This is a genomic window from Pseudoalteromonas espejiana DSM 9414, assembly GCF_002221525.1.
GTDB lineage: Bacteria > Pseudomonadota > Gammaproteobacteria > Enterobacterales > Alteromonadaceae > Pseudoalteromonas > Pseudoalteromonas espejiana.
Genome location: NZ_CP011028.1, coordinates 1,807,472 through 1,922,814 on the forward strand (window position 1 = coordinate 1,807,472; position 115,343 = coordinate 1,922,814).

101 protein-coding genes and 4 pseudogenes (1 of these 105 cut by a window edge) are annotated in these 115,343 nt (G+C 38.8%); 47 read left to right on the top strand and 58 right to left on the bottom strand.

From position 1 onward, the window contains the following. The 3 genes in view from PESP_RS08285 to PESP_RS08295 are tightly spaced (at most 54 nt apart) and all read right to left on the bottom strand, a layout consistent with a single transcriptional unit that may run on beyond the window. Nucleotides 1–524, bottom strand: the start of a protein-coding gene (locus PESP_RS08285) for a carboxyl transferase domain-containing protein (RefSeq protein WP_089347609.1). It extends 1,096 nt beyond the left edge of the window; 524 of the gene's 1,620 nt are visible here — the first part of the coding sequence; its start codon is at nt 522–524; the stop codon falls past the left edge of the window. A gap of 10 nt (nt 525–534) precedes the next feature. Then, the gene (locus PESP_RS08290; protein WP_089347610.1) at nt 535–1,710 is read right to left on the bottom strand and encodes an isovaleryl-CoA dehydrogenase; all 1,176 of its coding nucleotides are present in this window, start codon (nt 1,708–1,710) and stop codon (nt 535–537) included. 54 nt (nt 1,711–1,764) lie between these two features. Then, on the bottom strand, nt 1,765–2,199 hold the full coding sequence (locus tag PESP_RS08295) for a MerR family transcriptional regulator (RefSeq protein ID WP_089347611.1): 435 nt from the start codon (nt 2,197–2,199) through the stop codon (nt 1,765–1,767). A gap of 330 nt (nt 2,200–2,529) precedes the next feature. Here PESP_RS08295 and PESP_RS08300 point away from each other — a divergent pair, with 330 nt between their 5' ends. The 7 genes from PESP_RS08300 to PESP_RS08330 all read left to right on the top strand — a co-directional run bounded on the left by PESP_RS08300 (nt 2,530) and on the right by PESP_RS08330 (nt 10,241). Beyond that, entirely contained in the window at nt 2,530–3,711 is a 1,182-nt protein-coding gene (locus PESP_RS08300; RefSeq protein ID WP_089347612.1) for a thiolase family protein, read from the top strand. 103 nt (nt 3,712–3,814) lie between these two features. Then, a complete protein-coding gene (locus PESP_RS08305; protein WP_089347613.1) occupies nt 3,815–5,305 on the top strand; it encodes a CoA-acylating methylmalonate-semialdehyde dehydrogenase in 1,491 nt (496 codons plus the stop codon). Between the two features lie 141 nt (nt 5,306–5,446). After that, nucleotides 5,447–6,604, top strand: a complete 1,158-nt coding sequence (locus PESP_RS08310; RefSeq protein WP_089347614.1) for an acyl-CoA dehydrogenase family protein — start codon at nt 5,447–5,449, stop codon at nt 6,602–6,604. Nucleotides 6,605–6,614: 10 nt separating this feature from the next. After that, a complete protein-coding gene (locus PESP_RS08315) occupies nt 6,615–7,400 on the top strand; it encodes an enoyl-CoA hydratase (protein ID WP_089347615.1) in 786 nt (261 codons plus the stop codon). Next, nucleotides 7,400–8,551, top strand: a complete 1,152-nt coding sequence (locus PESP_RS08320; RefSeq protein ID WP_089347616.1) for an enoyl-CoA hydratase/isomerase family protein — start codon at nt 7,400–7,402, stop codon at nt 8,549–8,551. Before PESP_RS08315 ends, PESP_RS08320 begins: the two co-directional genes overlap by 1 nt. Nucleotides 8,552–8,561: 10 nt before the next feature. Continuing rightward, complete coding sequence (gene mmsB / locus PESP_RS08325) at nt 8,562–9,461, top strand: 3-hydroxyisobutyrate dehydrogenase (protein ID WP_089347617.1); 900 nt, start codon at nt 8,562–8,564, stop codon at nt 9,459–9,461. Nucleotides 9,462–9,470: 9 nt separating this feature from the next. Next, nucleotides 9,471–10,241, top strand: a complete 771-nt coding sequence (locus PESP_RS08330) for an SDR family oxidoreductase (protein WP_089347618.1) — start codon at nt 9,471–9,473, stop codon at nt 10,239–10,241. 275 nt (nt 10,242–10,516) lie between these two features. Here the strand turns inward: PESP_RS08330 and PESP_RS08335 are convergent. Then, nucleotides 10,517–11,441 (bottom strand): annotated as a pseudogene (locus tag PESP_RS08335) (integron integrase). Nucleotides 11,442–11,679: 238 nt separating this feature from the next. Between PESP_RS08335 and PESP_RS08340 the strand changes: the two are divergent. From PESP_RS08340 to PESP_RS08365, 5 genes and pseudogenes are all read left to right on the top strand, one after another. Then, nucleotides 11,680–12,177 (top strand): super-infection exclusion protein B, encoded by a 498-nt coding sequence (locus PESP_RS08340; RefSeq protein WP_089347619.1) that lies wholly within the window; start codon nt 11,680–11,682, stop codon nt 12,175–12,177. A gap of 220 nt (nt 12,178–12,397) precedes the next feature. Then, nucleotides 12,398–13,935 (top strand): annotated as a pseudogene (locus PESP_RS20755) (transposase). 219 nt (nt 13,936–14,154) lie between these two features. Beyond that, nucleotides 14,155–14,589 carry a hypothetical protein gene (locus tag PESP_RS08355; protein ID WP_089347622.1) on the top strand — a complete coding sequence of 145 codons (435 nt, stop codon included), beginning with the start codon at nt 14,155–14,157 and terminating at the stop codon, nt 14,587–14,589. 82 nt (nt 14,590–14,671) lie between these two features. Then, nucleotides 14,672–14,806 (top strand): annotated as a pseudogene (locus PESP_RS08360) (transposase); the annotation flags it as partial. 188 nt (nt 14,807–14,994) lie between these two features. Next, complete coding sequence (locus tag PESP_RS08365) at nt 14,995–15,939, top strand: transposase (protein ID WP_245852165.1); 945 nt, start codon at nt 14,995–14,997, stop codon at nt 15,937–15,939. Between the two features lie 784 nt (nt 15,940–16,723). Here the strand turns inward: PESP_RS08365 and bktB are convergent. Next, nucleotides 16,724–17,917: a beta-ketothiolase BktB gene (gene bktB, locus PESP_RS08370; RefSeq protein ID WP_089347623.1), complete on the bottom strand. Its 1,194-nt coding sequence runs from the start codon at nt 17,915–17,917 to the stop codon at nt 16,724–16,726. Between the two features lie 449 nt (nt 17,918–18,366). On the opposite strand from bktB, the gene PESP_RS08375 reads away from it, so the two are divergent. Together PESP_RS08375 and PESP_RS08380 are read left to right on the top strand one after the other, a co-directional pair. Next, nucleotides 18,367–20,256 carry a putative bifunctional diguanylate cyclase/phosphodiesterase gene (locus PESP_RS08375; RefSeq protein ID WP_089347624.1) on the top strand — a complete coding sequence of 630 codons (1,890 nt, stop codon included), beginning with the start codon at nt 18,367–18,369 and terminating at the stop codon, nt 20,254–20,256. 131 nt (nt 20,257–20,387) lie between these two features. Beyond that, on the top strand, nt 20,388–20,804 hold the full coding sequence (locus tag PESP_RS08380; protein WP_089347625.1) for a retropepsin-like aspartic protease: 417 nt from the start codon (nt 20,388–20,390) through the stop codon (nt 20,802–20,804). A gap of 77 nt (nt 20,805–20,881) precedes the next feature. Here PESP_RS08380 and PESP_RS08385 read toward each other — a convergent pair whose 3' ends face one another. Both PESP_RS08385 and PESP_RS08390 read right to left on the bottom strand, forming a co-directional pair. Further along, entirely contained in the window at nt 20,882–21,910 is a 1,029-nt protein-coding gene (locus PESP_RS08385; RefSeq protein WP_089347626.1) for a methionine synthase, read from the bottom strand. Between the two features lie 30 nt (nt 21,911–21,940). Further along, a complete protein-coding gene (locus tag PESP_RS08390; protein ID WP_089347627.1) occupies nt 21,941–22,915 on the bottom strand; it encodes a DUF1852 domain-containing protein in 975 nt (324 codons plus the stop codon). A 442-nt stretch (nt 22,916–23,357) separates the two neighbouring features. Between PESP_RS08390 and PESP_RS08395 the strand changes: the two genes are divergently transcribed. From PESP_RS08395 to PESP_RS08410, 4 genes are all read left to right on the top strand, one after another. Beyond that, entirely contained in the window at nt 23,358–24,371 is a 1,014-nt protein-coding gene (locus tag PESP_RS08395) for a DUF5924 family protein (protein ID WP_089347628.1), read from the top strand. A gap of 71 nt (nt 24,372–24,442) precedes the next feature. Beyond that, nucleotides 24,443–24,679 (top strand): hypothetical protein, encoded by a 237-nt coding sequence (locus tag PESP_RS08400; protein ID WP_089347629.1) that lies wholly within the window; start codon nt 24,443–24,445, stop codon nt 24,677–24,679. A 14-nt stretch (nt 24,680–24,693) separates the two neighbouring features. Then, nucleotides 24,694–25,014: a hypothetical protein gene (locus PESP_RS08405; RefSeq protein ID WP_307725819.1), complete on the top strand. Its 321-nt coding sequence runs from the start codon at nt 24,694–24,696 to the stop codon at nt 25,012–25,014. Nucleotides 25,015–25,166: 152 nt separating this feature from the next. Beyond that, nucleotides 25,167–26,072 carry a cation diffusion facilitator family transporter gene (locus PESP_RS08410; RefSeq protein WP_089347630.1) on the top strand — a complete coding sequence of 302 codons (906 nt, stop codon included), beginning with the start codon at nt 25,167–25,169 and terminating at the stop codon, nt 26,070–26,072. Nucleotides 26,073–26,094: 22 nt separating this feature from the next. On the opposite strand, the gene PESP_RS08415 is transcribed toward PESP_RS08410, so the two are convergent. Next, nucleotides 26,095–27,294 (bottom strand): Nramp family divalent metal transporter, encoded by a 1,200-nt coding sequence (locus PESP_RS08415; protein WP_089347631.1) that lies wholly within the window; start codon nt 27,292–27,294, stop codon nt 26,095–26,097. Between the two features lie 421 nt (nt 27,295–27,715). On the opposite strand from PESP_RS08415, the gene PESP_RS08420 reads away from it, so the two are divergent. Further along, nucleotides 27,716–28,516 carry a hypothetical protein gene (locus PESP_RS08420; protein ID WP_089347632.1) on the top strand — a complete coding sequence of 267 codons (801 nt, stop codon included), beginning with the start codon at nt 27,716–27,718 and terminating at the stop codon, nt 28,514–28,516. A gap of 52 nt (nt 28,517–28,568) precedes the next feature. On the opposite strand, the gene PESP_RS08425 is transcribed toward PESP_RS08420, so the two are convergent. Together PESP_RS08425 and PESP_RS08430 are read right to left on the bottom strand one after the other, a co-directional pair. Continuing rightward, a complete protein-coding gene (locus PESP_RS08425; protein WP_089347633.1) occupies nt 28,569–28,868 on the bottom strand; it encodes a hypothetical protein in 300 nt (99 codons plus the stop codon). A 2-nt stretch (nt 28,869–28,870) separates the two neighbouring features. Further along, nucleotides 28,871–29,878 carry a YHYH protein gene (locus PESP_RS08430; protein ID WP_089347634.1) on the bottom strand — a complete coding sequence of 336 codons (1,008 nt, stop codon included), beginning with the start codon at nt 29,876–29,878 and terminating at the stop codon, nt 28,871–28,873. Between the two features lie 166 nt (nt 29,879–30,044). On the opposite strand from PESP_RS08430, the gene PESP_RS08435 reads away from it, so the two are divergent. Continuing rightward, a complete protein-coding gene (locus PESP_RS08435; RefSeq protein ID WP_089347635.1) occupies nt 30,045–30,704 on the top strand; it encodes an NADPH-dependent FMN reductase in 660 nt (219 codons plus the stop codon). A 337-nt stretch (nt 30,705–31,041) separates the two neighbouring features. Here PESP_RS08435 and PESP_RS08440 read toward each other — a convergent pair whose 3' ends face one another. Then, complete coding sequence (locus PESP_RS08440; RefSeq protein WP_089347636.1) at nt 31,042–33,057, bottom strand: TonB-dependent receptor; 2,016 nt, start codon at nt 33,055–33,057, stop codon at nt 31,042–31,044. Between the two features lie 222 nt (nt 33,058–33,279). Here PESP_RS08440 and PESP_RS08445 point away from each other — a divergent pair, with 222 nt between their 5' ends. Beyond that, nucleotides 33,280–35,097: a protein kinase domain-containing protein gene (locus tag PESP_RS08445; RefSeq protein WP_089347637.1), complete on the top strand. Its 1,818-nt coding sequence runs from the start codon at nt 33,280–33,282 to the stop codon at nt 35,095–35,097. A gap of 62 nt (nt 35,098–35,159) precedes the next feature. Here PESP_RS08445 and PESP_RS08450 read toward each other — a convergent pair whose 3' ends face one another. Continuing rightward, a complete protein-coding gene (locus tag PESP_RS08450; RefSeq protein WP_089347638.1) occupies nt 35,160–35,684 on the bottom strand; it encodes a hypothetical protein in 525 nt (174 codons plus the stop codon). A gap of 25 nt (nt 35,685–35,709) precedes the next feature. Further along, complete coding sequence (locus PESP_RS08455) at nt 35,710–36,711, bottom strand: YHYH protein (protein WP_089347639.1); 1,002 nt, start codon at nt 36,709–36,711, stop codon at nt 35,710–35,712. A 174-nt stretch (nt 36,712–36,885) separates the two neighbouring features. Between PESP_RS08455 and PESP_RS08460 the strand changes: the two genes are divergently transcribed. Beyond that, nucleotides 36,886–37,317, top strand: a complete 432-nt coding sequence (locus tag PESP_RS08460; protein WP_089347640.1) for a DUF3859 domain-containing protein — start codon at nt 36,886–36,888, stop codon at nt 37,315–37,317. A 54-nt stretch (nt 37,318–37,371) separates the two neighbouring features. Here the strand turns inward: PESP_RS08460 and PESP_RS08465 are convergent, their stop codons facing one another. The 3 genes from PESP_RS08465 to acuR form a co-directional block, all read right to left on the bottom strand. Continuing rightward, the gene (locus tag PESP_RS08465) at nt 37,372–37,788 is read right to left on the bottom strand and encodes a VF530 family protein (RefSeq protein ID WP_089347641.1); all 417 of its coding nucleotides are present in this window, start codon (nt 37,786–37,788) and stop codon (nt 37,372–37,374) included. A 74-nt stretch (nt 37,789–37,862) separates the two neighbouring features. Then, nucleotides 37,863–38,852: an acrylyl-CoA reductase (NADPH) gene (gene acuI, locus PESP_RS08470; protein WP_089347642.1), complete on the bottom strand. Its 990-nt coding sequence runs from the start codon at nt 38,850–38,852 to the stop codon at nt 37,863–37,865. A gap of 50 nt (nt 38,853–38,902) precedes the next feature. Beyond that, a complete protein-coding gene (gene acuR, locus PESP_RS08475; RefSeq protein ID WP_089347643.1) occupies nt 38,903–39,535 on the bottom strand; it encodes an acrylate utilization transcriptional regulator AcuR in 633 nt (210 codons plus the stop codon). 441 nt (nt 39,536–39,976) lie between these two features. Between acuR and rmf the strand changes: the two genes are divergently transcribed. Then, nucleotides 39,977–40,147 (top strand): ribosome modulation factor, encoded by a 171-nt coding sequence (gene rmf, locus PESP_RS08480; RefSeq protein ID WP_089347644.1) that lies wholly within the window; start codon nt 39,977–39,979, stop codon nt 40,145–40,147. Between the two features lie 67 nt (nt 40,148–40,214). Here rmf and fabA read toward each other — a convergent pair whose 3' ends face one another. Then, nucleotides 40,215–40,730 (bottom strand): bifunctional 3-hydroxydecanoyl-ACP dehydratase/trans-2-decenoyl-ACP isomerase, encoded by a 516-nt coding sequence (fabA, locus tag PESP_RS08485; RefSeq protein WP_089347645.1) that lies wholly within the window; start codon nt 40,728–40,730, stop codon nt 40,215–40,217. A gap of 203 nt (nt 40,731–40,933) precedes the next feature. Between fabA and PESP_RS08490 the strand changes: the two genes are divergently transcribed. Genes PESP_RS08490 through PESP_RS08500 form a run of 3 tightly spaced genes read left to right on the top strand, consistent with a single transcriptional unit; the run spans nt 40,934 to nt 43,042 of the window. Then, complete coding sequence (locus PESP_RS08490) at nt 40,934–41,791, top strand: 6-pyruvoyl trahydropterin synthase family protein (RefSeq protein WP_089347646.1); 858 nt, start codon at nt 40,934–40,936, stop codon at nt 41,789–41,791. Beyond that, on the top strand, nt 41,784–42,602 hold the full coding sequence (locus PESP_RS08495) for a M23 family metallopeptidase (RefSeq protein ID WP_089347647.1): 819 nt from the start codon (nt 41,784–41,786) through the stop codon (nt 42,600–42,602). The genes PESP_RS08490 and PESP_RS08495 overlap by 8 nt, the downstream gene beginning before the upstream one ends. Nucleotides 42,603–42,607: 5 nt before the next feature. Continuing rightward, nucleotides 42,608–43,042 (top strand): acyl-CoA thioesterase, encoded by a 435-nt coding sequence (locus PESP_RS08500; protein WP_089347648.1) that lies wholly within the window; start codon nt 42,608–42,610, stop codon nt 43,040–43,042. Between the two features lie 194 nt (nt 43,043–43,236). On the opposite strand, the gene PESP_RS08505 is transcribed toward PESP_RS08500, so the two are convergent. Genes PESP_RS08505 through PESP_RS08525 form a run of 5 tightly spaced genes read right to left on the bottom strand, consistent with a single transcriptional unit; the run spans nt 43,237 to nt 48,820 of the window. Beyond that, a complete protein-coding gene (locus PESP_RS08505; RefSeq protein ID WP_089347649.1) occupies nt 43,237–44,559 on the bottom strand; it encodes a Na+/H+ antiporter family protein in 1,323 nt (440 codons plus the stop codon). A gap of 8 nt (nt 44,560–44,567) precedes the next feature. Next, a complete protein-coding gene (locus PESP_RS08510; protein WP_089347650.1) occupies nt 44,568–46,529 on the bottom strand; it encodes a transglutaminase TgpA family protein in 1,962 nt (653 codons plus the stop codon). Beyond that, a complete protein-coding gene (locus PESP_RS08515) occupies nt 46,522–47,517 on the bottom strand; it encodes a DUF58 domain-containing protein (RefSeq protein WP_089347651.1) in 996 nt (331 codons plus the stop codon). The genes PESP_RS08510 and PESP_RS08515 overlap by 8 nt, the downstream gene beginning before the upstream one ends. A gap of 2 nt (nt 47,518–47,519) precedes the next feature. After that, on the bottom strand, nt 47,520–48,425 hold the full coding sequence (locus PESP_RS08520; protein WP_089347652.1) for an AAA family ATPase: 906 nt from the start codon (nt 48,423–48,425) through the stop codon (nt 47,520–47,522). An 11-nt stretch (nt 48,426–48,436) separates the two neighbouring features. Continuing rightward, nucleotides 48,437–48,820, bottom strand: a complete 384-nt coding sequence (locus PESP_RS08525) for a response regulator (protein ID WP_089347653.1) — start codon at nt 48,818–48,820, stop codon at nt 48,437–48,439. Between the two features lie 470 nt (nt 48,821–49,290). On the opposite strand from PESP_RS08525, the gene PESP_RS08530 reads away from it, so the two are divergent. The 6 genes from PESP_RS08530 to PESP_RS08555 all read left to right on the top strand — a co-directional run bounded on the left by PESP_RS08530 (nt 49,291) and on the right by PESP_RS08555 (nt 56,078). Next, nucleotides 49,291–50,613 carry a hypothetical protein gene (locus tag PESP_RS08530; protein ID WP_089347654.1) on the top strand — a complete coding sequence of 441 codons (1,323 nt, stop codon included), beginning with the start codon at nt 49,291–49,293 and terminating at the stop codon, nt 50,611–50,613. 141 nt (nt 50,614–50,754) lie between these two features. Next, nucleotides 50,755–52,062, top strand: a complete 1,308-nt coding sequence (locus PESP_RS08535; RefSeq protein ID WP_089347655.1) for an ABC transporter substrate-binding protein — start codon at nt 50,755–50,757, stop codon at nt 52,060–52,062. Nucleotides 52,063–52,185: 123 nt separating this feature from the next. After that, entirely contained in the window at nt 52,186–53,058 is an 873-nt protein-coding gene (locus PESP_RS08540; RefSeq protein WP_058550034.1) for a carbohydrate ABC transporter permease, read from the top strand. A gap of 3 nt (nt 53,059–53,061) precedes the next feature. Next, nucleotides 53,062–53,892, top strand: a complete 831-nt coding sequence (locus tag PESP_RS08545; RefSeq protein WP_089347656.1) for a carbohydrate ABC transporter permease — start codon at nt 53,062–53,064, stop codon at nt 53,890–53,892. 10 nt (nt 53,893–53,902) lie between these two features. Continuing rightward, nucleotides 53,903–54,916: an ABC transporter ATP-binding protein gene (locus tag PESP_RS08550; protein WP_089347657.1), complete on the top strand. Its 1,014-nt coding sequence runs from the start codon at nt 53,903–53,905 to the stop codon at nt 54,914–54,916. A gap of 202 nt (nt 54,917–55,118) precedes the next feature. Continuing rightward, the gene (locus tag PESP_RS08555; protein ID WP_089347658.1) at nt 55,119–56,078 is read left to right on the top strand and encodes a sugar-binding transcriptional regulator; all 960 of its coding nucleotides are present in this window, start codon (nt 55,119–55,121) and stop codon (nt 56,076–56,078) included. 780 nt (nt 56,079–56,858) lie between these two features. Here the strand turns inward: PESP_RS08555 and PESP_RS08560 are convergent. The 14 genes and pseudogenes from PESP_RS08560 to PESP_RS08625 form a co-directional block, all read right to left on the bottom strand. Next, nucleotides 56,859–57,635 (bottom strand): DNA/RNA non-specific endonuclease, encoded by a 777-nt coding sequence (locus tag PESP_RS08560; protein WP_089347659.1) that lies wholly within the window; start codon nt 57,633–57,635, stop codon nt 56,859–56,861. A 492-nt stretch (nt 57,636–58,127) separates the two neighbouring features. Continuing rightward, a pseudogene (locus tag PESP_RS08565) lies at nt 58,128–58,951 on the bottom strand (alpha/beta fold hydrolase). A 259-nt stretch (nt 58,952–59,210) separates the two neighbouring features. Next, nucleotides 59,211–61,646 carry a response regulator gene (locus tag PESP_RS20585; protein ID WP_245852039.1) on the bottom strand — a complete coding sequence of 812 codons (2,436 nt, stop codon included), beginning with the start codon at nt 61,644–61,646 and terminating at the stop codon, nt 59,211–59,213. Between the two features lie 416 nt (nt 61,647–62,062). Continuing rightward, entirely contained in the window at nt 62,063–63,229 is a 1,167-nt protein-coding gene (locus tag PESP_RS08575; RefSeq protein ID WP_089347660.1) for a hypothetical protein, read from the bottom strand. Nucleotides 63,230–63,238: 9 nt separating this feature from the next. Further along, nucleotides 63,239–64,054: a type II secretion system F family protein gene (locus PESP_RS08580; protein WP_089347661.1), complete on the bottom strand. Its 816-nt coding sequence runs from the start codon at nt 64,052–64,054 to the stop codon at nt 63,239–63,241. Further along, the gene (locus PESP_RS08585; RefSeq protein WP_089347662.1) at nt 64,051–64,926 is read right to left on the bottom strand and encodes a type II secretion system F family protein; all 876 of its coding nucleotides are present in this window, start codon (nt 64,924–64,926) and stop codon (nt 64,051–64,053) included. Before PESP_RS08585 ends, PESP_RS08580 begins: the two co-directional genes overlap by 4 nt. Next, on the bottom strand, nt 64,919–66,217 hold the full coding sequence (locus PESP_RS08590) for a TadA family conjugal transfer-associated ATPase (protein ID WP_089347663.1): 1,299 nt from the start codon (nt 66,215–66,217) through the stop codon (nt 64,919–64,921). The genes PESP_RS08585 and PESP_RS08590 overlap by 8 nt, the downstream gene beginning before the upstream one ends. Nucleotides 66,218–66,223: 6 nt before the next feature. Then, a complete protein-coding gene (locus PESP_RS08595) occupies nt 66,224–66,991 on the bottom strand; it encodes a CpaB family protein (protein ID WP_089347664.1) in 768 nt (255 codons plus the stop codon). Nucleotides 66,992–67,058: 67 nt separating this feature from the next. Beyond that, nucleotides 67,059–67,448, bottom strand: a complete 390-nt coding sequence (locus PESP_RS08600; protein ID WP_089347665.1) for a hypothetical protein — start codon at nt 67,446–67,448, stop codon at nt 67,059–67,061. A 457-nt stretch (nt 67,449–67,905) separates the two neighbouring features. After that, a complete protein-coding gene (locus PESP_RS08605; protein ID WP_089347666.1) occupies nt 67,906–68,583 on the bottom strand; it encodes a tetratricopeptide repeat protein in 678 nt (225 codons plus the stop codon). Continuing rightward, the gene (locus tag PESP_RS08610) at nt 68,580–70,499 is read right to left on the bottom strand and encodes a pilus assembly protein N-terminal domain-containing protein (protein ID WP_089347667.1); all 1,920 of its coding nucleotides are present in this window, start codon (nt 70,497–70,499) and stop codon (nt 68,580–68,582) included. The genes PESP_RS08605 and PESP_RS08610 overlap by 4 nt, the downstream gene beginning before the upstream one ends. A gap of 186 nt (nt 70,500–70,685) precedes the next feature. Beyond that, complete coding sequence (locus PESP_RS08615) at nt 70,686–71,258, bottom strand: MiaE family protein (RefSeq protein WP_089347668.1); 573 nt, start codon at nt 71,256–71,258, stop codon at nt 70,686–70,688. A gap of 89 nt (nt 71,259–71,347) precedes the next feature. Further along, complete coding sequence (locus tag PESP_RS08620; protein ID WP_089347669.1) at nt 71,348–71,977, bottom strand: sulfotransferase; 630 nt, start codon at nt 71,975–71,977, stop codon at nt 71,348–71,350. 5 nt (nt 71,978–71,982) lie between these two features. Then, nucleotides 71,983–72,357 (bottom strand): MAPEG family protein, encoded by a 375-nt coding sequence (locus PESP_RS08625; RefSeq protein WP_089347670.1) that lies wholly within the window; start codon nt 72,355–72,357, stop codon nt 71,983–71,985. A gap of 115 nt (nt 72,358–72,472) precedes the next feature. On the opposite strand from PESP_RS08625, the gene PESP_RS08630 reads away from it, so the two are divergent. Continuing rightward, a complete protein-coding gene (locus PESP_RS08630) occupies nt 72,473–73,825 on the top strand; it encodes a DUF2254 domain-containing protein (RefSeq protein WP_089347671.1) in 1,353 nt (450 codons plus the stop codon). A gap of 1 nt (nt 73,826) precedes the next feature. Here the strand turns inward: PESP_RS08630 and PESP_RS08635 are convergent, their stop codons facing one another. The 3 genes from PESP_RS08635 to ggt form a co-directional block, all read right to left on the bottom strand. Then, on the bottom strand, nt 73,827–74,555 hold the full coding sequence (locus PESP_RS08635) for an SIMPL domain-containing protein (RefSeq protein WP_089347672.1): 729 nt from the start codon (nt 74,553–74,555) through the stop codon (nt 73,827–73,829). Nucleotides 74,556–74,672: 117 nt separating this feature from the next. Beyond that, the gene (locus tag PESP_RS08640) at nt 74,673–76,367 is read right to left on the bottom strand and encodes an NAD-dependent malic enzyme (RefSeq protein WP_089347673.1); all 1,695 of its coding nucleotides are present in this window, start codon (nt 76,365–76,367) and stop codon (nt 74,673–74,675) included. A gap of 142 nt (nt 76,368–76,509) precedes the next feature. Then, complete coding sequence (gene ggt, locus PESP_RS08645) at nt 76,510–78,288, bottom strand: gamma-glutamyltransferase (protein WP_089347674.1); 1,779 nt, start codon at nt 78,286–78,288, stop codon at nt 76,510–76,512. Between the two features lie 97 nt (nt 78,289–78,385). Here ggt and rrtA point away from each other — a divergent pair, with 97 nt between their 5' ends. After that, the gene (rrtA, locus tag PESP_RS08650) at nt 78,386–78,976 is read left to right on the top strand and encodes a rhombosortase (RefSeq protein ID WP_089347675.1); all 591 of its coding nucleotides are present in this window, start codon (nt 78,386–78,388) and stop codon (nt 78,974–78,976) included. Nucleotides 78,977–79,008: 32 nt separating this feature from the next. Here rrtA and PESP_RS08655 read toward each other — a convergent pair whose 3' ends face one another. From PESP_RS08655 to PESP_RS08675, 5 genes are all read right to left on the bottom strand, one after another. Beyond that, complete coding sequence (locus PESP_RS08655; RefSeq protein ID WP_089347676.1) at nt 79,009–81,510, bottom strand: S9 family peptidase; 2,502 nt, start codon at nt 81,508–81,510, stop codon at nt 79,009–79,011. Nucleotides 81,511–81,614: 104 nt separating this feature from the next. Further along, nucleotides 81,615–82,778 carry an endonuclease/exonuclease/phosphatase family protein gene (locus tag PESP_RS08660; RefSeq protein ID WP_089347677.1) on the bottom strand — a complete coding sequence of 388 codons (1,164 nt, stop codon included), beginning with the start codon at nt 82,776–82,778 and terminating at the stop codon, nt 81,615–81,617. 133 nt (nt 82,779–82,911) lie between these two features. Then, entirely contained in the window at nt 82,912–84,063 is a 1,152-nt protein-coding gene (locus PESP_RS08665; RefSeq protein ID WP_089347678.1) for a 5-(carboxyamino)imidazole ribonucleotide synthase, read from the bottom strand. Between the two features lie 2 nt (nt 84,064–84,065). Further along, nucleotides 84,066–84,548, bottom strand: coding sequence for a 5-(carboxyamino)imidazole ribonucleotide mutase (gene purE / locus PESP_RS08670; protein ID WP_089347679.1), 483 nt, complete (start codon nt 84,546–84,548; stop codon nt 84,066–84,068). A 149-nt stretch (nt 84,549–84,697) separates the two neighbouring features. Then, the gene (locus PESP_RS08675) at nt 84,698–86,287 is read right to left on the bottom strand and encodes an ABC-F family ATPase (RefSeq protein ID WP_089349128.1); all 1,590 of its coding nucleotides are present in this window, start codon (nt 86,285–86,287) and stop codon (nt 84,698–84,700) included. A gap of 658 nt (nt 86,288–86,945) precedes the next feature. Here PESP_RS08675 and PESP_RS08680 point away from each other — a divergent pair. Continuing rightward, nucleotides 86,946–88,154 carry a porin gene (locus PESP_RS08680; RefSeq protein ID WP_089347680.1) on the top strand — a complete coding sequence of 403 codons (1,209 nt, stop codon included), beginning with the start codon at nt 86,946–86,948 and terminating at the stop codon, nt 88,152–88,154. A 44-nt stretch (nt 88,155–88,198) separates the two neighbouring features. Here PESP_RS08680 and PESP_RS08685 read toward each other — a convergent pair whose 3' ends face one another. Further along, nucleotides 88,199–89,107: a LysR family transcriptional regulator gene (locus PESP_RS08685; RefSeq protein WP_089347681.1), complete on the bottom strand. Its 909-nt coding sequence runs from the start codon at nt 89,105–89,107 to the stop codon at nt 88,199–88,201. Nucleotides 89,108–89,215: 108 nt separating this feature from the next. On the opposite strand from PESP_RS08685, the gene PESP_RS08690 reads away from it, so the two are divergent. Then, on the top strand, nt 89,216–90,391 hold the full coding sequence (locus PESP_RS08690) for an MFS transporter (protein WP_089347682.1): 1,176 nt from the start codon (nt 89,216–89,218) through the stop codon (nt 90,389–90,391). Between the two features lie 23 nt (nt 90,392–90,414). Next, the gene (locus PESP_RS08695) at nt 90,415–91,572 is read left to right on the top strand and encodes an MFS transporter (protein WP_089347683.1); all 1,158 of its coding nucleotides are present in this window, start codon (nt 90,415–90,417) and stop codon (nt 91,570–91,572) included. A gap of 426 nt (nt 91,573–91,998) precedes the next feature. Here the strand turns inward: PESP_RS08695 and PESP_RS08700 are convergent, their stop codons facing one another. The 3 genes from PESP_RS08700 to PESP_RS08710 form a co-directional block, all read right to left on the bottom strand. Continuing rightward, nucleotides 91,999–92,895 (bottom strand): alpha/beta hydrolase, encoded by an 897-nt coding sequence (locus PESP_RS08700; protein WP_089349129.1) that lies wholly within the window; start codon nt 92,893–92,895, stop codon nt 91,999–92,001. Nucleotides 92,896–92,915: 20 nt separating this feature from the next. Then, nucleotides 92,916–93,527, bottom strand: a complete 612-nt coding sequence (locus tag PESP_RS08705) for a MarC family protein (protein ID WP_089347684.1) — start codon at nt 93,525–93,527, stop codon at nt 92,916–92,918. A 138-nt stretch (nt 93,528–93,665) separates the two neighbouring features. Further along, nucleotides 93,666–94,148 (bottom strand): GNAT family N-acetyltransferase, encoded by a 483-nt coding sequence (locus PESP_RS08710; RefSeq protein ID WP_089347685.1) that lies wholly within the window; start codon nt 94,146–94,148, stop codon nt 93,666–93,668. Between the two features lie 104 nt (nt 94,149–94,252). On the opposite strand from PESP_RS08710, the gene PESP_RS08715 reads away from it, so the two are divergent. After that, nucleotides 94,253–94,453 (top strand): hypothetical protein, encoded by a 201-nt coding sequence (locus PESP_RS08715; protein WP_002962626.1) that lies wholly within the window; start codon nt 94,253–94,255, stop codon nt 94,451–94,453. 57 nt (nt 94,454–94,510) lie between these two features. On the opposite strand, the gene PESP_RS08720 is transcribed toward PESP_RS08715, so the two are convergent. Then, entirely contained in the window at nt 94,511–94,705 is a 195-nt protein-coding gene (locus PESP_RS08720; RefSeq protein WP_058428886.1) for a CPXCG motif-containing cysteine-rich protein, read from the bottom strand. A gap of 226 nt (nt 94,706–94,931) precedes the next feature. On the opposite strand from PESP_RS08720, the gene msrA reads away from it, so the two are divergent. Beyond that, nucleotides 94,932–95,531 (top strand): peptide-methionine (S)-S-oxide reductase MsrA, encoded by a 600-nt coding sequence (gene msrA / locus PESP_RS08725; protein WP_089347686.1) that lies wholly within the window; start codon nt 94,932–94,934, stop codon nt 95,529–95,531. Nucleotides 95,532–95,579: 48 nt separating this feature from the next. Here msrA and PESP_RS08730 read toward each other — a convergent pair whose 3' ends face one another. Continuing rightward, nucleotides 95,580–95,894 carry a hypothetical protein gene (locus PESP_RS08730; protein ID WP_089347687.1) on the bottom strand — a complete coding sequence of 105 codons (315 nt, stop codon included), beginning with the start codon at nt 95,892–95,894 and terminating at the stop codon, nt 95,580–95,582. A 231-nt stretch (nt 95,895–96,125) separates the two neighbouring features. Here PESP_RS08730 and PESP_RS08735 point away from each other — a divergent pair, with 231 nt between their 5' ends. Both PESP_RS08735 and PESP_RS08740 read left to right on the top strand, forming a co-directional pair. Then, a complete protein-coding gene (locus PESP_RS08735) occupies nt 96,126–97,040 on the top strand; it encodes a 2OG-Fe(II) oxygenase family protein (protein WP_089347688.1) in 915 nt (304 codons plus the stop codon). 133 nt (nt 97,041–97,173) lie between these two features. Then, nucleotides 97,174–97,923, top strand: a complete 750-nt coding sequence (locus tag PESP_RS08740; RefSeq protein WP_089347689.1) for a substrate-binding periplasmic protein — start codon at nt 97,174–97,176, stop codon at nt 97,921–97,923. A 113-nt stretch (nt 97,924–98,036) separates the two neighbouring features. On the opposite strand, the gene PESP_RS08745 is transcribed toward PESP_RS08740, so the two are convergent. From PESP_RS08745 to PESP_RS08760, 4 genes are all read right to left on the bottom strand, one after another. Continuing rightward, nucleotides 98,037–100,148, bottom strand: coding sequence for a TonB-dependent siderophore receptor (locus tag PESP_RS08745; RefSeq protein WP_089347690.1), 2,112 nt, complete (start codon nt 100,146–100,148; stop codon nt 98,037–98,039). 84 nt (nt 100,149–100,232) lie between these two features. Beyond that, nucleotides 100,233–101,504 (bottom strand): DUF3526 domain-containing protein, encoded by a 1,272-nt coding sequence (locus PESP_RS08750; RefSeq protein WP_089347691.1) that lies wholly within the window; start codon nt 101,502–101,504, stop codon nt 100,233–100,235. Continuing rightward, the gene (locus PESP_RS08755) at nt 101,501–102,949 is read right to left on the bottom strand and encodes an ABC transporter permease (protein ID WP_089347692.1); all 1,449 of its coding nucleotides are present in this window, start codon (nt 102,947–102,949) and stop codon (nt 101,501–101,503) included. The genes PESP_RS08750 and PESP_RS08755 overlap by 4 nt, the downstream gene beginning before the upstream one ends. After that, nucleotides 102,949–103,764 (bottom strand): ABC transporter ATP-binding protein, encoded by an 816-nt coding sequence (locus tag PESP_RS08760; protein ID WP_174694382.1) that lies wholly within the window; start codon nt 103,762–103,764, stop codon nt 102,949–102,951. The genes PESP_RS08755 and PESP_RS08760 overlap by 1 nt, the downstream gene beginning before the upstream one ends. A 311-nt stretch (nt 103,765–104,075) precedes the next feature. On the opposite strand from PESP_RS08760, the gene PESP_RS08765 reads away from it, so the two are divergent. From PESP_RS08765 to PESP_RS08785, 5 genes are all read left to right on the top strand, one after another. Further along, nucleotides 104,076–105,338 (top strand): hypothetical protein, encoded by a 1,263-nt coding sequence (locus PESP_RS08765; protein WP_089347693.1) that lies wholly within the window; start codon nt 104,076–104,078, stop codon nt 105,336–105,338. Nucleotides 105,339–105,340: 2 nt separating this feature from the next. Continuing rightward, nucleotides 105,341–105,781 carry a type 2 periplasmic-binding domain-containing protein gene (locus PESP_RS08770; RefSeq protein WP_089347694.1) on the top strand — a complete coding sequence of 147 codons (441 nt, stop codon included), beginning with the start codon at nt 105,341–105,343 and terminating at the stop codon, nt 105,779–105,781. After that, complete coding sequence (locus PESP_RS08775) at nt 105,774–107,405, top strand: diguanylate cyclase domain-containing protein (protein WP_089347695.1); 1,632 nt, start codon at nt 105,774–105,776, stop codon at nt 107,403–107,405. Before PESP_RS08770 ends, PESP_RS08775 begins: the two co-directional genes overlap by 8 nt. Before the next feature lie 154 nt (nt 107,406–107,559). Further along, on the top strand, nt 107,560–108,261 hold the full coding sequence (locus PESP_RS08780; protein WP_089347696.1) for a metal-dependent hydrolase: 702 nt from the start codon (nt 107,560–107,562) through the stop codon (nt 108,259–108,261). Between the two features lie 359 nt (nt 108,262–108,620). Then, nucleotides 108,621–109,223 (top strand): thiamine biosynthesis protein ThiC, encoded by a 603-nt coding sequence (locus tag PESP_RS08785; protein WP_089347697.1) that lies wholly within the window; start codon nt 108,621–108,623, stop codon nt 109,221–109,223. A gap of 329 nt (nt 109,224–109,552) precedes the next feature. Here the strand turns inward: PESP_RS08785 and PESP_RS08790 are convergent, their stop codons facing one another. The 4 genes from PESP_RS08790 to PESP_RS08805 form a co-directional block, all read right to left on the bottom strand. After that, entirely contained in the window at nt 109,553–111,016 is a 1,464-nt protein-coding gene (locus tag PESP_RS08790; RefSeq protein WP_089347698.1) for an ATP-dependent nuclease, read from the bottom strand. A 62-nt stretch (nt 111,017–111,078) separates the two neighbouring features. After that, a complete protein-coding gene (locus tag PESP_RS08795) occupies nt 111,079–111,420 on the bottom strand; it encodes an AAA family ATPase (protein WP_125939510.1) in 342 nt (113 codons plus the stop codon). Next, on the bottom strand, nt 111,393–113,045 hold the full coding sequence (locus PESP_RS08800) for an ATP-binding protein (RefSeq protein WP_089347700.1): 1,653 nt from the start codon (nt 113,043–113,045) through the stop codon (nt 111,393–111,395). Before PESP_RS08800 ends, PESP_RS08795 begins: the two co-directional genes overlap by 28 nt. 301 nt (nt 113,046–113,346) lie before the next feature. Continuing rightward, nucleotides 113,347–113,952, bottom strand: a complete 606-nt coding sequence (locus PESP_RS08805) for a cold shock domain-containing protein (protein ID WP_089347701.1) — start codon at nt 113,950–113,952, stop codon at nt 113,347–113,349. Nucleotides 113,953–114,188: 236 nt separating this feature from the next. Here PESP_RS08805 and PESP_RS08810 point away from each other — a divergent pair, with 236 nt between their 5' ends. Beyond that, nucleotides 114,189–115,121: a permease gene (locus PESP_RS08810; RefSeq protein ID WP_245852044.1), complete on the top strand. Its 933-nt coding sequence runs from the start codon at nt 114,189–114,191 to the stop codon at nt 115,119–115,121. The last annotated feature ends 222 nt before the right edge of the window (nt 115,122–115,343 follow it).

The window sequence follows — 115,343 nt, forward strand, 5'->3', positions numbered from 1 at the left end:
CCCGACATACGAGCTTGATTGTAAAAAATGCGGCCAAAATGCAATTTATCAGGAAATACATCGTCTTGCTCAGGCAGGTTAGCACCGCCCGAATCAACTAAATAAATACATGGTAAGTGGCAGCGCTCAGCTATGTCTTGTGCGCGTAAATGCTTTTTAACAGTAAGCGGAAAGTACGTACCGCCTTTTACCGTGGCATCGTTTGCAATGATCATGCACTCAATGCCTTTAACACGGCCAATACCTGCCACTACACCTGCACAGGCAATTTCTTGCTCGTATACACCAAAGGCTGCAAATTGCGAAATTTCTAAAAACGGTGAGCCTTCATCTAATAAGGTGCTAATGCGGTCGCGTACAAATAATTTACCTCGCCCTTCGTGGCGCTCCTTTAATGCAGCACCACCGCCTAAGCTAATGGTAGCCACTTTGCTTTGTAAATCATCAACTAAAGCCACCATGTTTTTGTGATTTTGAACAAAAGTAGGATCGTGAGGATTAACGCTCGATTTTAATATCGTCATAATTTAATCCTTAACGGCTTTCGGTGAATAGTTCGCGGCCAATTAGCATGCGGCGAATTTCTGAAGTGCCAGCGCCAATTTCGTATAATTTGGCATCACGTAGTAAGCGCCCTGTGGCGTATTCGTTTATGTAGCCGTTCCCACCTAAAATTTGAATGGCATCTAGCGCCATTTTGGTGGCAAGTTCAGCAGCATATAAAATGGCGCCTGCGGCATCTTTACGGGTGGTTTCGCCGCGATCGCAGGCTTTTGCAACAGTATAAACGTATGAGCGCGCTGCATTCATTTGCGTATACATGTCGGCTACTTTGCCTTGAATTAACTGAAATTGCCCAATAGGGGTGTCAAACTGTTTACGCTCATGAATATAAGGCACAACTATATCCATACACGCTTGCATAATGCCAAGTGGGCCAGCAGCAAGTACTACACGCTCGTAATCAAGGCCACTCATTAGTACCTTAACGCCTTCGTTTAAGTTACCTAAAATGTTTTCTTCTGGTACTTCGCAGTTTTCAAACACCAGTTCACAGGTGTTAGAGCCTCGCATGCCAAGCTTGTCGAGCTTTTGCGCAGTAGAGAACCCAGCAAAGCTGCTTTCTACAATAAATGCGGTAATGCCTTTAGCGCCGGCGTTTAAATCTGTTTTTGCGTAAATCACAAATGTGTGTGCGTCGGGGCCATTGGTGATCCACATTTTATTACCATTTAAAATGTACTTATCGCCTTTTTTCTCTGCTTTAAGTTTCATCGATACCACGTCAGAGCCTGCGTTTGGCTCGCTCATGGCAAGGGCACCAATGTGTTCGCCGCTAATTAGTTTTGGTAGGTATTTTTCTTTTTGTGCTTGATTACCGTTACGGTTAATTTGATTTACACACAAGTTTGAATGCGCACCATAGCTTAAGCCAATTGAGGCACTAGCACGGCTAATTTCTTCCATTGCAATTACATGCTCTAAGTAACCTAAGCCTGCACCGCCAAAGTCTTCAGAAACGGTCATACCAAGTACACCCATTTCGCCCATTTGCGGCCAAAGCTGATTAGGAAACGCATTATCAATATCAGTTTGCTCAGCCAGTGGCGCAATTTCTTGGCTTGCAAAGCTATTTACATGGTCGCGGATCATATCGGCGGTTTCGCCTAGGCCAAAGTTCATCTCTTTATAAAGTGAAATAGTGCTCATGATTCATTCCTGTGTGAGTGTGTGTTGTTAGTGTGTTTTTATTATTAAAATAGGCTACTCGTCTATTTTATTGAGTGTGTCTCTGCAGCGGCGCTCCGCTGTCACTAATTCCATAAGCACAACTTTTATGTCGTCCATTTGTTGAGAAAGGTCGGCTTTTTTCTCAGCTATTAAGTCGAGCATAGTCACCAGCTGTTTTGCGCTTGATTTATCGGCGTCGTACAGTTCAAACAAACGGCCTGTTTCAGCAAGCGTAAAGCCTAGGCGTTTACCGCGTAATATAAGTTTTAAGCGAACTTTGTCGCGCTTTGAATAAATACGGGTTTGGCCGTTACGCTCTGGGCTTACTAAGCCTTGGTCTTCGTAAAAACGAATAGAGCGGGTAGTAATATCAAACTCTTTAGCTAAATCGCTAATGCTAAAGGTTTGTTCGTTACTGCCAGGTACGTTGGCTGAACTTGCAAAGTTTGTTTGGTTATCTGGTTTCATAGTTGTGTTTACCTCATTCGAATAACTCCAATATAAGTGAAGTTTACGTAAAGGTAAAGCTCGGTGTGGTATGAAACTATTTATAAAGGAGTGTTGGCGTGAAATGTTAAATTAAATTATTAATATTCAGTGGCTTATTTTTATTTGTGTTGATTAACCGTACTGCTGGAAAATAAACCTTACACTTTTAAAACTAAAAATTAAGCGTTTTTTAGTTGACGTTAGCGTAAACGTTAGTATTGTGTATGGGTATTAAATAATAAATGAATACTAAATTAATAGAGCAAATATTCTAACAACTATTTGCATAAAAATACAACGGAGTTAGTTATGACTTTAGAATCAGTGGTAATTGTAGCAGCTAAGCGTACGCCTATGGGCGGCTTTATGGGCGCATTAACCGATGCACAATCTACCGAGCTTGGCGCTACCGCCATTGCAAGTGCACTGGCACAAACTGGTTTAGCTAATGATGCAATAGATGAAGTAATTATGGGTTGTGTTTTGCCAGCGGGTCTTGGCCAAGCGCCAGCTCGCCAAGCCATGTTAAAAGCAGGCCTTGCTCTGGGTACCGGTGCCACCACCATTAATAAAGTATGTGGTTCTGGTTTAAAAGCAGCCATGCTAGCAAACGACTTAATTAAAGCGGGCTCAATTAGCAGTGCAATTGCCGGCGGTATGGAAAGCATGAGTAATGCACCTTACTTTATACCTAAGGCGCGTGGTGGTATGCGTATGGGCCACGGTGAAATTAAAGATCACATGATGAGCGACGGCCTAGAAGATGCTTACGATAAGAAAGCAATGGGCTGTTTTGCACAAGACACCGCCGATGAATATGGTATTGGCCGTGAGCAAATGGATGCATTTGCACTAGGCTCGTTAAGTAAAGCTAATACAGCAATTGAAAATGGCAGCTTTGAAAACGAAATTGCCCCGCACACCATCAAAACCCGTAAAGGCGATGTAACCGTATCGATTGACGAGCAGCCGGGTAATGCCCGCCCAGAAAAAATTCCTAGCCTTCGTGCAGCCTTTAAAAAAGACGGCACCATTACGGCGGCTAATTCGTCGTCAATTTCTGATGGTGGCGCAGCACTTATATTAATGAGCGAATCAAAAGCAAAAGCGCAAGGCTTAACACCGCTTTGTAAAATTGTAGCGCACAGTACGCACTCTCAAAAACCAAGTGAATTTACGGTAGCGCCTGTAGGCGCAATGAACAGCGTGCTTGAAAAAGCAGGCTGGGCAACCACTGATGTTGACCTTTGGGAAATTAACGAAGCGTTTGCCATGGTAACTATGCTTGCCATTAACGAATTAAAGCTTGATGAGAGCAAAGTAAACGTAAATGGTGGCGCGTGTGCACTTGGCCACCCAATTGGTGCCAGCGGCGCGCGAATTTTAGTAACACTGATTCACGCCCTTAAAAACCGTGGCCTTAAAAAAGGAATTGCGTCTTTATGTATTGGTGGCGGCGAAGCCGTAGCCATGGCGGTAGAGGCTTACTAACAAAGCAGTTAATTAACTAACAGCAACTAAAATGCACCGTACTCATACTAATAACAAAACGGTGCCATTTTTTAAAAGAACACACTAACAACAGGATTTACACATGCACCAAGTTCCACTACTTATAAATGGCGAATTTGTTCAGTCGGCTTCTAAAGAGCTTATTGATGTAATTAACCCCGCAAATCAAGAAGTACTTGCACAAGTTCCATGTACTACCGACTCAGAAATGGATGCAGCTATTGCCTCGGCCTCAGAAACGTTTAAAACGTGGAAAGACGTTCCAATTACCGAGCGTGCCCGCATTATGATGAAATACGCGGCGCTATTAAAAGAGCACCACGATGAGCTTGCAACCATTATTTGCCACGAACTAGGTAAAACGTTTGAAGATGCAAAAGGCGATGTGTGGCGCGGTATTGAAGTAGTAGAACAAGCTGCAAATGCACCATCATTAATGATGGGCGAAACAATGGAAAACGTTGCCCGCAAAATAGATACCTACTCTTACATGCAGCCCCTTGGCGTTTGTGCGGGCGTTACTCCGTTTAACTTTCCGGCGATGATCCCACTTTGGATGTTTCCGCTGGCTATTGTATGTGGTAATACCTTTATTTTAAAACCGTCTGAGCAAGACCCACTTACACCTATGCGTTTAGCTGAGCTATTTATTGAAGCCGGCGCACCAAAAGGCGTATTACAAGTTGTACACGGTACAAAACCACAAGTAGACCGCCTACTAGAAGATAAAGCCGTACGTGCTATTTCGTTTGTAGGTTCGTGTGGCGTAGGTGCGTATATTTATTCTAAAGGCACACAAAACCTTAAACGCGTGCAAGCGTGTGTGGGTGCTAAAAACCACATGGTTATAATGCCAGATGCGAGTAAATCGCACGTTGTAAATAACCTGGTTGGCGCATCGGTTGGTGCCGCAGGCCAGCGCTGCATGGGTATTTCGGTTGCTGTGTTTGTAGGCCAAGCAAGCGAGTGGGTTGATGAAATAAAAGCAGGTTTTGAAAACGTACGCCCAGGCGTGTGGGATGATAAAGACGCAGCCTACGGCCCACAAACATCAAAAGCCGCAAAAGAGCGTATTTTATCGCATATAGCAAGCGGTAAAGAGCAAGGCGCCACGTGTTTAATTGATGGCTCACACTTTACAGTAAAAGGATACGAGCAAGGTAACTGGGTTGGCCCAACACTATTTACCGACGTTACAAAAGAGATGGATTTATACAAAGAAGAAATTTTTGGTCCTGTGCTTGCCTGTATGTTTGTAGATACGTTAGAGGAGGCTATTGCCCTTATTAACGAAAGCCCATACGGTAACGGTACATCACTATTTACCTCAAGTGGTGCTGTTGCGCGTAAATTCCAACACGAAATAGAAGTAGGGCAAGTGGGTATTAATGTGCCTATTCCGGTGCCGCTGCCGTTTTTCTCGTTTACAGGTTGGAAAGGCTCGTTTTACGGCGATACGCATACCTACGGTAAGCAAGGTATACGTTTTTACACAGAAACTAAAACCATTACCTCACGTTGGTTTGAAGACGACATTGCTTCAGGTCCAAATATGAGCATTAATTTAAAATAAACACACTCAAAAATAATAATAAAGAAGGGCGCAAAGGCTAAACTCGCTGACAAGCAACTAGAACACACACATCAGCCTTTGCCGCTCTTCACACCTATCCCAATAGGGCACACTAACAACACACAATTAAAGAGGTCTAACATGGACTTTAACTTATCAGAAGATCAACAAGCCTTTGCAGAAACTGCACGCCAATTTGCCGAATCAGAACTTGCCCCACATGCAGCAAAGTGGGATCGCGAGCATATTTTTCCTAAAGATACGATTAAAGCCGCAGGCGAGCTTGGTTTTTGTGGTTTATACACGCCAGAGGAAGCCGGCGGCCTTGGTTTATCACGTTTAGATTCAAGCATTATATTTGAGCAGCTTGCTATGGGCTGTACTGCTACAACGGCCATGTTAACCATACATAATATGGCGACCTGGATGGTGGCAAGTTTTGGTACCGACGCAGTTAAAGACACATACGTAGAACAATTAGTAATGGGCGAGCTACTTGCCTCTTATTGTTTAACAGAGCCTGGCTCGGGCTCAGATGCGGCATCACTAAAAACAAAAGCCGTACTTGAGGGTGATGAGTACGTTATTAACGGATCAAAAATGTTTATATCGGGCGCGGGCGAAACCGAAGTATTAGTGGTAATGGCGCGCACTGGTGGCGAAGGCGCTGCGGGTATTTCGGCATTTGTAGTCCCGGCCGATGCAAAAGGCGTTGAATACGGTAAAGCAGAAGAAAAAATGGGTTGGAACGCACAGCCAACACGCTTAATTAGTTTTGAAGATGTACGTATACCGGCGCATAACTTATTAGGTAAAGAAGGTGAAGGCTTTAAATTTGCCATGCAAGGCCTAGATGGTGGGCGCATTAATATTGCCACATGTTCAATTGGTACAGCACAAGCTGCGCTAAACACGGCAAAAGAGTACTTAAAAGAGCGCACTCAATTTGGTAAGCCACTGGCTGCGTTTCAGGCTTTGCAATTTAAAATTGCAGATATGAATACCGAACTTGTAGCTGCGCGCCAAATGGTAAGGCTTGCGGCATTTAAACTTGATACCGGTGATTGCGAAAAAACGACTTACTGCGCCATGGCTAAACGTTTTGCGACCGATGTTGGCTTTAACGTGTGTAACGATGCACTGCAAATTCATGGTGGTTACGGTTACATAAAAGAATACCCGCTTGAGCGCCATGTACGTGATGTGCGCGTTCATCAAATTTTAGAAGGCACAAACGAAATTATGCGCGTAATTATAGCGCGCCGTATTTTAGCTGAATCTGCAAGCGACGTTTTATAAGGAGCAAGTTATGACACAATCAAAGCCGTGTATTGAATTAACAACCGAAGGCCATGTTGCAATTTTAACTATGTCTAACCCGCCAGCTAATACCTGGACAAAAGACACCTTAATAGATTTAAAAAACAAAGTTAACGAGCTTAATAACAACAAAAATATTTATGCCTTAGTACTTACCGGCGAAGGCGAGAAATTTTTTAGCGCCGGTGCCGATTTAAACGTATTTGCCAGTGGCGATAAAGGTATAGCTGCTGATATGTCGCGTGTTTTTGGTGAAGCATTTGAAGCACTGACTAATTTTACAGGGGTGTCGGTTGCGGCCATTAATGGTTATGCCATGGGCGGCGGGCTAGAAGTGGCGCTTGCATGTGATATACGCATAGCAGAAGAGCAAGCACAAATGGCACTGCCAGAGGCAAAAGTGGGCTTATTACCATGCGCGGGTGGTACACAAAATTTAGCATGGCTTGTAGGTGAAGGCTGGGCAAAACGCATGATTTTATGCGGCGAGCGCTTAAAAGCCGATAAAGCCTTGCAAATAGGCTTAGTAGAAGAAGTAGTGCCACAAGGCGAAAGCTTTGCAGCGGCGTTAAAACTTGCCAACCAAGTAAGCGAACAAAGCCCAAGCTCAGTTTCTGCGTGTAAAACGCTTATACAAAAAGGGCGACATCAACCTATGGCTAGTGTATTACCACTTGAGCGTGAATTATTTGTTGGTTTATTTGATACACAAGATCAGCAAGAGGGTGTAAATGCCTTTTTAGAAAAACGCCGTGCTAATTGGGTAAACGGCTAATGAGTGATTTAACGTTATTAAATAATGCAGACGACCCCGTGCTATTTGAAACGGCAACCGCAGCAAACGGCAGCTTAATTGGGGTTATTACACTCAACGTACCAAAAGCATTAAACGCACTTAATTTTGACATGATCAAATTACTCAAGCCGCAGTTGCGCGCTTGGCAAGACGATGATGCTATTGCAATGGTGTTGTTAAAAGGCGCTGGCGATAAAGCCTTTTGCGCTGGTGGCGATGTAGTTAGCCTGCACCATGCAATGGCGCAAGGTAAACCAACAAGCCTAGTTGAAGAGTTTTTTACGCTTGAGTACAAACTTGATTACCTTATTCATACCTTTGATAAACCAATCCTTGTTTGGGGGAACGGCATAGTAATGGGGGGCGGTTTAGGCCTAATGGCAGGTGCTAGCCACCGCGTAGTAACCGAAACGTCGCGCATTGCCATGCCAGAGCAAACCATAGGCTTATACCCAGATGTAGGGGGCAGTTACTTTTTAGATAAAATGCCACACAGTGTAGGGCTATTTTTAGGATTAACGTCGGCTTCTATTAATTGTGAAGATGCGCGCTTTGTATCGCTTGCCGATCACTTTATCGACAGCACTAAATATGATGACATGCTAGCGCAAATTTTAGCTGCTAAGTGGGGCAAAACTGCAAGCTTAAATCATGAGCGTTTAACTAAATTATTAACCGATTTAGATAACCAATCTGCCCGTATGCCAAAAGGTAATATTAAAGCTAACTTAGCAACCATTCAAAAATTAGCTGAATTTAATACGCTACAAGAACAGGTTGATTATATTTTAGGCCTAAGTACTGACGATAAATGGCTGCAACGTGCTCAAAAGTCACTTAAGCATGGTTGCCCATTAAGTTGTGCTCTGGTTAGTGAGCAATTAAAAGCCAGTAAAGGCAAAAGCTTATTAGCGTGTTTTAAAATGGAGCTGGGTATGTCGGTTCGCGCTGGTGAAGTTGGTGAATTTCAAGAAGGCGTAAGAGCGCTACTAATAGATAAAGACGGCGCGCCAAATTGGCAATACAAAACACTGAGTGATGTACCACAAACAATAATAGAGAGCTTTTTTGCTAACAGATTTGGCGAAAACCACCCACTCAATGGCCTACACACGCCATCACACACATAAAGGAAAGACGATGACTAAACTCAATATTGGTTTTATCGGCTTAGGTAATATGGGCGGCCCAATGGCGGCTAATTTAATTAAAGCTGGCCACAGTGTTACGGCATTCGATTTAAACCAGTCGGTCTTAAATGAACTTGCAAGCAAAGGTGCACACGCAGCTGAAAATGCAAATACATGTGCAACCAATGCCGATATACTTATCAGTATGTTGCCAGCAGGCAAACATGTTAAATCGCTTTATTTAGGTAATAACGACGACAGCGGTCTAATTAATGTGCTGAGCAAAAACACCCTAGTTATTGATTGCTCAACAATAGACGCAGAATCAGCCCGTGTGGTTGGCAGCGCACTTGGCGAGCAGGGCATTAGCTTTGTAGATGCACCAGTATCGGGCGGCGTTGCAGGCGCAGCGGCTGGCACGCTTACGTTTATAGTTGGTGGTAGTAAAGCTGCTTTTAACACAGCACAGCCAATACTCAGTGATATGGGTAAAAACATATTTCATGCAGGCGATATTGGCGCAGGGCAAGTTGCAAAAATATGTAACAACATGTTACTTAGCATTTTAATGGCAGGCACCAGCGAAGCCCTGCAAATGGGTATTAATAACGGCCTAGATGCAAAAGTACTCAGCGATATTATGACTGCAAGCTCTGGTCGTAACTGGACGCTTGAGCTTTACAACCCGTGCCCAGGCGTAATGGATACAGCCCCTGCTAGTAACGATTATAAACCAGGCTTTATGGTCGATTTAATGGCTAAAGATTTAGGCCTTGCCATGGAATCCGCGCAGCAAAGTAATTCATCAACCCCAATGGGCTCAATGGCTAAAAATTTATATACGATGCTGCAGCACCAAGGTGCAGGCAGTGATGATTTTAGTGCCATTTTTAAACTGTTTTCTAAGTAGGAGCAAGGCGTGGAAATTAAAAATAACACGGTAGTAATAACCGGTGGCGCACAAGGCTTAGGCTTTGCAATGGCGCAAAAGTTTGCCCTTATGGGCGCTAACATTGCACTTATAGATATGGCGCAAGAGTTATTAAACACAGCGTGCGAAAAACTAACACAGCTGGACGGTGTATCTGGCACTATTAAAGGCTACGCTGCAAACGTAACCGCAGAGAGCGAAGTAGAAAACGTATTTAATACCATTAATAGCGATTTTGGCCACATTGGTGTGCTTATAAACAACGCCGGTATTTTACGCGACGGCATGTTTATTAAAGCCAAAGACGGCAAAGTGGTTAAAAAAATGTCCCTTGAGCAATTTCAATCAGTGATTGATGTAAATCTCACTGGCGTATTTTTAGCAGGGCGAGAAGCGGCAAGCCACATGATTGAATCAGGCAAAGGCGGCGTAATTGTTAATATGTCGAGCGTAGCGCGCGCAGGTAATATAGGACAAACAAACTACGCGGCATCAAAAGCAGGCGTAGTGGCACTTACCACCACATGGGCTAAAGAACTCGGCCGCTTTGGTATACGCGTAGGCGCTATTGCACCAGGTGTAATAAGCACCGCCATGACCGACGCCATGAAACCCGAAGCCAAACAGCGTATGCTTGCAGTCACACCCGTAGGGCGCTTAGGTGAAAGCGACGAAATTGCCCATACTGCACAATACATAATCGAAAACGACTTTTTTACCGGTCGCGTGGTAGAGATAGACGGCGGTATACGTTTGTAACTTGTCAGCTCTCATTTAATTATTGAAAGCACAGCTCAAGCGAGTTGTGCTTTTTTGTTTTAAATAGGGGAGGTTTATAACCTTGAAAAAGGGCTAACAACACCGTTGGCACCTTGCTGTAGTACATGGGTAGGATACCCGCTGAATTAAAACGTTGATCATTTTAGCGTTCTAAATAACTCATTAACTGCGTTAAAAACTTCTCATATAGATAAACTATATAACTAAGTTTTTGCCTTGTTACTGAGCTATTTATCTGTCGCTATAATTGCTCACTAATTCAATACAGCGGGTATTATTTGTGTGGTACGCACGTCACTGTGACCTAATTGTGTTTGTACTGTGCGGATATCAGCGCCGCTTTGCAGCAAATGCGTAGCGAAAGAATGACGTAAAGTATGAGGGGTAACGTGTTTACTTATATGTGCATCAAAAGCGGCTTTTTTTAACAGCGCGTTGTAATTGCTTTTCATCAATATGATGGCGCCTTAATTGTTTACTCTCGGGATCAAGACTTAATTTATGTGATGAAAATAAATATTGCCAACCCAGCTGCCTATTGTGGTTTGGATATTTTTTACGTAACAAATACGGCATGTACGCACCGCAATACAAAGGGTTTTTAAGATCTAATTGTAGATAACTATCAACTAATTGTATTTGGGAACGTAATTGCGGTGTGGGCTCTACGGCAAGGGTTACAACACGATTTTTCTCTCCTTTACCATCCCAAATTCGAATGCAGTTATAGTCAAAGTCAATATCATGTACCCTTAAACGCAGTACTTCCATTAATCGCATATCACTGCCATAAAGTAATCCACAGGGTAAATAATGCTTTGCAGAGCACACTTTAAAAAAATTATTTATTTCTTGCTGCGTTAAAACTACCGGTAGTTTAGTTGCTCGTTTGCTCTTAATAAAACCTAATGATAATGAGAGTGGCTTTTTAATCACTTCTTTAAATAAAAAGCTCAACGCATTTAAGGCTTGTGTTTGAGTGTTAGGAGCAACATTTTGTTGGTTGACAAGGTGGTTTAAAAAAAGTTCGACCTCATTGTCTCCCATCGTTGTTGGGTGCCTCATAGAGCTAAAGCGAATAAACGAAGCTATCCAGTATAAATACGCTTTAACGGTACTTTTAGCATAACGCTTTAGATACATCTGTTCTGCTATCATAGTTAAAAAAGGTGATTTCATGATATGAATCTTTAGCAAAAGTTAACTGTATATAGACAGTGCTTATTGTTTTGTCCAATATTACTGATCTCCACCATTTCGGTACATTTTCACACTGATTAAAAATAATTTTCAGTTAACTAATTGTTTACAGGTGTTTATTTGATGGTTAAGATAAATGCATTGTAATATATGGACATTTGTCGGTTTATAAAACGACAAATGTCGTAGACAAAATTGTTATACATTATGGAAACATATGCTTGAATTCAAAAAAGTAGTTGAGTGGCTCAAATTATCACCTAAGCAAGCATTTATCATTTTTGTTATTTGTTCGATTCTTCTTTTTGACAAAGGAATAATTATTTCTAAGTTGGGTTTAGAAAAACCAAAGGAGTTGTTTCAGCCATATCTCGGTTTAGTGTGGTTATTTGCACTGGCACTTTTATTGGCTGAAGTCTTTGTCCCCACTTACCGAAAATGCATAAAAAAATATAAACAGAGAAAATACTTAAAGCACTGTAAGTCTCACCTTCATCATTTAACTAAGGTTGAGAAAAAAGTATTATGTGAATTTATAGAAAACGACACAAAATCAATAGATGCTCCGTTATCTGATGGTGTAATACAGGAATTAGCCACTAATAATATAATTCGGCTAGTTGCAACTGTATCGGTTCACAACGACTATTTTGCATACAACATTCAACCTTGGGCGTGGAAGTACCTACATGAACATCCACAATTGCTTAAATAATGTATAACAAAACAAATCAACACGGACAAATACTGCTTGGCTTTTGTCACTGCGTTCCAAAATTATAGCCAAGCACTATTTGCCTGTTATTTAGGCGTTGAGGCTGTAGAATTACTCTTTTTAAGAACGTATACAACTATTCTTGGTTGGTTGTTTTTTAACCTTGAATCCATCTGTTCGCTGTGATCTAATAGATATTATTCACTCACGGTAGATTGTTATGGCTAACTTCAAGCCTGACTTATCCTGTCAAAATAAATTCATTCCTATCAATTTCGCTGAGCAAATTTTGCCAGGCACATTTGAATATGCCCTTTGTTATATCGTCGAAAATAAACTCGATTTATCGGGCTTTGACGCGTGGTATAACAACGATAAAACGGGCGCTGCTGCGTATTCGCCTTCGGTAATGCTAAAGATTATTTTACTGGGTTATGCACATGGTTTTATCAGTAGCCGACGAATTGCTAAAGCGTGTGAGACGAACATTTTATTTATGAGTGTGTCGGGAGATATCCAGCCGCATTACACATCAATAGCGGGCTTCGTGGCTAAAATGCATGAACAGATTGAGCCACTTTTTACGCAAGTGCTGATGATATGTGATGAAGAAGGCTTGATAGGCCGTAATATGTTTGCCATTGATGGGTGTAAATTAAAGTCCAATGCGAGTAAAGAGTGGAGTGGCACATTCGATGAGTTAGGCCGCAAAAAAGCAAAACTAGAACGCGCAAGCAAACGTATTATTGAACGCCACCAATCACAAGATGGACTGAGTGAAGAGTTGATAACTCAGGATTTAAAACAAAAAGAAAAGCTGGATAAAAGTGCAGATAAAATTACCTAGTTCTTAGCCACTCACAAAGAAAAAACAGGCAGTAAAAGCAAGCCAGTTAAAAGTAATATCACTGACCCTGATAGCGCGAAGATGACGACCTCAAAACGGACAATCCAAGGCTATAACGGCATAGCGATAAACGATGACAAACATCAAATCATTCTACAAGCACAAGCGTGGGGCTCAGTGGGTGAACAACAAACTCTACAGCCAGGTGTTAAGCAATTAAAACAGCAACTCGATAAATTGAACACTGACAAGCTCAAAGACAAACATACGATTAAATTCACCGCAGATAGTGGGTTTAACAGCGAAGTGAACCTTGAATATTTGGCGAAAAGTGGGTTTGATACCTACATTGCGGATAATCAGTTTAGAAAACGAAATCCGCTGTTTAAAGACAGTGAAACATACGAAACGGAGCAAGAGAAACGCCGGCTAAAACGCAGTAAAGGCAAGCCACGGTTATTTACCTCAGAGGGTTTTCATTATGATGAAAAAACTCAAACCTGCCGCTGCCCCGCAGGTAACGATATGTGGCAAAGTGGTATAAATGTAAAAAGTCATAACCAGCAATACACGCGATTCTGCGGTTACTTAAAAGACTGTAAAACCTGCCCGCTACAGCAGCAATGCATGCGAAAACCACCGATAGACAGGGGACGACAAGTTCAGTTTATAAATAATGAATCACGCAAAAAGCTGAGCTATGTAGACAAAATGAAAGTAAAAATAGACAGCCCAATCGGACGACGACAATACAGTAAGCGATTAGGCTGTATTGAACCCGTGTTCGGCAATATTACCGTCAACAAGGGCATGAATAAATTGACCTTACGGGGTCAAACGAAAGTTAATACGCAATGGCAACTGTATTGCCTTGTTCATAATATAGAAAACTGCAAAACACGATGCATTAAGAAGGGGAAGCCCTTTTAACCTAATAAAAGCCACTCAACCACTCGTAATCCCTTCCAAAACGCCAATTTAAACAACACAAACACTTCTTTATATACTGCGTAAAAATACAATAATCGATTGAACCAAAATAGGAACTCAGCTATGGTTTGTTTATTAATAAAAACAAATAAAAAACGAGTTAATCTACAGGCTTGTTAGGCATCTAAGGAATTTGGAATATGAATGAAGGTTGGGTAGATATATACAAATTACAATATGAGAGAATTGCTCAACATGAAAATCAGCGATTAATATTCAGCAATATCGTTGTTGTAATTTCAACGGCTATACTTGCTCTATTTATAAAGTCAACGGAAGAACTAAGTATTATAAGTAATATTTGGCTCGCCATGATATTGGTTTTTCTTAATGCTGTAGCTTCTATATATATCAAAAAGTCACGTAGTTGGATAAAGTTTCATCAGAATAGAGCTAGAAAAATATTAAAAGCATCAAACCCTGAAATAATGAAAATATATGAAGACGAGAATAAACCTGATAGCGACCAAGACAAAGAAAGAAGGCCAAATCTACAGATAATAATGCACTTAGTTATAGTTTTTTTAGGTTTAGCTATAATAATTATTAGTTCGATTACAAATGTCCAGAATTAACAGTGACACCCAACCTAAATTTTGCACTTTTCGAAGTTAGAGGTTAGCCTTTATTTAGTACGAAAAATAAGCAGGGCGTCTTATGGCTATCGCAAGAAAGCGTCAAGTAAGTTTGGTTGATACAAAACACTACCATTGTATTTCGTGTTGCGTGCGACGTGCATTTTTATGTGGGGAAGACCGTTTTACTGGTCAATCTTACGAGCATCGGCGAGGGAAAACATATAAGAAAGACACCCAACCTAAATTTTGCACTTTGCGTACTCCTAGATTCTAATTGGAAGTATAAATAAACAAGACACCCATCCTAAATATTGCACTTACGCACTTAGAGGCTAGCTTTTATTTAGTCCAAAAAAGCAAGCAGGGTGTCTTATGGCTATTGCATGAAAGCGTCAAGTTAGTTTGGTTGATACAAAACACTATAACTGTATTTCTCGGTGTGTTCGTCGTGCATTTTTATGTGGGGAAGACCGTTTTACTGGTCAATCTTACGAGCATAGACGAGGGTGGGTTGAAGATAAGTTACTTGAATTAGCGAAGGTATTTTGTATTGATGTATGTGCTTATGCCGTAATGAGCAATCACACCCATTTAGTCTTGTATGTTGATGATAAAAAAGCAAATAGACTGAATGATAAAGCGATTGTAATTCGCTGGCATAAACTCTGTAAAGGCACATTGTTAACGCAAAAATACATTCAAGGTGAAAAGTTAAGTAAGGTTGAGGTCATCTTTTTCAATCAAACGGTTAAACAATATCGCGAACGTTTAGCAAGTATCAGCTGGTTTATGCGCCTATTAAATGAAGACATTGCGCGCAGAGCAAATAAAGAAGATAACTGCACAGGACGCTTCAGGGAAGGTAGATTCAAATCGCAAGCATTATTAGATGAAGCCGCACTAGCAGCGTGTATAGCGTATGTAGATTTAAACCCAATAAGAGCTAAAATGGCTAACACACCAGAAGAGTCAGATCATACCAGTGTGCAAAATCGAATTACAAGCGCGGCAGTTGGTAAACAACCTAAGCAGTTACTCCGATTTGCAGGTATGCCTCGTCAAGTTATGCCTAAAGGGCTGCCATTTGAGCTTAAATCGTACCTTGAACTCGTTGAGCTGACAGGGCGAATAATGCGGGAGGACAAACGCGAGCATATTGATAATATAACCCTTCCTTTGCTAGAAAGGCTTAATATATCACCAGAAAACTGGTTAAAACTCACCACACAATTTACACGCGTATTTCATGGTGCAGTATGCAGGCCCAAATCACAAGTAAGCTACTGTGAAAATTTAAAGCGCAAACGGCGTTCAAATATTAGCAACTGCGAAAAGCTACTCGCATAAATCAAAAACCACTTAGTAAAAGTTAAAACTGCAATTTTGCAGTTATTTTCATTTTTGAAATTTAGATCTAAGAAAGCTAGTGACTTATTTATTAGATGAAATGAAAAGTGACCCAGCAAGAAGAGATAAGTTCTGAACCTGATTGGCAAATTTAGTTGCACATATTTGTTTGTAAATTAAGCTGGTTTCACTTTTAGTTCGTTTCAAGACGAGTAAACAAATGAATAAATGCCGTAAGTCGTGCGTCAATATAGCTGTTGCCTCGTTAATTTTTTCGTTAGTTGTTTCTGTAACGATGACGGTGCTAGATTGGAGTGCAAATCCGAACAACCTATTTTATAGCCAAGAGACGACCAACTGGGGGGTTCTGCTTCAAACATTCGGCAGTTGGTTCTTGCCGCTGTTGCCTGTTGTAATAATTTCGCTCAGTATCTTGTTCTATTTAGTATCAAAGGTATATTCATATGCCAGTAAATAAAACAAATAAGACATCCAACCTAAATTTTCACTTTACACACTTAGAGGCTAGCTTTTGTTTAATGTATAAAACAAGCAGCGTGCCTTATGACAAAAATATAATTTCTAACCTAATTGGCAAATTTTTGTTTGTAAATTAAGCTGGTTTAACTTTTTTAGTTAAGATAGGTGTCACTTTTAGTTTCTAATAATAAACAGAACTTTCCCCGGTCAACCTTAAGAACATCATAGGGGCAGAGTTGTAGCAATTCTTTCGCTTTAGCAAAAGTAATATTCATTGTAATGCCATGTGTTCTCATAGTTATAATTATAGCGCTTCGTAAATTGCTGCGATCCCTTGGCCACCACCAATACACATAGTTACTAAGCCATATTTACCGTTTATGCGCTTTAGCTCGTATAAACATTTAGTGGATAAAATAGCACCTGTTGCACCAACTGGATGCCCTAATGCTATTGCACCACCGTTAGGGTTAACTTTGTGCTGAGGAAAACTTAGCTCGTTAGCTACACATAATGCTTGTACAGCAAAGGCTTCGTTAGATTCAATTACATCCATATCATCAACAGATAGCCCTGTTTTTCTTAATACCTCTTGCACGGCCGGTATTGGTCCAATACCCATAAGTGAAGGTTCAACACCCACACGCGCATAAGCAATTAAACGGCCTAAAGGTTTTAAGTTCTGAGCGACCGCTTTTTGCTCATTCATAAGTACAAGCATAGCGGCTCCATCATTTATACCTGATGAGGTTGCAGCTGTTACAATGCCATCTGTTTTAAAGTGCGGCTTTAACATTGCCAGCTTTTCAAGAGTTGTATCAGCACGTACGTGCTCATCAGTATCAAATATATAGCTGTTTTTACGAGATTTAATGTCGACTGGTATTATTTGATCTTTGAAGTGCCCAGCGGCAATGGCTTTGGCTGCTTTATGATGACTTAGAGCTGCATAGCTATCTTGTTCTTCTCGGCTAATTGCGTATTTAGTAGCAATGTTTTCAGCGGTTATACCCATAGGATTGTTATCCCATGGATCTTGTAATGTGGTCGTTAATTCATCAATAAGTGTACTGTTGCCCATTTTTTGGCCCCAACGATTACTGTCAAGTGTATAACTGGTGCTACTCATGCTTTCTGCTCCACCCGCTAATACTGTGTCTACATCGCCTAACTGAATTTGTTGTGCGGCTTGTATTATTGCTTCTAAGCCAGAGCCACATAATCTATTTAATGTTACGGCGTGGCTGTTAATAGGTAGCCCGGCGTCTAAACCAATCACTCTTGAAAGGTAGGCATCTTTTGGACCGTTATGAATGACTTTGCCTACAATACAAGAATCGATTTGGGTGGGGGATAATTTTGCTCTAATAATGGCTTCTTTAGCGCAAAGGGTCCCAAGTTCAGCAGGCGTAAAGTTTTTAAGACTTCCTCCAAAGCTGCCGATAGGGCTTCGCACTGCGCTTAATATAACAACGCTATTACCTGTTAATTCTGTCATTTTGTTCTCTTATTATTTTATAAACTAATTTCTCAGATATTAATTACTCTATTTAAAAATTAATAAGTTGAAATTTTAATTAAGTTTATAAAAACATAATTCTTATATAAACAAAACAATGCTTTTTCACTATTTATAAGTTTTATAATGAAGCGTTCTTTACTTAGTTGGCCGGCTTTAAAAATTAGCTGCTTGAGATTTAAATACGAGAGAAAGCGAGAGTTTTTATTATTTAACCGAAGTGAGCTTTATTTATAACCATTATCAACAAAATTAAGTCGCTAATATAAATTATTTAGTAATTCACAACGTTAAAAAACAATAACTTATTTGACAGAATAGCTATCTCGTTTATTCTTTTAACATTTAGTAAAAAGTAATTTTTGTTATCACAGCTACAGATGTCGTGAAGTGATTTTAGTAAGTGCCTTAAGGAATAATTGATTCACATGTCTTCTACACCAGAAAATATAATTGGCCAGCAAGAAATGCTGGCTGTGCGCCACCGCAGGCGCTATACACTTTGCCATGTTTTGACCATTTTAGGTGTACTTTTTCTTGCTGCTTTTGGAGGTTTGAGCTTAGTTAGTGGTTCGTATGTTTTAGGTACCATATTATTAATTAATGCACTTGTGGGGTTAATCAATCTTTATCTTTTAAAGAGAAGTGGTAATGTTGAGCGAGCGGCAAAAATTCTTAGCGGTATTTTGTTTGTTTTATCTATGAGTTTATTAATCACCGGTGGTGAGAACAATACCGGAATGCTGTGGATTTATCCTATTGTTGCAATAAATCTTTTTATAAACCGCTTTTGGCCTGCCGTTTTTGTATTTAGCATTTTTAGTATTGCAAGTGCTTTGCTTTTATTTACGCCGTTAAGCGCTTTATTAATGACTAGTTACTCACTTACGGAAGCCGTACGCTTCATGCTGACAATGCTTGCTTTAAATTCTATTTGTTTAGCTGCATTACGTTCAGAAGAGCAAGCCTACGAAACTATTATGCAACTGCATGCAGATGATATTCGCCAAATGGCTTATTACGATAAGCTTACGGGGTTACCTAATCGATGGAGCTTTAAAACTAACCTTGAGCGTATGCTAAACCGTGCTGAGCGAGATAAGCAACGCATTGGTTTGCTTTATATAGATTTGGATAACTTTAAGCAGGTTAATGATCAGCATGGCCATGAAGCGGGGGACAGAGTTTTACTTAAATTTAGTGAGCGGCTTTTAGATGTTATACGCCCAAATGATCAAATATATAAGCCACAAACAGAAAGCTTAGCAAGGCTTGCTGGCGATGAGTTTGTTGTATTGTTACCTAATATTAAAGCCCCCCTTGATGCCAGTACCGTGGCCGCAAGAATTTTAAATATTTTTAAAGGGGGTTTTAATGTTGATGATGTAGATCACATGATATACGCAAGTATTGGTATTGCTGTTTACCCCGATGATTCTGCTGACTCCACTGATTTACTCCATCATGCTAATGCAGCAATGTATGACGCTAAAAATAATGGACGTAATTGCTTTAAATTTTTTACCCAAGACATTGCTGACAAGCTTCGTGAACGCCAACTCATTGAAAAAGGGCTTAGACTTGCCTTAAATGAAGCGCGTTTTAGTTTAGTTTATATGCCTATTTTTGCGTGTAAAGATAGCTCTATTGTAGCCGTTGAAGTGCTGCTTAGGTGTCACAGTCCTGCATTAAATGGTTATGGGCCTGATCACTTTATCCCTGTGGCTGAGGCTACAGGCCTTATCAAAGATATTGATTTATGGGTTATAGACAATGCTTTAAAAGCACAAGGCGTTTTACAAAAAGAACTCAGTTTTAGTGGCAAAATTTGTATTAATATTTCGGGTGTTGAGCTACACAATGAGCTATTTCCTGAACAAGTAAAAAATTTATTAGCACATCACAAAATTAAACCTAACAGTGTTGAGCTAGAAGTGACAGAGACGGCATTTGTTGCTGGTGATGTTACCTGCCTTAAAACGCTCAATGCGCTAAATGAACTTGGCGTATCCTTAGCATTAGATGATTTTGGAACTGGTTACACGGCATTTAATCAATTAATACATTACCCAGCTCATTGCTTAAAAATAGACCGCTCATTTGTTAATGATCTTTTTTCAGAGCGTGAGGCACGTAACAAAATGGTGATGATCATCCAAAGTTTGGCCAAGCTTTACGACCTTAGAGTGATTGCTGAAGGCGTTGAAACCGAAGCACAAATGACTTACCTCAAAGAACTCGGTTGTGATTGGGCGCAAGGCTATTATTTATCGCGGCCACTATCGTGGGATGACTTTTGTGCATTACTTAAATCTTAAATAAACAACCTGATATGATTATTAGACAATAGGTTACAAGTTATGCTGTATTGTTGGTTAGTGTTAGTACAGCGTGGGTACTTTAGTAATTTGCATCTATTTTAAATCTAATTAGAAAACAAGGAATGTATATGAATCAAGTAAATAAAAAAGCAATCATTAAATTTGAAATGTCAGAAACAGGGCACCAAATTGTTAATGCTAAAATTAATGGCAAGCCTTTGCGCCTAATTTTAGATACAGCCGCAGGCTCGTCTGTTTTAGATAAAGCCTGCCTTAATGATTTAAACATTATAGAAACACTTAGTGATGAAAATGCAGCGGGTTTAGGTACATCTGAGCATGTAATGGGAAATATTGAGGTTTCAGAAATTGAATTAGCTGGCGTTGTATATAAAAACCCGAGCTTTGTATCGTTAAACCTTGACCATGTGCAAGTTGCAGGTGGAGAAGAGGGCGTACATGGTTTACTTGGCTCGCCTTTTTTTATTCAGCACAAAGGCGTTATAGATTTTGAGAATGAAACGCTTGAGCTTATAAGCTCTTAAATAACAAAGCCTGCGCACTTATTTTTTAAATACGTGCGCAGGCTTAAGTTACATAGTTGCTTTTAAAGCAAGCTTTACTACTGTAGTAGCTCTTTTCTTACTATTTCAGCACCTTTACTTAGGGCATTGAGCTTACCATTTGCAACTTCATGAGAAAGCGGGGCCATGCCGCAGTTTGTACAAGGGTAGAGTTTATCAGCGTCTACAAACTGTAGGGCTTTGCGTAAAGTGGCGGCTACCTCTTCAGGTGTTTCTATTTCATTGCTAGCAACATCAATAGCACCCACCATTACTTTTTTACCTCGAATGAGTTCGAGTAAATCTATAGGTACGTGCGAGTTGTGGCACTCTAATGAGATAATATCAATATTTGATTGCTGTAATTTAGGGAATGCTTCTTCGTACTGGCGCCATTCACTGCCGAGTGTTTTTTTCCAATCGGTGTTGGCCTTAATGCCGTAGCCGTAACAAATATGTACTGCGGTTTCGCATTTGAGCCCTTCAATTGCACGCTCTAAACACGCGATGCCCCAATCGTTTACTTCATCAAAAAACACATTAAAAGCGGGCTCATCAAATTGGATTATATCTACGCCTGCGGCTTCTAGCTCTTTGGCCTCTTGGTTTAGTATTTTGGCAAATTCCCACGCTAGTTTTTCACGGCTTTTGTAATGGTCGTCATACAGAGTGTCTATCATAGTCATTGGGCCAGGTAACGCCCACTTAATAGGTTGGGTAGTTTGCGAGCGTAAAAACTTAGCGTCTTCAACAAACACTGGTTTTTGGCGGCTAACAGGGCCCACTACGCTTGGTACACTTGCATCGTAACGGTCACGTATTTTTACTGTTTTACGTTTTTCAAAATCAACACCGTTAAGGTGCTCTATAAATGTAGTTACAAAATGCTGACGTGTTTGCTCACCATCGCTTACTATATCAATGCCTGCTTGTTGCTGGTCGAATAATGATAAGCGTAGGGCATCGTGTTTGCCTTGGGTTAATTCATCTGCTTGTAACTTCCAAGGTGACCAAAGAGTTTCTGACTCTGCAAGCCATAATGGCTTTGGTAAACTGCCTGCTGTAGATGTAGGTAATAAAGTTTTCATAATAAGTGATACCGTATAATTTAATTAAATTTAGATGTTTACCGTTGTAAATTGCTCAAGCGCCGATTGGTATGGTTTTATAAAGTGCTCTTCGGCAAACTTACCTTGCTCTGCGGCTAATTTACTGCGCTCATCTCTATCGTAAATAATCTGTGTGAGTGAATGGTCTGCATTTTTTAAATTAGGTTTGTAAGCTTTGCCTGCCGTTGCATTTGCGTTGTAAATTTCTGGGCGATAAATTTTTTGAAACGTTTCCATGGTGCTAATTGTGCTTATTAGCTCAAGGTTGGTGTAGTCGTTTAGTAAATCCCCAAAGAAAAACAAGGCAAAAGGCGCAGCGCTATTTGCAGGCATAAAGTAACGAACCTGTAAGCCCATTTTTTTAAAGTATTGCTCTGTTAGCGAAGATTCGTTTGGTTGGTACTCAATACCTAAAATAGGGTGCTCGTTTGCTGTACGGTGGTAAGTTTTGTTATCAGACACGCTTAGGCATATTACCGGTGGCTTTTTAAAGTTTTGTTTATATGTAGTTGAGCTCACGAACGATTGAAACAACTTTCCATGCAGCTCACCAAAATTATCAGGAATACTAAACTGCGGTTTATTTTTATTATGTTGCTGAAGGAGCACGCTAAAGTCGTAGTCACGCACGTAAGACGAAAAGTTGTTACCAACAATGCCTTCTATGCATTTGTTTGTTTTGTTATCTACTATGTTGGTTTTAAGTATTTCTATTGATGGAAAGCTTTGGCTGTTTTCATCTAAGCCAATATCTACAGAAATAATTTCGAGTTCGATTGAATAACGTTCTGCTGTTGGGTTATCCCAATTAGCCAGTGTATTAAAGCGGTTATTGATCATGTTAAGTGCTTTGCGCAAATTAGATTGACGGTGCTCGCCACGGGCTAAGTTTGCAAAGTTAGTTGTAATACGAGTATTTGTTGATGGCGTATAGTGCTCATCAAGGCGCTGACTTTGAATATTAAAGGTTAAGTTTTTACTCATGATGTTGGTATCCAATTTTTATTTAAAGGCAAAGCCATTGTTTTTAAAAGTGGCTGCTGCTTAGCTATAAACTAGTGGTTAGCTAAGCGCTGTTCGATGAGTAATTTATACGTAAATTGTGCCTTAAATAAAAACGGTATAATTTCACATAAAACATGAGTTTGATTCATTTATAAAATATGGCTTAGCGTTCGCACCAACGATAGGCTGAAATCAGGTAAGTAAGTTAGCTGTAAGGGGTAGTATTTATAGCGGTTTAGATGTCTAGATGGGGTTGTTGCGGTAATTTCATGTTCGGTATGAGTAATATTCAGGGCTCTGTTTTATAAACTATGTAATGTGTAAAAAGACAGGTTATCTATCTGTTGTTCATCTACACTTAGTTACACTCGATTACTAACTTCTTAATAATAAAGTACATTGTGTACGCATAAGTAAATAGATGAACAAATTAAAAAACCTTATCACCCAATTTATAACTGCAATGCAAAAGCGCCCTGGATTATTAGCTGTGATGGCGTTTTGCTCTGGTGTAGCAAGCTATGTCATGGTTGACAGGAAGGAATCGTTTTCGCAGGTTATTGCTATTGTGTTATTGATAAGCTGGCTTTGGCTAATAATTGATAACTGGCTACGCGAAAAAGTAGAAGAGAGGTTTGGTGTAGCGGTATCGCCGAATGTAATGCGTTTTGCACTGCAAATGGTGCAACAAGAGAGCTTATTTTTTGCGTTACCCTTTTTTTTAGCGGTTACGCAGTGGGATCATCCACAATCTATTTTTACATCGCTTATTGTTTTGTGTGCCGTAGTGTCGGTTATCGACCCGCTTTATTATAAAAAACTAGCCACAAATCGCACATTATTTACTGTGTTTCATAACTTTGCTTTATTTGTAGTATTGCTTGTAACACTGCCCATTTTATTAAACCTGACAACTAGCCAAAGTTTGGTAATTGCACTAATTACGGGTGTTATTGTTACCTTGCCGAGTTTAAAAAATTTAATGCCTAATGCACGCTGGTGGCGTTTTCCTATTTTAGTTTTAATTTTATGTGCTTTTAGTGCCAGCGTTTGGCAGTTACGTAGCTTTGTGCCGCCAGCAGCGCTTAGATTAACCGACATTACGTTAGCGCACGAAGTCGACTTACAACATAAAAAGCCTGTAGGCAGTATTGAAACGCTTGATTTACACACCCTACACCGCGAGGGTTTATACAGCTGGACTGCGGTTAAAGCGCCACGGGGTTTAAACGAAAAAATATTTCATGTGTGGATACACAATAAAAAAGAAGTCGATAGAATCACCTTAAATATTAATGGCGGGCGCGAGCAAGGTTATAGGGCTTGGTCTCATAAGGTTAACTTTCCTAAAAACGCTTTAGGTAAGTGGCAAGTAAAAGTAGTAACTGAATCAGGCCAGTTAATAGGTTTGGCAAAATTTAATGTTACATATTAACTATGGTAATAGGTTTGTAATTAAATAAATATTTGATAGGCTATTTTTACAGTGTTTAATGGATGAACGTTATGAGTTTGGCATTTGATTTATTTATTTGGTTAATGATAGAGACAATTTTAGGTTTTTTAATTTACTCAACTGGCTGCACTATTTTAAAAATAGTTACCTTTGGTAAGTTTAAAAGCGAAATTACCGATTATGTATCGTTTAAGGCGAATAAAGCCAAAGATGTTTACTTAATTTGCTTACTCGGGTTTAGCTTTTATGTGCTGTTAATTGGCTTTATTGCTTACATGAGCCACTAATTTATACAAACCACATGAAACAAAATAGATTTTTGATTGCAGCGAGTGCTTTGAGCTTTATAGCCTCGCTTTTACATGTAGCGTGTATTTTTGGTGGGCCCGACTGGTATCGCTTTTTTGGTGCTGGTGAGAAAATGGCTCAACTGGCAGAGCAGGGAAGTACCTATCCAACTTATGTGACTTTAGCTATTGCAGTTATTATTGCTCTTTGGGGCTTATACGCGCTCTCTGGTGCAGGCGTTATCTTAAAATTGCCACTATTAAAAACTGCCTTGGTATTAATCACCGCTATTTATTTAGTGCGCGGTATTGCAGGTTTAATCATTCCTTTTTAACTACCAGCCAAATTGTTCACCATAACACTATGCAGTTTTGGATAATAAGTTCGCTTGTGTGTTGCCTATATGGGATATGTTATTTATTAGGCACGCGACAATTTTGGTATTCATCTAAATAATTATAAATATTCGATAATTTAAGGACACCTATGAGCCACGATCACTGTCATCATGTTAGCAATTATAATCGTGCTTTTGCGATAGGTGTGTTACTAAATATTGTATTTGTAGTAATAGAAGCTGGCTATGGTTTTTATGCCAACTCCTTAGCGTTATTAGCCGATGCCGGGCATAACCTAAGCGATGTTGTAAGTTTATTACTTGCTTGGGGTGCAAATGTTTTAGCTAGTAAAGCCGCCACGGATAAACGAACTTTTGGTTATAAAAAATCTACGGTGCTAGCGTCTTTAACGAGCTCTATATTATTAATGGCTGCACTGGTAAGTATAGCTTGGCATGCCATTGAGCGCTTTGAAAATCCACAACCTGTTACAGGTGTCACAATTATTGTGGTGTCGTTAATTGGTGTGGTAATAAATACGCTAACTGCTTTGCTGTTTGTTCAAGGGCAAAAGCATGATTTAAACATTCGGGGTGCGTTTTTACATATGGCTGCTGATGCAGCTGTATCTTTAGGTGTTGTTATTGCAGGCGTAATAATATTATTTAAAAATTGGCATTGGGTTGACCCAGTGGTTAGCCTGAGCATTGTGGTAATTGTATTTATTGGGACCTGGGGATTATTTAAAGAGTCACTTAATTATGCAACCGATGCAGTGCCTAAAAATATTAATGTACACTCAATTAAAGCGTATTTTTTAAACATTGATCATGTTGTAGATTTACATGGCTTGCATGTTTGGCCATTAAGTACCACTGAGTCTGCACTTATTGTTCATTTAGTGACTAATAAACAAACACTCAATAATGAATTTTTAATTGAAGTGCAACAGCATTTGCACGACCACTTTAAAATTGAACACGCCACCATACAAATAGAAACTAGCCACGGTAACCGCGGTTGTATGTTTAACCATGAGCATGCCCATGGTTAAACAGCAGTTCACTATTGCGTGATTAAAATAATAAACCGGTTAGTTTGTAACAACTTAGCGAAAAAATAAGCAGTAATACAGGTAAAATAATTAAGTTTAATAACGTTGAATTAGTGTATTTACCCATTACGGCTTTTTGATTTACTAACCAAACCAAGTAAGCCGTAATTATAGGAAGTAGTAAGCCGTTTGCAGCTTGTGCAAATATAATAACGGCTACGGGGTCTAACCCTAACGAGGCAACTAAAGCACCAAATACTAAAATAGTAATCGCAACCGATTTAAACCGTGTATTACTCATTTCGTTTTTCCAGCCCAACATACCACAAACCGCATATGCGCCCGCGAGTGGCGCTGTTATAGCACTCGTTAAGCCTGCAGCAAATAAACCAATGGCAAAAAAGTAATGCGCGGCTTCACCAAGTAGTGGCTCTAACTGCACAGCCATATTAGCAGCACTTATTTTACCGGCATCTGTGCCATAAAATGCCACTGACGCGGTAGATAAAATAGCAAGTGTGATCACACCGCCTAAAGTAATTGATAAACCCGTGTCGAGGTTTGTTTGCTTCATAATTGTGTCTTTATCACTTTTTGAATGGTCTTGCGCAGCTAATACGCCAGAGTGTAAAAATAAGTTATAAGGCACAATAGTTGTACCAATCAGCGCAAGTACGGTGGTTAAAGAGCCTGAGGGCATACTAGGTATAAACCCGGCTACAACTTTAGAAAGAGGGGGGGCGGCCATAATTAACGTAGATATAAATACTAAGCTCATTAGTATTACAAGCAGTATTAACGCGTTTTCTACCACTTTATGTTTACCGCTGTATAAAAGCAGTGCGCTACATATTGCAATTAGTGGGGTCCATATTTGTGCACCAATTTCTGGAAATATTCCTACTAGGCCCATACTGGCACCGCTTAAATTTCCGGCTTCGTAGGCGGCACTGCCTACACCAATAGCGCTTATTACTAAAAAGGTAGCAAGTGCTTTGAGGTATGGGGTTTTAATGTGGGCGCGTAATGCTTGCGCTAAATCTTGGCCTGTTGCTACACCTAATCGTGCGGCCATAGATTGTAATAAAATAGTGGCAATAACCGAAAAAAGTAATGTCCAAATTAGCGCAAATCCAAAATTTGCACCCGCTACACTTGCTGTAGTTATAGTGCCTGGGCCAATAAATGCGGCTGTTACGAGTAATCCTGGGCCAAATCGCATAAGTTACCTTAATATTTGCTTTTAAATTTTGCACGGTGTTTAAATTAACCCGTACATTTATTGCTGCCACTTTAAGTGCCTTGCAGCTAGAGCCGCCCCTTGGCTATTCATTTTAATTGAATGAGTAAAAAGCCGCGTAGGATACCAACTTATATATAGAATTAAAGAGCTAAGCGTTTACCTGCCTGTAATTTATACAATACGTGTTGTTATATTTATAAATCAATACGGTACATTATTAACTGCTCAAATTTATCCTACCTTATGGGCTGTAAAATGAGCAAGTAACTTAAGATTTTAATGGTTGTAAACGTTTTACAAATTAAATTCGTAAAACTCAATATAGTTATTGCTAAGCAAGCGTATATAGGAATATTATGCGCAACTTTTTTAAGTTTATGTACGGATTTTGACCATTTAAATGACAAGGTATTTAAATAAAGTAATGCTAATTGCTTTTGTGTTTATTGCTACGTTAAGCCTAAGTAAAAGCATAGCAAGCGAGCAACCTAAAGAGCTAGAAGTCGGCATCGGCGGAAATATTAAAACGGTTGATGGCAGTGAATACATAAATCATAAGCTTGATATACATATTCATCCATTATGGGAAAGCCGATACGTTTCACAAGGGCGCGACAACTTAAATACTGATGGCATAGCCTCTATAGCTGCAGAGTTTAATTATGAAAACTTAGCGTTTATTCCGTGGCACGCAACAGGGGTAAGCAGTGGTTACAATGAGCTTAATTTAAATGTTATTTACGCAGCTAATTTAACTGAGCGCTTAACGCTTTATAGTGGTTTCAACCACATTAAAACCAATGAAGAAGGCGTAAAAAGCAACAATAACGAGCTTAGCCTAGATTTTGAATATTATTTTACCAGTGATACACAAGCACTTGCGAGTATGTATCACGCTTTGCAAGCACATGGCACGTTTATAGAGTTGGCAATTAAAAAAGACTACCTAATAGCAGAGTCTTTAATGTTTGCACTTACAACAGGAGTTGGGTTTAACCACGGTTATATAAATGATGGTCACAATGGCGCTAATAATATAAAAATTACGGCTAATTTAACCTATCAATTACTCGATAAATTATCAGTACAAAGCTATGTAAGTTACAGTGCGGCAATTAATAAAAATGAAGCTGATTACGCTGGCGATGAAAGCTTACACTCATTCTTTTGGGCAGGTATTGGCTTAAATTACCAGTACTAATTAAGTTTTAGTAGGTGAGGCTATGCTCACCTACTTTATTTTTTAACCTACCTTATTGAGACTGTTTTTTATTGTCTGTTTCTTTATGAGTGTGCTGCACAGTACTGGAGCTTGTGGTTTGTTTAATTTGTTGTATGGGCTGGTTTCGCACGCACAATAAATTGTCAGCCATATACTGGCAACTACCAATGTAAAGGTCGTTATGGTCACCAATATATTCACACGCTTGAGACTTTTGTTTAGCCGTACATGCTTTTACCGCTACTTTATTTAACGAGCCTGCATGTGCTAACGCATAATTAGTTACCATTAAAAAGCTAATGGTAACTATTAACTGTTTAGTAAATTTCACTGTTAGTCCTTATTATTAGGGGGAGGTTTGTGCCCTTTTTGTCCGCCAGGAGGGCCTCCTGCAGGGCGAACCGATTCACCATGTAAGCAACCTATAAATAAATTTTCGCTAGGGCTTGCTGCATGATAGTGGTAACCACGAGTTGAGTCGGTATTACCTCTGCACTCATCAAGTGCCTCTTCATTACCGTTTGCATCTCGCATTGCATAAATCCCATATCCATCAATTGCGTAACCTATTAAAGGAGCATGGCCGTCTTCACTTGTTGATTTATTTGTACAGCCGGTTGATGAATGATAATGATAGCCCTGATGCAAGTTTATATGACCGCCACAATCGTCAAAAGCAGCTATGGTGTAACTACCTAAAATTTCGTTGACAGGGGCGGGGCCAGAAAGCTCTGTACCATCAAGTGCCAACCCTACGGTATGTAATCGACCTGTTTGTTTAGCTTCAATGGGTGTGGTGGGGATTAAATAAGTTAAAGAAAAATCATCATCAAGGTAGTCAAGCTCACACTCAATGCAGTTTTGTTTATATTGCTCTTCTACATCTGGGCGTGCTGCACCTGCACATGACTCTTTTGATGCGGTGTAGCGTACCTTATTAGTTTTAGCATCGTAGAGTACCCACTTTTCATCACCATAATATTCGTCGAGTTTTAATATAAAGTCGCCAGTTAAATCAACTAAGTCACCTTTACCTTGTTTATCAAACCATTTACCCGATACATCGGCGCCATCGCTTGTACTTCGAGGGCAAAATGGCCCTGGCACTCTTCCTGCTGGCGCACCTGTGGTAATAAATTTATAACAGGTGGTTTGAGTGCCTTGAGCTGTTTCGCAATTAACTATGGTGGGCTCTTCAATAAAAGCCCCTTGTGTAAACATAGATAAATCTATTACTGGCTTAACCGCTGTTTCATCGTGCGTTGATGGGTTACAGCCTAATAGGCTAAATGCAGCAAGGGTTACTACAGTGCCTATAAGGCGTTTATTTTTAAGGCTCATAATTAGTCCTTTTAGAGGGCTATAAGTTGCAATGTATATAAAGGTTTAAATACTGATATTAATAATATTAGGCTAAAAATGTGCAAACATTATGAAGAATATACCGTTTTTAATATGTTTCTGATTTAGGTTATAGTATTTACATATTTAAACGACAGGAGCCGTTATGAAATTTTTAGTTTTTTTAGGCACAGTTCGAGACAGTACCCCGCCAAAACCTGCTCGCTTGGGTGAGCGAGTGGCTAAATCGTGTTTGGCTTGCTTAAACAATCAATATGCAGAGCATGAGTTTGAATTAATTGATGCGCTGGACTTTCCCTCAGAGAATATTTTTAAACCGCATTTTGCTTATGCTAAAAGTAATGCGCCTGAGCATTTAACTTCCCTAGCAGATAAAATTAGTAAAGCCGATGGTTATATAATGGTAAGCCCAGAATACAACCACAGTATGAGCCCAGCACTGGCTGATTTACTTAATCATTTTGGTAGTTCTTTATTTTCGTACAAGCCAAGTGCTATCGTCACATATTCTGCAGGGCAGTGGGGCGGTTTAAGAGCAGCAATTAGTTTACGAACGTTTTTATCTGAGCTTGGTTGTTTACCTGTGTCGGCTATGGTGCATGTACCAAAAGCGCAAGAAGTATTAAACGCAGACGGCACAATGCAGCAAACAGAAGACGAAAAGGCATGGTTTAAATACTATTCACGTACTTTTAGCCAGCTTATGTGGTGGGCGCAAGCCGCAAACAATCACAGCAAAAACGTTGATCCGCATACTATGGTCAAAAGTTTTATCTCTGATCCTTCTCAGCGCAATGCACCTTGAGTGTGTAATTACCAATTCGCAATACTATTTAACCTGAGCTCTGGATAATAAATCTATCTCGAGCAGCTATTTTCAGCGCTAACTGCGTTGAATTTACTTGCAATAGGCCAGCTATTGACGCGTAAATTCGCCTTGTTTTCACTAAAAATCTCTGGCTAGAGAGAATCAATTTAAATATCCAACCAATTCAGGATGTTAGTAAATCTCTTAACCAGAGCTCAGGTTATTTAATCATTTTAGGGCTAAGCATAACATTAGCTGGGCATGTTTTAGCTGAAAAAGTGCGGGTTTACACATGCACTGTGTTTATATACAGTACATGTGTTTTGTAATGTATTTAAAACAATATACTAAAGCTTAAGCGCGCCGTACGCGGCTCTATTGGATGAAAGTGATTGTCTTCTACACCTTGTGCAGGCTCGCCAGGTAAGCGCGAAGCGTAGTAGTAATCTATATCGTGATCGGTACTATTAAATAAATTGAGTAGTTCAAAATCGACTTTCCAGTGAGTTTGTTTATAGCTAATAGCACTATTTACAACCGTTAATGGTTCAGAGCGAATATCACCCGAGTCAGAAAGCATCCGTTTACCAATATGGCGCACTCTAAATGATGATTGCCACATTTGTGTTATATGCCAATTTAAACCTGCACTTGCTACAACAGGTACTGCACCTTCTATATAGTTGTTGTTAGAGTTTATATCTAATCGTGAATGAGTAAACGAGGCTTCCATGTCTAAACTAAAGCGCTCGTTAATCCAATAATACGCGCTTAGTTCGAGGCCATAACGTTTTGATGCATCACTCGGCTCTGTATTACCTGCATCACCTACAAATAAAAGCTCTGAGTCGAGTGTTAGCCACCATAAAGCAGCGGATAAATTAAAGTTGTGATCATCAGCAAAACGCAGACCTACTTCAGCACCTTCACTTTTTACCAGTAAATCTACTTTTTCGGCATCTTGTTGACTAACAGGGTCAATATTAATGGTACTACCGCGTGCATCGTTTGAATGGAACGACTGCCCCCAGTTAGCATAAGCCGCTAATAAATCCGTAAATTTATAATTTAAACTGCCTTTAAAGCTAACTAAATCGTCGTTTGCTTTGCCCGAATTTACCCGTGTGATACTGCTTACATCGGTATCAAAATAGTCGTACCTTACGCCTGCTGTTGCCTCTAATTTAGGTGTAAAAAGTATTTTTGTTTGCCAATAACTCGAATAGCTTGTTTGTTTTATGGCATCTTGTCTTACCGTATTGAGTCGCTCTCGCGCTTTCGTGTTATAAAGTCCTACATTGTCTATATCGTCATGGCGAACCTCAAGCCCTGTACTATGCTGCATATTTAAACCAGCAGTTAAAGAGTCAAACTGATAACTTAGCTCACCACCATATATATTGCGGCTATCTTGTTGATTAAATTGATCGCCATTTATAGGATCATTTAAAAAGTAACTAAAGTTCGAAAACAGCGTTAAGTCGTAATTTATTGCATAAACACTGGCTTTTATATGCTCGCCTTGCCAAACGCTTGATAAGCTATAACGGCTCGAGCTACCCCCAAGAGTGGTATCAAGCGAGCCTAATGGTGAAATTATGTTTTGTGACACTTCGCGCTGAGGAATTTGATCGGCTGATTGCCATGTGTTGTCGTACGCCATTGCTGTAATAGATAAATTTCCATTTAAAGCTTTGCCAACATAACGAAGTAGGGCATTTTTTTTATTTACGTTTTCGTTAATATCATCCCATGGGCCATCGTAACCTTGCCACTCAGCTGCAGCTATTAACTTGGCATTAGATATATCAACCGCGCCAAGCACCACTGCACGTTTATAGTTGTCCTCTCCAATACTTAGCTCTATTTGTTTGTGTTTTAAGTTATTAGCCAAATTAAATTGTGCGCTACCTGCACTTGAAAAATCGCCCTGAGTGGCACTATATGAGCCTTTTTGGTAATTAATAGTCGATATGCTTTCAGGAATAATAAAATTAAGATCGGTATAACCTTGCCCATGGCCGTGGCTTCGCATATTAATGGGCATGCCATCTATGCTGGTGGCAAAGTCGGTACCATGATCTAAATTAAATCCTCTAATAAAGTATTGGTTTGCCTTGCCTGAACCACTATGCTGAGTTACCGCCATGCCCGGTATGAGCTCTAACATTTCGGCACTTCTGAGCATGGGGCGTTGCTCAATTTCGCCTTGACCTATTATGCCACTAGAGGCACTGATAGACTCGCCAATTAAGCCATCACGGTGGCCGTATACGGTTATGGTTTCTATGTTTGCATAGCTATAGGCACTGTACAACGTACTTAAAGTAATAATTGCTAATTTATTCATGACTAAAATCCCTATTTATTTTGCTAACTTAAAGAGCTGCTAAATTAAATACGGCTTAGTGTTATTATTGGATGCAACATTTGTTATGTATATGTAATGTTTTAAACCACGCTTTACACCTTGGTTTAAAAACAAACTGGCAAGCTATTGTAATATCAAAATATAAAACTAATAATCAGCGTGTTAAAAAATTCTACAAATTACTCAATTAGAGAGCCTGTATTGAAAGCCAAAGAAATTCGCAATTTTTATATTAACGAAGAGCAGTCGGTGTATTTGCTTTCGCACCGTGATGCAAAAAAACACCGCCAATGGCTTAATATTTGTATTAAGCAACTAACTATATTGGGCTATAAAAATGTAGAAATGATAGGCTCTGGCGCGTTTGGTTTTGTATTTGCAGGGGATGATGACAACGGCTTACCTTGGGTATTTAAGTTCTCGCGTATAACGCTTGCGCAAAGTGTGCGCGACCGCCTTGAAGACGAAGCGTATATGCTTTCGCAAATTAGTAACCCATTAGTGCCTACCTTTTATGCGTTTGAGCGGATTAAAAAGCAAGGCATTTTAATGATGGCTCGTGCAATTGGTGAAGACCTTGAAAAAGTATCGTTAAAAAAAGGGCGCTTTAGTGCATCACAAGTAATGGCGCTTGCCGTTAGGCTTCGTAACGTTTTAGTTGATTTACGAAGCCATAAAAACGGTATTAGCCCACAACCTATTGTACATGGTGATATTAAGCCTTCTAACCTTGTGTGGGATGAAAAAACCGATGCGCTATCGTTAGTAGATTGGGGGAGCTCGGTTTATGCGCAGGTTGATAGTAACGGTGAGCCGATAGCCAGTAATTTTATGGATTTAATGTCGGGCGATTTAAGTACCACCAATGCCCGCATGGGTGATGTGTATTTTATAGGTGATGCGCAAATGTCGGGGGAGCAATCATCTCCGCGTTTTGATGAGCAAGGCGTAGCGTCTACCTTGTATGCACTTGCATCGGCGCAATCTTGTCGTTTTGGTGCGCAAGCTATTCCTGCAAGTAGTTTAGGTTTACCTAAAGAGCTGGCTAAAGTAATTGATGGCATGCTTTCTAAAGACAAAACAATACGTGATGGTGCTGGCGATTACTTTATGCGTAACATTACGACTATGGCAAAAGCTTATTTGCCTGAACTTAAAAAGGCGACACCACGCCCTGCAATTCCTTATTGGTATGGCTCTGGCGATAAACCCGACACGGTAGTTTACAGCTCTCGTAAACAGTTTTTACGCCAGGCTGATCATAAACAGCAACTACTAGATGTAAACGATGCCCAATTAGATCGCTACTACAAAGAGTTTTTGTTTGATACGGGCGATACCGAAAAAGCTTTTTTAGCCTCAATTAGCCGCTTAGCTAAATACCCCGCTGTAGGGGGGCTTAGTTTTCATTGGAAGGATGACTCGTTATTTGTTGAGTCGTCGCTCATTATGCATGACGAAAGCCTAGGTAATGCATTTACTGATGGAATTAATAATACGGTAATGCTTGCTCAAGGTATTACTCAAAAGGGCTTATTTAAATGTTGTTTATTTGATGCACGTAAAACTATTCAGTTAGAGCGTGATGGCACAGGTGCATTTAAGTTTAATAACTTACCTGAGCTTGATTACGAAGTAGTTAGTATGAAAGCACATGAAATAGCGCGCCCACACTCTTATTTTGAAGATGGTAAAGACCCTGACGAACAACTGCAACTGCCTAAAAAAGTAATTAGATGTGTATTTGAGCTAAACCAAATTCATCATACTGGCTGTATTATTTTTGAGGCGCTGCCAGATAGAATGAAAATACACCATTATTACCGGCTGCTTGATGAAACCAAAGAAGCCGACTTTAAACGCTTACTAAATAAGTTAATGCAATATGCGGTAAATATAACCGATGTAGGTGTTGCCGGCTTTATGAAGTTACCGTACAAAAATACCCGCGAATTTGCGCTGTGTGCTCAGCAAAGCGAACATTATTTTCCTAAAAACCCTAAATCAGGCCAAGGTTAGCCTAAAAAAAGGTGCAGTTTTAAATATAAAACCGCACCTTGGCTACTTAATTGTTTGTGACGTTATTCAAATACTAAATTAAACGGTGAACGAGGGCTTAGCGCAAACTGATGGGTTAACTTTTGTTTTTTATCAGTAGCCGTAATTTGATAAAGAGTGTGCTGTTGGTTATGCCCAAAAAGTTTTACATTAAATTTAGTATTAGCTTGGCCATTAGGTAACGTGTAACGCCCCGTAATGGTAATTTGTTCAATAGCACTAGTTTCATCGTGTGCCAGTTCTGGGTTTAACAATAAGCCCTCTATCGTAAATTTATATTGTTGATCACTTAAATAAACGTGTTGCTTAACGGCGCGTGTTATTTGTTTTTTATGTGCGTTGAATTCAGTAATCGATACCTTAGCGTTTTGGTCGTCATCTATATTAGGAAAAGCCGACATAGGTAAAGAAAGCACAATAAACACATGGTTATCTACAAAGTTTAAAGTGCCGTGCTGCGCAACCATTAAATGTGCATGTGCAATGTTTGCAAATAAAAAGGTTACACAAAATAATGAGGTTACTAATACTTGGTTTAATAAGCGCATAATTAAATTTTACTCCAAGGTTTAACTACAGCTCGCCTTTAACGCAGCGTTGAAAAAACGGGTAAGTATCGGTGGCGTAATAATGGTATATGCCTTCAGGGAATTCGGGGGTTACACCAAAACGGCCGTTGCATTCATCTAAATCGCCAGAACCTGCAACGTACTCCCAATCTTGTGCAAAAGTACCTAATGGGTAAATATCAGTAGAAGGGCGGTTAGCACTAACAGCGCTTACATGTTGGTAGCTGCCAGTCATTGATTTAAGCGCAGAGCTTGCATCATCTGCTGTGCTATAACCGTAACGAGCATAAATAGGAAAACCATCGGCAGCCCATGCTATGAGTGTCATAGTTGAGCTATTACCTCCTTTAAGTTCAATAAATCCCTCTGGCATGCCATGATAATGATAGGTGCCATCGGGTTGTACGTGGGCATTATTATCGTCCGTACCAAAGCTAAACGTGTCTTGGCTTAGGGCTTCAATGTTCCAGTTTCCGCTATTGTCGCCTAAATCACAGTTTTCTCCTGAGTCGTCACAACTACCACCTGTACCGGCATCTATTTTTACCCCATTTAATACAATACCGAGTACGCCACGAGGCCCGCCCATCATCGTTGCATCTTCACTTTGCACAGGGGTTAAAGTAAAACTTTCGTTTACTGATTGTTCAGCAATAGTATTTGGGTTATCTGCATTCGGGAATGTGCCTACAGCATGGTCGGGAATTCCATTAGCAACTACATCGCGGGTAGTACCTGTGCAAGCCCAATCGGCAGAGCTGGTGGTTTGAACTGAGTCAGAGCTGTTGTATTCACTGTAACTGTATTCACATAACACACCTGAGGTAGAGCCACTTGTGCCTGTCGCACTTGTATCATCACTAGATGATAACTGGTCAACTGTATCTGTAGTGCTTTGAGCTGATAATGATTGCTCGTCGCTTCCACAGGCCATGAGGCCAAAAAGCGTAATGGCCATTAATGGTATGCTTAATCTGTTAACTGATGTCTGAGTAAGTGATTTCATTAAAAACGCCTGCTAGTACTTAATAAAGGCATTTTTAAACTTAAATGTGCAAGCAATGTGTAAAAATAAATCAACATTGAGTATGTTTGTTAATTACCGGGGCTTGAGCACAGACATAATTGTGCAAGTGCTATAAAATCAGTGTATTAAAGTTTTAAGGTTAAATGGGTATTAATGGCAAAGTCTAAAGCTGAAGTTTCGTTGCAAAGTTATGGTATTTACTCAACGTGGGATAGTAAAAGCAAAGACTTACCGCAAATAGAGCAATTTACAACAGATGTAACAGCAAAACTCGATGTTGAGTTTGGTTTAATTATTAATATAAAAAAAGCCAAAGGTGAAAAGCTTTATTTTTGTATTTATCATCCAGATATTCCCGATAGCAACGGCGACATAATGCCACCATTTGAGGGCGTAGAGTATGTTAAAGATAACGACTGGCACTTTTATTTGGGTGATACATTATGGGAGCCAATTGAAAATAAACTCGGAGATTGGCGAATGACCTTAACGCTTAATAATAAAGTGATTGCCGATAAAACATTTAATATAGCGCTTGAGCAGCAACGTTCAGAAAATGACTTTTGGCGAAAGCGAGGTTATTAAATGTACGGGCATAAAAAAAGCCAATTTAAATTGGCTTTTAAGTCTATAAAATGACTAGTTACCCCAAGGGTTACTCGCATTAGAGCGTTGTTTTCGAGCTCGTGCGCGCTGTTTAGTTGCCTTTTTTTCCATAATGCGTTTTGCATCACTAAAGCTAAGCTCACATGGTTCACCAGGCTTATGATCTGCAGGGATCACTCTGTCGCGTGGTGGCAGCTCGTACTGAACATCGTCGGGCTTAGGTAAGTTTTTAAGGCGATAAAGATAAAAGTTATCTACTTTTTCTTGTGCCCATTGTGTTTTACGTAAAAACTTTACCGCCGATTTAATATCAGGATTGTTTTTAAAACAGTTTAATTGCATATAAGCGTGTAGAAGCTCCCACCCATATTGCTCAACCAGTTCTTCAACCACTTGCTCTAATTTTACGCCTTGCAGTGGATTATTACTGTAAAGTTCTTGGTTGCTCATAGGTGTTGCCTCATTATTTAAAAATACACTTTCTATTATAAATTTAATAACGAGGCTTTAATAGATAAAATTGCTTAACTTTGGCAATTAACAACAACACGACCGCGAATTTTACCTTCCATAAGTTGCTGTGCGTTTTCAACAACTTGATCAAGCGTAATTTCTGTTGAAATTTTGTCTAAGTAATCAGCTTTAACTAAAGTGGCTAATTTATCCCAAGCTTCTACACGGTCAGCTTTTGGTCGCATTACACTGTCTATGCCTATTAAAGAAACACCGCGTAAAATAAAGGGGGCTACCGATGCCGGTAAGTCCATACCTTGGGCAAGCCCACAAGCTGTAACAACGCCGCCATATTTTAGCGATGCACAAATGTTGGCTAATGTATGACTACCAACCGAATCAATAGCTGCTGCAAAGCGCTCTTTTTGAAGTGGTTTACCTGGGTTTGAAAGCTCATCTCGGCTAATAATGTGTGACGCGCCAAGCTCTTTTAAGTAATCACTTTGTTCCATTCTTCCGGTTGCGGCTGTTACGCTGTAACCAAGTTGGTTAAGTAAATAAATTGCAAAGCTGCCAACACCACCGTTTGCACCTGTTACTAATATTTCACCATCGCTTGGAGTAATGCCTTGTTTTTCAAGAGCAATAACACTTAGCATAGCTGTGTAGCCCGCAGTACCAATTTGCATTGCCTGTTTCGGTGAAATAGCGTTTGGCAGAGGTATTAGCCAGTCACTACTTAAAGATGCCTTTTGCGCAAGGCCGCCCCAGTGTTTTTCACCAACACCAAAGCCATTCAAAATTACGTTATCGCCGGCTTTAAATTCGTCGCTGCTGGTGGTTGTAACCGTACCCACTAAATCAATACCTGGCACCATAGGAAAGCTACGTACAACAGGGCCTTTCCCTGTAATTGCTAATCCGTCTTTGTAATTAAGGGTGCTGTAAAGCACATCAAGCTGAACGTTTTGCTCAGGTAAGTCACTTTGTTGTATTTCGCTTAGCTCAGCGGTGTAGTTTTCGTCTTTGTTTATCACTATGGCTTTAATTGAGTTACTCATAACATATCCTTTTAGACCGATCGGTTTTTAATGGGTAAATAAAATGCGCATTACGTTAATAAAGCGCGTAAATACATTTCTGTGTATAGCGTTAAGGGTTTACTTGATTGAGTGAGTTTAGCTCGCATAACTGCGCCTTCCCAGCCTATCCAAAAATATTCGCTCATTAGTTGAGTGTTTACACTGTTGGCTATAGTGCCACTTTGTTTGGCGTCATTTAGGCAGTGTTCAACTTGAGTTTGCCATGCTTGATAGCTTTGTAATAATCGTACTTTAAACTCGTCACTTAAATGGTTTAGCTCTTGGTTTAAATTTCCGACTAAACAGCCACGTTTAAAATCGTATTTTTGCATGCCACTAATAGCGCTTTGCGTAAAATTAATTAAGCGCTCCAAGGGTGGGGTGCTTTCATCACTTAAATACTTAGAAAGTTTAGCAATAAAGTAATCATCGTAAGCATCAACTAATGCAATGCCGTATACCTCTTTGCTTTTAAAGTAATGATAAAACGAGCCTTTAGGCACACCCGCTTTTTTTAAAATGGTGTCTAAGCCGGTAGCACTAAAACCAAATTCAGTTAAGGTTTCAAGACCTACTCTAATAAGGTGTGCTTTAGTGTCGGCATTTTCACGTGGGGTTTTTGGAGGCCTGCCGCGCCTAACGGGTGCTTGCACTGTATTCATTGTAAATAACACCTTATTGCTCGTTTTTTAACTTACACCTATATTAGACCGATCGACTTTAAATAATCAAGAGTAATTTTCAACTGTTTAAAAATAAATCACTCAAATTATTTTGATTGAAAAAACTAATTGAAATAAAAATGTCACGATTACATTTTTGTTTGGAACTTAGCCAAAAATAGTCGGTCGGATAAATTGCACATAGGTGCAATTAAGCGGTTATAAAGCCGTATTGTAAATTAAAGAAGCAGTTAAATAACAAGTGGTACGACCACAATGTTTTTATAAATGTTAATTTATTTTTGCATCAGCAGCTTAGTTAATGTCAAACAAATTAATTGCTTTTGCTATTTGAATTTAACATTTTTATTAACTATTCATTAAATGTAGATTTCACTAATGCTACAAAATTTATAATTAAAAAAGGTGAGGATATTACCGATGAAGAGACAAAAAAGAGATCGTTTAGAAAGAGCTCATTCTCAAGGTTTTAAAGCAGGTATGGCAGGTCGCTCAAAAGAGCTTTGCCCTTATCAACAAATCGATCCTAAGTCACAGTGGCTAGGTGGTTGGCGTGAAGCGATAGAAAATCGAAACATGTACAAAACCTAATTCATCACACAGAATTAAAGCAAAAAGGCCTCCAACTGGAGGCCTTTTTGTATAGCAATTTAATAAATTAAAATGCGCTAGTGTCTTGAAATAAGCCCACTTTTAAATCTTTTGCTTCGTAAATTACACGGCCATCTACTTCAACAGTACCATCAGCCATGCCCATAAATAATTTACGTTTAATAACGCGTTTCATTTCAAGGCGGTAAGTTACTTTTTTAGCCGTTGGTAAAATTTGACCTGTAAATTTAACTTCACCTACACCTAGTGCGCGACCTAAACCTGGGCCACCAGACCACCCTAAGAAAAAGCCAACCAGCTGCCACATAGCATCAAGCCCTAAACAACCAGGCATTACAGGGTCGCCTTTAAAGTGGCAATCAAAAAACCAAAGGCTTGGGTCAATATCAAGCTCAGCTACAATTTGGCCTTTACCGTGCTCACCGCCATCAGCAGTGATTGAAGTAATACGGTCCATCATTAACATGTTGTCACTTGGTAAACGGCAGTTACCTTCACCAAACATTTCACCTTGACCACATAGGATCAAATCTTCTTTTGTATAGCTATTTTTAGGTTCCATAACACTTATCTTCGCTTAGAAATTGCCAAGTACTTTAGCGTACACTTGTACGCTAAACAACTCGGAGCAGTTAAAAAATCAAATTTTTGCATGATTTATAGCCAATCAGCCGTAGCGATTGGTATTTGCTCTATAAAACCGCGCAATTACAATCAGAAATCATTATAATTACCCCTGACTTATAACCAGTTTAAAGGAAGTTTATGATCCTTTTTGTTAACTCACTAACAGTGATTGATTTTTCTTACTTATGTAACAAACGCGGCGCCGTTGGCGAGAGCTGGATTGTTGACTTAACGTTGCACGGCAAGCTAAATGAAGAGTCTATGGTGTTAGACTTTGGCTTAGTTAAAAAGCAAATTAAAGGCATAATTGATGAATGTTTAGACCATAAGCTTGCGATAGCCAAAGGTTTAAATGGCACCGTTGAAGAATTTGCTGAACATAAAACCTTAGATTGTACGTTTGGTGATAGCCATCATTTAGCTATGAGTGCACCACACCAAGCATATTGCATGATAGATGCCCCAGAAATTACCGTAGAATCAGTTACCGAGTTTTTAATTGCAACTATTTTACCTCAGTTACCAGATAACATAGAAAAAATTGAACTGTCTCTTAAACCTGAGCACAGTCAAAGCTTTTATTATCATTACAGCCATGGCCTTAAAAAGCACGATGGAAACTGCCAACGAATTATTCATGGCCATCGCTCACAAATTGGTATTAGCTTAGATGGCATGTCGATGCCACGTTTGCAAAAGCAATGGGCTGAAAAATGGCAAGATATTTACCTAGCCACAAGTGAAGATCAAATAAGCGCCAGTGATTTAAAACACATTAACGCAAAAAGCGATGATGTATGTTTTGCCTATACTGCTGCGCAAGGTTATTTTGAAATGGCCATTAGTGAATCGCGTTGTGATATTTTACCTGTAGACACTACCGTTGAGTGCATTGCACAACACTTAGCTGAGCAAGTTAAAATAGAATACCCAGATAAAGACGTAAAAATTACAGCTTATGAAGGCGTAGGAAAAGGATCGATCAGTTATGCTTAAAACTCTTTTAGCAACAGCGCTTATAACCTCTACTAGCTTTAGTGCATTAGCGCTTGAGCTAAAAGGGCACTTAACCCAAGGTGGGTTAGTAATCGGTAAACTTGAAAATGTTACTTCCGTTTCGTTAGACGGTAAAACGTTAAAATTATCTGCATCAGGTGATTTTGTTTTTGGTTTTGGGCGCGATGCCACAGCTAATCACACGCTTAGCTGGGTAGATGAAAAGGGTAAAACTCACAATCAGGATTTAATAATTACGAAACGTGATTACAAAATTGATAAAATTACCGGTGTGGCAAAAAAGTATGTATCACCACCTAAAGAAGTTAGCGCACGTATTAGCCGCGAAGCGGTCGCTGTACGTAAAGCCCGTGAAGTTAACTCTGATTTACAGTTTTACCTAGACCCTGTATTAAAGCCGGCGCAAGGGCGAATTTCGGGTGTATATGGAAGCCAACGTTATTTTAATGGTGAACCAAGACGCCCTCACTTTGGTTTAGATATAGCCAATAAAACTGGCTCACCAGTTTATGCGCCTATAAGTGGTACGGTTGTATTTGCTGAACCTGATTTATATTACTCAGGTGGTACTTTAATAATTGATCACGGCCATGGCGTGACGTCTACTTATATTCATTTGAGTAAGTTAGATGTAAAAGTGGGCGATAAAATTACCCAAGGTAACAAAGTTGCTGAAATTGGTGCTACAGGGCGTGTTACAGGTCCACACCTAGATTGGCGTTTTAACTGGGAAGGCGAGCGCCTAGACCCAGCTTTACTCATGCAAGATACGCTTGCTAATAAAAAGTAGATACTATGACAGACGTAAACCGCGATGCAATTATTGCACAGCGTATTGAAGACTCAACCACATCGGTTACTAAAACTGTTTTTCCTGGGCGTACTAATCATCACAACACTTTATTTGGTGGAGATGCTTTGGCTTGGATGGACGAAGTTGCTTTTATTGCGGCAACACGCTTTTGCAGAAAGCCACTGGTAACTATTTCATCTGATAGAGTTGATTTTAAAGAGGCTATACCTGCAGGCACTTTTGCAGAACTTATTGCTAAGGTAGTGCATGTAGGTAATACCTCGTTAAAAGTAGACGTAGATATATGCTTAGAAACAATGCATAAAGATGACAAGCACTCAGCTATTTCGGGTAGTTTTACTTTTGTAGCGGTTGATGATGACCACAGGCCAACACCTGTTGTATGTGATAAAATGATTTACGGCTTTGATAAGTGATTTTATTGCTCATACCGCATAGACTCTAGCTAAATAAGGCACCAATGAGGTGCCTTATTTAATAATGCATAAAGAACACATCATACTAATTTGTTGTAAATAACGTAACTAAGCTTTCGAGTTAGTAAAAACAATAAATCAAGCAGAGGAGCGCGCATTAAAAAGGCATGTTATACATGCCTTTTTAATATAAATTACAGTACCATGGCTGCTATCCAGCCAAATATTAATAACGGAATATTAAAGTGTATAAAGGTAGGTATAACTGAGTCTCGAATATGGTCGTGTTGGCCATCTGCATTTAAGCCTGACGTTGGACCAAGCGTTGAGTCAGAAGCAGGGGAGCCTGCATCACCTAGCGCTCCGGCTGTACCAACTAAAGCGGCTGTAGCCATTACTGAAAAACCTAAGTCTAAACATAACGGAACAAATAGGGTGGCAATAATTGGTACTGTCGAAAATGAGCTACCAATTCCCATTGTTATTAGTAAACCAACAAGCAATATTGACGCTGCAGCTAATGGCTTATTGCCATCGAACAATGCGGCGCCACTGTGCACTAAACTTGCTACATCACCTGTGGCTTTCATAACAGAGGCAAACCCTTGAGCTGAAATCATAATAAAGCCTATCATAGCCATCATGGCTACACCTTTACTAAATACATCGCCATTTTCTTCCCATTTAACAACACCAAATACACTAAATATCATTACACCTACTAGGCCACCTAAAATCATTGAGCCACTTAAGTTTTGTGCCACAAGCGAAGAAAGTACGGCAAACAAACCAACAACCATCACTTTTTTAGGTTTTTCAATGTCGCTTGTTTTACTTTGCGTAGTTAATGGCTGCGCAGTGTAATCGCGACGTTTTCTATAACTAAAAAATACCGCAATAATTAAACCTACTAACATACCGCAAGCCGGTATAATCATAGCCATTGGCACTTGTGTGTTTATAATTTCAAGGCCGTTATCAACTAAGTTTTTATGCAAAATAGAATACAAATAAATACCACCAAAGCCATACGGTAACACCATGTATGAAGTCGCTAAGCCAAACGTTAAAATACAAGCAATTGCGCGGCGGTCTAAGCGCAACTGATTAAAAACAACAAGTAAAGGCGGAATTAATATAGGTATAAAGGCGATATGAACTGGCACTAAGTTTTGAGATGAAATAGCGCAGCCTAATATAATTAGCAATATAAAATAGCTTAAAAAGGTTTCGTTGCCACTCCCTTGAGCGTTTACTTTATTTAATAGTTTTTCAGCTAAGATCCGCGTTAAACCAGATTTAGATATAGCCACTGCAAATGCACCTAGCATAGCGTAACTAAGTGCAATTTCAGCACCGGCAGATAGGCCAGAGTTAAATGCATCAACACTTTCTTTAATTCCTAAACCAGCAGTTAAACCAGCAACAAGTGCACTAATAATCATGGCAACAATGACATTTACGCGAGCCAAAGACAGCCCCAGCATTAAAATAACGCCTATAACAACCGCATTCATAGTTTTCTCTATTTTGAAGATTTAATTAATTTTATCAGATCTTTAGCCTGAGTTTTACGATCTTTGGTAAATGGTTTTTTAGCGTAACGTACTTGATTAAATAATTGGCTAAATTCGTTCAAATGCTGTGCAGCTTGAGGTTTTTGCTGAGCATAATGCGCTAAAAGCTGATTAGGTGAATAGTGCACGGGTGCCGCTATATTCATTTTTTTTGCCCATTTATTAAGTGATTCAAGCTCATTTACTAAAGGGGGTTGCTTTGTGTTATTTCGCGGCCAATTTAAATATATAAAGTAAGCGCTAAAGCTAGTAATTAAAAATAGCACAACGCCAAGTGGCACTAACCAAATATTTTTACTGCCAAATAGTGACTTTAAAAAGTTACTTTGTTTTTCTTCATCAAAGCCTAATACCCAGCTGGTCCATTGGTAATCTAAGGTTTCAAGTTTTAAACGCAACCAATTGATTGCTGCAAAGTTGCTAAGGCTAACTAGTCCAAAATCAAGGTTACTTTTAAATTCATCATTTAGCTCTTCGTTTTGTGATAAAGAGCCATTTAAACGCTCAGGTGCAACAACGGCTGTTGCATCAAATATTTGCCACTGATCATTTATGTAAACTTCAACCCATGCATGAGCATCGTATTGGCGAACTGACAAATAATTATTGGCTTGGTTTTTTTCTGCCCCTAAATAACCACTTACCAAACGAGCAGGAATACCCGCGGCTCTAAACATGTATGCAGCAGCACTTGCGTAATGGCCGCAAAAACCACGTTGTTTTTCAAATAAAAATTGGTCTATGGTGTTATTACCCGTCATCAGATCGGGCGTTAACGTGTAACTAAACCCTTTAGTAGCAAAGTAATTTAAAAGCGTATCATAAAAATCTTTATCAGAGCGGCTACGCTCTTTAAGAGTATTAGCTAACTGCTGCGCTTGTGAGTTAGTTTTATTATTTAAACGTGTGTAGTAATTAATTTGCCAATCAGAGAGTTGCTCTGTGCTTAGTGGTGAATTAGATACCTGATACTGTAAGCTTTTAGCTTGGTATTGTTTTTTACGAAGTAGCCCAAGTGCATTGCTATCAACATATTTATTATTACTAGTTGCGTAATTAAGCCCATAAAGCCATTTTTGATTCGCAGGCTCGGCAATAATGGTGTAGCTGTTTGTAACACTTAATTGCTTAATTGGCTCAGTAGTTTTGTTATTAAACTTTAATAGGTCTGATGTTTTCCACGCATTACCATCAAATGTGTCATGCACGAGTGCTCGCCAATAATAAGGACTAACAGGGGGGGGGCTATCAAAACGGACCCTAAAAACAAGTTCATCAGAATTAGACAGTTTGGCTATATCAAACGGATCTACCTGTTCAGATAGCCCCGTTTTTGCAAGCTTTGGCCCGGGCAATTGCCAAAAAGCGGGCATTTTAGGTAAAAACAATAATAAAAATACCGCTAAAGGTAGTGCAATAAATAGTAACTTAGCGCTTTGTTTTGAGGCTAGCTTTAAACTATGTTTAGACTCAATTAAGCTAAGTACAGCAAAATTGAGTAAAAATAGGGCGCTCATACTAAGCGTAGTTAATATGCTTTGATTGAATAAATACGCCGACGAAATAGAAAAAAAAGTTAGTGTTACAATGACATGGTAATGTTTTTTAGTTTTAGCTTGAAGCAACTTAAAAATACTTGAAAGCAGTAACATGGCCACAAATAAAATAACGGTGTCGCCCATACCTAATGTATAAATCATTAATATTAACGCAAAGCCCGCTAAAATGTTAGCAAGCCATCCATTTGGCTTTGCTTTATTAGTAAGCGTTAAATAAAAATTCCACACACATAAAAGTGCTAAAACACCTACAAAAAATACGGGCATATGCGCTAAATAAAAAGCAAACAAGCAGGCATAAATAAAGCTCATTGCTAAATTAATTGCGCGTATATTTAGCATATCAGCCATGAGCTGCTCCGGTGTACTCAGTTAGTAACTCTAAACACTGTTGTTTATCTTCAGGGTGGTTAGTTGCTTTATAACTAGCATTTGGTAATTTAAGGGTAAATGGTGTGTTGTTTTCGCACGCACCACATACTAAAAAACACAGCTGACTCAAACGCTGCTCTGTATTGCCGGTTAGTTTGTTGAAATCAAAAATAATATCGGACTTTTTATAATCTACAAACTCTTTAACTAATAACTGTTGCGACTTAGCGTAATGCTTCCACGATATTCGTTGCAATCCCATTTCGGGCAGGTGAGGAATTAGCTCATCAAACTCATCACTTCCGGGCTCTTTAATACTGCCTAGCTGTGTACTTTGCTCAAACGCACTGCTATATGTGTCACTTAGTACTTTTTCAGGTGCGGGGTATATATAAACAGCATCGGTAGGGTGAATGTAACTCCAAACTTTAACTAAGCCAAACGGGTAATTGCTCACAATTTTAAAACGGTTAAGCGTGTGCTTCGCGCGTTGTTCGTAGGGCAAATGAAGTATTAAATGTGAGTCTTTTTTAGTAACTTCATCTATATGAGCATGACAATTACTGTGCTCTGAATATATTAATGAAACAGATTGCGTGCTTGTTAGTGCTTTAAAGGTAAATTTAACCGACCCTTTATTTGGTGCAAAATTAGCAAAGCTTTTATTGTAGTGAACAGTTAACCCTTTCGCATTGCTATAACCAAGTAATACTGCAATAACCATAACAACAAACATTAAATAGGCCATCACCAAAATTAAATTATTTTGATAATTAATGCCCATTACAAAATTTAAGATGGCCACTACAATAAAGTAAAAACCAAGCTGCGAGGGCACTACATATATATTATTATGTGCAAGTGTAATGGTTTGCTTTAAATGCTTTTTTTTAAGTAATTTATTGAGTAAACCGTTTTTTAGCCTACTAAAAATACCAAATGTACGAGCTTTTTTTTTAAATACCACGGTTAAATTGGCACTGCTACAGTTTTTAAAATCTCGTTTACTTGAGATTCGCCCGATTCATTATGTAACCCTAGTCTGTGTTGGCATACGCTTGCAAAAACTGCCTGTACGTCTTCAGGGGTTACAAAATCTCGACTTTCAATAAACGCCCACGATTTAGCCGCTTTGGCTAATGCCATACTGGCTCTTGGAGAAAGTGAACCTGCAAATGCAGCACTTTGGCGAGTATGGGTTACTAATTCAATAATGTAATCGATTACCGGTGAACTTATTATCACTTTACTAATAAGGTTTTGAATATCAGTAAGTTGCTGAGAATTAATACGCTGTGGTAGTTGGGTGTAATCGCGAGGTTTAATATTTAATATGAGTTGTTTTTCGGCTTCTTTAGGCGGAAAGCCCAAACTTATACGCATTAAAAACCGGTCTAATTGAGACTCTGGTAATGGGTAAGTGCCCGACTGATACAAAGGGTTTTGAGTAGCAATAACAAAAAAGGGGGTTGGTAACGCGTACTTTTTACCATCAACGGTAACCTGTTGTTCTTCCATTGCCTCTAGTAAAGCACTTTGTGTTTTAGGGCCAGCACGGTTTATTTCGTCAGCTAATACTACTTGGCTAAAAATAGGGCCTTTGTGAAAGGTAAAGGTATGTTCACTCGCATTAAATACATTAGTACCTAAAATATCAGCAGGTAATAGATCGCTAGTAAATTGGATGCGTTGATAAGACAACCCTAAAACAGCTGCGAGCGCATGAGAAAGCGTTGTTTTTCCCATTCCTGGCAAGTCTTCAATTAGTAAATGCCCCTCACTAAACAAACAGGTAAGTGCTAATTTTATTTGCTGCTTTTTTCCAAAAATAACACTCGATAAATCATCAATAATAGCTGTTACAGTGCTTTGCATACTCACCTTATTTATTCGCTTAGTTCTAGGCGCTTCATTACCGAATTAACTTTTTTAGCATTGAAGGGCTTTTCTATAAAGCCTTTGGCGCCTGACTCCCATGTGTTTTGAACATTTTCGAGGCTATTATGGCCTGAACACATAACCACATGAGCATGAGGGTAAGAGTCGTTTATGTGCTCTAGAATATCAGAGCTGTCTGAGTCAGGTAAGTCTACATCTAAAAAAATTACATTGGGTGTTTTATTATCAAGTAGGGGTTTTGCTGAAATATAATCAGTGCTTTCTAAAATATCTTCAAAGCCAAGCTCGGTTAATATTTGATTTAGGTAGTCACGTATTTCCTTAACATCATCAATAATGAGTATAGGCTCTAAAGGGCGCACAAATTCCATATGTTAATTACTTCTATTTTTATACATCAAAAAGTACCTTAATCTTATGCTAAGCAATGTATAAGCTCAAGAAAGTAAATCAAAAAAACACCTAAATACCCGCATTAATAGTGGTTTAAATTAAACCAATACGTATAAATAAACACCGCGTTTATTAACACTAAATGTTAATAAACAAACTTTCCCTGTTTATCTCCCTTTTTACTATTAAGACTTTAGTCATATTTTTATTATTAAACTCATAAACACAATTTTATAACTAATTGTAAAGTAATAGCTTTTAATAAATTAGCGAATCCATGTAAATGTTTTGTAATAAAAGATGTTGACGTTACATTATTCATTTGTGATTATGCTCACTAGCTGAGCCAATGCCCATTAAGAGTTGTTAGTACACGAATAAGTAAAAATGCTCATTGCTTTAGCTGCATACACTGAATATACACAACACACTAAATAGAGAGTTCATTATGTTTAATAATAAGAATGCAAAGTTTGCACTAACCTTAGTAGCAGCAGCGTTAGCGGCACCAGCCCAAGCTGATATGTCAGATTACTTTGACCGCCTTGACGTTAACTTTCTAGCAATGCAAAATTTCCAGTCTATTCAAGCTAAAGATGGCGCTTTTCGCCCAGAAGATGAAGAACAATCTGCAGGGTTTGGCCGTATTAGAGCTAACTTAATGCTCAAATTTCATATCAACGAATACATTACTGCAGACATCGACATAGCTGAAGAGCCAAATGACTTTGGTGGTGGCGATCGCGACTTTTCATTTCACAACGATTTTGCAGGTGTAGAGTTTGATTTACTTGGCTTATACGGCACACCTAAAGAAAATGAAAACCTGACACTGCGTTTAGGTAACATTGGTGCTTCGCCATTTCAGTTTAAAGGTTTTCAAGATGGTGCTGACAACCAAGGCAATGCATTAATTGGTAACGGCATTAATGATTACGCAACGGCTGAAAATGGCGCACAGCTAAGCTACACAGAAACATTTGATAGCGGTATGCTGCGCTCTTACAATGTAGCGGGTCATATTACAACATCAAGTTTTGGTGAAGCTTTTCAAGAAGATAGAGGCTTTAACTACCGCCTACAAGGTACATTAGAATTTGATGGTGGCTTTAAAGTTGGCTTAAATTACTTACAAGCTAATCAAGGTGATCAGCTTCGTTTTGAAAATGGCGTAGCAAGTTTAGACGGTTTAACCACCACAAACTACCGTTTTGGTGATGGTGAAAACTATAACTTTTCAGCATCGCCTTCAAGCGAACGTGACACACACGTAGGTGTAATGCCGGGGCTTGAACAGTCAATTATTCAGTTAAACTTAGCGTATCAGCCATCTGATCAAACAAGCGTTATTGTTATGCTAGGTAAATCATCAGACGATTACACATTTGCAGATTCTGCAGGTAATGCTGTTGCAGGTATTACTTACTTTGGCACCGACGGTGTTTCAGATGCAAACGGAACAACCTTTGATTCAAATAGCGTAATTGAAGGCGAAACTTCAGTAGAATATTTTGCAATTGAAGCTCAACAATACATTATTCCTGAAAAATTATACGTAGCTGCGCGTTACGCAGAGTCAGAAAACACCTCAGATCTAATCGAGCAAAACGACAATACTGTTGAACGTTTACAAGTAGCTGCGGGCTACTGGTTTACTGATAGCACACTTTTAAAGGTTGAATATGTAAACCAAGAAGAAGGTGTAAATTCAGGCGGTCAAATTGGTAGTGGTTTTGACGGTTTCACCTCAGAAATCTCAGTTAAATTTTAAATAAGTAGTACACCTTTATTGTGTTTTAAAAAGCCATGGCCACTGGCTTAACAGCCTGGCTTTGGTGAATCGCTTTATTTTAAGGACGCTAAAAACTGAGTTTGTATGCGTCTATTTAACAAATTTATGAGGGTTACCCTGATGAAAACTAAATTATTAATGTTAGCGTGCGGTGTTATGGCTATGAGTAATGCTGCCGCAAAAGAAACTATTACGATTGCAACGGTAAATAATGGTGACATGATCACCATGAAAGAGTTAAGTAATAACTTTGAAGAAAAATACCCAGACATCTCATTAAAGTGGGTAACACTTGAAGAGAATATTTTACGCCAACGTGTAACTACCGATGTAGCGACAAAAGGCGGCCAATATGACGTGATGACAATTGGTACTTATGAAGTACCAATTTGGGGCAAGCAAAACTGGCTAACCGAGCTTAACGACTTAGGCGAAAACTACGATGTAGACGATTTACTACCTGCTATTCGTAGTGGCTTAACCATAGATAACAAATTATACGCTGCACCATTTTACGGTGAAAGTTCTATGGTTATGTACCGTACTGATCTGATGGAAAAAGCTGGCCTTGAAATGCCAAAAGCGCCGACCTGGAGCTTTATTCAAAAAGCAGCAAAAGCCATGACGAATAAAGAAGATGGTGTGTACGGTCTTTGTTTACGCGGTAAAGCAGGCTGGGGCGAAAATGTTGCATTAATTACCTCAATGGCTAATTCATTTGGCGCACGTTGGTTTGATGAAAACTGGAAACCACAATTTAATACCCCACAGTGGAAAGAAACACTTCAATACTACGTAGATGTAATGAAAGAATCAGGCCCTGCGGGTTCATCAGCCAATGGCTTTAACGAAAACTTAGCGTTATTTCAAACCGGTAAATGTGGTATTTGGATTGATGCAACCGTAGCTGGCGCATTTGTTACTAACAAAAAAGACTCTGAAGTAGCTGACAAAGTTGGTTTTGCGCTCGCACCTGATAACGGCTTAGGTAAACGTGGTAACTGGTTATGGTCGTGGACCCTTGCTATTCCATCGAGCAGTAAAAAATCAGACGCCGCTATGAAATTTATTAGCTGGGCAACCTCTAAAGAATACAGCCAACTTGTGGCCGACAACAAAGGTTGGGCAAAAGTACCGCCAGGTACGCGTGCTTCACTTTACGAAAACGAGCAATACATGAGTGCAGCCCCATTTGCACAAATTACGCTTGATTCAATTAATTCAGCCGACCCTAAAAACCCTACGGTTAAACCGGTACCTTATGTAGGTATTCAGTTTGTGGCCATTCCTGAATTTCAGGGAATTGGTACCGCGGTTGGGCAGCAATTTTCAGCAGCACTAACAGGGCAAATGACCGTTGATCAAGCACTTAATGCATCTCAACGCCTTGTTGAGCGCACAATGCGAAAAGCGCGCTACCCAAAATAATTAAGTAGGCGGGTAAGCTCCTAACTTACCCCGTATTTTCGTCAGCATTAACTGTGTTTTTTGGTAAGTACCACATTGGGTATTTACTAGGGTTAATGCTGACTTTTTAAAGGTCACCACATTATGGCAACGACACAGTCACGTACGCTTGCACGCATGATGCTATTTCCTAGCGTAATTCTATTACTCGGTTGGATGATAGTTCCGCTGTGCATGACATTGTATTTCTCGTTTGTAGATTACAACTTACTCATACCTGGAGAGCGTGAATTTGTAGGGTTTTTAAACTACGAATTCTTTTTAACTGATCCAGCATTTTTTGAGTCATTTTTTAATACCCTTTACTTAGTAACGGGTGTATTAGCTATCACTATTTGTGGTGGTATAGGTTTAGCTGTTCTCCTCGACCAAGCAATATGGGGGCGAAACTATGTTCGAATTATGGTTCTCGCCCCATTTTTTGTAATGCCAACAGTGTCGGCATTGGTTTGGAAAAACATGTTAATGAACCCAGTAAATGGTTTATTTGCTCACTTTGCTCTATGGCTTGGCTTAGATCCCATTGATTTTTTTGCCCAAATGCCTTTGTTTTCAATCATTATTATTGTGTCTTGGCAGTGGCTTCCATTTGCAGCACTTATTTTACTTACTGCTATTCAGTCGTTAGATCGCGAACAGCTAGAAGCCGCAGACCTAGACGGCGCAGGGCCTTTTAGTAAGTTTTTTTACATTGTTTTACCACACTTATCACGTGCAGTTACCGCTGTAATATTAATTGAAACAATATTTTTACTGTCTATTTTTGCCGAAATTTTAGTAACAACCAGTGGTGGACCAGGTTACGCCTCTACCAATATTACTTACTTAATTTATACCCAATCGCTTTTACAGTTTGATGTTGGCGGCGGTTCAGCAGGGGGCATAGTGGCAGTTATTATTGCCAACATAGTAGCCATATTTTTAATGCGCCTTATTGGCAAAAACTTGGAGGGTTAATTCATGGCTATTACATCAACTAAAAAATCAAAAATAATTTATACCCTTGCCGCGTGGACAATTAGCGGGATGATATTTTTCCCAATTTTATGGACACTAATTACAAGTTTTAAAACAGAAGCTGAAGCTATTTCAGCAACACCTGCGTTATTTGCATTCGATTGGACACTTGAAAACTATCAAGATGTTTTAGCACGTTCGCCTTATTTTGATCACTTTTGGAACTCAGTTGTAATTTCACTTGGTTCAAGTTTGTTAGGGCTAATGATTGCAGTACCTGCAGCATGGTCAATGGCATTTGTGCAAACTAAAAAAACTAAAAACCTTCTAATGTGGATGCTTTCTACAAAAATGTTACCACCGGTTGGGGTGTTAATTCCGATTTACTTACTATTCAGAGACTTTGCACTACTTGATACAAAGCTAGGCTTAGTCATTGTAATGACATTAATTAACTTACCAATCATGGTGTGGATGTTATACACCTATTTTAGAGAGATCCCAGGCGAAATTTTAGAAGCATCACGTATGGATGGCGCAACAATTGGTGAAGAAATATTTCATGTTTTACTACCAATTGCCTTACCAGGTATTGCCTCAACATTACTATTAAATGTAATTTTGGCATGGAATGAAGCATTTTGGACACTTATATTAACCGCTGCAAATGCCGCACCGTTAACGGCATTTATTGCCAGTTACTCAAGCCCTGAAGGGTTATTTTACGCCAAATTATCGGCAGCATCTGCCATGGCCATAGTGCCTATATTAATTCTTGGTTGGTTTAGTCAAAAACAATTAGTGCGCGGCTTAAGCTTTGGCGCAGTAAAGTAGGAGAACACACATGGGCAGCATCACACTAAAAAAAGTTACTAAAAACTTTGATGAAGTAAACGTAATAAAACCGCTTGATTTAGAGATTAAAGACGGTGAATTTATTGTATTTGTTGGGCCATCTGGCTGCGGTAAATCAACACTTTTACGCATGATTGCAGGGCTTGAAGACACAACAAGTGGCAATATTGAAATAGACGGACAAGACGCAACACATACACCTCCTGCAAAACGTGGTTTGGCTATGGTGTTTCAATCTTATGCTTTATACCCGCATATGAGCGTGCGTAATAATATTGCTTTTCCACTAAAACGTGCAAAAGTGAGCCCAGCAGAAATAGAGTCTAAAATAGCGAACGCCGCTAAAATATTAAATTTAACAGACTACTTAGACCGTAAACCTGGTCAGTTATCTGGTGGTCAGCGCCAACGGGTAGCGATAGGGCGTGCAATTGTTAGGCAGCCATCGGCGTTTTTATTCGATGAGCCACTGTCAAATTTAGATGCTTCGCTTCGTGTAAATATGCGTTTAGAAATATCTGAACTACATAAAAGCTTAGCTACAACAATGATTTATGTTACTCATGACCAAGTTGAAGCCATGACAATGGCTGACAGAATCGCAGTCTTTAATGGTGGAATTATAGAGCAAGTAGGGACTCCGCTTGAGCTATACCAACACCCGGTAAATAAATTTGTAGCGGGCTTTATTGGCTCTCCTAAAATGAACTTTATTGATGTAACTAACGATAGTAATGCGCAAACATACAGTTTAGGTGTACGCCCTGAGCACTTTGAAATTTCCACTGACTCTGGTACTTGGCAAGGTACTGTAGGCGTTATAGAACATTTAGGTTCTGAAAGCTTTTTACATGTAACTATTGAAGATGGCAGTACAGTAACAGTAAAAGCTGATGGTGATTGCCCTTTAAAATACGGTGATACTATTTACTTAAGTGCGCCTGAGCATAAAGTACATCGGTTTGATAAAAACGGCTTAACTATTAAAAACGCCGCACCTTAAAGCGTAAAAATACACCAATACTTTATACTAGCTCGTTTACATATAAAGTATTGGTTATTAACTTATTGTGGCGCTTCGGCATTTTATAAATCAATGATATATTTACGAATATTATAAAATGATTAATTGCGGTGAATTTTTAGTAATTTTTCTAAAAGTTATCGAACCCAAGGACACGATCCTTTGATATTAAGAGGTTTAAGTGGCAAAGCTATCAAATACAGAAATACGTAAGCTTGATGATGCAGCAAGAGCAGGGTGGTTATATTACGTTGCGGGTAAAACCCAAGACGAAATAGCTAAAAAGCTAAATGTATCTCGCCAATCTGCACAACGAATGGTCGCTTTATCGGTAAGCCAAGGACTAATTAAAGTCAGGCTTGAACACCCAATTGCTAAATGCATGGATTTAGCTGAAAAAATAAAAAATCGATTTGGATTAGAATCATGTGAAGTGGTACCAAGTGACGGCTCAGATCCAAACTCTACTGTTGGTTTGGCACAAGCTGGCGCGGCAGAAATTCAACGCCATTTAAAATCAGAAACACCAAAAATTTTAGCTATGGGTACTGGGCGTGTACTACGTGCATGTGTTGATGAATTACCAACCCTTGATTGTAGCCAACATAAAGTAGTGGCTATGCTTGGCAATATGGCACTTGATGGGTCGGCGTCACCATACGATGTTGTGGTAAGAATGGCCGAACATATTAATGCTAAACATTATCCAATGCCATTGCCGGTATTACCAAGAAGTGTTGAAGAAAAACAACAACTTCATGCACAGCATAATATTACCAGCAACTTAAAATTGGCTACTAAAGCCGATGTTACATTTGTAGGTGTAGGCAGCTTAGGTGAAAAGTCGCCACTGCATATTGATGGGTTTGTTGACGAACAAGAACTTAAAGAGCTACAAAATTTAGGAGCAGTTGGTGAAATGATTAGCTGGGTTTACGATAAGCGTGGCCAACTAATTGACTGCACTGTAAACCAACGTGTTGCCAGTACGCCTTTAAAAATTGAAGGTAATAAACAAATTTACGCAATTGCTGCTGGTGAAGATAAAGTTTTAGCAATACTAGGCGCAGTTAGATCTAATATGATTAGTGGATTAATTACCAATGAATACACAGCAGAACGTATTTTGAGTATGGACTAATGGTTCATGTATGGTTCCTGTATTTTAAAATTTACTAGTCGAATTAAAAATACTATTTAGGCAAGCGGTTTTACATAGTAAAAATAGCTTTGTGTTTTATTAAATTAAAACTGTAGTGAAATTTGAAAGCGTAATATTAATCCAGCTTTACAATTTAAAGCTGAACATAGATAGTCGTTAGCTAATAGTTATTTTGCATTTGTTGATAAGTTTGCAGATAAGAGTTTAGCAAATGAAATTTAGAAATTGATGCTAATGTGTAAGCAAATACGTATAAGTGAAAACTGTTATTATGTCCGATACCGTCTAGTATTGGACATTTAAGGGGTGCAATGAGTACTCCTTATTATAATACATATTACTACCTATAATTTATATTATGTTAAATAAGGTAAATTAATACAATAGTAAGATAAAGTGCTTCATTATTTTATGTATATAACCCCTATTTTCATCTATTTTAAGCAGATTTTCTTATATGTATAAACGCTGTTCAATTATCATTAATTGCCAGTTTTAAATTACGGGCAATATTATTTCACCTAGGTTGGCTACACCTACAAATGTAACACCGGCTAACAACTAAGTTATAAATTTATCGACCTTCTAGTTAACCAATAACTAAGTTAAAAAATACCTAAGGATAAAATTAAACATTATCACTCAATAGTTTTTTGCGTTCTTGGTTTTCCTGGTTAAAAAGCTCTTTTAAAAGCCTTAAATAAATACACTTTAATTTAAGGCTTATGTTTTTATAATTTTAGTTTCTGGTTTAAGTTTCTAGTTACAGCCTAACTCATTTATTAAACCAAACACGGTTGATTCAATTACTTGCGCGTTGTTATAGGATAAATTTGGCATAACGTTAATACCAGCACGTGATTCAACTTCATCAATACTTACTTCAGTATTACAAAAATTATCACTGCGGCTTGCCGATTGCTCCATAATAAATGCTGATGCTTTAATTGTGCTACCAGATTGCTCCATCACAATTTTAAAATAACCACTTGGAATTGTATGTGCTTCATTAGCTTGTGGTAATTCTGCAAAGTAATATTCGTATAATGGACCTGTTACTACGTATAAATCGTTGCCATTACTAACATGATTTCGCACTGCGGTTTCAAGCCTAACCCATGGACCCTGGTTTAATGCAGATGATTGCGGCGTAATATTAGAAAGCAAGTTTGTTAGTTTCCAATCAGCCGTATTACTAAAAGATGCTAATGGGACTTGATGGCCTCTATCTGTATTTATTGTTGCATATGCATCAGTATAATCATTAGGCTCTAACGTGTAGTGTGAGTATAAGTCTGGATCAGCTTTCCAACTTCTACTTCTCGATGGTCCACTCATAGTATTGGTAGTTACATGGTATGCAACCCAATCAGCAAACTTTGTATATCTATTATTTTTTAATGTATAAATACTTCGCTCAATTGTGTTGCCATTATTTAAGCCCGTTGGGCAACCTTGTAAGCAATTAGCTGCGTTTGCACTATGAGCAAAACATAAACCTGTAAGTACTATTGATGCCTTTATGATTGTCTTCATTGTTATACCCTCAATTTAAAGAGGATAAAAATTAACAGCTTCTTATTACAATAATATTTAAGTAACTAATTGTTTTTAAATATAAAAGTAAAAATCAGTAAAACAATAATATTGGCCTAGGTTATTGGTATTAATTAAACACAAGTTAAAAACGTACAAGCGCCCTACCTATCAATTGAGTTTTAATCGCCTTGAGCAGCGCTAATAACCAAAGGTCTGAATGGCGAGCTGTTTCTGAATACTAAGGTTAAATCATACAGAATTCCATTATGTTAAATTGACTGCTAATCGATTTAACTAAGGTGAATACCACAATACATCACCAAAAACACACATTTTCTGGCTTAATATTGAGCAAGTTTTGATGTCAGATACATTTTAGGTAGGATTTTTACTGTAAATAGTGTGCTTTTAACTCAGTTAAGTATAAAATCCCAGAAATCTAACAAGGCATAACTGCCTCGTTAGATTGCTAATATACAACTTTAAGATTTAAAACGTTTTACCCTTTAAGAAATTACTCATTAAAAGTAATATTTTTTCAGCCTGTTCGTCTAAACACCAATGCCCTGCTTTTTCTACCCAGATCAGCGATGAGTTAGGAATAGCTTGCGCTAACATGGGTGCGTATTTAGGTTTTTGAAAGTTATCTTCTTCACCCCATAGAATTAGGGTCTCATGCGGTAAGCTTTTAAGTTCACCTACAATTGCTTGCGTGTATTCTTTATTTAAACGACGCATATTAGCAAACAATGCGGCTTTACCTTGCTCGTTACTCCATTGTTCTAAATAAACTTTCTTTAGTTCATCAGTCATTATACTTTTGTCATACACGCCTTTAGGCATAAAATCCTGTAGTGTATCAACAAATTCATCAACCGTTGTTTTTTCCTCAACTCCTGGCTCAAGTAACGGCTCAAACTCTGGTATTGGCCATGAGTCAAAACACACACTGTCGATTAAAATTAGTCCGTTCACTTTTTCAGGGTAATTTACTGCCATTAACTGTGCAATACCGCCACCAATATCGTGCGCTGCTATATTGCTTTAGGAATACCAACTGCATCCATAAACTTAATAAGTATTCTGCATTGCGCATTAATAGAAACGTCAGTGTCTTTAGGCATATTTGATTCACCATAATTCAGTAAATCGGGTGCAATAACGTTATGTGATTTAGCAAGCTCGGGCATAACATTACGCCAAAGTGATTTATTAGTTGGAATTCCGTGTATTAATAATAGCGGTGTGCCTTCTCCCATTTCTTGATAAGCAATTTGGTGGCCTTCAATGCTAACGTATTGTGTTTTACTCATACTAATTTTCCTTTTAAATTAAAGTTCGGACAAAATTTATATATGAGTAGTTAAGAGCAATTATCGTCCCACGTTTTATTAGGGCTAAAAATTTTTATGCTAAGTGCAATCGCTAAAATAAAAACACCGCTGTGCCCTGCTTTGTAGCGATTTAAAATCGTATTAGCGTATTCAATAAGTAAGCTATACATAACTTATAATTCAGCATTACTTTTTTACAATGTGAAATAAAGTGGTAGATGCATGAAATAGTTACTGCCTATTTAATTAAGTTCTCAGCCTCAATTAATTTCCTGATCTTATTTACTAAAACATCTTGTTTAACGGGTTTTTCGAGCATGTCATCAAAACCTAACTCAACATACTTAGCACTGCTACTTCCTTGTGAATCAGAAGTGTGTGCAATAATTTTAGTTTGCTTCTCACTGCTGTGTTTTTTGATTTTTAACATTGCATCAGTACCAGAAAGTTCTGGCATTACTATATCCATTAAAATTATGTCATAGTTATTTTGTGACACCATTAGCATTGCTTCTATTGCACTACTTGCATAATCAACATTTAAGTTTTCATTTTTGAGCATAGCTTTAATTACCATTTCAACTAAAGGCTCGTCATCCACTAACAGTAATGATTTTGAAGTGGTTTTTGCTTTATTATCTGTTAAATGTACAATGTTTTGCTTATTTTCTGCTTTGCTATTAGTAAGTGCCACCACGTTAACCAATAAAGATAAGCTGATAGATGTTGTCTTCCCGCGCTCGTTAATATTAATTGATTTTCCTCCCAACATTTTAAACACAGACATAAAAAATTTAACTTCTAGTGTGGCGTCAATACTTTCCATTTTTTCAAAATTTTCACTTTGAACGATGTGTTTTAACTGACTGAAAAAATGACTTTTATTCGATAAATTATTAATTAAAAAATTAAGTGATAAGTAATTTTTACTGTCTTTATACGTTAATTCTGTATTTAAAGTTAGTAATCCTTTATAAGAATTCTCTAACAACTCACTTGAAAGATGAAGAACCAATTGCATTATTAATTTTTCATCACTCATTATTCCTTCATTTTCATTGAGTTTATTATTAATAATTAAATTAGTATTTTCAGCCTCTTTATTCACTATATCAGCACTGTTATTTAGTAATTCGTTTAAATTTATAGTGCTAATTTTGAGCTTTAATTTATCGGAATCTGATTTATTAACATTTACAAGTTGTTGAGCTACGCTTTTAAGTTGTTTGCTGGCGCTTTCAATTTCTTTTAAGTAATTATTTGAATTACTGTTATTGCCTTTTGCTAACGCTATGATTGATTGTAATGAGGTTATTGGCGCATTTAGTTGTGAGCTTAACCGCGCTACAAACTTATCTTTAAGCTGGTTAGATTGTTTAGATTTTTCTAACACTTGTGCTAGTAACAATTCTTTTTGATGAGATTCTGTTTCATCCCTAAAGTAGCAAACAAATCCACCAAAATCGGTATGCCTTTGTACAACTGTGATCCAGCGTCCATCAGTAAAACCTATTTCGATAAGTTGGTTATGCTCATTAGCTAACTTATTATGTTCTTTATAATGGTTAATAATATTGTATTGCTGCGAAATACTTATAAGCTGACTGTAACTAAGTTGACTGTTATTTTTAGTTACCTGTTCAAATAATTTATTAAAAGCATCATTTGTAATAACGGGAATTTCATTACTATTAAATATTGCAAACCCATGGGGAAGCGCATCCAAAGAGCTTGAAAATAACGATTCTCTGTTTAATATTAATTTATTTTTTTGTTTAATTTCATCATGTAAGCGTTTAGGTAAACGTAAGAAGTAATATACAAAAGCGAATACAGCAAAGCCTATTAGCGCTAACTTAAACAAATCATAACGCGATACTTTAGGAGGTACTATCGCAGAGCGTGGTTGTACGTGTAGGCGCCAAGTGGGTGGAAAACGATTACTCGCAGCGCTTATGCTATTAGGGATAGCGCTTACATTGAGCTCCCCCCTGCTTCCTAAAGTAAATTGTGGAGTAGTAATAAATAAATTGTAGTTTTGTGTGTTTAATTTTCCGATTATTGCGTTTAAAAACTTGCTCAAATCAAACGCAGTCAGAGTGTAAACGGAGTTGTTGGTAAAATTGATTTCAGATATTAAAAAAGCGGTGTCTGCTACAGTAAATACTTCAACAGACTGTTTATTCGCCCGTGTAGAAAACCTGTTCAACCAATTATTAAAGCCATAAGCAGCCAGGTCAAAGTTGTTTTTAGACCAAAGCGCAAGTTGGTTGTAATCAGTATCAAAAATAACATAACCTTTATAAGTTAAGTTATCAGAAACCTGTGTTTTTACTAAATCACTTAATTGTTTTTGAGTATAACTCTCTTGGCTTTGTAAAAAGCCTGCAACAATTTTATCTTTTTGTGTGATATAGAGTGCTTGGTTGTCAAAACGCTCTAAAGCATCAAATAATGTTTTTCTTAATTGTTGGGTTTTAGCTATATATTCACTTTGTTGTTCTTTTTTTTCAAGTGTATATAAAAGTAAAACCGAGAATGAACAAATAACCAATGCAATCAAAAAAGCCACTGGCGCTAAACTAAATATATGAACAAAATTATTTAAAGAGTGTGTTTTTTTTACGTGCTTGGGCTGTGTATCTAAAACATTTTTGTTAAGTTGAGCTTGCAATAATTGAGCAAAAGATACGAATTGATCTTTTTGTGAGCCAATTAATGTTTTAGGCGCTAAATCTGCAAGTATCAGCACCCCTAATACATTATTTTTCTGTCCGTATATTGGGTATTGGGCATAAAAGCGAACTAGGTTACTATTTCTTTTAGTAAGTGAGTCAAATAAGGTATCTTCAATAATATAAAGTTTTTCTTTATCACATGATTGCTGATAACTATTTATTTCTATATCAACGTTATAGCTGTCGTCGCAAGTTATAATTTGCTGCGTATATAATGCACTAAAGTCTAAATATTTCACGATAGGTGTATCGTAAAATTGCTTCATTAACGACAGTGTTTCACCAATTGCGTGTTTAACTTCATCATTTTCGATGCTTGCAAATGTATCATTTTTAAAATCTTGTGTAATATTCATGGGCGTACCCCTTCACCTCTAGGAGGTGTAGAAATCCAATGCGTGCTATTTGCACTCGTATGAGATGGTAAAGAAACTCTAAATGGTGGTAATAAATTGTTTAAAGCAGGCTCCCCTGTAACCGTATTAATTACAGGCCCAGCACGTGTTAAGTTAAGTGTTGTTTCGCAGTAAGTAACACCAGGCTCAATTCCTAATAGAGCCAAGGTTTGAATAATTAATTCGTTGTTTATTAAATCTATACCCAGTAATTTGAAAGTGGTTTGTAATATTGTAAATACAAGAGTTTCAACTATATTTTCGTCTTCTTCTAATCGAGTACCTTGAGGGCAACATACACTCCCAAGCTCAACATCCACATTGGCTGCAATACCTAGAACAGCCAAGGCATCTAAAGTTGTGTTTAATAGTATTTCAACTTGCGGTAAATATAAGTCAAGTATATCGCCTTGTGACTCGTAGCCTGTTTTGCAATCACTGCACGATTGAGATAGTTGCGCTGAGTCTATACCAAGTAATGGATTACCCAGTGCGGTAACACCCACTAAGCAGCTACTATCCGCCGGTTGCTTATCAATTGAAAAGCTTTCACAAGGGTTACCTGAGACCACTTTTTGTGACATATAGCGTGATACAATTTCATCTCCTGTGGCTGGGCATGCCAAAGCAGTACTTTTTAAAAGTTGTCCTATAACAGAGTTGTTTAACTGGCCAATTGCATAATTAGGCCCTTGCTGAAGTGCATTTATGTAACTTACATTGCCACTGTTTGGCGTTTTGCTTACACCAAAGCTATCCGATAACTCATCGCTTAAGCTTTTAATACATGGGTTACCCTGGCAATTTGGAGCATCGTAATAAATAGCTTCTCGCGAGGTAAATCTATCATCGCGTATACCAATTAATGCACGGTAAGTTGCATTTGCTTGTCGGTCTGTATAAAAAATTAAAGGGGCTTGATGCTCATCAAAACCTATCGCAATACCTAAAGGCGTATTATTGGCATCTATAACTGTAATTTGGTTATCTACCTTAGTCTGGTAGCGCTTTATTAGGGCATCACGTACTAAAATTACGCCACCAATAGAGCCAATGATTAAAATAGTTATGATTAAAATCAGCTCTATTGTAAGTATATATCCGTGTTGATAACGTCTATTCATGCCAAGCTCCTATAACACTTCAACAAGCATTTTTAGTACATTCATTACTTGCAATGCAGCAGGAAAAAACACCAAAACTAAAAACATAGGAAAACAAATTAAAATGATTGGAAACGTGGTGTGAAGTGCTTTTTTATTCACTTTTTTGGCAAGTAGTATGTTTTTTTTAAGCGCAAAACTCTCTAATTGCGATTCAACCGCTTGAATTAATGGCGTGCCAAGCTTAGAGCCGATTAACATTAAGTTAGCTAGCTTTTTTAAGCCTGTAACATCGGTACGCTCAAATAATGAATTAAATGCCAGCTCTCGCTCTTTACCTGCACTAAGCTCAAACAAAAACAGTTTTAGCTCTTTGTACAAAGGGTGCTTTTTACTTAAACCATGATCAACCGCTAAAGAGAATGCCCGCTCAAGTGAGAACCCCGCGCGCATGTAAACAAGTAACACACTTAGAAAAAACTCTAGGCTATTGTTAATTTGTTGCTTACGTTGGCCCTTTCTAAACAAAAACCATATATCTGGCATAAAAAAGCACAATACACATAGTATAGAAGTTGCTGTTATGCTCAGTTCATAACCCGATATCTCTATAGCTGTGTAACCACAAAATGCAGCTGCCATTTTAAAACAGTACATACTTAATAAAATTTTATTTATTTGAAACCCAGCTTGTCTAAGCTGCGACTTAGAAATAATTATGAGTGGGTACCAATTAATACTTTTTTTAACGGGCTTTTGTACTTCAGCTTTTAATGATTGCTTATGAATATGAATAAACGCACCCATAGAGATCATAAGGCCTATAAATAAAAATAGATCTATCATAGTGTTACCCTCAAGCTTAAGCGTAACCATAAAAAACCAAACAGCTGACAAAGTACTGCCACGGTTATAAATGCCATGCCATTAGGATTATTCAAAAGCGGATCAAACCACGTTGGGTCGGTGTAGTTAAATAATGGCACTAATGCATAGGGTAAAACGCCACTAAATACGGCTGCGTACTTAGTGCCCGAAAGCTTAGCCTTTAATTGTTGGCGGTCTAAGGTTCTTAATGCCATCATTTTACATACGCTTTTTAGCATATCAGTTAAATCGCATTGGCTTTGTGCGTGAGTAATTATACTGTGTGCAAACAGGCGAACGGTTTCGCAGTTGTAGCGGTTAATTAGTGGGTAAAATGATGTATGTGCATCGCTTCCCATACTCATACGCTGCAGTAATAAGTGGCTTTGCTCTTTTATGTATTTGTCTGCGTGTTCGTCTGCAAATTGCATCGCTTGCTGCAGAGATAATCCCGTACTTAAACAAGACTGTACAGTTTCCATATACTCTAAAAATAAATGCTCAAACTTAGCAAGCTTGTAATGAGCTAAGTCAATAACAAAAATAAAGCAGGTTATAAAAACAACCATTGCGAGTATTAGCGCGCTCGTAGAAGCCTGCGGATAATAATGCTTTGCAACAAACCATGCACTACTTGCCAGTGAACTGGCTACACTAATAAATAAAATATTACTTATATTTATACCCAACACACGCAATGAAAGCGTAAGAATATCTTTCTCTTGTAATACATCTTCATCTTGCAGGGTGTTTGTTGCTGGTTTTTTTACATTAATGGTAATAAACACACTCAGTGCCAATGTAAGCGAAATAACACTGGCTATTGCAAGTAGGTAATCAAGCTTATTCATAGCTTAACTCCTCATTTGCATTGAGAAGTGTTTGAAGTCGCTGCTTATTTGCCCCTTGCTGGGTCATAAATTTAATAACACTTGAGTCGTTAACAGCATTGGCTGATACTTTTTCAATATCACTCGCGCTATATAAAGAGCTAAAGTGTGCATTGCCATTTACTTGCTTAATTTCACCAATGCTTTTGAGTGTTCTTACACCATCGGTGCTGCGAAAAACATGCACTATTAATTGAATACTTGAGGCAATTAAAGCACTTGTATGGTTATCGCTAAGTTGCGCATTGTGTAATTGTACGAGCGTGCTAAGGCGTGTAACTGCATCACTTGCACTGTTAGCGTGAATAGTTGTCATAGAGCCTTGATGACCACAGTTCATGGCCTGGAGCATGTCGATTACTTCACCTGAGCGTACTTCACCTACTAGTATTCTATCGGCACGCATTCTGAGTGCTGCTTTAACTAAATCTCTTAAGCTCACGGCCCCTTTGCCATCGCTGTTTGTATCATGTGCTTCAAGTTGTACAACGTGATTGTGATGCAAGCTAAGTTCGGCGCTTTCTTCAATGGTTACAACGCGCTCATTTGGATTTATTGAGTTAGCAAGCACATTTAAAAGCGTTGTTTTACCTGCGCCAGCATTTCCGCACACCAAAATGTTTACGCCCATTTTTACAGCGGTCTTTAAAAATGTAAGCGTGTTTTGATTTAGTACATTATTAGAAATTAAAAACTCATCATTAATTTTCTTATGATTAAACTTCCTAATAGAAACGATGGCTGCGCTTGTGCAAGCAGGAGGAACAATTATATGTACCCTGCTGCCATCTTTTAGCTTGCCATCAACTATCGGCATTAATGCATTTACTTGACGCCCACAGCTATCAAGTAACCTATCTACAAAGCGACGTAAATGACGTTCATCGTCAAATTTACTTGCTGTGCACAGTAACTTACCTTGTTTATCAATCCAAATGTCTTGTGTGTCGTTAATTAAAATGTCGCTTACTTGGTCATCCAGCATAAATTGCGCAATAGGCCCTAGGCCTTGGATTTCATCATATACAGCTTGAACGACTTGTTCTTGTTGGTATTTGTTAAATGAAGCATGTTCGAACTCTTCTAAGTCGCTGCAAAGTGAAGCTATTTTTTCAAGTACGCCGTCTGACAGTAGAGCTTTTGGGTCTTGCTCGTACTCTTCAATGACTGCATCGTGGAGTATTTTTTTAAGCTCTTCAAAGGTGCTTAAGCTTTCGTCGATAGCATCTGATTTATTTGATAAGTTAAACATAGGTACTCACTTAGCCACATAGACGGCTTCGTTTTTCACACCTTTAACAACCTCTATAGTGCGACTGGTTTGTAATCTTGAAAAGTTTTGAAGCTTCCCTTGTTCAATATCGTAGGCGCTGTGAACAATAATGGAGACTTTGTCTTCTAAATCTATTCCGGCCAGTGAATACACATCTTTAGGTAACACGGCAAGCACCAAAGACACCGCGCTTGCAGGTGATGGCTCTTTATTTGAAAGGCTATCCATAACACCAGGCTTTTGTGCTTTGCCTTTAGGGCCTTTGGATACACCAATGAGCTGTACATCACGGGCAACTGTTCTTACTAAACGATTAGTTTTAGCAACAATATCTAAGCGATCACCTTTATGAACGCGAGAAAGAGGAATATCTAAACTGTTGAGTTTAAGTGTGTATAGGACTCTGCCTGCAGGAATCGCTTCAGACAGGTTTTGGCTTTTCGCCTGTATAAAATCGGTTTCAAATAAGGGTTGATCGCCCATTTTATTTGTCGCTAACTGCTTACCAATAAGCGCCCGAGGATTTTGTACACTCAGAGCAATATTTGCATAGTTAGTGGGGTCTACTTGCTTTTGAGACACATCGTTTACACTAATAGTTTGCCCAGCAGACATGTTTTTATTTACAACCCAAACACTGACTACATCTTGTTCATTTACTTGTCTTATCCCAAGTGCTGAAGCCAACATGCCAGAGGTAATAAGTAAGGTAAGTGCAGCTGTAGTTGCACCTTTATTATTTTTACTTTTCATTGCAGCCCTCCTAACAAAATCTCACTGCCACACAGTTGTGGCAGTGTGCTTTAGCTTTGTAATCAAACTAGTTACCTTGGAATCCACCTGCTGTAGTTCGCGTTGCAGCGTCACCGCTTGGCGTCGCACTGATAAGCGCAGCACTTTCACTAAAGTCTGATGTTACGAAAGTAAATGAAGTGCCATCACCTGCGTAGGTGTCTACTGCATCCACATAGCCAGAACCTGAAATCTCAGCTGTACCCTCGGCGTTAATCATGCCATCAAATACATAACTTTGGTCAAGTGAACCAATGGCCTCTGCTACATCTTCAAGCTCACTCGTTACCGAGTCACGCAAGGTTGATAAACCAATTACAAGCGCTGCAACCATAGACGTAGAAAGGATGATGAGCTCTGATGTAAGTACAAAACCTTTTTGTTTTTTGCTATTTAAATTACTTTTCATAGTTTTCATAATGATCACCTTAAAAAATTAGGAGCTTATGCTCACTTTATATATAGCGAGGACTATGCCAAAATTTATACCATTTAATTTCAATTACTTACATTTAAACTCTGTTATTTTATTTACTATTCCTTGATATGATTCGCATTTTGCAAATCATTTTTAAATTACACATATTTCAAAGCACAAAAAACCATAAGTTCAAGTTAACTTACTGTTATAAATAAAATAATTTCGGATGTTTGGTTTTAATAATGAGAATTTGGGATAGGCTATTTATTGAGGGATTTGTTAGGCGCTTTGAGCAAGTGAGTTGACAGTCATTTTTATCAACTCACTGGTTTATTTATAAACAAAGCTTAGGGTCTGTTGAGCTTTCAAGGTTAAATTTGCAGCAGCCTGTTTAGTATACAGGCGAGGCAGCGCCTAGTGTTTAACTGAGTATTAAATTAAAAAGGTGTTTATCTTAACTTGTACAGTTTCCAAGTACGGTTAATTTAGCGTAACGCGCAACAGCACTTTTGTGGTGTGGGTCAATACTCATTGCTTTATCATAATAGTTACACGCTAAATGGTTATTAGTTGTGGCCTCTTCAATTAACCCTTTGTGGTAATAATAGCTGCTTTGGTTTACCCCAAATTTATAAGCAAGTTCTAGGTAATTAGATGAAACAACATACCCTCCTTGTGCATAATAAATTGAGGCCATTTGCAAATATGGCGAGGCATGTGTACCAAATACATCAATTGCATATTGCGCTATTTGTTTTGCTTTAGCTAAATTACCCTGCTCAATAGCTAACGTTACACCTAGCGTAAGTGTATTTAATGGTGGGTTTGGTGCATTAAGTAGCTGATTAACAATTTGCTGAGCTTGGCTATTGCGCCCACTTTTATAATAGCTGTATGCAGCAACCGACAAAATAGCAGTGTTACTCGGGTGTTCCAGCATAAGCTGATTAAGCTCATGAACCAGCGTCAAGCAATTTGCTGCAGTTGCGCCTTCACACTTAAGTGGTGCTGTATTTATATTGTATTTAGTCACTATGTTGTTTAATGCTGTATAGGGGTTTACGCTTGGCTTGTAATCTACATGCGCACAACCAGCTAAAGTAAGTAAAATAAATATAACAATAATTTTCATAACCCTTGCTCCTGTATATAGCTTATTAGTTGGCTATCTATGTCAGCGTTTTGCCATGCGCGAAGACTATTAATCGGTTCACGTACTAAGTTAGGTGTTACAACAATAATTAGTTCACGGTTGTTTTCACTATTGCTGGTTGTTTCAGTTAACTTTCCTAACATGCTGTTGCCATTAGCGTCAGGCACAAAGTCATGGCTTGCGTTGTTATCTGTACTTATTAATCCGCCAATTATTAAAGGTTGGCCATCTTGTAGGCGAGTTGAAGTTTGCATACTGCGAGTATTAAATGCGCTGCTGTTTAAGCTACTGCCCGTGCTTTGTGCTATTTCTGCCGTAAGTGTTGTGTCGGGTAAAGAAATAACAGGGTTTAAATCTAGGGTTATTCGGTCTTTATCGTCTACTAATGCGCGTACGTTTAGCTCTACCCCAAACGATTTAAATTCAGTGCCACTAAATACAGAGCCACTATTACCTTGTTGACCACTAGTTACACCTGACGGGCTGTAACTGGTTGGCACGGGTACTTCGCCACCTACTTTAAAAACAGCGCTTTCGCCAGCTAATACAGTTAATGTTGGGCGTGATAACGTGCGTGAAATACCTTCTTGCTCAAGTAATGAGAACAACATATCGATGGCAAATTGAGAGGTTGATAGCTGCAAATTGTTAGTTAGCTGTCCGCCTATGAGTTGTAATGCATTTTCAATTGTTGCAGAGCCTGACTCACGACTTGCCATACCTTCTAAGCCAAATAAACCTTGCTCTTTTTCATACCCCGTAGTCAACACACTAATATCTGGTCGCCACTGCTTTAAGCGACGTTGATTAACTTCATACAACTGAACAGATACTCGTACTTGTGGTAAATCTTCCACTTCTATACTCGAGAGCACTTTGCCATTAGCAACAGAAAGCAACGTAGCCCGTGCTACATTTGAGCTTACGTTACTTAAGGTAAGCCCTGAGTCTTCGTTTAATAAAGCGCCTGATTCGTTCGCTAACACTTCAATTGGGCTGCTATTATTTTGTGCTGCGTTAGTCATCAGCCCGTTAGGATCAAGTGCAGCACCTGGTATTTGCGTAGCTTGCTCAGGCTCAAACAATTTATTTACGGTATTGAGTAACCTTACTAATTCAATTTGGTTTTTAACCGTACCAGATAGCATAAATACATCATTTTCATCATTTGATAGTTCATCAACCGAAATACGTTTAATCGTTACATTGTTAGCACCCATCGACTTTAATACTTGTGCAATTCGCTCCTCTTTAGGCTTTGGTGCTTGCGTTACTTTAATTAAGTTGATAATGGCAACTTTACTGGAGTTTTGAGAAAGCCCATTATTTAAATTGCCCATACCTTGTAAGCGTTGAGCAAGTGAATTAAACATACCTTGATTTGGTGCTGAGGTTATAACAGGTTGAGAAGATTGCGCGCTGCTTGCATACAAATAGTTTTTTGCTGCTTCATGTGCTGCATGGCGATAGTTAAGTGTTGGCACTTCACCACGAAGCACTACTGCATGCCTGTCTGGGGCAATGGTTAATTTAACATTGGGATGTATATCATTAAGTGCGTTTTCTAGCACACTGTAATCTTCGGTTACACCCAACAGAAATGTCTCTGAAGTACTATCGTCATACCATACCATCATAGATGTACGGCCTAACTTTTTAGCTAAGATTAATAGCTCTCGCCCATTTACAACGTTTACATCAAGCGTTGTTTCATGGCCAAGTGCCACACGTGCTATATCACGATTAAACACAAAACGAGTATGGGTCCATTTAACTAAATGGGATACTTTTTTCACTCGTTCACCATTTGCGTTTTCTATGTAGTTTAAATTACTTTGCTGAGCCCAAATACAATAAGGTAAAAAAAGTAACACTGCGATGATTGTTTTAAACATATACGCGTCCTCATTTATGCTTTGTATATACAGAGCAATTATAAGACCAGCGTTATATTATAAGTAAATTCAAGTGGTTAACTAAAGGTGGTGAGGATATGTGGAATGTTTTTGTATTTTGATTTGCAAAATGCAAATAAAGTTAGGAGTCAGGGCACTCGCTTATGCTCAGTGCCCTGCTTACTCTTAATGCAGTGCAGCCGTAAACGGGATGTTTTTACAAATTTCAGCTTCGGCAACCAGTAGTTCTTCTAAGCGTACGTCTACTTCTTCTTTATCAAAGTACTCGTAGGCAAGTTCAACAAACAGGTTTTTATGTTTTTCTTCTGATTTGGCTATAGCAACATAAAAGTCTTTTTCTTTGCCTTCAGGCAGAGCTTGGGCAACTAACGAAAAACGTTCGTGGCCACGTGCTTCTATTACGCCGCCTACTAATAATCTATCCATTAAAAAACCATCACGACCGTGTCTAAACAAAGCACGAATTTGCTTTATGTAGGGATCTTTTTTGTCATCACCTAAATTTGTATCACGCTCAACAAGTAACTTAAGTACCTGTTTAAAGTGAATAAGCTCCTCAAGTGCTAGGTCGGTCATTGCTTTTACAAGCTTTCGTTTATCTGGGTAATGCGAGAGCATTGAAATTGCCATGCCCGATGCTTTTTTTTCAGCTGCTGCGTGGTCTTGTAAAAATGTATTAAAGTCGGCAAGTACCGCTTCGGTCCATTCAAAAGGTGTGTGGTATTTTAATTCAAACATTTTTTGTACTACTTAAAAAATAATGCGGAGATTTTAACTGATCTGATAAAAAAAATCTTGTGCAAACAACGCTAATAAACAGCCTCTCTTTAAGCACTATAAGGTAAAAATTTATCAATCCGTCCTTTTGCAGTTGATTCAATTTTTAATGGGTGTTTTATATCATTCCATGCGGTTACTTTGCCGCCCATATTCATTTTTTCAAAGTCAGCTAAATCGCTATTTATACCTAAAAAGTGCTTAAGCGCGTTAATGCTGTTTGGCTTTGCTATATCAATGGCTAAAAAGTCATGCTCACGGTGTTTAAAGTAGTCAGCAGCTTGCTGGTAATGGCTGTTATAACACTGAGCTAAATAGCTATCACTTTGTATATTCTCAAGCGAAAAGTCGATAAATGTATTTAAATAACAGCGTTTTATATGAATATTAAAACCGCCATCGGGTCGCGTTAAATTAGTGTGCATACGCGTTAACAACTGCCTAATAGAGGGCAACCATGCACTAAAGTCTCGCGTTAAATATATAAACTTAGAACCAGGATAATGCTTATCTAGCTGTTGGTAGTCGTTAAATACGGGGGTGTCTGCAATGGCTGTTGCCTTGTTAAAACAAGCTTGTGTATAAGCGGTATGTGCTGTTGCAATACCAAACTCTAAAAAAGCATGGCATATACTGGTGGTGCCTGTACGAGGTAAACCAATTATAAATATTTTACTCATTAGGCTTAACTATTACGGGTTATAAGCAGTAAAAAAGCGCAAATAATCATTACTAAAAATGTGGTAATTGTACCAATTTGGCGATACTTAAGGTTTTTTTCAACTATGCCTAAATTGTGAAATACGCGCCCTATTAATAATGCGCCACCTAACAAATTACAATAATGGCTAGCCAGGCCTTGGTATTCTGCTAAAAATAATAAAATAACAGCAAACGGTACATATTCCATAAAGTTAGCATGGGCGCGCACTGCGCGTTGCAATTTAGCGTTGCCATTATCGCCAAGCGACACTTGTTCACTGCGGCGCACTTTAATTACATTAAAACTTAAATAAATATAGTAAAACGCTAAAAGCGCAGCATAGGTTGAAATAATCACGATGTTGTCCTGTTATATTTTTGGCAATAATAACATAGTTTTGCACAATCATAAGTTTACTTAGCAACTATGCTACAGTGTGTGTAATTGAAAAATTTAAACAATAAAGGAATTTATGTTTGTACCTCGCAAAGTAGCCGACCGTTATCGTGAAATGATTAACAGTATTGGCTTTTATCCTTCTTTTCTTTCTGTTGGCTTTTTATTGTTTGCTGTTTTAACTATGTCGCTGGAGTATGTTGCCCCTGTTGAGCAAATAAAGTCGTTTATATCTGTGGTGTTAGTAGATAGCGCTGAAAATGCCCGTACTATTTTAAGCACCTTAGCGGGCAGTATTATTTCGTTAACGGTGTTTAGTTTTTCTATGGTGATGGTGGTTTTAAACTCAGCCAGTGCTAGCTTATCACCGCGTGTTGTACCTGGGCTTATTACCCGTAAGTCGCACCAAATGGTGTTAGGTTTTTACTTAGGCAGCATAATTTACTCAATTATAATGCTTATAAATATTAATAAGCTAGAAGGTGGCGATACGGCTATTCCATCACTTGGGGTGCTTTTTTCGTTAGTGTTTGGGCTTATTTCATTGGGCTTATTTGTATTTTTTATTCATTCAATTTCTAAGGCAATTCAGGTTGATAATGTATTGAATGGGTTATTTAGCCAAACCAAAAGTGAGATCAAATCTATTGTAGACAGGCAAGAAGAAAAGCCCTTTACAGACTTTCCAGACTTTACCAAGTGGCATTCAGTAAACAGTACAACCGAAGGTTACTACAAAGGTGTACACACAGATAAATTGTGCGCCATATTAGCTGAGGAAAATATTTGTGTTTATATTTCGGTTAACCAAGGCTACTTTACAGTTAAAGGGTATCCGTTTTTAAAGTGTGATAAAGACATTTCTAACAACGATGAGCTGATAGCTAAAATTTTAGACTGCTTTATTTTTTATATAGAAGAATACATAAGCGATCATTACCGTTATGGTCTAACGCAAATTTCAGAAATAGCCGTAAAAGCTATGAGCCCAGGGATTAACGATCCTGGTACTGCTGTAAAATCGATTGATATGCTGAGTATTTTACTTATAGAGCGGCTATCGCTAAACGATACGAACTATTCGTTTAAACACAGTGAGGGCAACCCGCTGTTATTTATTCATGAAACAAGCTTTGATGAACTCCTGCACGATAACTTTACGCCGCTACGTAATTACGCCAAAGGCGATGCCTACGTGATGACTAACGTACTAGAGGCGTTTAAAAACATTTTGTTTGTAGCACATAAGGATGAAGATGCCCGAAGCAGTTTGTTTAATTATTTAAATGCCATAGTAGATGATATAAACGAGCAAGTGAGTAACGAATACGACAGACGAGAAATAACAAATATGTTAAATGCCATAGCGCGTATAAGTGAACAAGAAGGTGAAAAATTAGTGGCGCGTTTTGAGCGCCACAAAGTATAGCTTAATCTATAAAGTAAACGGCATAGCTTGATGCGGTCACTTTAATTTCTCCTGCATGGTAGGCATCAGGTACAAATTTTCCTGATGCACTATCTGCACTCATCATGGTTTTTTCAGCGCGCATGTATGGCTGAGTTGGCGCATTCATAGGGCTCAATGACGCAGTGTATAATCCTTTTAATTTAACGCCGTAATCGGTGCTTAATTCTTTTGCTGCTTTACGGGCATCTTCAATTGCTAATTTTTGCGCTTTTTTATGCAGCTCATTGTAATTGCTTGCTAAAAACTGAGTTTGATTAATTTGGTTAATACCATTATTAACTAAATTTTGTAAAAGCTGTGGGTATTTATCTATGTTTGATAATTTTACACTTAATGTGCGCGATACTCTAAACCCTTTAAAATCTTGATTACCCGAAGTGCGGTTATATTGGCTTTCACGATTGATAGAAATATGGCCTGCATTAATATTACCATCTTCAATACCCAGCTCTTTAACAAGTTTTATTGCTTTAGCCATGGTTTTGTCGGCTTTATTTTTTGCAGCAATTAAGTCTTTATCTATTTCAACAATGCCTACGCTTAATTGTACGTAGTCAGGCATGGTGGTTATTGTGGCCTCACCTTTTACATAAATGTGCGGGGCATCAGGTGTAGAGCCTGCAACCGCATTAAAACTAAGTGTACTAAATGCTAAAGCGCTGCCTAAAAAAAGTTTTAGTGTATTCATAATGTTATCCTTTTTTGTATTAGGCCTATTAAATAGCCTATGGGGTTAACAATAAATGAACAGGCATAAAAAAACAGGCAATTGCCTGTTTTTTTATTATTTATTACTTTTAAAGTATTAAATACTACAACGTTTGTAGTTGCGGTATTTAGGTAACCAGTAGTTTCTGTCAATTGCAGCCCACAGTGCATCGTCGCTAATTTCAAGAGCTACGCCCTCTTCAATCGCTTTTTTAGCTACTGCAAATGCAATACGCTTACTTAACGTTTCAATTTCAGTAAGCGCTGGTAATAAGCTGCCTTTACCTGTGTTTGCACGCGGAGAAGACTCTGCAAGCATTTCGCTCGACATACTCAACATTGCATCAGTTATACGTGTCGCTTTAGCAGCAATTACACCTAAACCAATACCCGGGAAAATATAACTGTTGTTACACTGCGGAATTGGGAAAATGTCGCCGTTGTACTCTACAGGTTCAAACGGGCTACCGGTTGCAACAAGTGCTTTACCGTCGGTCCATTTAATAACATCTGACGGGTGTGCTTCAACCTGTTTAGATGGATTACTTAATGGGAAAATAATAGGTTGCTCACAACCTGCATGCATTGCACGAATTACTTGCTCAGTAAATAAGCCAGGTTGGCCAGATACACCAATTAAAATATCAGGCGCGGCGCAGTGCATAACATCTAATAATGAGGCGTATTCACCGCTGTAAGTCCATTCACTTAAGCTTGCTGTAGGCTGAGCGAGTGCTTGTTGAAAATCACGTAGACCTTCCATACCCTCAGATACAAGACCAAAACGGTCAACCATAAATACTTGGCTGCGCGCTTGTGCTTCGCTAATACCTTCAAATACCATTTGGCTAATAATTTGTTCAGCAATACCACATCCAGCAGAGCCTGCACCCACAAACACCACTTTTTGCTCGCTAAGGGTTGAGCCCTTAACTCGACACGCGGCAAGTAATGAGCCTACAGTTACCGCTGCAGTTCCTTGAATGTCATCGTTAAAGCTACAAATTTCATTGCGGTAGCGTTTAAGCAATGGCATTGCATTAGGTTGTGCAAAATCTTCAAACTGAAGTAACACATTTGGCCAACGACGTTTCACTGCTTTAATAAATAAGTCTAAAAACTCATCGTACTCATCTTGTGCAATACGTTTATGGCGTGCACCCATGTACATAGGGTCGTTAAGTAGTTTTTCGTTATTAGTACCTACATCAAGCATTACTGGTAACGTGTATGCTGGGCTAATACCGCCACACGCTGTGTAAAGTGATAATTTACCAATAGGAATACCCATGCCACCAATACCCTGATCGCCTAGGCCTAAAATACGCTCGCCATCGGTAACAACAATAACTTTTACTTTGCCTTTAGTTGCGTTGCGTAAAATGTCGTCAATTTGAAAACGGTCTTCGTATGAGATAAATAAACCACGCGCACTGCGATAAATATCTGAGAATTTTTCACAGGCATCACCTACTGTAGGCGTGTAAATAATTGGCATCATTTCTTCAAGATGGTCACGCACTAAACGGTAATAAAGTGTTTCGTTGTTATCTTGAATAGCACGTAAGTAAATATGTTTGTTTAAGTTATCGTTAAAGCTTGAATACTGCTGATAACAACGCTCAACCTGCTCTTCTATTGTTTCAAAACGAGGAGGTAGCAAACCTGCAAGGTTAAAGTTTTCACGTTCTTTTTTACTAAACGCGCTGCCTTTATTTAAAAGCGGCGTTTCGATTAGGCCAGGGCCAGAGTAAGGAATATATAGGTAGTTAGGATCAGTATTTGTTGTCATATTTCCAGGCTTTAACGGAGTCTTAAGTTATGATCTGCCATTATCATTGTAAAAGGTTAAATTGCAATGACAATTAAGCTTGTCAGACCATTGAGAGAAAACATATGCAGGCCTCACTGCCTGCATAGCTATTATACATAATTTAAAATCTGATAGGGGCGTTTTTGTCAGTTAAATCAGACAAAGCCACACCTTCTCGGCGCGGATCTGCACCACCATACAATTTGTTGTTTTTAACTTCTACGGCGTGTAAACCTGAGTTTAAATCAAGCACACGTACATTATGGCCGCGTTTAGTTAATTGTGGGGCAATAGCTTCAAGCGCCGTGCCTTTTTCAAGGCTAGTGTAATCATTACGATTAGTTGTGCGCGGTAAGTTAATAGCCTCTTGTGCCGATAACTCCCAGTCAAGTACACCAATTACCACTTGAGCTACATAATCAATAATACGGCTTCCGCCAGGTGAACCAACCACTAAACGTAAGCTACCGTCTTTGTTAAACACCATTACTGGCGACATAGAGCTGCGCGGGCGTTTACCAGCCTCAACACGGTTAGCCACTAATTTGCCGTCTATACGAGGCGAGAGCGCAAAATCGGTTAATTGGTTATTTAAAATAAAGCCATTAACCATAACCGTAGAACCAAATGCCATTTCAATAGAGCTGGTCATTGAAACCGCATTACCAAAGCTATCAACAATAGACACATGCGATGTAGAAGGCAGCTCATATGAGTCATCTTGCGCGTAACTTAAATACCCTACCGGGTTACCGGCAACTGCTATTGTGTCTTGCTCGGTAATAAGCTTGGCACGTGACGCGATGTATTTTTTATTTAATAGCTCTTTAGTGGGTACTTGTGTGAAATCGGGGTCACCCATGTACATGTTTCGATCGGCAAACGCAATTCTTGAAGCTTGGCTAAAGTAATGTATTGCTTCTTCGCTATTTGGTTTAAGAGCGGCCATGTCTTTGTGTTCTAACAAGCCTAAAATTTGTAGTACTGCCACACCGCCGCTACTTGGTGGTGCCATAGAGCACACATTGTAAACGCGGTAATCAATGCACACAGCATCGCGTTGCTTACTTTTATAGTTGGCTAAATCAGACTCGGTTAACGTCCCCGGAGCAACCTTTGCTTTTTGCACGGCATTAACCATTTGCTTAGCATTGTCGCCTTTATAAAACGCATCAATACCTTGCTGGGCTATGTCTTTGTATAAATCAGCAAGCGGCTGGTTTTTTTTAACCGTTCCGGCTTTTATTAACTCACCATTAGGGTAAAAGTATTCGTTAATAACCGGCATGCTCATCACACCTGGGTTTAATTGGCGTGCCAGTAAACCGTGTAAACGCGGTGATACCACAAAGCCTTGTTCAGCAAGTTTTATAGCCGGTTTAAACAGCTCGCTCCAGGCTAGTTTGCCGTATTGCTTATGCGCATTAGCAAAGGCATGTAAAATGCCAGGTACGCCTACTGAACGCCCGCCTACTACGGCTTCAATCCATTTTACGGCTTTACCGTGTTTATCTAAAAATAGATTTTCGTCTGCATTTTCTGGCGCTGTTTCACGTCCATCAAAGCTGGTGAGTTTATTGTTTGCTTTGTTGTAGTACATCATAAATGTACCGCCACCAATGCCTGATGATTGCGGCTCAACTAAGGTAAGCACCAATTGTGTTGCTATGGCTGCATCAACGGCGCTGCCGCCTTTTGCTAATATTTGTTGCCCCGCTTTTGACGCATACGGGTTGGCTGCGGCCACCATATATTGCTCACCCGTTACCAATTGCTTTTGCACAATGGCTGTGGTGGCTTCTGGCTCGCGAGTTTCTACTTTTGCAGGTTCTTTGGCTATTGTTGGCAGTGATACGGCAAACAAACCGATGGCAAATAATGACTTAAGTTTAAATTGCATAAAAATACTAAAAACACTTAATTACGTAGTTGTATTTGGCATCTTAAAGTTAAACGGGCACAATATGCAAAAATTTTGACTAAAAAAATATAATAAAATGCTTAATTTACCGCTTCAACCCCGTTATTTACTTCCGCCTTTATTTTTGATGCTTTTTAGCTTTATTTTTGCTGCATTTGATTTAAATAATTTACTTGAATTTAACCGCACCTTAGTGGAACAAGGTGAACTATGGCGACTTTTTACGAGCCAATTTGTTCACGCAAACTATGCGCATTTGGGCTTAAATTGTTTAGGTATTTTTTTAATTTGGCTATTACATGGTGAGTACACATCAGCAAGGCGTTATGCCTTTAATGTATCTGTGCTTGCTGTGTGGTGTGGATTGGGCGTGTATTTGTTTTGCCCAAGTATACATATATACACAGGGCTGAGCGCCCTACTGCATGGTGTCATTATTTGGGGCGCCGTAAAAGATACAACCTTAGGGCTTAAATCGGGCTATTTATTATTTGTAGGCGTGTGGATAAAAATAGTAATGGAACAAATCAATGGTCCAGATGCCAGCATAGGTAAATTAATCAACTCTACCGTTGCCATAGACGCCCATCTAATTGGCGCAATAGGCGGTACGCTTTTGGCTATTCCGCTTGTGGTTACTTATTTAAAAAACAAAAACGCCACTTAATTAAGTGGCGTTTTAGGTGTTACTTAAATGCTTTAAAGCGTTTCTTTAAATAACTTATGAATACGACGGTATTCGTCTAGCCAGCTTGAAGGCTGCACAAAACCATGCGGTTCTACTGGGAAAATAGCCGTTTCAAAGTTTTGTTTTTTAAGCTCTATTAATCGCTGTACTAAACGTACTGAGTCTTGAAAAAACACGTTATCGTCAACCATAGGTGCATTAATTAATAAGCGTTTATTCAACCCTTCTGCAAAATAAATTGGTGAGCTGCGCTCATAAGCGATTGGATCTACATCTGGGTGGTTTAATATATTTGCCGTGTAAGCTGTGTTGTAATGTGCCCAATCCGTCACAGGGCGAAGCGCCGCTCCCGACTGAAACAACTCAGGCGCTGTAAACAATGCCATAAAAGTCATAAAGCCACCGTATGAGCCACCATATGTGCCTACTGCTTTGGTATCAACATTGGCATTTTGCGCCATCCATTTAACACCATCGGCTAAATCTTGTGTTTCTGGTGTGCCCATTTGACGATAAATAGCGGTACGCCAATCACGGCCATACCCTTTAGATGCGCGGTAATCCATGTCCATAACTATGTAACCTTCATCAGCAAGCAATGAATGAAACATAAATTCACGAAAATACACCGAAAAGCCCATATGCGAGTTTTGTAAATACCCTGCTCCGTGATTAAAAATAACCGCTTTACGTGTTTTACCCGTTTCGCCTTCTACGTAATCACTTGGGTAATACACTTTTGCGTAAATTGGCTGGTCGGTATGGCTCGACGGCACAGCCACAATTTTAGGTGCGGTTAGTTTTTTAGCTAAAAACGCATCCGATACTGTATAGGTTAATTGCGTAGCTTGTGTATTGGCTTTAGCATCAGCAACGTATAGCTCTGTAGGCATAGTGATTTTAGAATGCTTAAGTAATAATTTTGATTCATCTGGGCTTAGCGTATAATCGGTCATACCGTTAAGGTCGGTTACTTGCTCGTTTTTACCTGTTTGTGGGTTAACACGGTAAACTTCGTAAAGGCCTGGGTGCTCTATGTTTGCTTTATAATAAATAGCGGCATTGTCGTGCGTTAATGTAATGTCCGATACTTCAAACTGCCCGCTAGTTAAAGCGGTTGCTTTGCCATTAATTGGCTTTTTATAAAGCTGACTATAACCCGACTCTTCTGAGAGGTAATAAAGGGTATTTGAATTGTGTAACCAACCAAAATTATTAAAGGCGTAGGCTATCCATGCGTCATCGTGCAGGCGATGCTGTGATACAAGCGCCTTATTGTCAAAATCAACAGTGGCTATCCAACGGTCTTTGTTATCCCATGCTTCAAGCATAATGGCAACTTGCGAGCCATCGTCGTTCCATACAACCGCGCTTTGGTTTAAACCCCAGTCCATAATTAAATTAATGCCACGCGGCTTTTTCTCTGACTTATATGTTTTACCAATTCGTGCGTGGTTTTCTTTTTTAACTTCGGCTAATACGTCTTCATCAAAACCTGGTAGGGTTTCAAAGCTTAATGATGTTTGTGTTTTATCAGCCAAGTTTATGTATATAAGCTGTGATGTTTGCTCTTTTGAGTCGGCAACACGACGGCGGGCTTTTTTAGGGTCTATGGTTGCATCACCGGTGATGTAATTAGGCATTATATCGCCCTCACCGCGCCACGACTGTTGCTTTTGCACAACCACAAGTAATGCATCGCCGTTTGGAGAAAGCTGAGCTTCTTTAATTGTATTGCCATCACCTAAGTAAAAAGCGGTGTTAGCAATTGAGTCATTTTGCTCAGTTATTTGCTCATTGCGCGTGTATTGGTCTTGCTTATTTTTATGTTCAAGTGCCACAAATTCAATGAGTTTGTGTTGCTCTTTAGCAATGTAACTTGTTGGTGCTTGTATGCCTTTTGGTTTATCTGCAAGTTTTAAATTAACAAGCTCTGTAGATAAACCCGTTTTTAAATCAACACTAAAAAATACGTTCCCTTGGCGATAAACCAAGTTACCGTTATTTAAAAATTGTGGCTTAGATTCGGTCGCTGATGTGGCTGTAATTTGTTTAAGCTCACCTGTTTTTATGTTTTTAACAAACACATTGCCTTTAAAAGTATAGGCTTGCAGTGCTTTATCATTTGAATAAACGGCTTTTGCAGCGCCTAAAGTATGTAGTTTATTTAAAGCAACCTGTTGCGCTGTTTGCTCAGTTACACCTTGGCTGTACACATCGCGCAGCGTGCTGCCTTGTTGTTTTTGCGAATAAATAATAGTTGAAGAATCACTCGCCCAATAGGCATTTTGTGGCTTGTTACCCATCCAATCAGGATCAGCCATCGCTTGCTCTAGGGTAATATTTTGCGTTCCGCTATCTGCTGGTGTGTTTACAACCGCTAAAGCAGGTGTGGCTACTTTTGCGCTTTGCTCTGATGAGGTGGTTGCAGTTGCACTACAACCTGCAAGCATAACGCTTGAGGCAACAGCCAGTGCCACTAATGTTTTAGATGAAGATAATTTAAAAATCATAGTGCTTCTATACGGTTATTATAATTGAGCCGTATTTAAGCAGAAGCACTTGAGTTATTGCAATTTTTTAAGACAAATAGCACATTAATAAGGTAAAGCTGTGTTTACTCTACAATAAGGTCAAGCCACACTAAGCGATGATCGCTTGATGCGTTTCTGTCTTTTATTAATCGATACTGCTCGCTGTTTTCAGTGGGCCAAAACACCCCACCATCCACTATTTTAAACCCATAATTTGAAGGGAGTACATAATCTACACGGGCTTGCCAGTTAGCAGTAAAATTTTGCGCATAAGCTTGAGTGTATTGCTCTTTTGCACCATCACTTTTTGGTATAAATTGCGCGTTAATAAGCGGGTTATTTAAAATTTGATTAGTGGTCTCTAGCCTTGCTTTGTCGCCCTCTGGCGCTGCATTTAAATCGCCTAAAATAACAAAACGCGTATTTTCTTTTAAGCCACCTTTTTGGCCTTTATCATCATAAAGATAAGGCTTATTCGTCACATAATCGGCAATTAACCTGACTTCATCGTGATTACGTTTACCGTTTCTGTCTTCATCGCCATCAAACACTGGCGGCGTTGGGTGCGAGGCCAATACATGAACCGTTTTGTCGTTTATAACAACAGGTACATCCCAAAACGATTTAGAGCTGAGCCTAAACGCCTGCCATTCTTGCTCGTTATACCAATTTTCACCTGTTTTTGGGTGCACAGGCATGTGTGCATTAGGCATATCTTTATATTTAAATGTTTGTAATGTGCGTAGTTTTTCAAGGTTAATAGGATACTTAGATAAAATAGCCATCCCGTAGTGGCCTTCAAAAAAGCCAAAACCTTGCGCATCACCCATTACACCGGTTGTTTTACCATTATTATCTAAGTCAAATTTAGTGGCTAAGCCTGTATTTACAGGGGCAATAAAACTGTATGGGTACTCAATGGCGTGTTGCTTGTTTTGGCTTATGTTCAAGTAATGCTTTTTAAAATACTCAATACCCTGCTCTTTTGGTACGTAGTCAAATTCGTTGAGCAAAATAATATCAGGGCGTACACGCTGTATTATTTCAGCAATATTTTTAATTTGTTGATGATTGGCTTTAAGTGCATTGACTAAAGCATCTGGGTTAACCTGCTCGCCTTGAGGAGTATGATTTGTTGCATCCATACTCACATTAAATGTAGCTACACGCACGGTTTCACTCGCTAATGCGTTAAAGCTAAATGAAGCGGCGACTACAAGGGCGCCATAAATTGTTTTTAGTTTCATTTTTTTACTTCAAAAATTTAAAAATAGACTTTAACAGTATTACACAGCTAGTGCCCTTTTTTATGACAAAAAAATACCGGCATATGCCGGTATTTATATAATTAAATCTCGTTAGGCTAACTAAGTAGTAAAGCTACTCACATAGCATTAAGTTAGTCGCTGCTTTTAATATACCTGGGTAGTCTTGCTCCGGTAAGTAATCAGTTAGCTCACCAAGCTTATCGGCCAAGTCATTGATACTTTCGGCCGATACATTGACATGACCCATTTTACGACCTGGTTTTGCCGTTTTACCGTACCAGTGGCTGGTTACATCGCTGGTTTTAAGTACGCCGTTTGGAATACTTGGCTGACCTAATACGTTTATCATAGCGGTAATGTGCTTAAGCTGCGTATTCCCAAGCGGTAAACCAGCTACGGCGCGCATGTGGTTTTCAAATTGAGAGCAATGACAACCTTGCTGTGTCCAATGGCCCGAATTATGGACCCGAGGCGCAATTTCATTAACTAATAATGTGCCGTTCACATCAAAAAACTCAATGGCCAGTACACCAACATAGTTAAGCTCGTTAGCTATTTTGGTAAAAGCATCGTTGGCTTGTTGCTCAATTTGCTGATTATTTTTACCCGCAATTGAAAGTGTTAGCACCCCATTGGTGTGCTCGTTTTCAGTAATTGGGTAAATTGCCACATTGCCTTGCTTATCACGTGCGCCAATAATAGAGACTTCACGGTCAAACGGGATCATTTTTTCAGCAATAATACTATGCGGCGCATCTTCTGCGCCTGAGGCAATAAATTCAGCCATTTCTGACCAAATTTGTGCTATTTGATCATCAGATTTTAGTCGCCATTGACCTTTACCGTCGTAGCCTGCTTGGCAGGTTTTAATAACAAGTGGCTTACCTAGGTTTTTAACAGCCAACTCTAAATGCGCTTTTTCAGTAATTAATTGGTACGGCGCGCAAGCTACCTGTGTTTTATCAAGTAATGCTTTTTCTAAGCTACGGTCGCCACCTGTTTTAATGGCTGCTTTTCCAGGATAAAACTTATTGCTGTTACAGCAAAGCGTGAGCACATCATCAGGAATGTGCTCAAATTCAGCAGTAATTGCATCTGCTGATTCAATTGCTTGCTCAAGCGTGGTTTTGTAAACCTCACCCGTTAAAGGGTGCATAATTTGTTGGCTACCTACATCGTAAGCAACCACATTTAAATTAAGGGGGGCGCCAGCTAAGCTCATCATACGTGCGAGTTGGCCCGCACCTAAAATTAAAATAGTCATTGTTACTCAGCAGGGTTTGGGTTAGCTAAAATAGTCTCGGTTTGCTCTTTACGAAACGCTTCAATTTTTGCGAAGATTTCTGGGTTTTGGCAACCTAAAATTTGTGCCGCTAATAAACCCGCATTTGCAGCGCCTGGCTCACCAATAGCCAATGTACCTACCGCTACACCTTTTGGCATTTGGCAAATAGAAAGCAGTGAATCAACACCATTTAATGCCTTTGATTTAACAGGTACACCTAATACAGGTAGAGATGTGAATGCTGCGGCCATACCCGGTAAATGAGCAGCGCCGCCAGCGCCTGCAATAATTACTTTAATGCCACGATCGCTTGCAGAATTAGCGTAATCAGCAAGTAGTTGAGGAGTTCGGTGGGCTGAGACCACTTTGGTTTCGTACTCAATGCCAAATTTTTCTAGCATGAGCGCTGCGTGTTCCATGGTTGGCCAATCTGATTTAGAACCCATAATAATGCCAACAGTCATAAATACTCCTCAGTAATGTATTTTAAAATAGCGGACTTATGTCCGGTTTTAGGCGGGTATTATACCCAAATAGCGTTTAAATGCGACTCACAAAAACAAAAAAAGCCATGTTTAAACATGGCTTTTTGCTGGTTACAAGTACAAAGCGTTTACGCTTCTTTACTTGCTAGGTATTCGGTGTAGTTGCCTCTAAAGTCAATTACCTTACCGTCTTTAATTTCCCAAATACGGGTAGCAACAGACGATACAAACTGACGGTCGTGCGATACAAACAACAAGGTACCTTCGTAGGCTTCAAGGGCTAAGTTAAGCGCCTCGATAGACTCCATATCCATGTGGTTTGTTGGCTCATCCATTAATAGTATGTTTGGTTTATGCATCATAATTTTGCCAAACAACATGCGGCCTTGCTCACCACCTGAAATAACCTTAACCGACTTTTTAATATCATTTTGTGAAAACAGCATACGCCCTAAAAAGCTACGAACCACTTGCTCGTCGTCGCCCTCTTGCTGCCATTGCTCCATCCACTCAAACAGGTTTATGTCTTTATCAAATTCATCGGCATGGTCTTGCGCGTAGTAACCAATGTTGGCATTTTCAGACCACTTATACTCACCTTCTTTTGGTGCTAAGCGCCCTGAAAGTGTATTTAGTAGGGTTGTTTTACCCACGCCGTTTTCACCAATTATGGCAATGCGCTCTCCTACTTCTACTAGACCTTCTAGGCCTGAAAATAAGGTATTGTCTTCAAAACCTTGGCTAAGGCTTGTCATTTCAAGTGCGTTACGGAATAACTGTTTTTCTTGCTCAAAGCGAATAAATGGCGATTGACGAGAAGAAGCCTTAACCTCATCTAATTGAATTTTATCAATACGTTTTGCACGTGATGTTGCTTGCTTAGCTTTTGAAGCATTAGCCGAGAAACGCGATACAAACTGCTGAAGTTCTGCAATTTGGCTTTTCTTTTTGGCATTTTCGCTTAATAGGCGCTCACGGGCCTGCGTTGCGGCAAACATGTACTCGTCGTAGTTACCAGGGTAAATACGCAGCTCACCGTAATCAATGTCGGCCATGTGTGTACACACTGAGTTTAAAAAGTGACGGTCATGCGAGATGATGATCATAGTACAATCGCGCTGATTAAGTACATCTTCTAACCACTTGATAGTGTATATATCCAAGTTATTGGTAGGCTCATCAAGTAGCATGATGTCTGGGTCAGAAAACAGTACTTGTGCAAGTAACACTCGTAGTTTAAAACCTGGGGCAATTTCAGACATAGGACCATAATGCTGTGCGGTATCTATACCTACACCTAGCAAAAGCTCACCCGCTTTAGACTCAGCTGAATAGCCATCCATTTCGGCAAATTCAGTTTCTAGGTCGGCTACTTTCATGCCGTCTTCTTCACTCATTTCTGGCAATGAGTAAATACGGTCGCGCTCTTGTTTAATATCCCATAATTCTTTGTGACCCATGATAACAGTGTCAATTACAGAGTATTCTTCGTAAGCAAACTGGTCTTGGTTTAGTTTAGCTACACGTTCATTTGGATCTGTACTTACGTTCCCTGATGATGGCTCAAGCTCACCACTTAGGATTTTCATAAATGTAGATTTACCACAACCATTCGCGCCAATTAAACCGTAACGGTTTCCTTCGCCAAATTTTGCTGAAATATTTTCAAATAACGGTTTAGCACCAAATTGCATGGTGATGTTAGCTGTACTAATAATAGCGCTACCCTCCAAGGGGACATGATGTATTTAAATTGCGCGCAGTTTAAACCAAATACGGCCTTTTTTCTATGAAAGTTTAAAGGCACGCAGCTAAGTTTGCATGCATTTTAACCACACAGAATAATGTGAATTTCGTTAATGGTTATACAAATTATTTTAACGCACGTTAAAGCGTTGCATTAGCAAAGTGTTTAAACATTGTTATTCATAAATATAAAAATTTTATGCAATAAAACTGGCACTTTCTCGGTTTATATAATTAATAAGCAAATTTAGATAAACCATTTAACGTAATTGTTAGCGGGTTTGTCGCAAAGAGTTTTAACCAAACGTAAATTGTGTATATATTTATGATCTAAAAGCGTTTTTAGAGCTTTTGCACTAACGTTTTTATTTTAACCAACATGAAATTTTTTTCAAAACTAAAAATATGGCACACGCTTATTTTTAGCACTTTTTAACTAAATTTAGGCGTTAAAACCCAAACTGTGTAACAGTTAAAAAACACCATTAACGTTTAATGAATATTCACTCAGCCACCCCCTATTTTTTAATGATTATTTTTCACTTTTGAGCCTATAGCGCCTTTGCTAGTCTTCATGCCTTAAATTTTACATCACTGTTTACAAGTAAAAAATCACACAAGGCATCACAAATGATTAAAAATTTTGTAACCCTACTAATAGGCACAAGTATTATAGTTGCTCCTGCTTCGGCGGTTGAGTTATACAAGGATGATAAAAACACAGTTAAAGTAGGTGGATACCTTGATGTGCGCGTTATCAATACACAAAACCAAACTGAAGTAGTTAACGGTACTTCACGTATTAACTTAGCTTTTTCGCGTCAGCTAAAAAAAGACTGGTCTGCCCTTGCGCTGGTGGAATGGGGTGTAAACCCTGTTGGCAGTAGCGATATAATTTACAACAACCGTTTTGAATCAATTCAGGATGAGTTTTTATATAATCGTTTAGGTTACGCAGGCCTTTCGCACGAAAAATACGGCCAGATCACCATTGGTAAACAATGGGGTGCATGGTACGACGTTGTATATAACACTAACTACAGCTTTGTATGGGATGGTAATGCTGCAGGTGTTTACACTTACAACAAAGATGATGGCGCAGTAAATGGTACCGGCCGCGGTGATAAACTTATTCAATACCGCAACAGCTACAACGATTTTAACTTTACCTTGCAAGCACAGCTTAAAAACAGTGAGTTTTATACTTGTGACATAAGCGATATTACAGAAGATGAATGCCAAACATTGTGGGACTCTGGTGATAGTGCTGCACAAGAAGTAGAGTTTAATTACACATTTGGTGGTGCCGTTACTTACAACGCGACCGATATGCTTACCTTAACAGCCGGTGTAAACCGAGGTGAGTTTGATGTAACTTACGGCGATGGCAGCACACAAACAGTAGAAGACTTAATATATGGTGCGGGCATTACCTGGGGCAACATTAATAGCCCTGGCTTATACGCTGCGGCAAATATTAATAAAAGCAAAAACCACGATACCGATAATCTAGGGCGTTTAATTAAAGATTCAATCGGTGTAGAAACATTTATGTCGTACCGTTTTGATAACGATATGCGCCCGTTTATTGCTTACAACATTTTAGATGCAGGCGATGACTACGTTATTCAACCAAACTTTAACGCCGATCCTAACGATGTGTTTAAACGCCAATTTGCAGTTATTGGCCTACATTACATTATTGATAAAGACACGATTGCTTACGTAGAAGCACGTAAAGACTTTAGTGACTTTGAAAGCGACGATAAAGATCAGCAAGCCCAAATGGAACAGTCGGAAGATGACGGCATTGCATTTGGATTCAGATATAAGTTTTAACTTACTCGTTCAATTTTTAAGCCCAGCAATTTAGCTGGGCTTTTTTATGCCATGCTTTTTTGAATTTGCTGCCTTGCATCAAGTGCTATATCTACAAATGCATTGACAGCTGCATTGGTTACTGTTTTTTTAAATTGAATTTCTACCGGTATTTGCGTAGTAACATTGTTAAGCGCAATAAAATGACACCCTTCGCTATATAGCTTACGCACGCAATAAGGCGCAATAGCCACGCCAAGCCCCGCAGCTACCTCGGTAACTAATGTTTGCATGTGCCTAGGTTGGCTAATAATATTTGGCGAAAACTGTGCTTTTTTACACTGCAAAATGGTTTCATCAAAAAGCCCAAGTGCCTCTTCGCGATTAAAAATAATAAACTGCTCATCTTTAAGACGCGCTAAATCAATGTTTTTACAACTAGCAAGAGAATGGTTTTGATTAACAATAGCCACTAACGAGTCAATATAAATACAGTGGCTTAAAAACTCATCGGCAATGGAACTTGGTAGCGCTCGTGAAAACGCAATATCAATACGTTCATTTTTAAGCGCCTCTATTTGCTCTGTAGCTGTCATTTCAATAAGTGTAACGTGAACTTGGGGGTACTTTTCTTTATAGCTACGCACGAGCGACGCCATAAACGACAAACACGCCGAACTTAAATGGGCAATAATGAGCGTACCAGTTTGGCCATTTTGAGCACGCTTAACTTTTGTTTTGGCCTGTTGAGTTAACTCAATAATTGCATTTGCATCTTTTAATAACTGTTCACCCGCTTCGGTAATAGCAACATCGCGTGAATTTCGAATAAACAATACAACATCAAGCTCGCTTTCTAGCTGTGCAATATGCCTACTTATTGCAGGTTGAACGGTATGTAGCTCTTTTGCAGCTTCTGAAAAGCTCTGATACTTAGCCACGCTCACAAAGCTTTTTAATGTTTTAATATCCATTACACACCTAAAATACACTATTTGTATAGATTCTATAAAATAATATCATTTTTGTTATAGGTAAAGAACTCATACCATAGCTCCATCAGTTAACAAAGCAAGATAGCTATGACCAAGCCTGAACAAAGCCAGCAGATAAGCCGTTTTTTATTACTATTAATGACAAGTGCAATAGCAGCTACAGCTGCAAACCTATATTACAACCAACCCATATTGCCTTTAATGAAAGCCGCGTTTAATTTAACCGACGCTCAATTAGGGAGTATTCCTGCACTAACGCAATTTGGTTACGCCTTTGCGCTTTTATTTATATCGCCCCTTGGTGATTCACTACTAAGGCGAAAACTAATCACTATTTTGTCAGGATTGTTAGTTGCAGCGTCACTCATTGCGGCATTAGCGCCCAATTTAACCGTATTACTTATAAGCGTATTTTTAATTGGCGTAGGCGCCAATATTACACAGCAACTCATTCCCTTTGCGGCATCAATGGTGAGTGCTCAAAACAAAGGCGCTACGCTTGCTACGTTAATGATGGGCTTAACACTTGGAATATTACTTTCACGTACGTTAAGTGGTTTTGTAGGTGAGCACTTGGGCTGGCAAAGTGTTTTTTATATGTCAGCTTTGTTAGCTACATTGTTTGGCGCCCTACTGTATGTATTTTTACCCGTTAATAAACCACATGCTAATTTAAGTTACTTAGCGCTTATAAAAAGTAGTTTAAGTTTATTTAAACAATACAAGCAACTACGTATGTTTACGTTTTCAGGCGCTTTTTGGTTTGCATCGTTCAATGTACTTTGGGCAACCCTTGCAATTTACGTAAGCGATGAGCCATTTAATTACAGTGCTCAACAAGCAGGGTTATTTGGCGCAATAGCCCTTGCAGGCGTTATTGGCGCAAAGCTAGCAGGTAATTTTGTTAGTAAGCTTGGTTCTAAAAACGTTATTACATTATCGCTTAGCGTAATTGCACTCGGTTTTTTAATTACAGGACTATTTGGTAGCAGTTTAGTGGCGTTAATAATTGGCATTATACTCATAGACTTTGGCGTATTTAGCGCTCAGGTATCAAACCAAGTACGGGTATTTAGTATAGATCCAAGCGCACAAAGCAGAATAAACGGCATTTATATGCTGGGTTATTACATAGGTGGAGCCGTTGGTTCTGCTGCAGGTGTAAATGCATTTGATTTATACAAATGGGATGGCGTAATTGCCATAAGTATTATTTTTATAATTATTAGCGGGGTTTTTAATGCCCTAGCTAAAAAAGCGTAACTTGTACATTAATTGGAGTAACGATGAATTCACTTAAAGCGGCCGGTAGCTTTACCTTATTATGTATTGCCAGCTTAACCATAATGGTTGGCACTCTTTTAGCGCCTGGCTTAGTTAGCATTTCAAACGGTTTAGGCATTACTAATAACAGGGTACTTTTAATTACCTTACCTTCTTTAGGTGCTGTTGTATTTGCGCCAATTGCCGGCCGATTAATAGATAAATACGGCGCGTATAAGCTTTTAATCATCGGGTTATTTTTATATGGCTTTGTAGGTGCTAGCGGCTATTTTTTATATGGCCCAACACTTGTATTTATTAACCGATTTATTATTGGTGGCATAACGGCCATAGTGATGGCTGGCTGCACTGTATTAATTTCTACTTGGTACAAAGGTGAAGCTCGCTTAGGCATGATAGCCAAACAAGGCATGGCAATAGAACTTGGCGGAGTAATATTTTTATTCTTAGGTGGTTATTTAGCTTCACAGTTTTGGGGTTTACCACTGGCGCTTTATTTAATTGCCTGGGTATTTTTAGCCATGCTTTTGCTTTTTGTTCCAAGCAAACATAAAGCAAGTAACCAAGTGGAAGAACACGTAACTGAAAATACCAAAACCGTTATTGGTGCTTTTAAATTAAAAGGGGTTTATATAGTTTCTACCCTCGCGATGACCATATTTTTTACCTCGACCGTTTTATTACCTATTACTATGAGTGCACTTAACTATAACGAATCTCAAATTGGCCAGTTACTGGCGTTTATATCATTAGTAGCTGTAGTTACGGCGGGCGTAATGCCTAAAGCAACCAAACTAATTGGTGAAACAAACGTACTGGCACTGGCGTTTTTAGGGTTTGGATTATCGTATATATGTTTTACCCAACCAAGTACGCTAGTTTTAATTTTAGGTGCAATATTAATAGGGATAGGTTTTGGCTTTAGTATTCCCCTTTTAAACCATATGACGGTAGAACTTAGCGCAGAAAACGTACGTGGTCGTAACTTATCGTACTTTACTATGGCGGTATTCTCTGGGCAGTTTTTTACCTCGTTTATGGAATATATACCTGGGGGAATTCATAACGTATTTATTATTTGCTCCATTTTAAGTGCTGTTGTTGCTGTTACCTTATTTGTTAAAAATAAAAAGCAAGCAACTGAGCAAAACCTTAGTTAAGGCTAGTTAAAACTAAATCCATGAGAGCTGAGCCCTAATCCCACAGCTCTCTGTTTACCTACCCTAAAATATAGCTCCATTGCCAAGATATATATTAAACCAAATTAAGTATGATGTGTTCTTTAATACTCCACCAGCGGTTAAGTTTAAATAAGCCTAACTTAGCTTAATTTCATGGTGTTTATTCAAAGTAAAGCCAGATCACTAGCCGTATTCATGTTAAAGCACTAAGCAATTGGGTTAAGCATAATAACCAAAAAAGCCACCACTGTATATTAATACAGTGGTGGCTTTTTAAAACTTAATTCGCCTTATCCTTAAAAATAAGACTAAAAATACATAAAAAACATAATGTTAGCCAAATAGTAAACGAGTGCATGTTAACTTAATAATATAGAAAACAGCATTAACTGTATAAATATACAGTTAATGCTGTTTAATTAAGCTTTGTGCAAACTCTTTATAATCAACAAGTGCTTTAGCCACACTTTGCTTAGGGTTGTCATTATGCTCTGCGTTTGGGTTAACAGTGCTGTGCCACACTAAATTAGGGTTAGGACTTACGTTAAGCGCCGCTTTTAAACTATTAAAAGCCTCCAACATTAGCGGATGCTCTGCCCCGCCAACTGTTAAATATAAAAATGTAGGCGCTTTAATTTTTGGGTTATTAGTTTTTAAAAAGTCACTAAAGCGTTTAACAACACTCATATCGTCGTACCAAGCTGCAGGGCTAAATGCAAAATACCCATTAAATAGCTCAGGTTTAGTATGCAGTGTATAAAGTACAAAGCTTCCCCCTGCCGAAAAGCCACTTAATACACGCTGATCATTCAATTTATAATGGGCTTGCAAATAAGGGAGTAATTCGGCTTCTATAAACTTTAAAAATTTATCAGCCTCTCCATTAGGCTCTAAAAGCGTTTGAAATTCGGGCCGAGGCTCAGTATTTACCTCTTGGCGAGCATATGGCGGCACTAAGTCACGGTTACGCGTAGTTTTCCAAAACTTATTAGGAATAGACACCAATATAGCGCCTTCTCCCTCTCCAGCTTTCCTTTGCGCGGTTAAAGTACGATCCCAATTATCTAGATTAAAATTACCGTCTGTTTTAATAATTAATGGGTAAGCTTTACTCTTATCGTAATTGGTAGGGAGTCTAATAAATACCTTACGCGACTCGTTAAGCGCTTTAGACTCTATGGTTATGTCTGTAAACGCCGATACATAATGGTTATAATACCTAATAGCGATAACAGCCAAAGCAAACATCACAATGGCTAAACACACATTTACTAAATGATACTTTGATATTTTTATTGCCATTAGCGAATCCTCTTTTGCATTTAATCTATTTTTACCCATTGCTTTATTTCAAGCGCCGTCATAATTAGCTCTACAGAAAAAGCAGCTAAAATCATACCCATTACACGCGTTAAAATAGATGCGCCGCCCGCACCAATTAGTTTAATAATTTTACCCGAGAGTAGTAACAGTATTAATGTGACTCCTAATACACCAAGCGTAACTAACGCAGTGCCAATTTGAGTGGTAATGGGGTGTATATGGTTATCGGTAAGGAGTATTACAGCCAAAATAGCGCCTGGCGTTGCCGTTGCAGGTATAGCAAGTGGAAAAACGGCTATATCGTGCCCTGGATCTTGCTTTGCTTTATTAGAGTCGCTGCCAAAAATCATTTGCAGGCCAAACAAAAACAATATAATTCCGCCCCCTAATTGAAACGAGACCAACCTAATACCCATCGCATTAAGTATTAGTTGCCCTATTAATATAGAGCCCAGTAATACAGCCCCTGCATAAAGCACCGTTTTAAAAGCAGTTTTACGACGTTGTTGATCAGTTAAATGAGAAGTCAGCGCCGCAAATAGTGCCATGGTGCCTATTGGGTCTATGGTGGCCCAAATAACGAGGGCATCTTGAGATAGTTTTTCTAGCATATAAAATCCTTGTTAAGCGAACACGTTTTAAAAACTCGGGTAACAAATTCATTTGCTTACACTTCACTATAAGTCAAAGAGGTTAAATTTTATATTTTATTTGTTCCTGTAATGATGAATTTTTTTAACGTGTATTCGCTACAGCTGCTTATGCCATATAGAATGCTCGCGCAAACTAAACCCCAATTTTAAAAGTAAATTATGCGAACGCGCATTATGGGCACTTACCTCAGCGCTTAAATGTTTAAGGCCAATATTCAGTTTAAGCGTTTTTATAAAGCCAGTTATTACCTCAAACATTACACCTTTATCCCAAAAGCTTGGGTGAAGCTCAAAACCAATAAACGCACTACTTTTACACACCGATAAATTATAAAGCCCACAGGTCCCCATTAACTCGCCGGTAATATTATGTTCAATTGCAACTCTAATCACTTCGCCTTCGTAATAGGCGGTAATATCATCTTGAATTAGTTGTTTAATTTGGCTTTTACTCAGCGGCGTTTTGTAATCGTTAAACTCGCTCACTTGCGGGTGATTCAAAATAGTAAATAATTGCGGGGCATGTTTGTGGGTAATTAAACGCAAAGTAACGCGTTCAAGCTTAATTGTTTTAAACATTTTATTTAGTGAATTAAAATAGCGCTTTATGGGCAAGCATTATTAACTTACCATACCCCATTAACAAGCATTATATTTAAAGTAATAATAGGACAGAGACTCTAATGAGTGATGATTTTAAAGTAATACAACCTACTACAACCGTGTATTGTCCTAAGCGTGGCGAAGGCTGGACCCTAACCGGCATTACTAATATAAATGAGTTTACCTCAGTCATGTTTGATGGCACACGTTACACGCTTCCCGCTCGCGAAATAGTAGAAGAGCTACTCCCTAACCAGCTAGCTCGAGAACAAAATAGCTAACGCCCCATCAATAAAAAAGGCTGCAGTTATGCAGCCTTTTTTATAATTTACGCCAATTTAAAATGTATCGTCTTCACTGTATACATTTACTTTTAGCTCGTCGTCATCTTCAAATACAACAAACGAAATAGGCTTACAGCATACTTGGCAGTCTTCTATGTATTGCTCATCAATATCAGCCGCATCAAGTAATACTTCTATGCTTTCGCCGCAATATGGGCAACTTATCGATTTTTCGGTTAACTGGTTCATTCAACACCTGCTAATTTATTCATCAATGTTTTCACTTTAATAAACACGCTTTAATAATACAACATTGTGTTATATGGGTTACTCACTCAAAATGTGGCTTTAATTAAAAAGGTTTACGTACATTACTTTGCACCCTATATACACTATCAATGAAATAGTAATAACACTTAGCGGGTCTAGCTATAAAGGATATGTATTTAAACTCACACTAGAGGTAGATTATTATATGAAAAACTCACTTACGCTTGCATTAACATCTGCCGCAATTTTGTTTAGCACTTTTACTCATGCCGCTAAAACCGAAAAAGCAGTGTTAGCCGGTGGTTGTTTTTGGTGTATGGAAAGCGACTTTGAAAAACTCGAAGGCGTAAAAGATGTAATATCAGGCTTTACAGGCGGTAAGCTTAAAAACCCGACCTACAATGGCAATCATCAAGGCCATTACGAGGCTGTACAAATCACTTACGATCCGGATGTGGTGAGCTACAAAGGCATACTTGATCATTTTTGGGTAAATATTGATCCCTTTGATGCCAAAGGCCAATTTTGTGATAAAGGGCCAAGTTATTTAAGCGCAATTTTTGTAGCTAATGAGCAAGAACGTAAAATAGCAGAGCAAACCAAGCAAGCCGTTGTAGACGAATTCCCTAATCAAACAGTGGTAACGCCAATATTAAGTACCAGCACCTTTTATCCTATTAAAGGTAAAGAGAGCTACCATCAGGATTATTATAAAAATAACCCTATTCGCTACAATACATACCGTTGGCGCTGCGGCCGCGATAGTCGTCTAGAAGATATTTGGGGTGATAGAACAACTCACTAACACGTTAATAATTATAAATTTGATGGGTTAGGTGTTAACTCATCAAATTTAATCGTTATTTTTAATTTCCTCTTTTAAATTATCATGCTCTGAGAGAGTGTGTTGTTTAGGTATAAGAATCATAACTGTTACAGCAAAAGCTAACACTATTACAAATCTTAGGATTGATATAGTGATAAAAGGCTCCAACCAATTCACTAAAAATAACAGTGGAATTACAGCAATAATACCAATTAGTTTATGTCTTTGGGTAAACTCATGCAGTGCCCCGCATTCAGTACACCTATACTTTGTAGACATACGGGCAACAACAAACCAAGCTAAAGATATATTCTTTTGGCAATTCAGACATTTTGGCAACATACAAAATCCATTTAAAATTTTAACGTACAAGTAAAAGCTAACCGCTAACCGCTAACCGCTAACCGCTAACCGCTAACCATACATCAAACATTAGATTATATAATCCGCCTCTAATTATAAATATTATTTTGATACTGTTTCCTAAAACAGCTTATTTATCTAAATTAATAAATATAATAAATTGCACTCCTAGATTGATATAAACCAATTCAACAACTGGAGTTACACAATATGTCTACCAATCAATTACAACTAGCACGTGCTCTAGATTTACCATCGCGAACAGCTATGTTAAACCGTGAGCACTCGGTACAGCAGTTTTGGTACAACAACGACGACCTAATTACAGACGCGTGGAAAGAATGGGAAGCAAGCGAAATTGACGCTTCTACTTTCACGTTAGACGATTCGTTACTCGATAAAAATTTACGCGAAGCCGTACAACAAGCATGGGAAGACCCATCTAAAGAGCATTTAGTAAAAGCCCTTTTAGAAGAAGTGGCTCCTGATGTGTTTCAGTTTCAATTTTTTAACCCTGAGCGCCTAGCCGTTTTACGTGGCTACCTTGAACAAGTATGGAACTCTAACATTCCTATGCGCCCACCGTACGGTATTGTATTAAACCGCCGTGGTGCCATGCTCGACAAACGATCAGAGGGCTATTTAGCAGCGCCAAGTTTTCAAGCATTTTATAACGAAATGCTAAACACTTATATGCGCCCTATTTCGCGCTTATTGTTCCCTGAAATAATGGGCTACGATACGCAAACATTTGGGTTTTCTATTTACTACGATCCAAGTACAGATGCGTCTATTCGCCCACATACCGATGCATCGGCGGTAACGTTAAATATTAATTTAAATTTACCGGGTGAAGAGTTTACGGGTTCTGAGCTTGATTTTTACGACCAAGCAAATGGAAAAGTTATACAGCTTGGGTTTAAAGCAGGCACCGCAATGATACACCGAGGCAATGTACCTCACGCAGCAAAACCTATTACCAGTGGTGATAGAACAAACTTTGTATTATGGCTATTTGGTGATCGCGGTCGTTTACCAGCGCAAGGCGCACAACGCCCTGAAATTGAGGCTAAAGAGCGTTGGACTACACCGGTTACAACGCCCGATGGCTACGCGCCATTTTAATAAAGCTTAATAAAAAGCAGATAACTATCAGCCCACTAAAGCTAATTAATAATTAGTTTAATGGGCTTTTTACTTGTTGCATAAGCAGTTAATAACTATCTTTTAATATTACTAGGTAATTTATGCAGCTAAAATGACGTTAAACATTTTTATTATAGCTACACTACTCGTATCACCCTTTGTTGGAGCAACCACTGCTAAACAAAAATTAGTTGTAGGCTTTGGTGAAAAACTCCCCCCGTTTGTTATTTCCGACTCTAATACCGGCATTACCGTTGATATAATAACCTCAGCACTTACCCCGCTTGGCTATGAAATAGTCCCCATATATTCTCCTTACACACGCCGTGCTAAAGACTATAAAAACAATAAAATAGATGTATTAGCAGACATAAATTTAAACACCGCTAATGGAAATGTGCTTAATGGCTATATTTCAGATGAGTCTTACGTGTATGAAAATGTGGCAATTGCCTTAACTAAAAGGCAATATAATTTTACTAAAATAGCCGATTTAAAAAATCACAGCTTAATTTCGTGGCCAACTGCTGCAATCCACTTAGGTGAAGAGTATGCAAAAATGGCAAAAGCGAATACCCAATACTACGAAGTACACGACCAATCACTACAAGTTAAAATGCTTTTTTCAAACAAGGTTGATGTAATTCAAATGGATAAGCAAAGCTTTGATTACTACCGTTCATCCCTTAAAGATATTGATACAGCACAATCTGTAGATCGCTTCGCGCTATTTGGCAAAAGCCCAAATGGCTATTTATTTAAATCAAAAAAAGTGCGAGATAAGTTTAACTTACAGCTGCAAAAGTTAAAAAAATCAGGCGAGTACAGCAAAATATTTGAAAAATACAGACACGGCAATTAGTGATGGTAATAATTTAGTAAACAAGCAAAAATAAAAAAGGTCGCTTTAAGTAAGCGACCCTTTTACGTTTTACAGCGCATAAGTTAAACGCTGCACTTTTAGCTTAAACCCTATTAAAACTTATATGATGCAGAAAACTTAACGTTTCTTGGTGTACCAGGTTGCACCCATGCATCGGCAAACGAGTTTGTGTAATACGTTTCATCAAACAGGTTATTTACCTCAGCCGTAATACCAATGGCGTCTGTTACATCGTAATTTACAAAAGCACGGGCTGTTGTGTAGCTTGGTAATTCAAAGTCGGTACCAAAAAAGCCGTTACGCTTGCCCACATGTAATAAACCACCACCAAATTTAATGGCTTTACCGTATAAATCTGTTGATTGCACTAACTGTAAGCTAAGCTGTTGCTCTGGCACGTTTAATAGTGATGCGCCCGCTTCTACTGTGTAACCAAAGTTGGCATCAAAAAATGAGTTTTCGATTGTTGCATCAACGTATGCATACGACGCCCAAATTTCAAGTGTATCGGTAAGCTCACCCGTTAGGTCTATTTCTATCCCTTTACTTTGTGCTTCACCAATGGCTGCGTAAGTAAACGCTGTTGGGTCGTCCACAACAAGCATGTTGTCTTGCTCTACTTTAAACACGGCAACAGTACCAAATAAGGCGCCATCGTTTAATGTAAATTTAACACCCACCTCAGCAGATGTAGATTGGTTTGGCTCAAAACCATCGCCATTAGCATCGGTACCTGAAAGTGGGCGGAAGTTTTCGCCATAAGCACCATAAACAGATACATAATCGCTTGCTTCATAAACCACACCAAACTGCGGGCTCACGCGTGACTCAGTTTGTTTAGTGTTGGTGTTAGCTAAGCGGTTATTTAAGCGCTGCTCGTAATCATCAAAACGTGCACCAATACGAATATCTAACTTATCGGTTAGGCTTATTTGATCTTGAATGAATATCCCTAACGACTCTTGAATCTCTACGCGGTCAGTATTTGATGTTGGCGTTGGTAATTCGTACGCGCCGTAAACAGGGTTAAATACATTAATGTATTGATCGCCACGTACACGTAAAATCACTTGGTCGTTTTCAAATTTATCGGCATCAACACCCATAATTAAACGGTGCTCAAACCCACCAAACTCTAAATTACCACTTACCTCAGTTCTAAATACTTGGTATTTAGCATCAAAGTCGCGGTAGCGTCTGAAGCGATTTACTTCGCCATCAATTACGCCTCCAAAACCAGTTTCGGTTGCAAAGCCTTCCATAGAGGTATCACGGTAGTTTGCACCAAATAAAATGCTCCAGTTATCATCAAAGTCATGAATATACTCTAACTGGTGCCCGAGTACATCGGCTTCAATTGGGCCGTCGCCCGGCTCACCTAAAAAGCGACTTTCAGGAATAAGGCCAAGCTCGCCATCTATGGCTAATACACCTCTATCAAACGGTACTTCTTGTTCGCTATATTCAAGCTCGTATATAAGCTGGCTGCTGTCGTTAATATTCCATACTATTGACGGGCTAAAGCCTTGCTTAGTGGTTTCTATGGTGTCTCTAAAGCTTTCGGCGTCTTCATAAAAACCAACCAGTCTAATTGCTACGTCGTCGTTAAGCGGTGTTGTGTAATCAACATCGGCGCGGTAAGTATCAAAACTCCCTACAGACAGCTTAATTTCGCCTTCGGTATCAAATGTTGGGCGTTTTGTAACTAAGTTTACTGTACCACCTGGTTCACCACGGCCAAATAAGGCCGCACGCGGGCCTTTTAAAACCTCAACCGACTCAATACCCGACAAATCACGCGAGCCACCAAAGCCACGCCCTGCATTAAAACCATTTACTAAGTAGTTACTTGGTAGGTTTTCGTCGCCTACAAAACCACGTAATGCAAAACTATTCCAAAGCCCACCAAAGTTGTTTTGGCGCGCAACAGAGGCTGATAAGTCAAGCGCTTGGTCAAGGCTTACTGCACCTGCATTTTCAAGGGCTTCTAAATCAATTTTAAGCTCTGATTGTGGGGTTTCTAAAGGGCTAAAGTTACCTTGATAAGCCTGGCGAGATGCAACAACGGTTACTCTTTCAATTGCGTCATCCTTTACGCTTGTACTTTGCTGATTTTGCTCAGCAGCCATTACCTGGCTGCTAAATAAGCTTACTAGGCAAGTACTTAAATAGGTGAGCTTAAGCCCTTTTGTATTGGTTTTCATTGTGAACCTTGTGAGTAATGTAAGTATTTTATAGTTATGTAGTCATTTATATAGCGCTAAACAGGTACGTTTAGCGCTGTATTTTTAGTTGCTGCTTTGCGTGGTACTTTCAAAGCGTGGCATATTTTCAAGGGCTGCTTTAGTTGGGTCGCCTTTGTAAAATAACCACGGGTAATAAAACTCGCGTAATTGCTGATGATAATCTCTAATTTTCTGCTCATAATCGTAAGCGGCTATTGAATCGGTATTGGCTGTACGCGTAAGGCTTCGCTGCAGTAATAGCGGTGGCGAAATCCAAGATACAAAACCGGCTAACTCGTATTTTTTAGCGGCTGCATCGCGGTAGGCCTTTGAAAGCTCTGCCGCTTTTAAATCGCCCATTTGTTGAAATGCGTAATACCATTTCCACTCAAATTCACTACTCATATCTATATAAGGCGCAAACTCAGGAAACTCTTTAACAAAAGGCTGCATAGTTGCAGATTTAGGTAAATCCCATGCATCGTTTACTGCTTCACGTTGGGTAAGCATAATGTCGCCCCCTTTAGGCGAATGCACAGATTTATTTATAGCAAGGTCGCCTAAAATAGGAATAATAAAAGCAAACAACACCCATATACCAATTAAGCTAGAGGCAACACGTGGCGCACTGGTTGCATTTTTACCCCACCACACACTAAGCGCAGTCCAAAATGCAAGGTAGGCAATACACAGCAGCGATACATACACCACTTCAGACCCGCTTGCCCCAGCTATAACTGCACCCACAAAAAATGGCAGCATTAAACATATTATTACCGCTACAAATCTCACGGTTATACGTGCGCCCCATAAAGCAAAGTAAGACTTAGCCGTAGTAACGAGTAAATCGTGCCTACCGCTGGTGCGCTCATTTGCAAATAAATCATGAAACAGCAATATAATAACCAGTGGCGCTAGCGCACTAATTACAAACACAAAATCTATTTTACCGGCTTGGGCCAGCTCAGCATTTTGCGAATCGCTTTCGTAAATTTGCCCCTCAATTGCTAATAAATTAATGCGGTGTTTCCACGGGAATATATCGCGCTCACCTAATGCAGCAAATGCAAGGTTAGAAGGCTGCGAGTACGTTAAATGAAAGCTGTAATACGCTAACATGCCCGCATCGTTTTGCTTTTGCTGTACTTTAGCGCGGTCGCTTTGATCTGCTGCTTTTAAGCGTTCAATAGTTTGCTGTTGTGCGCTTACTTCGCTTAGCCCGCTGTAAATAGCAAATCCCGATAAAATAAGGCTACACAGCAGTAATACCACTACGTACTTTTGGCGCAGTAAAAAGCCCCATTCACGCACAAGTTGTGTAATTAAATAACTCATATCAAACGTTTTCCTACAAATTTAATACCGCCTAATAGCACTACAATCCACAGTAATAACTGTAAAAACGCAGGTACACTTCTTTGTGCGCGAACATCTGCACTGTCTACATTAAAATTAAAATCTTGTAGTATTTGCCAGTTCTCGGCGCTAACGCGTGCTTTTTTAGTGGCTGCAGCATCGGCGTTGCGGTTCATGTCGTCTTGGTAATCAAGTACCTCAATATGAACTTTGTTAAGCCCTTGTACAAAATCAAAACGAAGCTGTTCGGTTTCGCGTAAAAAACGATGATGCGTTTCTATGCTTGTGCCAACCACAATCATAGAAAGCGAGCGAATAGCAACCATAGGGGATACCCAACCAAAATAACGCGATACTTGCGTTTGCTTAAGTTCCGCTTGCATGCGTTGCTCAGCAAATTGGTTTAGTACTTCGGTTTGCTTAGCTTCTGATTCACTGGCTACTAAACCTCTAAAGTTTACCGGCAGCTCATCAATACTATTTACGTTGTACTTTTCAAGGAGCGATTGTTTAAATTGCTTAAATGCAGGGTCGTTGGTGTTATGGCCATCGCCTAGTTTTCTAAGCTCAGCTTTAACCGCAAAGTCGGTTTCTATTTTACCGGCAGATGGTACAGCCGTAGAAGCACTGGTACTTGCTACGCGCGGCATAACAATACACAGTAAAATCCATACAAACGCAAGTGCCGTAAAGCTGCCACTGTTTTTACTAAACACGCTCGATGCTAATAAAATCAGTAATACCCACACGGTTAAATATAAAGCGTAACCTACAACAAAGCTGGCAACAGCGAGTAAGCTTTCGCCTGCAGACACAGTAAACAAAGCCGATACCGCTAGTGGTGCAATAATTAAGCCCACAACCGAAAGCAGTGCTAAGCCTTTACCAGCAATTAGCGTAATACCCGACGTACCTTGCGCTAACAAGTACGACAGCGTATGCGATTCTCGCTCTCGGCTAATTGAGCTGTAACCAATTAATATAAGCAGTAACGGCGCTAAAGTTTGCACTATAAAAGCAGGCGTTAAGCTACCTAATTTAGTAAGCGCTGTACCTTGGCGTTGATCGGCAAACATTGCACTGTTTTGCCTATGTCCTTCTAAAAATATTGAGTTACCTGTGTATGCATCTATACCTGGGTCGAGTGTACTCAGTGGCGAAGGCGTTCTAAATGCATAATGCCCGTAGTGCACCATTCTGTGCGGGTGGCGATCGGGTTGATCAACAAAGCTTTGCTCAGCATTAGATTGTAGCTCATGGCGATCGTGGCTAAGTTCATGCATTGTAATGGTAGTCACCACTACCGATGAAAGCGTAAGCAATAAACCAATGGCTAAAACGGTCATTGCTAGTTTTGAGCGTAGCCAATAGCGCCATTCATCTTTGGCAACTATAACCACTTTTGAAAAGTTATTTATACTCATTACGCGCCTCTTTGCGCAAAGGCTGCGTGTACTTGTTCGGTATCAATGCGGCCGTTTTCAGGCGCGTCAAATTCGCCCACCAGCTCACCGGCTCTAAGTAGGCCAATACGATTAGCTACTTGGCACGCACCGTATACATCATGAGTCACCATTAAAATAGTCGCGCCCGTTAATGCAAGCTCGCGCACTAACTGGTTAAACTCATCTATGGCAACAGGGTCAAGGCCCGATGTAGGCTCATCAAGTAAAAATATAGGGGCTTCACGTAAAATGGCTAATGCAATTGCGGTTTTTTGCCTCATGCCTTTAGAGTAAGTTTGTATATGACGCTCCCACGCACCTTCTTGCAAGGCTACGCGGTTAAATGCGGCATTAATTTGCTCATCTGTTTTATTAATATCAGCAAGTGATAAAAAGTATTTTACGTTTTCGCGGGCGGTTAAATGCGGGTATAACGTTGCAGACTCTGGTAAGTACGCCGTTTTTCCGCGTACAAAATCAAGTCCTTGTGTAACCTCTTTACCCGCTACTTTTACCGAGCCTTGCGTTGGTTTATTAAAACCCAATAACGTTTTTAACGTGGTTGATTTACCCGCACCATTACCGCCAAGTAACGCGTAAATTTCGCCTGAGCCCACAGTAAAGTTTAAGTTTTTTAAAATAGCGTTATTTTTAATGCTAAAACTTAACGAATTCACTTCAATAATGGCTTCGCTTTTAGCGGTTTGAGCATTATTTAATTCAGAATTACTGGTATTTTCAGGGCGTTGAGATTCTATTGGTGATGTTTGATTAATTGCAGTAGGTGTAGTCACATTCAAACTCTATATGAGGGGGAAATTAGAATGCGACGAATGTTATACTATATCAAACAATAATTGCAACACTATAACATCCTTATACTTAACAAATGATGCCATTTTTTTAGTTATGTAAAACAGCCCCTTTTTAAAATTAAACCTATTAGCTTTTATTTTTAGGTAAACCTTAAAAACAATCCTAAATACCGTGTAATTTATTTTGTTATCAGCCTAATTTATTTAGCTAAAAGTGTGTAGTTAAGTTGGGTATCTAAGATATTGTGCTATCTTTTTATTATATTAAATTTAAATAAATATGGGCTAACATGTTGCTTCGAAGCACAATTGTCATTGCATTACTGGCAATCTCTGCAGCTAATAAAACCTATGCAAACAACATTGACGCGCAGTTTAGTGGTTTTGCCTCTTTAACCCTTAGTTACACTGACGATTCAGATATTGGCTTTGCATCTAGTTATTCAAATAAAAACGATACCGGCTTTTCAGCAAAGCGCGACTCCATTTTAGGAGGGCAAGCTAATATATCTCTGGCAAAAAACTGGGACTCTGTTGTTCAAGTAGTAATACAAGATCATGCCTATAAAAGCTTTGATAATTTTTTAGAGCTGGCCTTTGTCCGTTATCGCCCTACCCGCCATTGGGCCATTCGTGCTGGCAGGCTAAATAGCGACCTTTATTTACTCTCTGAATACCCATACGTTGGATACGCTTATTTATGGGTGCGCCCGCCTCATTCGTATTATTCGTTTGCAAACATTGCAAGTAATTTTGATGGCGTTGATGTTGAGTACAGTAAAGCCATTAACGATGGTTTTTTACGTTTAAAGCTCGCTTACGGTAGCTCTACAGCAAAACTACAAGCCTATAATGACGACTTTTTTATAGATTTTGATAATTTAACAACCCTAAGTGCAACATACACTCAAGATGCATGGACTATGCGTTTTTCGTTATCACGGACTGACTTTGGCGGTTATAAGCTAACCTCGTTGGATCAGTTTATAGCCGCGCTAGACTCAGTACCGCAAAGTATTTGGCCGCAAGCACAAAGTATGTCTGCCAAATTTAATACCCGAGGTAACAGTTTAGAGTATGCCGCCTTTGGTCTTACATACGATCATAATAATTGGCTTATTCAATCTGAGTTAGGGGTTTCAGAGTCTGATTGGATAGTGGCACCATCTGTAATTAGTGGCTACATCAGTGCGGGATACAGGGTCGATGACGCAATTTTTTACACCGGTTTTACAGCAGCTAAAAATCGCCATGATGTTGTTAAAGTAAACACCCCTGTGTTTTTACCAGGCACACCCGATGAAATTTCTGTGCCCATACAGCAACTCGCAGCTGCAACTCAAGCCGCGGCCGGAATTACAAATGTTCACCAACACTCAATTAACGTAGGCGTTAAATGGCATTTTTCGGATCGTTTAGTATTTAAAGCTCAGTTAGACCGCTTTGACATAAAAGCACAAGGCGCAGGCCTGTGGAGCCTTAGTGATCCGTCAGATGCAAATAAAAGCAACAAAGTACATATACTTAGTTTAAATGCTAGTATGGTGTTTTAGTTATGATAAGCGCTCGCAACCTAAGCCTTAATGTAATGCTTCCCTTATGCCTGCTTTTTGTGAGCTTTTATGCTAAATCAACAGAGTTTGTTGTAGTGGTAAATAAAAGCAATACCATTAACGCCTTATCAAAACGTGAAATTATAGATATTTACATGGGGAGGTATTTAACTTTTCCTGATGGTGAAACCTCAACACCACTTGATTTACCCGCCCAATCAACACTAAAAAACGACTTTTACTTAAAACTGGTCAATAAAGACGAGCAAAAAATAAATGCGTATTGGGCCAGGTTGTTATTTTCAGGCCGTGCAAAGCCCCCTACACCTTCGGCATCAGTAGAAGATGCAATAAATAAAATTGCAGCATCACAATTTGCAATTGGTTACATCCCGGTATCGCAGCTTACCGATACGGTAAAAGTGGTATACAGATTTGATTAAAATTATTAGCCAAAAACTTTACATACGTGTTGCTATAGCAATTGCTTTAGTCGCTATTGTTGTATCTTTAGTATCGTCAATGCTGTCGTACTATTCAGGCTTTAAAGAAAAGAAAAACACCAATTACCTGCTTGTAGAACAACTAGCGCAAACAATGGAAAAAACGGCCGCTATCGCCGCCTATTTAAACGATAAAGAATTAAGCCAAGAAATAATTAATGGCCTACTAAGGAACGATTTAGTGCAAGGCGCAAGCCTAGAATCAAAAGCAAACGCAAAAGGCGAAATGGCGTTATTTATTGCAAATGGCACTATTAACAAACAAAAAGAAGCAGTGTTAGTTAAGCTAGTGCATCCTTTTTTAGATGACACTTTTATAGGTGTTTTATCAATATACCCCGACGATAATTTTATACAGCACCAGGCACAGGCTGCACTAAAAAAAGAATTTATTTTAATGCTAATACAATCTATCGTTATCGCATTTTTTGTATCGCTGGTAGTACAGCGTTGGCTTACTCAACCTATACAAAACCTAACCGACAGCTTTGCTAAAATTAATCCATCAGAACCAGAAACCCTTAAAATGCTGACCTTTAAGCAAGGCAAACGAGACGAAATAAGCCGTTTAACCCACGGTATAAATGCCCTAATGCACGAGCTGCATTTAACCATTAGTAACGAGCAAACCTTACGTAAAAAAACCCAAGAACTAGAAGCCAAGTTTAGACTTATTTTTGAACAAGCCAGCGCAGGTATTTGTTTACTCGACAGCAAAAATATTATCACCACCTTCAACCCTGCATTTAAGCATTACTTTACCGTTCCCGGCGAAAAAGAATTATCAACCTTGCACTTCCCTGAGCTGTTAAACAACGTTGATGAACTACAAAGCCTACTGGAAGATATTCGCTTAGCTCATAATCCGCCACAAACTACGCTAGATGTAGAATGTAAAGTGGGTTATAAAACGCTATGGTTTCACTGCTTATTTGTTAGATTAACAGACCAAAGAGACACCAACCGAGGTCCACAAGAAGAGCATTTAGTAGAAGTAATTTTACATGATGTAACCGAGCGCGCAGAACGCGAACTTAAAACCCGTTTTGAAGCCGATCACGACCCACTAACCGGCTTATTAAACCGCCGCGCCGGTGAAAAGCGCCTGCAAAAAGCACTACGCGAATGCATAAAAAATGATAACCACTTAGTCCTTATGATGATTGACTTAGACAAATTTAAACCCATTAACGACACCTACGGCCACGAAGCCGGTGACAAAGTTCTCATAGAAACAGCGCACCGATTTAAAACACTATTTCACGAAAAAAACGACATGTGTATTCGCCTAGGCGGTGACGAGTTTATTGTTGCAAGGCAGGTAAATACATTCAATAAAGCAGCAACCTGTGAGCAAGCAACCGCCTTACTAAATGAACTACAACAACAGGTTAGTATTTCAAACACTAAAACGTGCGTAGTGGGTGCAAGCATAGGTATTGCAGTAGCTCCTACTGATGGCACTGAGCTTCATGAATTAATGCACAACGGTGATAAAACCCTTTATCACGTAAAAGAAACAGGCCGAGGAAAAGTCGCCTTTTACGACGATATTAAAAATTAGATAGCGAATGCTATAGCGTTTTTATAGCTTTTAAATAATCTTTATTATAAAAATAAGCCGCTAATCCAATTTTCCAATCAAACCTTTAAAGTACATTGAACAATTAAGTTTTCAATTGATAGAATGCCAACCTACTTTTTTATCAAGAGATACAATGGCAAATTTCAATACTCATCTTAATACTGCAGTCATCATCACCGGCTTAAGCTCAGCCACTTTATTATCTGCAAGCCATATCGATTTAAACGGCGCACTTTGGTTATGGTTTTTAGGCTCAATTGGCGGCTTGTTACCCGACATAGATTCAGATAACTCTACATCACTCGACACTATTTTTAACTTATTTGCACTAAGCGCCGTATTACTGGTGCTGTATTACATAACCACCGAGCTTATTATTCACATTAGTTTTATCGAGTTAATTGTAGTGCCGTTATTGGTTTACGGATTTATGAAATATATTATTAGACCCATTTTTGAATGGATCACGGTACATAGAGGCAGTTGCCACTCTTTACTGTTTTTATTGCTATGTGCGCTGTTAACAACCCAAGTAACGTGGAAACTAAACGACCAAACAACCGCACAAGCCGCTACTTTTGCCTGGTTAACGGGTGGGTTTATTTTACTCGGCGGGTTAATCCATTTATTACTCGATGAGCTTTACAGTGTAGATTTAAATAATGTCACTATTAAACGCTCTTTCGGCACCGCTTTAAAAATAGCTGACTTCGATAATAAATTAATTACCTTGGCATCGGTTATTGCCATTTCAGGTTTAATCTATGTAGCCCCGCCTACAGAGCATACTATTACCGCATTAAGTGATTGGTCTCAATTTAGGCTTTTATCTTAATGAAGACGATTTAAGCCTTGCCCAACTAAATTAAGCGGCTTTTTCAACGTCGCTTATGCCCATTGCTAAAATGCATCTCAATGCCCTCTTAGTAATTCACAAAGAGGGTAAAAGGCGCTGTGCTATTAAGGGTTTAACAGCTTAACTCAATAGGGCTTTGCTCGTTTGAGTTTAATAAAAAAGCCAAAGCTTGAGCCTATTTGTAATTAATTATTATTTTTATTGGTTTTAGTGAAATTTTTAAATCGCTTTGCCTGTCTTATAGTTTCAATATTTATATACAAGTTTCAACGGTTTGATGTGTGCAAAACTACTGCATCTTTTAAAAGCGTTAAATATAAAATTATAAGAGGTCCCTAATGGAATTTACGAATAAACGCACCATCCTAATTTCAGCATCTTTGTTGTTAGTATTGGCCATATCACAGGCTATTTTTTCAGTTCTTTACAGTGCAGAAATTAGTTTTTCAAGGCAGTTTGCTTGGGGGCTAGAAGCGCTGGTATTTACTTTGCTCGTTGCCTTTGCAGGCTCGGCTATGGTGCAAGCAAAAAACGCTCAATTAGGCTGGTCGGCTATCGCGTTTAGCGCAGTACTTAACATAGTACAGGTAAGTGTTGGTCTTACGTTGTTTTCAACATTTGGTAAAGTTGCGGGCACAGTAGAAGGCGCACAACCTTTAATTGGTGGCGTGGTGGCGTTGTCATTCATGATTTACTACGCAGCCAAAGTATTATTGGGATTAGCAGCACTAGTGTTTGGCCTGTCGTACTTCGCTAAAGGTGGCAAAGCCATTGGCAGCCTTACAGCCCTTGCAGGCGCAGTTGCTATGCTTGCCAATGGTATTTTAATTACCTTTGGCCGCGATGGATTCTTACCATCAGGTGTTGCTGGCGCATCAGGCATGATTGCAACGTTGCTTTTAGCAATCTGTTTAATAAGCCTTAACCGTAAAGCAGATTAAGGTTTAATGCCTTTTTAGTAAGGTAGTTACTTAAATAGGTTATAAACATCGGCGTGTATTAGAGGACCTAATTCGCCGATGTTTTACGTTTAATGTATACGCTTAGCGCATCCCTAGTTTGTTACCTTTCAATAATCTAAAGACTAATCCACAAAGAGGCTATGAGGCGCTGCGCTTTTAGAGGCTATAAATAGCTTATATTAAAAGCTTTTAATCGATTTATGTGTTGATGTATGAAGTCAAGATTTGACCCCTTTGGCTTTTGGCTTTTTCTAATGGGTGTCTTGTTAAATTTACCATAATGGGTAACCCTGACCAATCCAACCAAACTATTTCCGAATAAAATCAACTAAATCTTTCAGTTTATTTTCTAGATCAAGTATCGAACAATGTGTTTTATCGAGCTTATCGACTACCGCTTTAGCAATAGGTACTTTTTTGCTTGCATAACTTAAAGCAATATTACTCAATGAAGGTGTATCTAGCTGAGTAGCATCATCAAATTGATAACAATCGGAAATAGCTTTATCGAATGAATCAAATTTTTCGAATATAAAGTCTGAAGCTTGAGTTGATTTTAACGACAGTTTCTTATGGTTATTTCCCTGACCAATTGATTCACGCTTGAAACCTTGGCTAGTTAAAATATCAAAGAATAGATCTTTGCAAATATAATTCTCAATTTCACGACCCTCCGTAATCCACACTTTGACATAATCATCTAATGTTGAATCTAAACCAGCATTATCAGCATTGGCTGTTCGAAGTCTATCCAACATCGAACTTAGATATGCTTTAAAACCCTCATCATCTCGATCTGCTTGCGAAGAACAATCAGAATCGGCAATCAAGCATGCCTTCCTACTGGTGCTAAAAATATTAATTAGATTTTCACCAATATCATCTAGTACTGTGAAAGAGGCTAAGTTTGTACCACCAAAGTATAAGAAGGAGTAGTCTTTTCCTTCTTTCAGTTCTCCGTCAGAATATATATCAATCCATTTTTTCAAGTAAATCCTATCACTAGGCCCTTCAACCCATAAAACAGTATTAGCTTGAAGTATTTGAGAAGCTTTTACGCCCAATGAATCTAATGTTTCATAATACTTGATTACATTGTCATTCGGGGTAATTGAGCTTGCGCCATTGGGCGATTTTAAAGTTCTGTATACAGCCCAGTTTTCATTTAGGCAGTCAATAAGGGATGGAGAATGAGTAGTGATAAAGAATCTATGATTTATTAGCTCTTTCTCAAAAATACTTATAAGTTTAACTACTGCTTCTGGATGTAAATTGGCTTCTGGTTCTTCAAGAAAGACGTTTAAATTGACTTCCTTGTTAATCCAAAGGTGTGATAGCAACATCACTATTTGAGAGACGCCAGTACCTAACTGATCTAAAGAAAAGGATAGCCCTGATGCAAACTCAAGATTTAAATCCTTATCTACAACTTCAATATTAGTTACTTGCTCAGATAAAATATCAGTTAGCCACTGCTTAATTTGTTTTTTATATCCAGCCCAGTTTGATGGAGTTGCTCTGTCCAGTCTTAACTTATCAAGCTCTTCAATAATTTTTGCGCCATCAAAATAGTAGCTTTGCTCATTATTCGAATTACGCGAGTGATGTCGAATAGGGTCAACAAATACCAATGAATTTAAGAAACTTCTCCAATAAAATTCATTATCACTAAACCCTGCTACATCGTCAGTCGGGTCTATCCATGTATCTGTTTCCAAATCAGAACAGATTAAATTACTATCATCGAAGATCTGCTTACCATTAACCTTCATGTTTAAAACAGATGTATTAGAACTAACGTCATGGTAGCAATCTAGCGTAACTTCATTCTCACTTACCGTATAAGAAATTTTATCATTTTCCGTGAAGATATGAAGATATTATCGTTTGAAAGTAAAATTTCACAGTTGATTTTCTCCTTTTCCCAGCCCCATGTTTGGCTTTCATCAAGTTCAGTGGCAACGGAAATCGCAGTTCCAACATTCAGGTTTTCACTAGCTATACTTTTTAAGTAATTAAAATATTTCGCTAAATTAGATTTCCCTGAGTTATTTGGTCCAATAATTAAGTTAATTGACTTTAAGCCGCTTATATAGACGCCATTTAAATCATATGAGCGCCAACCACAAAGTTTTATGGAGTCAATCTTCATTTTGATTTGTCCTGCTTGTGCCAAGAATCCACCAAAGCTTTTAGTGAGTAATTAGTCGGCTTCCCTGACTTCCAATACTTATGATATCTAACATCATTGCTTCTAGGCATAGGGTTAGGCTCTCTAAATTGAACTTTCCTTGGTAAATTAATCGAATCACCAGAAACAAATGCCTCACCATCTCGAAGGCTAGGTAAGAAATCTACTTGGCCAGCCAATGTGTCAGGTAATAGACGCTTAATCTTATTTTGATCAAGATCATTAGTTAATCGAAGCGCTATATACGTACCACATTGCGATAAAACTGTTGTAGAAACATTTGACGGACGTTGAGTTACAACTGTCAAACCTATACCGTACTTCCGACCTTCTTTAGCAATTCTTTCAACCCGTTCTTTTGCTATATTGAATTTTGAATCGCTATCTTCTGGAATATAAGTGTGAGCTTCTTCTAATATTAAGTTAAGAGGGATATTTTCAGGATCTAAATCCCAATATTTAAAGTCGAAACATAGCCTTGAAATAACGCCAACACATACAGCCCTTACTTCTGCTGGCAAGCCACTTAAATCTAATATATTTAAATATGCTTCAGATTCAGCTAAACCTAAAATAAATTCAAAATATTCGGCTATTGAGGTTTCATTATCAATTTTTCGATGAAGAAATGAGTAACGAGTGTCATGACGTACAGCTTGGAGTTTTAGAATAATACTCTCATATGGTTTCTTGTTAGTAGCATTACTTTGAGAGTCCTTTTCAGCTATTATTTCATCTAAAAGAGCATCAATACTGAAAAAAATTGGAGTGTCTGCAGAAACGACTACACCATCAATATTTTGCTTTTCAGCTTCTATTTCTTTTTGTTTCGTTATAAGCCTTTTTATTATGGCTTTCTGATTAGATCCAGGCTCAAGATTATAAACACCAAAGAACTCTTCTAAATCTAAAAACCAGTATGGGAGTGTAAACTCATTCCAAGGGATTGCGTTTGTCCTATTTTTAAAGCCTTCGTTTGGTGCTTTATCGTTATAGCCAAATGCTGAAGGATATTCATTATGAATATCAAAAAACAATATTCTCGGGCACTCATAGCTTGATAATATCGATTGAACTATCGATGCAACGGTGCAACTTTTACCACTACCTGTAGTACCCAATATGGCTGTATGGCGCCCCATTAGCTTATCTAAGTTTAAATACGTTTGATCGTCATCGTTTGAATCAGTAACACAAAAGTGCTCTTTGTCTTCTTCTAAGTCTATGCCTATTAATTGGTTTACTTGGTCACTGCTAAGAAAGTATGTATCACAATTTATTGTGGGAAGACGTTTGGTGCCTCGATTAAACTTACCGTTGATAGCACAACCCAATATTGAAAGCGTTACTACTTTCCTCTCTTCCCTAACAATTTCAAACCCATCAGCTGATCTTTTTGTTTTCTCAATTTCAGTGATCTGAACTTTGCTTATGGTACAAATTGTATTACCGTGCGCTCCGCCACAGTTAACATAAGCACCAACCTCTGCGCAGTGCTTTATACCTTGAAACTCGCGCTCTAGAGCATCTGCATGAAGTATAATTGCGGCACCGTCAACTTCTTTAATTTTACCAAATTTTAAATCATCTTCTCTTAATGATGTTGTCAATTTATAACTTCCTTATTAGTTAAAGGTTTTAATTTATGCAAAGCCATCTATCAGCTTATAGAATACCGCACCATTTGGTTATAACACCCCAAAACGGCGTATATTTCGTTGTTCGATAATTACACCAAACAACTCGTTTATAATCAGACAATAACAATTGCTACTCAGTAGCCTTTGTTATTTAACCCCATAACGCCTTTAAATAATGCTATGGGATAAACTGCGCACCACTGTATTTTTATACAGCACACGGTAAAAACCATCTTAAATTTAACTTTTAGCTAATCGATTAATAAAATTACTACTCATTTTTAAACCGCGAATCCCTCTCACACGGCTTACCATCTTTATCGCCATCCATTTTTGTATTTGGGCAGTTATTTATAAAAAATACGGCCTCTGCACGTGAGGTCATTTGGCTACAGTGCTGCCTGCCATCGCAAGTAAAGTTTTGTGAGCTTTGAGGAATCACAATTTTTGGGTATTGTTCGTCAAAGGTGGCTAAATCGGCGTTGGTAATAACGGGAGTGTGGCTATTAAATTGCTCGCTACTTTTATAATGGTTGTATTTATTTACTGCGATAAAGCCAAGTACAGCGATAATGCTAATTGAGGCGACTTTCCCTAAAAAACTGTCGGTAAAATTAGATTTAGCAACACGATGATGGTTTGATTTTTTATGTGTGACTTTAAGTGCAGCTACGCCTTCTATGCGGCAATTAACGGCTTTTGATTTACCATCGGGCTGTTTAGCCACTTCAAAATAAAGGGTGTCGCCCACTTTGGGCTTGCGGCTCATGTGTTTGAGCGCTGAAATGTGTATAAAGGTGTCGTGCTCTAGGGTGTCTGATTTAATAAAACCAAAGCCCTTTTCGTCATTCCACGCTTTTAACAATCCTTTGTTCATTTTTATTCTTACCTTTAAGTAACTTCTTTTAGCCAGTTTTATTAATCCTTGCTTAACATTAGCACACGTTCCCAATTTAATACCATCCTTTTTATTAGGTTATAAGCTACTGCTATTAATGTAGATTTTAAAAACAGGCTTTTATTTTTATAAAAAACACAAAAGCACACTTGCACATTTGTGCATATATGATTATATTGCGACCTCAAACATGGTTCTATACATTAGAGGTTATTGTGAATACAGATAAAATGATGGTTGCACTGGATGAATTTATTCATGTTGGTGGAGGCTTAATATTAATTATTGCTGCTGTTTCAATTTTGACAGGGTTGATCAGAGAGTTTGTTCCGCAAGACAAGCTTCAAGCTAAATTAACAAAGCATGATAAGTGGGGCTCACTGTTAGGAGCTAGCTTTGGTATGTTAACCCCTTTTTGTAGCGCTGCTGTAGTGCCTGTTACCATGGGTATGGCTACTATGGGTACGTCGCTAGGTACTATTTTAAGCTTTTTAATTTCGGCCCCTTTATGTAACTTTATCGTACTTGCAATGATATATGCTGCATTTGGTTTTAAAGTGACTGCTATATATTTAGCACTAACCTTTAGTGCTGCTGTTATAGGTGGATGGTTAATATCTAAATCACCTTGGAAAAATGAAGTAAGACGTGGAGATGAGTTAGAGCTGGCTACAAACGGCAAAAGCTGTAGTTCAGACTGCAGTTCAGATAGTGCCGAAATATTGCACACTACGAATTCTGATAAGTTTAAAAATGTTTTAAAATTTGCTGTATCTTTATTTAAAAGAATTATTCCGTATGTGTTATTGGGAGCATTAATTAGTGGTTTGTCGGCAGCATATTTACCAGCTGAATTAGTTGAAAAATACGTAGGTGGCGGAGATTTAAGTTCCATTATTATTGCTGCACTAATTGGTATTCCACTTTATTTGAGAATAGAAATGGCTATCCCGCTTTTAAATGTGTTGATTTTAAAAGGTATGGGCATGGGGCCAGCTTTAGCACTTATTATTGGTGGTACAGGTGCGAGTTTACCTGAAATTGCCTTAGTATCTTCGGTATTAAAAAGAAAGGCTGTATTAGCATTTGTATTAATTATATTAAGTACTGCAGTAACAGGCGGTGTAATTTTTCAATACATTATTTAAGTTAGGGCGTGTTGATCTTTGATGGTTGAATTTGCAGCAGTATGTTTGGTTTTTAGGCAAGGCAGAGCCTATGAAGTGTGGTTACTCCCCATAAATAGGCGATAACGCAGCATAAATGCCAAACATGCGCTGCCCTTCGGGCTCTGCCTAGGGGCGATAAACTCTTTGTTGCTCGGTTTTTACTTAGCCCACTAGGTTACAAACCTCGCGCCGCGATTTAAT

Excerpts from the sequence above, each read along its gene's own strand:
- PESP_RS08290 (WP_089347610.1), bottom strand. The coding sequence starts at position 1,710 with ATGAGCACTATTTCACTTTATAAAGAGATGAACTTTGGCCTAGGCGAA.
- PESP_RS08295 (WP_089347611.1), bottom strand. The coding sequence starts at position 2,199 with ATGAAACCAGATAACCAAACAAACTTTGCAAGTTCAGCCAACGTACCT.
- PESP_RS08300 (WP_089347612.1), top strand. The coding sequence starts at position 2,530 with ATGACTTTAGAATCAGTGGTAATTGTAGCAGCTAAGCGTACGCCTATG.
- PESP_RS08305 (WP_089347613.1), top strand. The coding sequence starts at position 3,815 with ATGCACCAAGTTCCACTACTTATAAATGGCGAATTTGTTCAGTCGGCT.
- PESP_RS08310 (WP_089347614.1), top strand. The coding sequence starts at position 5,447 with ATGGACTTTAACTTATCAGAAGATCAACAAGCCTTTGCAGAAACTGCA.
- PESP_RS08315 (WP_089347615.1), top strand. The coding sequence starts at position 6,615 with ATGACACAATCAAAGCCGTGTATTGAATTAACAACCGAAGGCCATGTT.
- PESP_RS08320 (WP_089347616.1), top strand. The coding sequence starts at position 7,400 with ATGAGTGATTTAACGTTATTAAATAATGCAGACGACCCCGTGCTATTT.
- mmsB (WP_089347617.1), top strand. The coding sequence starts at position 8,562 with ATGACTAAACTCAATATTGGTTTTATCGGCTTAGGTAATATGGGCGGC.
- PESP_RS08340 (WP_089347619.1), top strand. The coding sequence starts at position 11,680 with ATGCTTGAATTCAAAAAAGTAGTTGAGTGGCTCAAATTATCACCTAAG.
- PESP_RS08355 (WP_089347622.1), top strand. The coding sequence starts at position 14,155 with ATGAATGAAGGTTGGGTAGATATATACAAATTACAATATGAGAGAATT.
- bktB (WP_089347623.1), bottom strand. The coding sequence starts at position 17,917 with ATGACAGAATTAACAGGTAATAGCGTTGTTATATTAAGCGCAGTGCGA.
- PESP_RS08375 (WP_089347624.1), top strand. The coding sequence starts at position 18,367 with ATGTCTTCTACACCAGAAAATATAATTGGCCAGCAAGAAATGCTGGCT.
- PESP_RS08380 (WP_089347625.1), top strand. The coding sequence starts at position 20,388 with ATGAATCAAGTAAATAAAAAAGCAATCATTAAATTTGAAATGTCAGAA.
- PESP_RS08385 (WP_089347626.1), bottom strand. The coding sequence starts at position 21,910 with ATGAAAACTTTATTACCTACATCTACAGCAGGCAGTTTACCAAAGCCA.
- PESP_RS08390 (WP_089347627.1), bottom strand. The coding sequence starts at position 22,915 with ATGAGTAAAAACTTAACCTTTAATATTCAAAGTCAGCGCCTTGATGAG.
- PESP_RS08395 (WP_089347628.1), top strand. The coding sequence starts at position 23,358 with ATGAACAAATTAAAAAACCTTATCACCCAATTTATAACTGCAATGCAA.
- PESP_RS08400 (WP_089347629.1), top strand. The coding sequence starts at position 24,443 with ATGAGTTTGGCATTTGATTTATTTATTTGGTTAATGATAGAGACAATT.
- PESP_RS08405 (WP_307725819.1), top strand. The coding sequence starts at position 24,694 with ATGAAACAAAATAGATTTTTGATTGCAGCGAGTGCTTTGAGCTTTATA.
- PESP_RS08410 (WP_089347630.1), top strand. The coding sequence starts at position 25,167 with ATGAGCCACGATCACTGTCATCATGTTAGCAATTATAATCGTGCTTTT.
- PESP_RS08415 (WP_089347631.1), bottom strand. The coding sequence starts at position 27,294 with ATGCGATTTGGCCCAGGATTACTCGTAACAGCCGCATTTATTGGCCCA.
- PESP_RS08420 (WP_089347632.1), top strand. The coding sequence starts at position 27,716 with ATGACAAGGTATTTAAATAAAGTAATGCTAATTGCTTTTGTGTTTATT.
- PESP_RS08430 (WP_089347634.1), bottom strand. The coding sequence starts at position 29,878 with ATGAGCCTTAAAAATAAACGCCTTATAGGCACTGTAGTAACCCTTGCT.
- PESP_RS08435 (WP_089347635.1), top strand. The coding sequence starts at position 30,045 with ATGAAATTTTTAGTTTTTTTAGGCACAGTTCGAGACAGTACCCCGCCA.
- PESP_RS08440 (WP_089347636.1), bottom strand. The coding sequence starts at position 33,057 with ATGAATAAATTAGCAATTATTACTTTAAGTACGTTGTACAGTGCCTAT.
- PESP_RS08450 (WP_089347638.1), bottom strand. The coding sequence starts at position 35,684 with ATGCGCTTATTAAACCAAGTATTAGTAACCTCATTATTTTGTGTAACC.
- PESP_RS08455 (WP_089347639.1), bottom strand. The coding sequence starts at position 36,711 with ATGAAATCACTTACTCAGACATCAGTTAACAGATTAAGCATACCATTA.
- PESP_RS08460 (WP_089347640.1), top strand. The coding sequence starts at position 36,886 with ATGGCAAAGTCTAAAGCTGAAGTTTCGTTGCAAAGTTATGGTATTTAC.
- PESP_RS08465 (WP_089347641.1), bottom strand. The coding sequence starts at position 37,788 with ATGAGCAACCAAGAACTTTACAGTAATAATCCACTGCAAGGCGTAAAA.
- acuI (WP_089347642.1), bottom strand. The coding sequence starts at position 38,852 with ATGAGTAACTCAATTAAAGCCATAGTGATAAACAAAGACGAAAACTAC.
- acuR (WP_089347643.1), bottom strand. The coding sequence starts at position 39,535 with ATGAATACAGTGCAAGCACCCGTTAGGCGCGGCAGGCCTCCAAAAACC.
- rmf (WP_089347644.1), top strand. The coding sequence starts at position 39,977 with ATGAAGAGACAAAAAAGAGATCGTTTAGAAAGAGCTCATTCTCAAGGT.
- fabA (WP_089347645.1), bottom strand. The coding sequence starts at position 40,730 with ATGGAACCTAAAAATAGCTATACAAAAGAAGATTTGATCCTATGTGGT.
- PESP_RS08490 (WP_089347646.1), top strand. The coding sequence starts at position 40,934 with ATGATCCTTTTTGTTAACTCACTAACAGTGATTGATTTTTCTTACTTA.
- PESP_RS08495 (WP_089347647.1), top strand. The coding sequence starts at position 41,784 with ATGCTTAAAACTCTTTTAGCAACAGCGCTTATAACCTCTACTAGCTTT.
- PESP_RS08500 (WP_089347648.1), top strand. The coding sequence starts at position 42,608 with ATGACAGACGTAAACCGCGATGCAATTATTGCACAGCGTATTGAAGAC.
- PESP_RS08505 (WP_089347649.1), bottom strand. The coding sequence starts at position 44,559 with ATGAATGCGGTTGTTATAGGCGTTATTTTAATGCTGGGGCTGTCTTTG.
- PESP_RS08510 (WP_089347650.1), bottom strand. The coding sequence starts at position 46,529 with ATGGCTGATATGCTAAATATACGCGCAATTAATTTAGCAATGAGCTTT.
- PESP_RS08520 (WP_089347652.1), bottom strand. The coding sequence starts at position 48,425 with ATGCAAAGCACTGTAACAGCTATTATTGATGATTTATCGAGTGTTATT.
- PESP_RS08525 (WP_089347653.1), bottom strand. The coding sequence starts at position 48,820 with ATGGAATTTGTGCGCCCTTTAGAGCCTATACTCATTATTGATGATGTT.
- PESP_RS08530 (WP_089347654.1), top strand. The coding sequence starts at position 49,291 with ATGTTTAATAATAAGAATGCAAAGTTTGCACTAACCTTAGTAGCAGCA.
- PESP_RS08535 (WP_089347655.1), top strand. The coding sequence starts at position 50,755 with ATGAAAACTAAATTATTAATGTTAGCGTGCGGTGTTATGGCTATGAGT.
- PESP_RS08540 (WP_058550034.1), top strand. The coding sequence starts at position 52,186 with ATGGCAACGACACAGTCACGTACGCTTGCACGCATGATGCTATTTCCT.
- PESP_RS08545 (WP_089347656.1), top strand. The coding sequence starts at position 53,062 with ATGGCTATTACATCAACTAAAAAATCAAAAATAATTTATACCCTTGCC.
- PESP_RS08550 (WP_089347657.1), top strand. The coding sequence starts at position 53,903 with ATGGGCAGCATCACACTAAAAAAAGTTACTAAAAACTTTGATGAAGTA.
- PESP_RS08560 (WP_089347659.1), bottom strand. The coding sequence starts at position 57,635 with ATGAAGACAATCATAAAGGCATCAATAGTACTTACAGGTTTATGTTTT.
- PESP_RS08575 (WP_089347660.1), bottom strand. The coding sequence starts at position 63,229 with ATGAATAGACGTTATCAACACGGATATATACTTACAATAGAGCTGATT.
- PESP_RS08580 (WP_089347661.1), bottom strand. The coding sequence starts at position 64,054 with ATGATAGATCTATTTTTATTTATAGGCCTTATGATCTCTATGGGTGCG.
- PESP_RS08585 (WP_089347662.1), bottom strand. The coding sequence starts at position 64,926 with ATGAATAAGCTTGATTACCTACTTGCAATAGCCAGTGTTATTTCGCTT.
- PESP_RS08590 (WP_089347663.1), bottom strand. The coding sequence starts at position 66,217 with ATGTTTAACTTATCAAATAAATCAGATGCTATCGACGAAAGCTTAAGC.
- PESP_RS08595 (WP_089347664.1), bottom strand. The coding sequence starts at position 66,991 with ATGAAAAGTAAAAATAATAAAGGTGCAACTACAGCTGCACTTACCTTA.
- PESP_RS08600 (WP_089347665.1), bottom strand. The coding sequence starts at position 67,448 with ATGAAAACTATGAAAAGTAATTTAAATAGCAAAAAACAAAAAGGTTTT.
- PESP_RS08605 (WP_089347666.1), bottom strand. The coding sequence starts at position 68,583 with ATGAAAATTATTGTTATATTTATTTTACTTACTTTAGCTGGTTGTGCG.
- PESP_RS08610 (WP_089347667.1), bottom strand. The coding sequence starts at position 70,499 with ATGTTTAAAACAATCATCGCAGTGTTACTTTTTTTACCTTATTGTATT.
- PESP_RS08615 (WP_089347668.1), bottom strand. The coding sequence starts at position 71,258 with ATGTTTGAATTAAAATACCACACACCTTTTGAATGGACCGAAGCGGTA.
- PESP_RS08620 (WP_089347669.1), bottom strand. The coding sequence starts at position 71,977 with ATGAGTAAAATATTTATAATTGGTTTACCTCGTACAGGCACCACCAGT.
- PESP_RS08630 (WP_089347671.1), top strand. The coding sequence starts at position 72,473 with ATGTTTGTACCTCGCAAAGTAGCCGACCGTTATCGTGAAATGATTAAC.
- PESP_RS08635 (WP_089347672.1), bottom strand. The coding sequence starts at position 74,555 with ATGAATACACTAAAACTTTTTTTAGGCAGCGCTTTAGCATTTAGTACA.
- PESP_RS08640 (WP_089347673.1), bottom strand. The coding sequence starts at position 76,367 with ATGACAACAAATACTGATCCTAACTACCTATATATTCCTTACTCTGGC.
- ggt (WP_089347674.1), bottom strand. The coding sequence starts at position 78,288 with ATGCAATTTAAACTTAAGTCATTATTTGCCATCGGTTTGTTTGCCGTA.
- rrtA (WP_089347675.1), top strand. The coding sequence starts at position 78,386 with ATGCTTAATTTACCGCTTCAACCCCGTTATTTACTTCCGCCTTTATTT.
- PESP_RS08655 (WP_089347676.1), bottom strand. The coding sequence starts at position 81,510 with ATGATTTTTAAATTATCTTCATCTAAAACATTAGTGGCACTGGCTGTT.
- PESP_RS08660 (WP_089347677.1), bottom strand. The coding sequence starts at position 82,778 with ATGAAACTAAAAACAATTTATGGCGCCCTTGTAGTCGCCGCTTCATTT.
- PESP_RS08665 (WP_089347678.1), bottom strand. The coding sequence starts at position 84,063 with ATGACTATTTTAATTTTAGGTGCGGGCCAACTCGCACGTATGATGAGC.
- purE (WP_089347679.1), bottom strand. The coding sequence starts at position 84,548 with ATGACTGTTGGCATTATTATGGGTTCTAAATCAGATTGGCCAACCATG.
- PESP_RS08680 (WP_089347680.1), top strand. The coding sequence starts at position 86,946 with ATGATTAAAAATTTTGTAACCCTACTAATAGGCACAAGTATTATAGTT.
- PESP_RS08685 (WP_089347681.1), bottom strand. The coding sequence starts at position 89,107 with ATGGATATTAAAACATTAAAAAGCTTTGTGAGCGTGGCTAAGTATCAG.
- PESP_RS08690 (WP_089347682.1), top strand. The coding sequence starts at position 89,216 with ATGACCAAGCCTGAACAAAGCCAGCAGATAAGCCGTTTTTTATTACTA.
- PESP_RS08695 (WP_089347683.1), top strand. The coding sequence starts at position 90,415 with ATGAATTCACTTAAAGCGGCCGGTAGCTTTACCTTATTATGTATTGCC.
- PESP_RS08700 (WP_089349129.1), bottom strand. The coding sequence starts at position 92,895 with ATGGCAATAAAAATATCAAAGTATCATTTAGTAAATGTGTGTTTAGCC.
- PESP_RS08705 (WP_089347684.1), bottom strand. The coding sequence starts at position 93,527 with ATGCTAGAAAAACTATCTCAAGATGCCCTCGTTATTTGGGCCACCATA.
- PESP_RS08710 (WP_089347685.1), bottom strand. The coding sequence starts at position 94,148 with ATGTTTAAAACAATTAAGCTTGAACGCGTTACTTTGCGTTTAATTACC.
- PESP_RS08715 (WP_002962626.1), top strand. The coding sequence starts at position 94,253 with ATGAGTGATGATTTTAAAGTAATACAACCTACTACAACCGTGTATTGT.
- PESP_RS08720 (WP_058428886.1), bottom strand. The coding sequence starts at position 94,705 with ATGAACCAGTTAACCGAAAAATCGATAAGTTGCCCATATTGCGGCGAA.
- msrA (WP_089347686.1), top strand. The coding sequence starts at position 94,932 with ATGAAAAACTCACTTACGCTTGCATTAACATCTGCCGCAATTTTGTTT.
- PESP_RS08730 (WP_089347687.1), bottom strand. The coding sequence starts at position 95,894 with ATGTTGCCAAAATGTCTGAATTGCCAAAAGAATATATCTTTAGCTTGG.
- PESP_RS08735 (WP_089347688.1), top strand. The coding sequence starts at position 96,126 with ATGTCTACCAATCAATTACAACTAGCACGTGCTCTAGATTTACCATCG.
- PESP_RS08740 (WP_089347689.1), top strand. The coding sequence starts at position 97,174 with ATGACGTTAAACATTTTTATTATAGCTACACTACTCGTATCACCCTTT.
- PESP_RS08745 (WP_089347690.1), bottom strand. The coding sequence starts at position 100,148 with ATGAAAACCAATACAAAAGGGCTTAAGCTCACCTATTTAAGTACTTGC.
- PESP_RS08750 (WP_089347691.1), bottom strand. The coding sequence starts at position 101,504 with ATGAGTTATTTAATTACACAACTTGTGCGTGAATGGGGCTTTTTACTG.
- PESP_RS08755 (WP_089347692.1), bottom strand. The coding sequence starts at position 102,949 with ATGAGTATAAATAACTTTTCAAAAGTGGTTATAGTTGCCAAAGATGAA.
- PESP_RS08765 (WP_089347693.1), top strand. The coding sequence starts at position 104,076 with ATGTTGCTTCGAAGCACAATTGTCATTGCATTACTGGCAATCTCTGCA.
- PESP_RS08770 (WP_089347694.1), top strand. The coding sequence starts at position 105,341 with ATGATAAGCGCTCGCAACCTAAGCCTTAATGTAATGCTTCCCTTATGC.
- PESP_RS08780 (WP_089347696.1), top strand. The coding sequence starts at position 107,560 with ATGGCAAATTTCAATACTCATCTTAATACTGCAGTCATCATCACCGGC.
- PESP_RS08785 (WP_089347697.1), top strand. The coding sequence starts at position 108,621 with ATGGAATTTACGAATAAACGCACCATCCTAATTTCAGCATCTTTGTTG.
- PESP_RS08790 (WP_089347698.1), bottom strand. The coding sequence starts at position 111,016 with ATGAAGGTTAATGGTAAGCAGATCTTCGATGATAGTAATTTAATCTGT.
- PESP_RS08805 (WP_089347701.1), bottom strand. The coding sequence starts at position 113,952 with ATGAACAAAGGATTGTTAAAAGCGTGGAATGACGAAAAGGGCTTTGGT.